A 113,595-nucleotide genomic window follows, 5' to 3' on the forward strand; every position below is an offset into this window, starting at 1 on the left:
GGAATCCGGCGGGCAGCCTCCGGTGCCGAGCCGGACTCGCCGATGATCTCGATGTCGCCGCTGGACTCCAGAAGTGCGGCCAAGCCGCGCCGGACGACCTCGTGGTCGTCGAGGAGATAGACCTTGATCATGGCCCGCTTCCGCTCGATCCGTGGGCCGCGCGGCCCACACGGTCCACGGTAGGCCGCCCGTTGGTGTCGAGGACACGGGCTAAGGTCCCGAACCCCGACTCTGTCTGAACGGTTGGCTCGGTTCGCGTCGTCTTGCTGACGGAAGCGTATGCACGCGCCTCGTATCGTTGGCCCGCGCTCGATCGCGGGGCACGGTCCTCAGCAGACAGGCAGGAGAAGGATTCATGCGCCAGCCGACGTATTCGCGCGGCCGCCGTGCCGCCCGGCTGCTCGGCCTCACCCGTAATCCGCTCTGCCGTCGCGTCGATCGGCTGGAGGGCGCGCTGCGGATCGCGTCCGTGCTGGCCGTCCTGGTCGTCACGGTGGTCACGCTCTTGGTCGGCGTCGGTCGCTACCACCGCGAACTGGACCGCAGCCTCGCCGCGCAGGCCGAGTTGCGGCACGTTCCGGTCGTGCTGTTGACCGACGCGACCGCCGGACGGACGGCGCTGGGATCGGTGGCCCCGGCTCCGTCGCCGGGCGTCGAGGCGCGGTGGACGCTGCCGGACGGCTCGGTGCGTACCGGCACCGTCTACTCGCCGGTGACCGCCCCGAAGGGCACGACGGTCCGGGTCTGGATGGACGCCGGCCACGTCCCGGTCCGCCCGCCGGTCCGGAGCGGCGACCTGCGGTTCCGGGTCGGCGTCGACGTCCTCGGGTGCGTCAGCCTGTTCAGCGTGCTGAGCTGGGGCCTCTACCAATGGGGACGGAGCCGGCTCGACCGGCGCCGGGACGCCGAGTGGACGCGGAGTTGGCTGGTGTTCGAACGTCAGGGGCGACACCGCAGCCACTGATCGTCAGGCGGTTGGCAGGTGTCACACGAGCAAACAGTGCCGTTCGACCCTGTTTATCGACGCGCGGCCGCGAAAACCTGTCAGTGACGGGCCGACCCGTACGGGGTCGGCCACGCGCAGAGAGGGAGCCTCCGGGTGAGTCTCGGCATCGACACTCCGACCGAACAGCAGCTGACCTCTAGCGAGCTCGCCGAACGCGTGCGGCAACTCGACGACGCCGACCTCGCGCGCGTCGACGCCTGGTGGCGAGCGAACAACTATCTGACCGTCGGTCAGATCTACCTCCAGGCCAATCCCCTGCTCCGGGAGCCGCTGCGCGCGGAGCACATCAAACCGCGATTGCTCGGGCACTGGGGCACCAGCCCGGGCCTGTCGTTCCTCTACGCGCACCTGTCCCGGCTGATCCGGATCACCGGCCAGGAGGCGATCTACCTCGCCGGGCCGGGACACGGTGGCCCGGCACTCGTCGCAGCCGGCTGGCTGGAGGGCACCTACAGCGAGATCTACCCCCGCGTCGGGCAGGACGGGAACGGCCTGCACCGGCTGTTCCGCCAGTTCTCGGCCCCGGGCGGTATCCCCAGCCACGTCTCGGTCCCGACCCCTGGATCGATTCACGAGGGTGGCGAACTGGGTTACGTCCTGGTGCACGCGTTCGGCGCCGTGATGGACAACCCGAACCTGCTCGCGCTCGCCGTGGTCGGGGACGGTGAGGCCGAGACCGGTCCGCTGGAGGGCTCCTGGAAGGGCATCTCGTTCCTGAACCCAGCACGGGACGGCGCGGTGCTGCCGGTGCTGCACCTCAACGGCGCGAAGATCGCCGGTCCCACGGTGCTGGCCCGCAAGGACCCGGCCGAGGTACGCGACCTCTTCTCCGGTCACGGCTACGACGTGATCGAGGTCGAGGGCTCCGACCTCCCCGGCATGCACCACCGGTTCGCCGAGGCGCTGGCCACCGCCTGGGCGTCGATCAAGCGGATCCAGGAGGCTGCCCGCGGCGGGGACTGGGACGGCAAGCGGCCGCGGTGGCCGATGATCGTGCTCCGCACCCCCAAGGGCTGGACCGGACCTGAGCAGGTCGACGGCACGCAGGTCGCCGGAACCTACCGCGCACACCAGGTCCCGCTGAGCGGCGTCCGGGACAACGCCGACCACCTCGCTCAGCTCGAGCGCTGGATGCGCACGTACCGGCCGGAGGAACTGTTCGACGAGGACGGTCAGCCCAACGCGGACGTCTTGGCCGCGAACCCGGCCGGTGACCTACGGATGTCGGCCAGCCCGCACGCGAACGGCGGGCTGGTCACCCGGGATCTGGACCTGCCGGACTTCCGCGACTACGCGATCGACGTGAAGGCTCCGGCCGGCACCCGGGCCGAGTCGACGCGCAAGCTCGGTGAGCTGATGCGCGACATCTACCGCCGCAACCCTGACCGATTCCGGCTGTTCTGCCCGGACGAGACGAACAGCAACCGCCTGGGCGCGGTGTTCGAGGTCTCCGACCGGGCCTTCGCTGAATCCGTGACGCCGGACGACGTGAAACTGAGCCGGGACGGCCGGGTGATGGAGGTGCTGTCCGAGCACAACTGCCACGGCTGGCTGGAGGGGTACACGCTCACCGGTCGGCACGGGTTGTTCGCGACCTACGAAGCGTTCGCGATGGTCAGTGCCTCTCAGACGATCCAGCACAGCAAGTGGCTGGAGGAGGCCAACCACCTGTCGTGGCGGGCCGAGGTGCCCAGCCTGAACATCCTGCTCACCTCGACCGCCTGGCGGAACGACCACAACGGGTTCTCCCACCAGGGGCCCGGCCTGATCCAGACCGTGCTGACCGCCCGCGGCGACGTGTCCCGGATCTACCTGCCGCCGGATGCGAACTGCCTGCTCTCGGTCGCCGATCACTGTTTCCGCTCGCGGAACTACACCAACCTGATCGTCATCGACAAGCAGCCACAACTGCAGTACCTGACGATGGAGCAGGCGATCGAGCACTGTGCGCGCGGCGCCGGCATCTGGGGGTGGGCCGGGAACGACGACGGCACCAGCGACCCGGACATCGTGCTGGCCTGCGCCGGCGACGTGGTCACGATGGAGACCGTCGCGGCCGCGCAGATCCTCACCGAGCGGCTGCCGCACTTCCGCACGCGGGTGGTGAACGTCGTCGACCTCATGACGCTGCCCCGGCCCAAGGACCACCCGCACGGCATGGAGGCGACGCTCTTCCGCGAGCTGTTCACCGACCACGTCGACGTCGTCTTCGCGTTCCACGGCTACCCCGGAGCGATCCACCAGGTCGTCCACGGGCGACCGGACGCCGACCGGTTCCACGTCCGCGGCTTCATCGAGGAGGGCACCACGACGACGCCGTTCGACATGACGGTGAAGAACAAGGCGTCCCGCTACCACCTGGTGATCGACGCGCTGAACAACGCGCGGCGCACACCGCCCGGGGCGTCCGAGCTGAAGGCGTGGTGCGAGGCGCAGCTGGCCAAGCACGAGGCGTACGTCGTCGAGCACCTGGAAGACATGCCCGAGGTAGCCGACTGGGTGCTCCCGGCCCGCGACACCGCGCCCTACTAAGCCATCAGTTTTACGAGCTCCACCCGGGAGCGGACGCCGAGGCGGACGAAGATGTTGCGCATGTGGTGGTCGACGGTTCGGACACTGAGGTAGAGCTGTGCGGCGATCTCCCGGTTCGTCGCGCCCTGCGCGGCGAGCTGGGCGATCTGCAGCTGCTGTGGCGTGAGGTTGGCCGGCCCCGGGCGCGACTCGCTCGGAGCCGGCCGCACCACCTCACCGGCGGCGCGCAGCTCTCCCTGACAGGCTTCGGCCCACGGCTCGGCCTCCAGCCGCTGGAACGTCTCCAGCGCGCTGTGCAGTACGCCGCGCGCCGCCAGCGCGCCGCGGCGTCGGCGCAGTTCGTGGCCGTAGAGCAGCTCGGTGCGGGCCCGCTCGAACTCGTGGTCGCCGAGCTGGTGCAGCCGCATCGCCTCGCGGTAGTTCTCCTCGGCGGCGTGTGGGTCGGTGGCCAGCAGGGCCCGGCACCGGGCGGCCAACGCCATCGGGGCCGGGCTGCCGGTCGCGTTCGCCCAGATGTCGAAGTACCGGCCGATACCGACGGCGGCCTCCCGCTTGCCACAGCGCAGCGCGGCCTCGACGAAGTGCGGCGCCGCCATCATCTTCACCAGCGGATGGCTCCGGCCGGCACCGACGTCCGAGACGAGCACGAGCAGCCGCGCCATCGCCTCGGCCGTTCGTCCGACCGTGAGGTCGAGGGCGGCGAGCGCCCAGTTGGCCATCGCCACCGACATGCTCAGCCCACGGTTGTCGGCCTCGCTGATCGCCGCCCGCGCCCGCACCAGGCACGTCTGCTCGTCGCCCCGGGGCACCGCCAGCAGGGCCAGCGAGGCGAGGTGGAAGCTCGCCGATCCGGCCTGACCCAAGTTCCGGGCCAGCAGCAGTCCTTCGTCCGCGCTCGCCACCGCAGCCGGGTGTCGTCCCAGCCAGAGCTGGGCGTACGTGCTCAGCTCCAGCGTCCGGGGCAGCGCCGCGACCTCGCCGCGGACCTGCGCCGACGCGCGCGCCCGCACGGAGAGCCCGAGCGCGGTCGACTCCTGCCCGAGGACGCACGCCGCCAGGCTGGCCCAGACCAGCAGCGTCGGATCGTCGTGCAGCGGGGCCAGCTCCAGCACCCGGCGCAGCGGGCCGACCGACTCGGTGTGCCGACGCTCGAACGCGGCGGCCATCCCGGTGCAGAACTCGAACATCAGCTCGGCCTCGGGTGACTCGTCGCTGCCCCGCAGCGCCTTCACCCGGTTGAGGACGTCGAGGTAGCGACGCTGGTCGCCGGCCAGGAAGTCCACCTCGCTGGCGTGGATCAGAGCGACCATCGCGGCGGTCCGGTGCGGCTCGCCGAGCCGGCCAGCGGCCCCCAACAGGAGTTCTTGAGCGGCCGCCGGGAGGCCGGTCCGCAGCTCGATCTCGCCGCGCAGGAGGTCCCGGTAGCCGTGCAGCGCGGTCTCCGGACGCGGCGGGCGCAACCGCGCGAGCAGGACGCCCGCCCGGTGCGGCTGGCCGGCGAGCCAGGCGTCCTGGGCCGCGGCGAGCAGGTGCTCGGCCTTCTCGTCCGGCTCCGGCGTCAGCTCGGCGATCCGCTCGGCCGCAAGCGACGCGGCGGCGTGATCGCCGTTGTCCCGGACCGCGGCCGCCGCTCGTTCGAGCTCGCCGGCGAGTGCGGGCTCCGCGTCGGGCGCCAACGCGGCGAGGTGCCAGGCGCGGCGCAGCCGCCACTCCGCCTCCGCGCGGGAACCGGCCTCCGCGCCGACGGCCTCCTGGGCGAGCACGTCGGCGAGCAGTCGGTGAGCAGCGCGCCGGTCTTCGGGCGGCGCGGCCTGGTACACGGCGCCACGCAGCAGCGGGAAGCGGAACCGCACCGCGCCGTCGATCTCGTGCACGAGGCCCGCCGCCTCGGCCGGCTCCAACGCCGACAGGTGTCCCCCGCCGGTCTCCGCCGCGCGGGCCAGGGTGCCGGCGTCCAGATGCTCGTCGGTCGCGATCAGCAGCAGGAGCCGGCGGGTCGCGAGCGGGAGGCGGGCGATCCGCTCGTCGTACTCCCGGCGCACCCGGCTGTAGAGCGGCAGCGTCTCCGGCAGCGATGCCCGACCGGCACGCTGATCGGCCGAGAGCGTCCGGGTCAGCTCCTCGATCGCCCGCGGGTTACCCGCGCAGGAGCGACCGATCGCGCCCGCGACGTCAGCGGTGACGTCCCCCGCGAGCAGCCGACCGATCAGTGCGGCCGCGGCGGGCTGGGCCAGGCCCGGCAGCGCGAGCGTCGGAAGGCCGGGAAGCGGCGGCCGGTCGTCCGGCATCGTGAACACCATCGCGACCTTCTCGGCCGCCAGCCGACGGGCCACGAACGCCAGCGCGTCCCGGGACGCCGCGTCGATCAGGTGCACGTCGTCGACGCAGCACAGCACCGGCCGCCGCCGAGCCGTCCGCACCAGCAACTCCAGTACGGCGACGCAGAGGGGCAGCTGGCCCGGGAAGTCCTCGGGGTCGCCTGCCATCACCCGGGCGAGCGTCGTGGCCTGGAGCTTCGGCAGCGTGGCCACGCGAGCGGAGAGCGGCATCAGGAGGCGGTGCAGGGCCGCGAACGGGAGCTCGGTCTCCGCCTCCACGCCCTCCGCGGTCAGGACGACGAAGCCCTGTGCGGCGTCGGCGGCGTAGCGGAGCAGCGACGTCTTGCCGATCCCGGGCGGTCCCTGAACGACGAGGCCGCCGCCGTGGTGGCCGCGGACCTGGTCGAGCAGCGCGCGGACCTCCGGCCGGCCGGGGCCGGTGTCCGTGAGCTGGGCGTTCCCAGACTGTGAGGCCAGGACGGTGGGCACGCGCCGATTGTTACCCACACCCGATGGCAAACACCGTTAGTTTTGAGAAAATCCGTTGGCCCGCATCGATTCGGCGTCGAGTCGTCGTGCACGCGCCTCACGGCGTCGCACGGCCCGTGCGTCAGGCGGCCCTGGCGTCGAGCGGGCCCGGCGTCAGACGCGGTTGCGGCCCCGGCGCCACTCGCTCGCCAGTAGCCAGGCCAGGTAGGCGCCGCCGAGCGCGCCGGTCATGATGCCGACCGGCAGCTGTTCCGGCGAGAACAGCCGCTGCGCGAGCAAATCGCTCCCGGACAGCAGCACCGCGCCCATCAACGCGGCCGGCACCAGGCCCGGTGCCGACGACCGGGTCAGCCGACGAGCGAGCTGCGGCGCCGCGAGCGCGACGAACGTAACCGGCCCCGCTGCCGCGACCGCCACCCCGGTGAGCAGGACGCCGACCGCGATCAACAGGCCGCGCGTGCGCTCGACCGGTACGCCGAGCCCTTTGGCCGCTTCGTCGCCCAGCTGGAGGATCGACGCCCGCCGGTTCTGCGCCAGCGCGATCGGCAGCAGCACGACCAGCACGCCCAACGTCGGCAGGGCCTGGTCCCAGCCCCGACCGTTGAGGCTGCCGACCAGCCAGACCTGCGCACCCAGCGCGTCCTGCAAGCTCGCCCGCGTGATCAGGTAGTTGTTGGCCGCGACGAGCATCGCGTTGATGCCGATCCCGATCAGGATCATCCGGAAGCCCTGGACGCCGCCGCGGAACGCCAGCAGGTAAACCGCGGCCGCGGTGACCAGGCAGCCGGTCACCGCACCCAGCTCCACCGGCCCGTCGTCCGTGACGAGCAGGACGAGCAATGCGCCGGTGGCCGCGCCGGTCTGGAACCCGATGACGTCCGGGCTGCCCAGCGGGTTACCGGAAAGGTTCTGGAAGATCGCGCCGCTCACGGCCATCGCCGCGCCTGCGACCACCGCGGTCGTGAAGCGCGGCAAGCGCAGCGTCCGGACGATGAAGTCGGTCGCCGGGTCGCCCGCGCCGAAGATCGCCTTCCCGACATCGAGCAGCGGGATCCGGAAGTCGCCGGTGGTCGTCGCGACCGCGCCGATCACCAGCACCGCGACGAGCAGACCGACGCAGACGGAGGTCGTCCGCAGATCGATGCGCAGCGATACCCGGTCCCCCGGTGCGCGCAGGATCCGCGACCGCGGCGGGAGCAGCGCGCTCACAGCGACGCCAGTCGACGGCGCCGGCAGAGCGCGATGAACATCGGCGCGCCCAGGAACGCGGTGACGACGCCGACCTGCATCTCGGCGGGCGCGATCACGAGACGTCCGACCAGATCCGACCCGAGCAGCAGGATCGGCGAGAGCAGCATCGAGTACGGCAGCACCCAGCGCTGATCGGCGCCGACCAGGAGACGCGCGGCGTAGGGCACGGCGAGCCCGAGGAACAGGATCGGACCGGCTGCCGCCGTCGCCCCACCGCAGAGCAGCATCACGGCGATCGCGACCAGCACACGGATCCGTCCGAGGTGCGCGCCGAGGGCCCGCCCGGTGTCGTCGCCGAGCGCGAGGACGTTGAGCGACCGGCCGAGGGAGAGCGCGAGCACGATGCCGATCAGGATGAACGGGGCGACCTGCCACACGACCGTGGTCGAGCGACCGCTGAGCGAGCCGACCTGCCAGAAGCGGAACTCGTCGAACGCCCCGGGGTTCAGGTACTGCACGGCCCAGGTGAACGCGCCGAGCACGGCGGTGACGGCGGCACCGGCGAGGACCATGCGGTCGGGCGAGGCGGTGCTCCGCCCGGACGAACCGAGGACGTACACGAACACCGACGCGACGGCGGCACCGGCGAACGCGAACCAGACGTAGCCGAGGACGCTCTCGATGCTCAGGAACGCGATCGCGACGACGACCGCGGCGGAGGCGCCGAGGTTGACGCCGAGGACGCCCGGCTCGGCGAGCGGGTTACGGGTCAGCGACTGCATCAGCGCTCCGGCGAGACCGAGAGCGGCGCCGACCAGCACTCCGAGCATCGTCCGGGGGATGCGCAGGTCGTGGACGATGAGCGCGTCGCTGGAGCCGTCGTTGTGCCGGAGCAGATCCCAGACGGCGAGGAACCCGACCTGCTTGGTGCCGACCCAGACGGACAGCAGGCAGACGAGGGCGAGGGCGGCAGCGGCGATCAGTAGCCCGATCGCGCGCAGGACGTGAACGCGTGGGCGCGCCTCGGGCGGTCTCGCGGGTGCCGCGAACTCGGGCTCAACCCGCACGCCCGCCTCCCCGTCTCGTCGTCCGACTAAGGGCAGGCTAACTAACCGGTTCCGCGCCGTCCGGGAGCGGGGTGCTCGCGCCGGACACGGCGATGGCCTCCCCTGCCGGGGAGGCCATCGCGGGTCGGGCGCTTACTTCTTCTTCGCGTAGCGGGCGCGGAACTTCTCGACGCGACCGGCGCTGTCGAGGATGCGCTGCTTACCGGTGTAGAACGGGTGGCTCGCCGACGAGATGTCCACCTCGACCAGCGGGTACGTCTTGCCGTCCGTCCACTCGATCGTGCGGTCCGTCGCCACCGTCGAACGGGTCAGGAAGGCCTCGTCCGCAGATCGGTCACGGAACACCACCGGGCGGTACTCGGGGTGGATGCCAGGCTTCATGCCTACGTTCCTCTCTCTTCGCGACCGTCCCGGCCGCTCGGTTGGATAACCCAACCCGCCCTGGGGATGTTCCCACTCGGAATAGTTGAACATGGTTTTCGTTATACTAACCGCAAGCGCCCGGCGAGGAGAGAGAAGATTCGGATGGCCAAGGGCAACGAGCTCCGCCCGGTGATCAAGCTGCGGTCCACCGCGGAGACCGGCTACACGTACGTCACCCGGAAGAACCGGCGGAACGACCCGAACCGGCTGACGCTGACGAAGTACGACCCTCGCGCGGGTCGCCACGTGGAGTTCCGCGAGGAGCGCTAATCGGAACCGGCTGACGCCCGGGCATCGCCATCCGCGGTGCCCGGGCGTCGCCGTGTGCGGTTCGCCGAACCGGGGTAGCGAACCTCCATGACTGCGAACCCCTCCGAGGCCGATCGGAACGCCGAGACCGCCGCGCCGCACGTCGACGACCTCGACACCGATCCGCACCACGACGCGCTCTCCAGCGACAACGACCCGGTCGTCGACGACGCGGACACCCGTTCCCCCGCGGAGATCGCCGAGGAACGCGAGGAGCGCAGCGTCGACGCAGGCCCGCACGCCGACCCGCACGCCGATCAGCGCCCGACGATTCCTGCCGTGCCGAAGCCGGTGGTGCCTGCCGTCGCGGGCATCCTCGCGTTCGTCCTGCTCGCGTTCCCGTTCGGCTGGACGATCGCCGGTGCGGTGATCGGTGGGCTCGTCGCCGCCGCGGTCTCGTACGCGTTCGTCTTCCGCCTCTGACGACGGACGACGCGACCGATCGACTCAGACCGTGGCCGGCGCCGGCGCGGTGGGCGGCGTCACCGGAGCGGAAGCACCCCATCGACGGGCCAGCACGGCGCAGACGATCAGCTGCAGTTGGTGGAAGAGCATCAGCGGCAGGATCACCAGCCCCGCGCCGGTACCCGCGAACAGCACCGTAGCCATCGGCACGCCGGTCGCGAGGCTCTTCTTCGAGCCCGCGAAGATGATCGTGATCCGATCCTCCCGCGGGAACCGCAGCTTGCGCGCCGCGAACGTCGTGACCGCCAGGACGACGACGAGCAGCACGACACACACCGCCACCAGCGCAGCGAGATCCCAACCGGCGAGCTCGCTCCACACCCCCGCCACGACCGCTCCGCTGAACGCGGTGTAGACGACCAGCAGGATCGAGCCCCGATCGAGCAGGCCGAGCACCGTCTTGTGCCGCCCGACGAACCCACCGATCCACGGCCGCAACGCCTGCCCGAGCGCGAACGGCACCAGCAACTGGACGACGATCCTCAGCACGGTGCCACCGGAGAAGCTCATGCCCGTGTCGCTGAGCAGCACCGCGACCAGCACCGGCGTCAGCACGACGCCCAGCACGTTCGACAGCGAGGCGGTGCAGATCGCCGCCGCCACGTTGCCCTTCGCGATGGAGGTGAACGCGATCGACGACTGCACCGTCGACGGCAGCAGGCAGAGGAACAACACCCCGGCCGCGAGCTCGGCGGAGAGCACGCTCTCCGGGAGTAGCCGCACCGCGAGACCCAGCAGCGGGAACAGCACGAACGTGGAGGCCAGAACCGCGAGGTGCAGCCGCCAATGGCGGATGCCTGCGATCACGGTTTCGGTGGACAGCCGGGCGCCGTACAGGAAGAACAAAAGCCCGATGGCGACGACGATCAGCTGGTCGAGTACGTCCTCGACGACGCCGCGGGCCGGCAACGCGGATGCCAGCGCAACCATCGTGAGCAGCGCGACGATGTACGGGTCGGGGCGGAGCCGACGAAGGAACGCGGACATTGTGCCTCTTCCGGTGACGCAGGAGCTGTTCTCAGCCTGCGGCACCGCGCGGAGATCGTGAAGTGCGATCACCGCTCTGACTGTGATCATAAACTGTGATCATGTTCGACCCGGTGCAGCTCCGCTCGTTCCTCGCGGTGGCGCGGGCGCGGAGCTTCACCCGAGCGGCCGCCGAACTGGGCGTGCAGCAGTCGACGGTCAGCCAACACATCCGAAAGCTGGAGCAGGCGACCGGCCGGCCCCTGTTCCTCCGCGACACCCACACCGTGCTGCTCACCGCCGACGGCGAGGCGATGCTCGGGTTCGCGCGAGCGCTGAGCGAGATCCACGAGCAGGCGGCCGGGTACTTCGCGGGCTCCGAACTCCGCGGCCGGCTGCGGTTCGGCGTCTCGCAGGACCTGGCCCTGACCCAGCTACCGCGCATCCTCCGCCACTTCCGCCGCACTCACCCGCTCGTCGACCTGGAGCTGACCGTCGAGCTGAGCGGGACGCTGCACGCCCGGCTCCAGGCCGGTGAACTCGACCTCGTCTTCGCGAAGCGGCTGGCCGGTCAGGTGGACGGCCAACTCGTGTACCGGGAGAAGCTCGCCTGGCTCGGCGTCCCGGACCTGCGGCTGGACCCGGCCGGGCCGGTGCCGCTGATCATCTACCCACCGCCGAGCATCACCCGGTCCCGGGCGCTCGAGGTGCTCGCCGAGCAGCGGCGCTCGTGGCGGGCGGTGTGCACGAGCGCGAGCCTCAACGGACTGGCCGCCGCCGCACTGGGTGGCCTCGGCGTGGTGCCGTTCGTCCAGCGGCTCGGCCCAGCGGGGCTGACCGAGGTACCACCGCAGTACCGCCTACCACCGCTCGGCGACGTCGAGTTCGTGCTGTTGCGCACCGACCGGACCGTCCCGGAGTCGGCCGAGGCGCTCGCGGCCGCGATCCGCACCGCCGGAGCCCGTCCCGACCTCGCGCCGTGAGCTGCCCGGCGCCGGTGAGCAAGCTGACGGTTTCCTGACCATCGGCGAGGAACTCTGTCCCCGGTGCCCCGCACGGGCAACGCTGACCGGGTGACCGATCTTGCTGACCTCGACGCCGGAGCCGCCCGGGTACTGGTCGTCGACGACGACCCCCGGATCGCGGAGCTGCTGGTGACCACGCTGCGGTTCGCCGGTTTCACCCCGACCGCGGTGGGCTCCGGGACCGACGCCTTACAGCTGCTCGCCGCGCACCCGCCCGAGCTCGTGATCCTCGACGTCATGCTGCCCGACGTCGACGGCTTCGACGTCGCCAGGCAGCTCCGGCGGAACGGCCACCGGTGCCCCGTCCTGTTCCTCACCGCTCGGGACACCACGAACGACAAGGTCACCGGCCTGGTCCTCGGCGGCGACGACTACGTCACCAAACCGTTCAGCGTCGCGGAGGTCATCGCCAGGGCGCACGCACTGCTCCGCCGGGTCCGGGGCGACACGTCCACCGTGCTGGTCTACGCCGACCTGCGGATGAACGACGAAACCCACGAGGTCCGCCGCGGCGACCGGCTGATCGAGCTGTCGCCCACGGAGTACCGGCTGCTGCGGTACCTGCTGCAGAACGCCGGGCGGGTGGTCTCGAAAGCGCAGATCCTCGAACGGGTCTGGCAGTACGACTTCGGCGGGGACGCGGGCGTCGTCGAGAAGTTCATGTCGCACCTGCGGAAGCGGATCGACGTGGTCGATCCGCCGCTGCTGCAGACCGTGCGCGGCTTCGGGTACGTGCTGCGGACGCCGTCGCGATGAAGCCCACCAGCCTCCGCGCACGCTTGCTCGCCGGCATCCTGCTGCTGGTGACGCTCGGCCTCGTCGGCACGGACGTCGCGCTCTACGTCACGCTCGACTCGCACCTCGAGGCCAGCCTCGACGACGACCTCGCCGCGACCGCCGAGGAGATGCGCCAGAAGATCGAGCCCACCCTCTTCAATGACCGACCCGTGGTCGGGTTCAGTTTTCCCGCCCGGCTAGTGCGGCCGGTGTCGGGGGCACTCGTGGTCACTCCCGGCCGTGGCGGCGACATCGCGATCGCGCCCGGAGGAGGGATCCGGACGTACGAGCAGTCCGGCGACGGAGGTCTCGGTGCCCGCTTCACCCGCGGCGAGGTTCCCGTGGGCTACTCCGACCTCGACATCGAGGGGGTACCGAGTCGCGTGCTGTACCGGCAGTTCGACGATCGGGAGGACGCAAGCATCAAAGACGAATTCAGCGGGGTCGTGGTCGTCGCGCCGCGCGATACGCACCGCGCCACGCTGAACCAGCTGCTCGTCGCCGAGCTGGTGGCCACCGGCGTGGCGTTGATCGCCGTGGCCGCGCTCTCGCTCGCGGTGATCCGGGTCGGTCTGCGGCCGGTCGGCGCGATCGCCGAGGCCGCCACCGCGGTGGCCGCAGGCGACCGCGACCAGCGGATTCCGGTCCCACCGCGCAGCGACGAGATCGGGCGCCTGGCGGTCGTGCTGAACCAGGCATTCGACCAGCGGCGCATCGCCGAGGACCAGCTGCGCCGATTCGTCGCGGACGCCTCCCACGAGCTGCGCACCCCGATGACCACGATCGCGGGCTGGGCGGACCTGTACTTCCAGGGTGGGCTTCCGGAGCCGGACGGCGTCGAGACCGCGATGACGCGGATCGCCGAGAAGTCGGCCGAGGTCGGTGTCCTGGTGGAGGACCTGCTGCTGCTCGCGCGGCTGGACGAGCGTCGTCCGCTGGAGCGAACGCCGGTGGACCTCGCCGCGCTCGCCGCCGAGGTCTGCGCGGACGCCCGAGTCCTCGACGCCGACCGCCCGCTGACGTTGGACGCCCCCGAGCCCGCGACCGTCCTCGGCGACCCGGACCGGCTCCGGCAGGTCGTCCGCAACCTGGTCGGCAACGCGTTCCGGCACACTCCGGACGGGACCGCGGTGCGGGTGGCCGCCGTACTGGCGTCCGACCGGGTGCTGCTCACCGTCGCCGACGACGGCCCCGGCATCTCGGAAGACGACCGCGCGCACGTGTTCGAGCGGTTCTACCGGGCCGGCACCACGACGCCGTCCCGCGTCGGCGCGGGGCTGGGCCTGGCGATCGTCGAAGCGATCGTGCGAGCCCACGACGGCACCGTGACACTCGAACCGGGCACGGGCGCCACGTTCACGGTGTCGCTGCCTGCGGCGACGCCGTGACCCGAGTTCAGGCCGGGCCCGGGAACTGCAGGACGACGGTGGTGCCCGCGCCGAGCCTGCTGCGGAGGTCGACCTGCCCGCCGTGCGCGTTGACGATCGCGCGGACCAGCGTCAGCCCGAGCCCCGGGCCCTGGATGGCCGCCGCCTCAGCGGTCTCGCTCCGGTAGAACGGGTCGAACAGCCGAGGGATCTCGCCCTCGTCGATACCGGTTCCGGTGTCGGTGACGACGACGGTGGGCCTCGGCACATCGGTGACCTGGACGGTGATCGCACCGTCGGGGGTGAACTTGATCGCGTTGAGCAGGACGTGCTGCAGAGCCTGGGTCAGCTCGCGGTGCGACCCGGTGACGACGACCGGCCCCGGCTTGTCGAACGTGAGCGTGAGGCCCTTCGGGTCGGCCAGCGGGCGGCTACCGGCCACGACCGCACCGACCAGCTCGGTCAGGTCGATCGGCACCCGGGCGACGTCGATCCCCTCCGCGCCGATCTTGGTCGCCAGCAGCATGTCGTCGACCAGCCGCGTCAGGCGGTGCGCGTTGCGCTGCACCACGGTGAGGAAGTCCCGGCCGGTCTCCGGGTCGAGCGGGTCGCTGTCGTCGAGAAGGAGTTCGAGATAGCCCCGGATCGAGGACAGCGGCGTCCGCAGCTCGTGGCTGACCGTGGTGAGGATCCGGTTCTTGAGGTCCTCCAGTTCGACGACACGCCGGTTGACGTCCGCGGTCCGGCGCGCGTACGAGCGCAGCTCGATCTCTGCGGCCGCGTGCCTGGCCAGCGCCCGGAGCGCGCGCCGCTGCTGCTGGCTGAGCGTGCGTGGCTGGTGGTCGATGACGCACACGGTGCCGAGGCTGAGCCCGCCCTCCACCCGGAGCGGCGCCCCGGCGTAGAACTGGATGTAGGGCTCACCGACGACCAGCGGATTGCCGGCGAAGCGCGGGTCGGCGCGGGCATCCGGCACCTCGAGTACGTCGGGCTGGTCCAAGGCGTGGGCGCAGAACGAGTTGTCGCGGCAGCCCTCGGAGTAGTCGACGCCCACCCGGGCCTTGAACCACTGCCGGTCGTCGTCGACCAGACTGACCATCGCGATCGGGGTACGGCAGATCTCGGCGGCCAGCAGCGCGATGTCGTCGAACTCGGGTTCGGCGTCGGTGTCCATGATCCGCAGGCCACGCAGAACCGCCAGCCGAGCCTCCTCCTGCACTGCGTTGGTTACGGTCACCAGTCGGCCTCTCCGCAACGACAGCCTTCCACCAGCCAATACGGCGGTTCGGGAGGATTCCTGAGCAGGCCGCACCCATCAATCACCCACGCCCGCGCCCGGGGCACTCCCCCTCCGCTCCCCGTCGGAGATCAACTCCGCGGCGACCGGCCCGATGTCCGGACGAGTCATCACTCGCTCGACGAAGGGCAGACCTGTGCACCGGGTATTAGCACGGACCATCGCCGCAACCGCGGCGCTGGCCGCGACGGCGGTCGGGTTCCCGGCCTACGCGGCCGACGACGACCTGAAGGGTGCGGACGGTCGGCTCGAACTCCTGACGGCACCACTCCCGGCCATGCTCAGTGGTCAGCAGGGCTGGATCGCCGGCACCTACCTCGCCGACAAGGACCTCTGCGACGTCCGGATCACCGGCAGCGGCCCCGGCGTGTCGATCAGCTACCCCACCAACACCGGCTCCTACTCGTCGTTCTACCGGGAGGGCTGGCTCGCCGACAGCGGCCTGGACTTCTCCGCGCTCAACGTCACGGTCTCGCCCAGCGTCAGCGCACCGGTGACGGTCACGTTGACCGCGTCGTACATCAAGACGGCCACCGGCAAGGCCGGGGACGCCTGCCACGGCAGCCGGAAGACGCAGACGATCACCGCCACGCTGCCGGTCCGCGTCGGCTCAGCCCCCTACACGGTGAAGACCACCGAGGTCAGCGTCGATCGGACCGCAGCGAGCTGGGTGCAGATCGTCGTCCGCGGTGAGCTGCCGGACACGGGTGCGCTGCGGGCCACGCTGGCGCCGCCGCCCGGCATGGTCGTGGCCTACCCCGGTGAGGCCACGTCCGCGGGTCTGCACGGCGGGGACGCCCCGACGGTCGGTACCGACGACTACTTCGCGGTCCGGATCGACGCGACAGGGCTCGCGGCCGGTACCTACCGGGTACCGCTGACCGTCACGTCCGGTTCGACGAAGACCACCACGACGCTGGCCGTGGTCGTCGGCGGCACGAAGACGAAGGCGGTTCAGGCAGCGCTCAAGGGCAAGGCGGCGACCACCGCGTACACCAAGATGGCAGCGGCCCGCCTGTGCGCGCTGCGCAACCGCGTCTACCCGACGCCGACCGCGCTGCAGGCCGCCTACCGGGCGGTCGAGAAGGCGTCCGGCCTGTCCACGGCCCAGATCACCGCGTTCGACCGGAAGGCCACCACGGACTCGGCGCTCCGCAAGGCGATCGTCCGGCAGTACAAGGCGACCTGCCGCTGACGCGCGGCTCGCCGCTGACCGACGTCCCGGTCCGGCCGGAGCAGCCGGCCAGACAGCCGACCGGACCGGGACGTCGGAGTGTCAGGCGCCGAGCTCGGCGCGGGTGGGGAGCGACGCCATCGCGCCGTGCCGGGTGACGGTGACCGCCGCGACCCGCGTCGCCCACCGTGCGGCCTCGACGATGTCGGCGCCGTCGAGCACGGCGTCGGCGATCGCGGCGCAGAAGCTGTCACCCGCCGCGGTCGCGTCCACGGCCTTGACCTGCTCGGCCGGCACCCGGGTCGACCGCTCCGCCTCGACCACCAGGCAGCCCTGAGCCCCGAGCGTGACGACCACCGGGCCGCGGGTGCCCAGTTTCTGGGCGATCTGCACGAGGTCACCGCGGTCGACGCCGGCCAGGCCGAGCAACTCGCCCCGGTTCGGCACCAGCACGTCGACGTTGGCGAGCAGCGACGCGGCGACCGGCCGGGCGGGAGCCGGGTTCAACACCACCAGCCCGTTCGCCACCGACGCGGCCTCCTCGACCACCGCGGCGGGCACCTCCTGCTGGAGCAGCACGCAGCGGGCGCCGGCGACCAGGTCGCGATCGACCTCCACGTGGTTGTTGGCACCGGGGCTGACGACGATCGTGCTGTCGCCCTCGGGGTCGACGAACACGAACGCCTGTCCGGTCGGTCCATCGACCCGCCGGACGCCGCCGACGTCGATCTGCTCGTCGCGCAGGATGCTCAGCAGGTAGTCGCCGTCCTGAGCGCCCACCGCCCCGACCATCGCGGTGCGGCGTCCCAGGCGGGCCGCGGCCACGGCCTGGTTGCCGCCCTTGCCACCTCCGCTGCGCCGGGCGTCGCCACCGAGCAAGGTCTGGCCGGCGGCGGGCGCCTCCGGGACGTCGACCGTGACATCGACGTTGAGGCTGCCTACGACGACGATCTCGAACGAGTTCATGGACCAACTTCTAGTTTGGTGAGAATAATTCAGCCTCTCACGAGCGCTCAATTCAGGACGCTCCGCGAGGGCCGGCTGAATTATCCTCATCGGTCAGCTTGCGGGCGATGTCGGCGTAGTCCGCGCGCGGCGGCGCGAACACGTCGAGGTTGATGCAGGGCTCGGTGAGCGGCTGGATGTAGTGCTCGGCGCCGGCCGGCACCAGCAGCATCGAGCCGGCGGTCATCCGATGCGGAACGCCGTCGACGTAGTAGTCGGCCTCGCCGGCCAGGATCATCGCGAGCTGGTCGAAGTCGGCGTGCGAGTGCGGCCGGAGATCCATGCCGACCGAGAGCGAGTGCCAGCAGAGCATGACCTCGTCGGTGCTATACACCCGGCGCCGCACGCCCGGCCGGATCACGTCCTCCGGGACATCGTCCCAGTTCACGACCGTTCGGTAGAGCGCTTCGCTGAGCTTCATCGGGTTTCTCCCAGGGTCTTCCGCAGCGCGGCGGCGAGGAACTGCAGGTCGGAGCCGATCACCACGTACCGGTCGCCGGCCGCCTCCGCGGCGGTGGCCGCGTCGGGGGTCGCACACCAGGAACCGGTGATGGTTCCGACCGCTCGGACTTCCCGGACGCGTTCGTCGAACGCCTCGGTGTTCCCGAGGCCCACGCTCACGGCGAGGTCGGTGACACCGAGGAACACGACGTCCAGGCCGCGGACGACGTCGGGCAGCGGGTCGTCGGTGGTGGCCGTTTCGATCTGGCCGACGAGGAGCGGCGGGTCGTTTCGCTCGGCGGCCAGGTAGTCGGCGAGCGGAACGCCGCTGTAGTTCGCGCCGGGGTGGGCGAGCGAGATGCTGCGGGCACCGTCCGGGGCGTAGCGTGTGGCGGCGATCAGCGCCGCGGTCTCGGCGGCGGAGCGGAGCGTGGAGAGCTGGACGCCGGCCGCGCCCGCTTCGAGCAGCCGGTTGATCAGCCCGGAGTCGACGGCCGGGATCCGCACCAGCGCGGGCAGTCCGAGCGCGGCGGCCCGGCTGACCGCGCGGCGGGCCTGCTCCTCGGAGAGCTGCGAGTGCTCCAGGTCCACCACCACGAAGTCCGCCCCTGCCGCTTTCGCGAGGTCGACGGGCTCCTCCCCGGCGAGCTTCAGAAAGGTCCCGCGCACGCGCTCGCCCGCGGCGAGGGCGGCACGCAAGCCCGAGCGCGCGGGCATCCGCGGAACGATGTCGCGGGAGGCTCGTGTGGGCGAGCTTTCCGCCACATCATTCGGCGGGTCGGCTGCGGTGGGGCCGAGCATCACGCCACCGCGTCGGAACTGTGGCCGGGGGTGGTCTTCCACGCCGCGTTCACCAGCGGTGCGATGTGGTTGATCGCTGTCGCGGCCTCACCGAAGCCGACCGAGATGAGCGCGACCTTGCCGTCGTACATCGCGATGTCCCCGGCCGCGAAGACCCGCGGAAGGTTCGTCCGCTGCGCGCGATCGACGAGGATCCGGCGCCGCTTGATCTCCATGCCCCAGTCGGCCATCGGGCCCAGGTCGGTGAGGAACCCGATCGCCGCGACGATCGTCTGCACGTCCCGGGAGACGGTCTCCTTGGTCTCGACGTGCTCCAGCGTGAGCGACTCGACCGCCGCGGAGCCGGAGACCTCGACCACCTCGTACGGGGTGACCAGCTCGACCGAGGACTCGCGCAGTCTCTCCACGCTCTTCTCGTGCGCCCGGAACGCGTCCCGGCGGTGCACCAGCGCGACGCTGTTCGCCAGCGGCTCCAGCGCCAGCGCCCAGTCGACCGCCGAGTCGCCACCGCCCACCACGACCACGTCGTGCCCGGCCAGGTCGTTCAGCCGCGGCACGAAGTACCGCAGGCCACGCCCCGCGAAGTGACCACCAGCGGGCAACTCCTTGGGCTCGAACGTGCCCATGCCGCCGGCGATCAGGACCGCACGCGCGTGCACGGTGACGCCGGGATCGCCCGGCGTGCTCGCAACTGCGTCCACGGTGACGCCGTCGTCGCGGACCTCGATCGACGTCGCCCGTTGCTCCAGCAGGAACGTCGGCTTCGATTGCTGGGCCTGCGCGCACAGCGCGTCGACCAGGTCCTGGCCCCGCACGGCCGGGAACCCCGCGACGTCGTAGATGTTCTTCTCCGGGTACAGAGCGGCGAGCTGCCCGCCGACCTCGGGCAGCGAGTCCATCACCGCGACCGACATCCCGCGGAACCCGGCGTAGTACGCGCCGTAGAGCCCTACCGGACCGGCGCCGATGATCAGGACATCGACCTCTACTTGGTCCACGACGCCACCTCCTCGTGGTCGGCCGGGAGCGGCGGCACCTTCCGCGCGCCACCCGGCGAACCGAGCCCGAGCGTGACGAACACCGTCTCGTTGATCGTGGCGAACTGCTCCTTGTCCCCCGGCAGGTCGTCCTCGTGGTAGATCGAGACGACCGGGCAGGCGGGCTCGCAGCGACCGCAGTCGACGCACTCCTCCGGGTTGATGTACATCATCCGCGGACCGGGGTAGATGCAGTCGACCGGGCACTCCTCGATGCAGGAGCGGTCTTGGACGTCGATGCAGGCATCGGTGACGACGTAGGCCATGGGGTGCTGCCTAACTAGCTCAGGCCGAGGTGGCGTTGCCGCGCCACTCGGTCAGTTCCTGGGACACGCCGTGCACGAACACCGCGGCGGGCTCGAGCCGGGGCGCCTCGATCGTGTTGCCGGCCGCGTCCGGAAGGACCGCGGTACCGGCTTCCTTCAGCACGGTGACGTGCGCGGGTCCGCCGACGGTCAGCGAGCCGTACCCCTCGGCGTCCAGGCCGAGCAGCTTGGCCGGGGCGGTGGTGACCCTGGGCAGGATCTCCGACATCGGCACGCCCAGCGCGAGGAACTTCGACATCGACGTCACCAGGTCGAACACCGGGCCGCGCCAGTTGCGGGCGGACGTGTCGGAGCTGAGCACGTCCGGCAGGAAGCCCTCCGCGATCGCGGGCTTCGCGACCTCGAACGAGAGGTTGCTGCGGCCGTGCGCCGAGTCGTAGAGGACGCCGCGCTCGCGGGCCTTGTACACCTCACGGAGCACGGCGCCGTTCTCGTCGAGGATGCCGTTCTCCTTGCCGGTGTAGCAGTGGGCGATGATGTCGCCGGGGCGCAGCCGGTCGAGGATCTCCGGCAGCGTCAGCGCGGTCTCGCCGATGTGGACCATCACCGGCAGGCCGGCCTGCTCGCCGAGCGCGATGGCCTTCTCCAGCAGCGGCACGATCCGGTCGCCCAGCACGTCCTCGGAGAGCCGGATCTTGAAGCCGCGGACGACGTCCGGGTTCTCGGCGGCGGTGGCGAGCGCGTCCTCGACGTTGAACGTGTCGGGGTTGAGCAGCTCGCCGTAGCGGAAGTCGATCAGGCCGAGCACCGAGACGTTGAGGAAGTTGACGATCCGCATGACGGTCGGCTCGACCACCAGCGTGCGGAACGCGGGGAACGTGGAGGCACCGGCGGTACCGGCGTCCGCGGCGGCGACGACGCCCCGGCGCAGGTGGGCCTCGTCCTGCGGAGCGCCCACCTTCGAGACCTTGTGGAAGATGTGCGTGTGCCCCTCGACCAGGCCGGGCAGCACGGATGCGCCGGTCACGTCGACGATCTGGGCGGTCGCCGCGGCCTCGCTGTCGGCCAGGCCGGTGCCGATCGCGGCGATCTTGCCGTCGGCGATCGCGAGGTCGGCGACCTCGTTGCGCCCGGAGGCCGAGTCGAGCACGGTGCCGCCGCGCAGCACGGTGTCGTAGCGAGCTTCAGACATGGAGACCTCCACGGGGCGGGTCCCGCGGCGGGATCCCGGAACTGGGGATGGGGCTGAGGAATTTCAGGCGACGGTGTTCACGAGCGGCACCAGGCCGCCGACCGCGATCGTCACTTCCTGGCCGGGGCGCAGGTAGTCGTTCAAGTCCTGCCCGGTGCCGGGCGGCGTGCCGGTGAGGACGACGTCCCCGGGTTCCAGCCGCACGTAGCGGGAGAGCCAGGACAACAGGTCGGGCACCTCGAAGATCAGGTCGGCGGTCGTGCTGTTCTGCCGCTGCTCGCCGTCCACCCACGAGGCCACCGGGATCGCGTTCGGGTCGTTCAGATCGCTGATCGGGACCATCGTGGGGCCGAGGGGCGCGCAGCCCGGGAAGCCCTTCGCCAGCGTCGGGGTGCCGGTCGCCTTCATGACGTCTCGCGCGGTGGTGTCGTTCGCGGCGAGGACGCCGGCGACCGCGTCCCAGACGTCCTCGGGCCGCGCGTCCGAGAGCGGGCGACCGAGCACGACGCCGACCTCCGCTTCGTAGTCGAACTGCGTGGTGAGGTCGGTCGGGATCCGCAGGGTCGCGCGGTGGGCGGCGAGGGCGGTGGCCGGCTTCAGGAACAGGATCGGCTCAGTGGGAACCGGCCGCCCGGTGAGTGCCGCTTTGCCGTGGTAGTTGAGCCCGACGCCCCAGACCGTGGTGTCCAGTCCTAACGGCGGGACGACGACCTCGTCCAGCTGGGTCTTGGGCAGTCGGCGCGTGACCGGCGCCTGCTCGACCTCGGCCAGCGTCCGGCCGGCTTTCAGCAGCCACCGCAGGTTGGGGAACGGCAGGTCGACGACGGCCAGCTCGTCGCCCTCGACCCGGGCGATGCCGTAGCGGGTGACGAGCGTTTCCATGCCATCGATCTTCAGATGCGAGATCTCATCATGTCAAGTGAGACGGCGCATCTCATCGTGAGACAAGAATCCGCTCGTAGACCCGACACCAGCGGGCGAGCTCGGACACGGAGAACGTGTCGACGCGGGGATCGCCGGTGTTCGGGGCCGGACGGGGACCGAGGCGGGCGGTGGGCACGCCTGCGGCCCGGAACGCGACGCCGTCGGTGGAGCCCGTCCAGCCCGATATCGGTGGTGCTGAGTACCCAGGAGTGTGGGGGTGGAACTCGGACGAATAGGCGTCGCACGCTACCCGGACGATCGGTGCGTCCGCGGGCGTCCCGGGGCCGTCACCGAGCAGGAGCTCATCCACGCTGACGCCGTCGAAGCCGCTCAGCGCCGCCCGCAGCGAGGCCGCGGCAGCCCCTGGCTCCACCGGCCCGGGCAGCACGAGGTAGCAGTGGAGCTCGAGCGCGGCCGGCGCGAGATCGGGCTTCTCCGGCGACCCCGCACGCAGCGCCCCGAGCCCGAACGACGCCCCGTCCTGCCGCGACGGGTCGACGCGAAGCGCCTGCTGCGTAGCGTCCGCCACGTAGTTCGAACCCCAGGACTGAACGGCGGCGAGCAGTGCACCGGCCTGCGACAGCAGGCCGCCCGGAGGGCGCAGCAGGCCCGGCAGCATCAGCGGCCCCCAGCCCGCTTCGAGCCGGATCCGGAGGTAGAGCGCGGCCGGCTCCTGCCGCAGCACGCCCGGCGGGCCGCCCTTCGCGACGACGGCGGCGCGCGGGCGGGGAAACGCCGTCAGGTACTCGGTGACGCCGGTGTCGTGCACACCCCACCGATGGGTCCCTCGGGCGGCCAGCAGGAGGTGCGCCGTGCCGCTGGCCTGCTCGGCGGCGCGCGCGAACGCGACGCCGGCCGCCGCCGCGGGCGCCTTCGCGACGCCGAGCCCGAACCCGCTCACGGTGTCGCCCTCGTGCCGGTACGGCGGCACCGGATCGTCCCGGCCGGTGATCGCCGCGTCCATCGCTGGATCGCCGGTCAGCGACGTGTCCAGGTGGGAGTAGAGCACCACGTCGGCGGGGCCGTCGCCGGTCGTCGCCAGCACGCTCGCCGAGTCGCCGCCGAGCGGGCGTACCCGCCAGTCGATCGACGGCCAGCGCGACGACGCCCAGGCGGCGAACGCCTCGGCCAACGGGCGCTCACCACCGTGCGGGCTCGCGGTGCCGGCCAGTTCACCCAGCACCGCCAGAACGTCGTGCGTCAGAACCGCTCCCAGTCGTCCGCCGCCGCGCGCCAGACGTCGATGTTGCGCGGGTCGCCGCCCATCCGGCGGGCCTTGTGCGTCTCGTTCTGCTCCGGCGTGAAGACCCGGTGGCCGTCGCAGAGCTCGATCCGGGGACCGAAGCGGGCGTCATACAGGTAGAACGCGATCGAGTGCGACGCCGAGTGGTTCACGATGTCGGACGCGATCTCGGTGCCCTTGTAGAGCGCCCTCGCCCGGCCACGCATGACGTGGTCGAGGCTCTTCATCTTGAAGCAGAGGTGCGCCAGGTAGAACCGGTCGTCGCGGCGCAGCGCGAGCGAGTGGTGGTACCGGTTCTCCGACCGCAGGAACGACGAAGAGCCGCGGCCCGGCGTCATCACGTAGTCGGACGCCTGGAAGCCGAGCACGTTCAGGTAGAAGTGCTGCGACTCCTCGTAGTGGTCGGTCGAGAGGAACGGGTGCACGAGCTCCACCGGCCGGTACTCGAGCAGCGGCGGCTCGGCGTACTCGTAGAACTCCCAGCCGAACTCCAGCGTGAGGCCGTTCGGGTCCTTCGTCGCGAAGCCCCGGGTGCAGACCGACGCGGTGCGCTCGTGCAGCGGGAGGATCTCCGCGCCCTCAGCCCGGAGCCGCTTCTCCAGGTCGTCGAGGACCTCCTCGGACTCGACGCTCAAGCCGATCGCCAGCGTGTCGAATTCGGTGAGGCCCGGGTCGCTGACCAGCTCGATCGAGTACTGCTCGATGCCGGCCCTGAGTTGCGCGTACTCGGGTGTACGCGCCTCCACCTGGAGACCCACGTGGTACGTGTAGAACTCGATGGCTTCGTCCAGCGCGGGGGTGGCGAGGCGGGCGAACTGAATGCCGTACGGGCCGCGCGGGCGGTTGATCACTGGCTTCTCCGATCGGAACGGCGACGGCGCGGAGAGCGTGACGATGGTCTGCTTGTCGATCACCGGTCGCCACTTCTCGCGCACGAACGTCTCGTGCGATTCGCTGTTGAGATAGGACTTGAGATCGTCTTCGTCGTCGAACTCGATCGTGAACACGTGCGACATCGTGGTGTCGCGGCTGGAGATGTTCGGCCCGAGCACGAAGCTGCGCATCTGCGGGTACTGGCTCGGGAACGTCTCCAGCTCGGCGAGGATCGCGTCGACGGTCTCGGCCGGCACCTCCGGCTTGAACCGGAACGCGAGGACATGCCTGATCATGAGACGGCCCCCTTCTACAGGATGAAGCTGAGTCGGGCGCCCGGCTCGAGCAGCTCGTGCTCGAGGTACGCGCGGCGGTGGAGGAACTTCAGTTCGCCGTCCTCGTTCAGCGCCACGTCGTGGTGGTAGCGCCCCACGTACGTGTGGTGGGTGTGGTCGCGGAACCGGTTGATCAGGAAGTTCGCCTTCAGCTCGATCCCGTCCTTGCCGCGGATCACCCGGACGTTGGTCACCATCCGGTGCGTCCGCGAGTGCGGGTTCTCCGCGTGCGCCTTCCGGCTCTTCAGCCGCTTGACGCGTGCCTTGAGCAGGTCCCAGTCGTCGAGGACGAAGAAGCCACCGCCGGTGCGGTCCCAGCCCTGGTAGTCCGTGGTCGGCACCTCGAACGTGCCGCCCTCCTCGAACAGGGCGAGCCAGGCGTCGAGGTGCCACTCGTCGAGGAGCATGGCCTCCTGGTAGAGGAAGTCCTCGGCTTGTTCTCGCGTGACGGTCACCGTGGGGGCGCTCATTCGTTGCCGCCTTCGTAGCTCGTCGCGGTGACGCCGGGAACCTTGCCCAGCGACTGGTCCCAGTGACGCCAGAAGCTGCGCATGGCGCCCTCGTCGATCGAGCGACCCTTCTCGCCCTTGGCCTCCCGCTCCATGCCGCGGGACATGTCGCTCCAGTCGTTGAAGCCGCGACTGTCGCCCTTGCTCGCCTCGATGCCGCGCTGCACGGCCTCGTAGGCCTCGATGTCGTCCGGCGTCGCCAGGCCACCCGGGCCCACGAAGCTGGTCATCGTCTTCAGCCGCATCGCGCGCGCCTCGTCGTCCTCGTCCGTCGGCACGTACTGCCAGGCGCGCACGTCGGTGCGGCCGGGCGCCACCGGCTCGAGCTGGCGGATCGTCAACGCTTCGAGGTCGAAGAAGAGCAGGTTCGGCCAGACGAACAGGATCCGGCTGGCGTCGCCGATCGTGTCCGCGCGCTCTTGGCCGAGGCGCTGCGCCATCGCCTTCCGGTTCGCTTCCGTGCGGGCCTTCTCGGCCTCGCCGAAACGCGGCTCCCAAAGCATGCCCAGCCGGCCGTTGTGCCCGGTGAGCACCAGCATCGAGTGCCCGTTACCGAGGTCGTAGGCGTACTGGTCGTCGTCGGTGACTGCGAAGCCGGTCTCCCGGAGGTAGCCGACGAACGTGTTGTGGGTCGGCGAGAAGTGGTAACCGTCCATCGCGTTCTCGACCGCGAGCTTCCAGTTGCCCTTGACGCCGTAGCGCTGGATACCGGGGAGCGTCGTCATGCCGGTCGCGGACTGCTCGGCGGCCATCGAGAGGACGTCGGCGGCCTCGCCGAGGTGCTCGAGCAGCGGCGGTACGTCCGGATCGAACGAGACGAAGACGAAGCCCTCGTGGATGTCGAGCTTCGCGACCGGACGCAGGTCCATCGAGCCCTTGAACCGGTCGAGCTCGGCGTAGGCGTCGTCGCCGGGGAGCGCGGAGAGCTTGCCGGACGAGTTGAACGTCCAGGCGTGGTAGAAGCACTGGAAGTTCCGGGCGTTGCCGGACTCGTCGCGGCAGACCACGGTGCCGCGGTGCGGGCAGGAGTTGAGGAAGGCCCGGACCACCCCGTCGCCGCCCCGGACGAAGATCAGCGGCTTCCCGCCGAGCGTCCGCACCTTGTAGTCGTTCTTCTTCGGGATCTCGGTCTCGTGGCCCAGGTAGAGCCACGAGTGGCCCCAGATCCGCTCGCGCTCGGCCTGGAAGACCTCCGCCGAGCGGTACGCCTCACGGTTGACCCGGAAGGTCAACGCGTTCCAGTCCTGCGCGATCAGGCCACCGTGGCCGGTCTCGACCAGACCTTCAGCAATTGTCTGTGTCATCATCGGTCCTCGTTGTGAGAGATGCCATCTCGCATTACGACATGGTGTATTGCACAGTGCGTACTGTCAACGGACCCAGCGCGGCCGATCCGGTTGATAGCATCACGCCTGCTGAGATAAGCCCCCGTGGTCGCAGTCGGCCACAAAAAGGACAATCTATGCTTGAGCCAGTGCCCGAAATCGCCCCTGTGTCCCCTGCGCCCGACGAGGAGGCTCGAGCTGGCCTGTTCGTCTCCGACGAAGAACTTCCTCGCGCGGAGCGGGGCACACCCGCGATCCAGGCGGTCGAGCGGGCCGCGACCATCCTCGGCGCGTTCAGCGTCGGCCGACCGCGGCTGAGCCTCAACGAGCTGACCGCCCGGCTGGGCACCAGCAAGGCCACCGCGCACCGCTACACGAAGGCGCTGCGGTCGGTGAACCTGCTCCGCTACGACGAGCGCGAGGCCCTCTACTCGCTCGGCCCCCAGGTGCTGACGCTCTCCGCGGCCGCGCGCGCCGGGCTGCCGATCATCACGATCGCCGGCCCGTACATGGAGGAGCTGGTGCGCGAGGCCGGCGAGACCGTCGTGCTCTCGGTGTGGGACGGCGACACCGCGGTCGTCGTCCGCGTCGACGACAACACCGACCGCACCGTGCGGATCAGCGTCCGCACGGGGGCGCGGCTGTCGATGTCCCGGTCGGCGCAGGGCCGGGTGTTCTGCGCGTTCCTGGCCGAGGACGAGGTGCCCGGGCTGGCCAGCCTGCTGCGCCGCAACCCGGGACTCCGGCAGGAGCTGACCGCGATCCAGGAGAACGGCATCTGCGTGAACACCCCGGCCGACAACGGCGTCCGGACGATCGCCGCGCCGGTGTTCCAGGACGCGCAGATCGTCGCCACGATGGGGATCGTCGGCACCACCGCGGCGGTGGCCGACGAGACGGGCTCCCCCGCCGCGCGGTCGCTGCTGCGGGTCTCCCGCTCGCTCACCCAGGAACTCGGATCCGTGGGCCCGGTGACCCGCGGCATCTAGGCCCGGGGCGTGGTTGTCGGATCGTCCACGCTCGTGGTTGTCGACTCCTCGACCCCCTGGCGGCGAGGATCCGACAACCACCCGCGAGGCGCCGAGGACGGCGTTCACAGGTCGAGCGTCAGCCGGTCGGATGCACACCGGCTCACGCAGATCATCATCGTGCTGCCGTCGGCCCGCTCGGCGGCGGACAGGATGCTGTCCCGGTGCTCGGCCTGCCCGGCCAACACCCGGGTCTCGCACGAACCGCAGTAGCCCTCTTCGCAGTCGTACGGCACCCCGGGGACGACGTCCCGGATCGCTTCGAGCAGCGTGCGGTCGTCCGGAACGGTGAGCGTGCGCCCCGCCCGGGCCAGCGTCACCTCGAACGAACGCGCATCCGCGGGGATCGCCGGGATGCGCTCGGCGCCGCCGCCGGTGAACCGCTCGACGTGCAGTTCCAGGCCGCCGACGGTCTGCTCCACCGCGGTGAGCAGCCCCTCCGGCCCGCAGCAGTAGACCTTCGTCCCGGGCTTCGCCGCCGTGAACGCCGCGGCCAGATCCGGGTGCCCGAACTCGTCCTGGGGCACCAGCTGCACCCGGTCGCCGTACTGTTCCTTCAGCCTGCCCGCGAACGCCATCGACGCGCGGGTGCGTCCGCCGTAGAGCAGCGTCCAGTCGGCGCCGCGTGCGTCGGCGGCCCGCACCATCGCGCTGATCGGGGTGATGCCGATCCCGCCGGCGACGAACAGATACCGCTCGGCGTCGACGAGCGGGAAGTGGTTCTTCGGCCCACGCACCCGCACGGTGACGCCGGGCGCCAGCGTCTCGTGCACCTCGGCGGATCCGCCCCGGCCGGCCGGCTCGTGCAGCACCGCGACGCGGTAGGACGACGTGTCGGCAGGGTCGCCGCAGAGCGAGTACTGCCGCACCTTGCCCGACGGAAGGATCAGGTCGAGGTGCGCGCCCGGCTCCCAGCCCGGGAGCTGGCCGTCGCCGACCAACCGCAGCGACACGACACCGTCGGCGATCGGCTCCACCGCGGCGATCGTGAGGAGCTGGACGTCGAGACCGGTCGTGGTCTTCGTGGCCGGGATCCCACGCTTGCGACCCGGCGTGAACGTCACCGGGATCGCGTCCCAACCGGACTGGTTGCCCCACGACTCGGTGGGTGTCGCCCCGACCGGGTCGAGCGTGTAGTCCGGCAGCCGCTCCAGGACCTGGGTGATCATCTCCCGGAACATCGCCCGCGCCAGGTGGGCACCGGCGCAGCGGTGGGTGCCGATGCCGAAACTGAGGTGCCCGCGCGGATCGCGGTCGAGGACGACCTTCTCGGGCTCGGGGAAGACCTCCGGATCGTGGTTCGCCGCGATCCACGGGATCAGCACCCGCTCGCCGCGCATCACCGGGCACGCGCCGATCGTCGTGTCCTTCATGATCGTCCGAGCCATCGACTGCGACGGCGCGAACTTCCGCAGGAACTCCTCGGTGGCGACGTCGAGCAGCGCGGGCTCGCGGATCAGCCGCTCCCGGTCCTCCGGGTGCTGCGCCAGATGAACCAGCGTCGAGCCGGTCAGCGACGTCGTGGTGTCGACGCCGCCGGCGATCAGCAGGAAGATCACCGAGCCCAGCTCGTCGTCGGTGAACGGTTCGCCGCTCGGCTTGACCTGCCGGACCAGCCAGGAGATCGCGTCGCTCGTCGGCTCGGCGCGACGGTCGTTCATCAGCTGGAAGATGCGGTCGCCCATGAAGCCGAGGGCTTCCCCGCCGCGGCGTTCCCGCTCGCTGCCGGGGATCGCCGCGAACAGGTCGTGGATCGGGCCGGCGAGCCGCTTCCAGTCCTCGCGCGGGAACCCGAGCCAGTCGAGCGTCACCGCGGTCGGGACCGGGTTGGTCAGCTGGTGCACCAGGTCGGCGCTGCCGTCCTCGATGAACCCGTCGATGACCTCGGTGACGTGCTTGGCGATCATCGGGACCAGCGCGTCGACCGCGGACCGGCTCAGGAGCGGGTTGATCAGCTCGCGGTACGGCGTCGACTCCGGCGGGTCGAGCTCGATCGGGTACTGCGGGAGCGCCTTGCTCTCCGGAATGACGAACGCGATCCCGTCGACGTCGCCCCGGGCGGACGAGAACGTCGCGTCGTCACGGGCGATCCGCGCGATGTCTTCGTACCGGGTGGTCACCCAGTGACCGCCGTAGGACTCCGTCCACGCGACCGGGCACTCGGCTCGGAGTTCGGCGTACGGACGCACCGGGTCGATCGTGAACTCCGGGGCGTGATGGTCGAATTCGACCGTCGGTCGTGCTGCTTCCACTGCCATCTCCACGGCATCTGAAGCTTGGTGCGCGGTGTTTGCCCCGGCCGCGCCACCGGAGTTGCCCTTCAAGGTAAGCGGGAGTGCGGTCACCGTCAATCGTTCCGAGACAACGTCCCGCAATGTGTTTCGGTCCTGCGTCTCTGCAGGTCAGAGCCTTCTTCTGGACGCTACGCGGCGCAGCGCCGCAGGTCGTCGCGGCAACAAACTCTTCACATCCCCGCCGCCAGGAGCACAATCCCGGACCCCTAGCACTGTGCCCCACAGCCGACACCGGTCCCACCGACGGGCGGGCGGGCGCCGGGCGGCGGGCACCGATTTTCGGGAAGACCACCTCACCGCGCGCTCCGAGACGTTGGCTTTCGGGAAAACCACCTCACGGCGGGCGGCAGCACGTTGACGTTCGGGACAACCACCGCACGGCGGGCGGCAGCACGTTGACTTTCGGGAAAACCACCTCACGGCGGGCGGCAGCACGTTGACGTTCGGGACAACCACCCGCGCCGTGCCCGTGGAGGGCGGGGTTTCGGGAAATCCACCCCGCCGCACTGCCGCGCCGCCAGCTCGCCGCGCCGCCACCTCGTCGCGCGCCGCATCCGCGCCGCCGCGGGGGGCGGGCCGCCCACTAGAGCGTCAGGACGGCCTTGACGACGTCTCCGCGCCTCGTGGCGGCGGCGGCCTCGTTGATGTCGGCGAACGCGTACTGCGCCATCAGCTTCTCCACCGGGAAGCGGCCGGCCTCCTGCCAAGCCAGCAACTGCGGCACCAGCACCTGCGGCACCGCGCTCCCGGAGATCACCCCGGTGACCGTCCGCCCATTCAGTAGCGTCCGCCACTCCACTTCGACGTTCTCGCTCGGCCCGACGCCGACGACCGCGCATGTCCCCCGGGTGTGCAGCGACGCGACGGCCGCCTTCACGACGTCGGCGCGCCCGGTGGTGTCCACCGACCCGTCGAGGCCGTCCGGGACGATCGCCCGGATCCGCTCGACGACGTCGCCTTCGCGGGAGTCCAGCACGTGAGTGGCTCCGACCTCGGCCGCGGTCTGCAGCCGTCCGGGGCTGACGTCCACCGCGATCACGGTCTGCGCCCCGGACGCCGCGGCGGCCATCACCGACGAGAGCCCGACCGCACCCGCGCCGAACACCGCCACCGCACTCTCCGGCCCGGGCCGCAGGATGTTGACGATCGTCCCGGCCCCGGTCATGAACCCGCAGGTGAACGGACCGGCGCTCCGCAGGTCGGCGGATGCCGGCAGCTTGACCACGCTGCGGACGTTCGCCACCGCGTGCGTGGCGAACGACGACTGGCCGAGGAAGTGCCCGTACACCGGCTGCCCGTCGATGCGCAGCGCCGACGACCCGTCCGCGCGTGCGCCGGCGAAGTTCAGTGCGTCGAACTGCGCGCAGTACGACGGCGACGCCGTCCGGCACTGCTTGCAGACGCCGCAGGACGCGAACGCGAGCGCCACCGGATCGCCGGGCTGTAGTTCGGTGACTCCGGCCCCGACCGCTTCGACCACCCCGGCGCCTTCGTGGCCGAGCACCGCGTTGGTGGGCAGGAAGGTGGCGAAGTGCAGGTCGGTGGCGCAGATACCGACGCTGCTCAGGCGCACCAGCACCTCGTCGGCACGGGGCTCGTCGAGCTGCGCGGGCAGCAACGAGAACACCCCGGATGGGTCGGTGACGGCGGCGACGGTGATGTCCACGAGGGGTCTCCGATATCTCACTATGGCGAGACGGCATCTTGACTTCCGAGATAGTAGACGTCAAGACTCGCTTCATGAGCGTGCTCGACGTCCCGGACAACCGACTTCTCATCGCCGGGAACTGGCAGTCTCCCGCGTCCGGCGAAGCCCTGCCGGTACTCGACCCGGCGACCCAGCAGCCGTTCCACCACACCGGCCGCGCCACCGCCGCCGATGTGGATGCCGCCGTCGCGGCCGCCCGGAACGCCTACGACGGCTGGTCGCGGATGAACCCGTCCGACCGCGGCGCGATCCTCGGCCGATGGTCGCAGCTCGTCTTCGAGCACGTCGAGGAACTCGCCAGGTACGAGGCGCAGGACGTCGGCAAACCGCTGTCCGATGCCCGGACCAACATCTTCATCGCCGGCAGCATTCTCGGCTACTTCGCCGGTGCCGCCGACAAGCTGCACGGTGCGACGCTACCGTCCCGTTCGCCGGACAACACGGGCTTCACGCTGCGTGAGCCGCTCGGCGTCTGCGCGCTGGTCATCGCGTGGAACGTTCCGGCGATCCTGATGATGGCCGACGCCGCTCCGGCACTCGCCGCCGGCAACACGGTCGTGCTCAAGCCGTCGGAGTACGCCCCGATGAGCCCGCTCGCGCTGGCTGCTCTGGCCGCCGAAGCAGGGCTCCCACCAGGCGTTCTGAACGTCGTCACCGGACTGGGACCGGAGGCGGGCCAGCCGCTCACCTCCCACCCCGGCATCAACCACATCAGCTTCGTCGGCTCCTCGGCCACCGGCCGGGCGATCATGGCTTCGGCGGCGAAGAACCTCGTCCCGGTGAAGCTGGAGCTCGGCGGGAAGTCACCGAACGTAGTCTTTGCGGATGCCGACCTCGACGCAGCGGTGCCCGCGATCCTGGAGTCGATCGTCGAGAACGCCGGGCAGAACTGCTACGCCGGCTCCCGCCTGCTGATCGAGGAACCGATCTACGACGAGGTCGTGGCGCGGCTCGCGGCGGCGATGGAGGCGGTGAAGGCCGGTCCGTGGCACGAGGACCTCGACATGGGGCCGCTGGTGAACGGTATCCAGCACGAGCGGGTCTCCGGCTATCTGCAGGGCGGCGTGGCGAGCGGCGCTCGGGTGGTCACCGGCGGGCCGGGGGCCTCGGACGGTTGGTACGTCAAGCCGACGCTGTTCGATCGGGTGACGCCGGACATGCCGATCGTCCGCGAAGAGATCTTCGGGCCGGTGCTCGCCGCCGAATCGTTCCGCACCGCCCGCGAGGCGGTCGACCGGGTGAACGCGACACCGTACGGGCTGCTCGTCAGCGTCTGGACGAACGACCTGTCCCGTGCCCTGCGAGTGACCCACGAGGTGCGGTCCGGCCAGGTTTCGGTGAACGAGTTCGCCAACTCCGCGATCATCGGCTTCCCGTTCAACCTGGCCAAGGAGAGCGGCTTCAGCCAGGGCGGTGGCTACGAGGCCATGAAGGAGTACACGTCCGAGAAGGGCGTGACCATCAAGATGCGTCCGCTGGACTGAGCCACCCGAACGGCCGGACCTTGACACCGGCCCGGCGCCGGGTCGCAATGGCGCGACCCGGCGCCTCCTCACCGCAGCGTGGCCGGAGCCAGCGACAGCAGCTCCGCGGCGGCGCGCTCGGCGGCGTGGCGGCCGTCGGACTCGTCACGCAGACGGCGCGACGCCGCCGCGAACGTCGGCTCGGTCAGTACCCGGCGGACGCCGTTCCGCACGGAAGCAGCCGTCGGCGTCTGGGTGCGGAGGTCGACGCCGGCGCCGGACCACGCGACCCGCGCCGAGACCTCCACCTTGTCCTCGGTCTTGCCGGCCACCACCAGCGGCAACCCGTGCGCGATCGCCAGCTGCACGGTGCCGAAGCCACCGTTGGTCACGACCAGGGACGCGTGTCGGAAGAGTTCTCCGAACGGGACGTAGCGATCGACTCGCGCGTTCGCCGGTACCCGTCCCAGGGTGGCCGGATCTCCCCCGCCGGTCACCGCCACCACCAGGACGTCCTCGCCGGCGAGGCCGGTCAGGGCCGGGCGCAGCAGCTGCTCCGGGTCGGTCGCGACCGTGCCCTGGCTCACGACGACGACCGGGCGGTCGGCGTGCGCTACCTCGTCCCACCAGGACGGTGGGGTCCAGGACTCCGGCGGAAGCGGGTCCGGATGGCCGACGAACCGCACCCACGGCGGCAGATCCCGCCGCGGGTACTCGAAACCGGCCGGGGAGAGCTGCAGGTACCGGCCGGGCGGTGACTGCAGCTCCAGCGCCGTGCGGTGCCGCGGGGCCAGCCCCACCGCTGCGCGTTGGGCGTCCAGGAAGCCCGCCGAGGGCGCGAACAGCGTCTTGCGGACGAAGGTGTTGAGCGCCCGGTTGCGGAGCCGCCCGAGCGCTCCGGACGCCGGCGGCAGACCCAGCCCGAACGGTGCCGCGTCCACGCTGGGGAACGTCAACGCGGTGATCCCGTACGTCGCGAACGCGGGCCCGCCCAGCTCGTGCACGAGCGGAGCGGCCAGCAGGCCGGTATCCGCCACCAGGACGTCGGCGGGTTCGGCGGCGAGCTCCGCCTGCAGGTGTCGGACCTGTTCGGCTGCGGGTGCGATGAACAGGTGCTCGAGGTCGAAGAGGAACTTCTTGACGCCGGTGCGCCGCAGCCGTTCGGGAAACATCTCGTCCGTCGGCCGGAGGCTGTAGTCGTGCGCCTCGGGCAGCGGCACGAACTCCGCGCCCGCGCGCCGGACGCCGTCCTCGAACGCTCGGCCGGTGGTGAACCGGACCCGGTGCCCACCGTCCACAAGCGTGCGGATCAGGGGGTACGCGGGATGGACGTGTCCGGCGGCCGGGGTAGCGGCGAACAGAAAGCGTGCCACTGCGATAGATCCCTTCAGGAGGAGTACGGCCCGTGTCACATCGCTGACTGCCCGTAAGGCGGTCGGGGCCTAGGTTCGACGATGGGTGACCGCGGGGGCGGTGGCCAGCTCTGCCGGGGATCGCTGGAGGAACTCGCCATGTCGTTCGGAAAACCGGGGCGTCCGCCCGAGGACCGCACTCTGCGTCGGCGCCAGATCTACCTCGCGGTCGCCCCGCTCATCGAGCAGGTGGGTTACCGCGGGCTGAGCATGAAGGCCGCCGCCCGCGCCGCGCACCTCTCGATCGGCGGGCTGTACCACTACTTCCCCACCAAGCGCGACCTCGTCCTGTACCCGCTGACCACCGACTTCGGCAGCCGCTACTGCGCAGACCTGAGCGCCCGGTACGCCCCGCTCTTGCACACCGACCCGGAGCAGTACGCCCGGATGAAGATCCGCGGCACCGCCCGAGTGGTCGTGGCCGCGCGTCCGGCGTTCCAGGCGGCCGTCGAGATGGGGCTGGACGAGTACCGCTCGTCGGTCGAGACCGGTCTGGCGCACGGCCTGCGCGCGTTCGAGGACGCGGTCGGGCACCTGCGACCGACCTTCGACGCGGCGACGATCCGGGCGATGAGCCGCTCGATGCGGCGAGTGCTGATGGCCGCCGTCCTCGACCGGACGACGGCCGAGGCGGAGATCGCCGCGGACTTGGAGATGGTGTTCGACTCACACCTGGAGCGCGTGTCCGCGGCGCCGGCGATCAGCCGTTGAGGTAGGTCAACACCGCGAGAACGCGTCGGTTGTCGTCCTCGGACGGCGGTAAGCCGAGCTTGCCGAAGATGTTGTTGATGTGTTTGCCGACGGCCTTCTCCGTGACGAACAGCCGACCGGCGATCGCCGCGTTCGAGCGTCCCTCGGCCATCAGGCTCAGCACTTCGCGCTCGCGCGGCGTGAGTCGGCCCAGCGGTTCGTTGGTGGTGTGTCGCGCCAGCAAGCGGGAGACCACCTCGGGGTCCATCGCGGTGCCGCCGGTCGCAACCCGGCGCACCGAGTCGACGAACTGGCCGACGTGGGACACCCGGTCCTTGAGCAGGTAGCCCACTCCCCCGGCGCGATCGGAGAGCAACTCCCGGGCGTACAACTGCTCGACGTGCTGGGAGAGCACCAGCACCGGCAGCCCGGGTACTTCGGTGCGCGCCTGGATCGCGGCCCGGAGGCCTTCGTCGGTGAAGGTCGGCGGCAACCGGACGTCGATCACCGCGACGTCCGGCCGGTGCGTGGTCAGGGCCCGCAGCAGCGCCGGCGCGTTGTCGACGGCCTCCACCACGTCGAAGTCGTACGCGGTGAGCAGCCGGATCAGACCGTCCCGGAGGAGCGCGAGGTCTTCGGCGAGGACAACACGCACGGAATCTCCAGAAGCACGACGGTCGGCCCACCGGGTGGGCTGTTCAACGCTAGCGTCCCATCCAACGCCGACAGCCTGCGCTCGACGCCCCGGAGTCCGGTTCCCGCAGCGATCGATCCCCCGCCCCGACCGTTGTCCTCCACGGTCAGGCGCAGGTGCGTTCCGGTGTACTCCAGCTGCGCGCACGCCGCGGACGCTCCGCTGTGTTTCGCGACGTTCGTCAGCACCTCCGCGGCGGCGAAGTAGAGCGCCGACTCCACCGGAGCCTGCGGCCGCCCTGGCAAGTCGACGGTGACCTCGACCGGTATCGGTAGGGCGAGCGCCAGCGCGCGCACCGCTCCGTCGAGGCCGCGCTCGGCCAGGATCGGCGGGTGAATGCCGGCCACCAGGTCGCGCAGCTCCTCCAGCGCCTGCCCGCTGGACCGGCGTGCCTCGACGAGTAGCGCCCTGGCACCTTCGGGATCACGCGTGATCAGGTCCTCGGCCATGCCGATGCTCATGCTCAGCGCGACCAGTCGGGCCTGGGCGCCGTCGTGCAGATCACGTTCGATGCGACGTAGCTCGGCCGCCTGCGCGTCGACGGTCTCGGTGCGGGTCCTGGTGAGGTGCGTCACTCGCAGGGCCAGCTCGGTCTGCCGGGTGGGCGCGAGCAGCAGCCGCGCGAACCGGGCGTGCACCCGCAGCGTCCCCGGCGCGATCGCCAAGCCGACCAGGACGAGCAACGCGCCTTCGCTCACCGCGAGCCACACCTCGTCGTGGCTCCGGATCGGCCACACGGTTCCGAAGCCGTATCCGTTCGGCAGCACGTCCAGCGTCCAGAGCAACTGGGGGACGACGATGCCCTGGATCCCTGCGACGACCGCCGCGGCCGGAAGAAGTCCCAGCACCAGGCCGATCGGGATCTCGGCCACCACCCACGCGAGGTCCCGCCAGGTCGACGGATCGGTGATCAGCCATCGGAACCGTTGCCAGGCCCGGCGGGGGCCGAACCGGGAGAACTTCGGGGCCGGAAGGTACGGCGACGGGATCGCCACGCCGGCCCACTCGGCGGCCAGCCTGCGGTGCATCGTCGCTACCTTCCTGGTCGCGACGACCGCGAGCGGCAGCAGCAGCACTCCCACCCCGAGTAGCACGAACACCGACGACAGCAGCGACGCGAGGAACAGCGGCAGACCGAGGATCAGCGCCAGCACCGCCAAACCGAGCCCACGGACGACGGCCTGGCCACCGCGCCGGAACAGGGCGCGGAGGTCCTCGCCGCGATCGCCCATGCGTCCTCCGCCCGCCAACCCCCCGCGTCGACTCCGATTGTGATCGACCCAAGGACGTAGGCCGAGGGTGTTAGGCCTACCCCCCGCGGGGGTGCTGGGACCAGTGTGCCGCGGCCCTCCCGCTACGACGATGGGGAGTATCGGACGACGGAGGGATCTCTCTGCTGTGAACACCACCTCGGCACCACCCCGGCCGGACACCACGGGCAGTGATTACGCCCGGCTCTCCCGCCGAGTGGCCGCCGCCGGTCTCCTCGACCGCCGCCCCGGGTACTACGCCGCCCGGATCGGCGTGCTCCTCGCCGTGGCGATCGCGGCCGGGGTGGCGTTCTGGTCGCTCGGCGACTCCTGGGCGCAGCTGTGGGTGGCCGCACTCCTCGCCGTCGTGTGGGCGCAGATGGGGTTGGTGGCCCACGACATTGCGCATCGCCAGGTGTTCCGATCGGCGCGGACCAGCGCGATCGCCGGGATGCTCGCCGGCAACCTGGGCATCGGGATGAGCTACGGGTGGTGGAGTGACAAGCACACCCGTCACCACACGAACCCGAACCACTCCGAGCTCGACCCGGACGTCGCTCCGGACCTGCTCGTCTGGTCCACCGACCAGGCACGGTCGGCGCGCGGTCCGGCTCGGCTGGTCGGCCGCTGGCAGGCCTTCCTGTTCTTCCCGCTGCTCACGCTGGAGGGCATGAACCTGCACGTGGCGAGCGTCCGGGCGCTGTTCCGGCCGAACCTGCGGCATCGGTGGGTGGAGGCTGCGCTCCTGCTGGTGAACTTCGCCGCCTACGTCACCGCGCTCCTGATCGTGCTCTCCCCCGTCCGCGCGCTGGTGTTCGCCGCGGTGCACCAGGGGTTGCTCGGGCTCTACCTCGGCTGCACGTTCGCGCCGAACCACAAGGGCATGCCGGAGCCGACCGAGGAGCACCGGCGCGACTTCCTCCGCCGCCAGGTCCTCACGTCGCGCAACGTCCGGGGTGGGCGCGTGTTGGACGCCGCGCTGGGCGGCCTCAACCACCAGATCGAGCACCACCTCTTCCCGAACATGCCCGCGCCGAACCTGCGACGTGCCCGGCCGATCGTCCGGGCCTACTGCGCCGAGGCCGGCGTCGCCTACTACGAGACCGGTCTGATCCGCTCGTACGCGCAGGCGCTGCGTCACCTGCACGAGGCCGGCGCACCGCTGCGGAGGGGAAGCAAGTAAGGCAGGATTCGGCTTCAGGATCCGAGAATGCGGGCCCCTTAGGGGCCTGCATTCGCATGTGCGGTGTTAACGTGGCTCGGTGCCGACCTACCGCATCAGCGAAGCCGCCGCGCTGCTCGGCGTCAGCGACGACACGGTCCGACGCTGGGCCGACGCCGGCAAGCTTCCCACGGTGCGGGACCCGGCTCGCGGCTCGCAATCGACGGCCGCGACCTGGCGGCGTTCGCAACGGACATCGCCGCGAGCGACCGTCCCGCCGGCCTCGGCGCTCCGATCGTCGCCGAATCGGCACGCAACCGGTTCACCGGCATCGTCACCCGGGTGGTCCGCGACGGCGTGATGGCCCAGGTGGAGATCCAGGCCGGTCCGCACCGCGTCGTCTCGCTGATGAGCCGGGAGTCCGCGGACGAACTAGGTCTGGAGCCTGGCGTCCTGGCGGTCGCCGCCGTGAAGTCCACCAACGTCGTCGTCGAAGTCCCCCGCCACCCCGACTAACGCGCCGCAGGTCGCGAACCGCCCCACCCACCGGCGAGACCTTTCGGAGGACACCGTGCGCCGACCAGCTCTCCTCGTCGCGACGGTCGCCACCGTCGCGTCGTTGCTGCTCGCCGGATGCGGCTCGGACGACGGTAACGCCTCGGCCGCCACCGACGGGATCAGCGGATCGGTGACCGTGTTCGCCGCCGCCTCGCTCACCGAGTCGTTCACGACCCTCGGCGAGCAGTTCGAGGACGCGCACCCCGCCGTCACCGTGAAGTTCAACTTCAGCGCCAGCTCGGCCCTCGCCGAGAGCATCGGTCAGGGCGCGCCCGCCGACGTGTTCGCGTCGGCCAGCACGAAGAACATGGACGCCGTGGTGGAGGACGGCGACGCCGCGGATCCGAAGACGTTCGCGCGGAACACGATGGAGATCGCGGTACCGCCGGACAATCCGGGTCAGGTCACCACGCTCGCCGATCTCGCGAAGCCGGGTCTGAAGATCGCGCTCTGCCAGGAGCAGGTGCCGTGCGGCGCCACCGCGCGGACCGTCTTCGACAAGGCGAAGATCACGGTCAAGGCGGCGACGCTCGGCACGGACGTCAAGTCGGTCCTGACCACGGTGTCCCTCGGCGAGGTGGACGCCGGCGTCGTCTACAAGACCGACGTCCGAGCGGCCGGCGCCAAGGTGAAGGGCATCGAGATCCCGGCCGCGCAGAACGCGTCGACCGCATACCCGATCGCCACGATCTCCGACGGGCCGAACGCCGAGGGCGCGAAGGCGTTCGTGGAGTACGTGCTCTCCGCGGACGGCGCGAGGGTGCTCACCGACGCGGGGTTCAGCGCTCCGTGACCCGCGTATCCCCGCCCGAGGTCGCAGCCGCCCAGAAGGTCCGGACGAGTCCTTCCCGGCCGCGCAGCGGCGCTCCGGCGGCGCTGGCGGTGCCTGCGGTCGTCGCGGTGGTGTTCCTCGTGCTCCCGCTGCTCGGCCTGCTCGTGCGGGCGCCCTGGTCGGGGCTCCCGCAGCTGCTGACCGACCCGTTGGTACGCGAGGCGCTGCGCCTCTCGCTGGTCACCGCGGTGCTCGCCACCGCCCTGTCGCTGGTCTTCGGCGTGCCGCTGGCCTGGGTGCTGGCGCGGGCGGAGTTTCCCGGCAAGGCCCTCGTCCGCGCGCTGGTGACCGTGCCGCTGGTGCTGCCACCGGTCGTCGGCGGTGTGGCGCTCCTGCTCGCGTTCGGCCGGCGCGGCATCGTGGGGCGCTACCTGGACAGCTGGTTCGACTACACGATCCCGTTCACGACCACCGCGGTCGTGCTGGCCGAGACGTTCGTGGCGATGCCGTTCCTGGTGCTGACCGTGGAGGGCGCGCTCCGGGCAGCCGACCGCCGTTTCGAAGAGGCGTCGGCCACGCTCGGCGCCGACCGCTGGACGACGTTCCGCCGGGTCACGTTGCCGCTGATCGCCCCGTCGGTGGTCGCGGGCGCGGTGCTGTGCTGGGCTCGGGCCCTCGGCGAGTTCGGCGCGACGATCACGTTCGCGGGCAACTATCCCGGCACGACGCAGACGATGCCGCTCGCGGTGTACCTGGCGCTGGAGAGCGACCCGGAGGCCGCGATCGCCCTTTCGCTCGTGCTGCTCGCGGTGTCGGTGCTGATCCTGGTGGCGCTGCGGGATCGCGTCGTCCGGACGGGGACCGGTACGTGAGCCGCGACCACGCGTCCGCCGGAGCGGCTTCCGACAAGACGCTGACCGCGCAGGTACGCGTCGACCGCGGGGCGTTCACCCTGGACGCCGCCGTGACCGCCCGGCCGGGGGAGGTGCTCGGCGTGATTGGCCCCAACGGGGCCGGTAAGACGACGCTGCTGCGCGCGCTGGCCGGGCTCACCCCGCTCTCCGGAGGACGGATCGAGCTCGACGGACGGCGGCTGGACCAGGTACCGGTGGAGAAGCGCCGGGTCGGCGTGGTGTTCCAGGACTACCTGCTGTTCCCCCACCTCTCCGCGATGGAGAACGTCGCCTACGGGCTGCGCGTCCAGGGGCACCGCAAGGCCGCCGCCCGAGAGGTCGCCCGCGAGTGGCTCGACCGTGTCGGGCTGGCCGAACATGCCGGAAAGCGCCCTGGTCAGCTCTCCGGCGGGCAGGCGCAGCGGGTGGCGCTGGCGCGGGCCCTCGCCACCGAGCCGGACCTGCTCCTGCTGGACGAGCCGCTCGCCGCGCTGGACGCCGGCACCCGGCTGCGGCTACGAACCGACCTCCGGACGCATCTGACGTCCTACGGCGGCCCGTCGCTGGTGATCACCCACGACCCGGTCGAGGCGATGATCCTCGCGGACCGGCTCGTCGTGCTGGAGGGCGGACGGGTCGTCCAGGAGGGCACCGCCGGGGAGGTGACACGACGGCCGGCGACCGACTACGTCGCCCGGCTCGTCGGCCTCAACCTCTACCGGGGCGACGCCTCGGACGGGCGGGTAACGCTGGACGGCGGCGGCACGTTCCTCGTCGGCGATCGGACGCTGGCCGGGCCGGTGCACGTCGCGGTCCGGCCGTCGGAGATCGCGGTGTACATGGTGGAGCCCACCGCCGGCAGCCCGCGCAACACCTGGCGAGGTCGCATCGTCGGCGTCGAGGCGCTGGGCGACCGGATCCGGGTCGCGGTCGACGGTGCGCCGCCGGCCCTCGTCGACCTGACCGCGGACGCGGTCGCGGACCTCGACCTCCGCGCCGGGGGTGACGCCTGGCTGACCGCGAAGGCGTCCGCGCTCACCGCGTACCCCGCCTGACGATCAAATCGGCCCCGGCCAGGAGTGCTCTCCTGACCGGGGCCGAGTCGGTGCGGGGGTTACAGACCCCAGTCCATGCGCGGAACGACCGCGGTCTTGACCGAGAACTGACCGACGTCCTCGACGCCGGAGGTGTCCTCGCGGTCCTCCTCACGGCTCTTCACCACGTGCTTGCCGAACTTGTCGACGAGCGGACGGTCGCTGTCCCGCTTGAGCCAGAGGCGCAGCAGGTGCCGCTTGCGGCCGTACTGCGGCCAGTCGACGAACGCGGTCCGCGAGTGCAGGGCGGCGTAGTTCGAGACCCACTGGATGTCGCCGGGCTGGAAGTCCATGTCCAGCGCCATGCCGGGCTCGTAGGTGATCTCGTCGAAGAGCTTCACGACCTCGATCTGCTCCGGCGTCAGCCGCGGCGTCTCGGGGTAGTCCTGCGCGGTGAAGATGTACGTCGAGCCGGCGTACATGCTGAACACGCCGTCCTTCAGGCTCACGATCGGCGACGTGTAGGTCTTCGCCGGGGCGTCGTGGTCCTGCTTGTACCAGTCGAAGTAGAACGGCTCGTGCAGCAGCGGGGCGAGGTCGGGACGGCGCGCCACGATCTCGTTGTAGATCTGCGCACCGGAGACCAGGCTGCTCGCGCCGCCCTCCTTGGCCGGGCGCAGGCAGAACAGCGCCACCGCGTCCGAGCTGTCGGAGTGGAACACGAGCTTGTCGGCGACCCGGGAGGACAACGCGCTCGGGTCGTCCATCGTCTTGTCCGAGGTGGCGATGACGTGGTCGATCAGGTCGGCCATCTCGTTCTGCTTCATCGGGACGCCGAGGTGCAGCCCGGTGAGGTAGAAGATCGCGCCGGACAGCGCGTCCGAGTAGAGCTCGGTCTTGAGGCCACGGATCAGCACGAAGCCGCGACCGCGGTCCATGTCGTGCGCCCACTGCTCGACCGCGGGCGCGCACACCGGGAGCGGGTAGTCGTCCTTGGTCACCGTGCGCAGATCGGGGTCGTCCTCGACGAACTTGCGGCCGACCGCCTCGAGCTCGGCGATCTCCGCTTCGTTCAGCTGGTAGATCCAGGTCTTCTCGTTCTGGAGCTGATCGCCCCGCCAGGCCGCCGGCCCGGTGACCGGGGACAGGTCCGTGGTGACGGTCATCGTGGGTTTCTCCAATCTGGCCACTGCACGTGGCGAGTGGGTACTGCGGCCCAGCCGGATCTCACCGGCGACTCGGGCTTACTGCTGCTCGGCGGCGAGCTGCTGCTGCACGGTCGTCCCGTCCCAGTAGTCGCGCCGATGGGCGATCAGACCGTCCGCGACGCGGAACCAGAACATTCCGCGGACCGCGACCGGCTTCCCGGACAGCCGGAACGACATCCGGTAACCGACCGCGGCCCGGTCGTCGTCGACCAGGAGTTCTTCGACGTCGTAGCGCAGGTCTTGGAACTCCGCCAGGAAGCCACCGAGCCGTTCCCGGTAGGCGGCGCGGCCGGTCAGGCTGCGTCCGGCCGCAGACGTGTGCTCGTTGACGAAGTCATCGGTCACACACGCCGCGACCGCGTCGGCGTCCCCGGCGTTCAACGCCGCCAGGTAACGCTCGACGACCGCCCGGGTCAGTTGCCCCACTTCTCGCGAATCGTCGAGAAGACCTTCTGGTTGTGCGAGATCTCGATGACGTTGCCGTCCGGGTCCTTCAGCGCGCAGACGTAACCGACCTGGCCGCCGATGTCCTGCGGCTCCCAGTGCAGGTTGCCCATCTCCCGGGCCTTGGCCGCGATCGCGTCGACGTCCTCGCGGTTCGGCACCTCGATGCCGATGTGCGCGAACGGGGTGAGCTGGCCGTGCTGTCCGCCGTGGTCCTTGTTGAAGTCGACCAGGACGAGCACGAACGGGCTGTCGACCTGCTTGTCGTGGGACAGCCACGCGCTCTGTCCGTCGGCGTCCTTGAACCGCTCCAGAACAACCAGCGGGGTCAACGACGTGTAGAACTCGATCGACTTGTCGAGGTCACCGGACGGCAGCGCGACATGCGTCCACCGCGCCTGCGTCAGCTTCGTGTCCGCCACGTGGAACTCCTCTTCGCTTCAGCCCTGGCCCTGCGCTCTGGCCTCGGTCCCCACCGTACTGAGGCGACCGGTGCGGGCTGAATGTGCCGGGGGGACAAAGATGTGTCGGACACTCTGCTCCCGCGCAACATGAGCCTGTGGCGCGCGCTGTGCGAGAGTTTGCGCCGTAACGGTTCGCGCGTGGTTCCCAGCGCCCAATGGGGCCGGCCCCCGACTCCCCGGAGGAGAGGAATTACGTTGCGAACGCAGCTGCTCGGCCGTACCGGAATGCAGGTCACACCGCTCGCCCTCGGCACGATGATGTTCGGCGCCTGGGGCAACCGGGACCACGACGAGTGCGTCCGGATCATCCACGCGGCGCTCGACGCCGGCATCAACGTCCTGGACGCCGCCGACGTCTACGCGCACGGCGAGACCGAGGAGATCGTCGGCCGGGCGATCAAGGGCCGGCGGGACGAGATCGTGCTCGCGACGAAGTTCTGTGAGGCGATGAAGCCGGGTCCGAACCACTCCGGTGGGAGCCGGCGCTGGATCGTTCGCGCCGTGGAAGACTCCCTGCGCCGCCTCGACACCGACTACATCGACCTCTACCAGATGCACCGCCCCGACCCGGACACCGACATCGACGAGACGCTCGGAGCGCTCTCGGACCTGGTTCAGCAGGGCAAGGTGCGGGCGATCGGCACGTCGAACTTCCCCGCCGGTGACCTGGTCGAGGCGCAGTGGGTCGCCGAGCGGCGCGGCCGGGAGCGGTTCCGCACCGAGCAGCTCTCGTACTCGATCTTCGACCGGCACGCCGAGGCGGACGCGTTACCGGTGGCCGAGCGGTACGGGCTCGGGGTGCTGGTCTGGAGCCCGCTCAACGGCGGCTGGCTCACCGGCAAGTACCGGCCGGGCGCCGAGCCGCCCGTCGATTCGCGGGCGAAGACCAACGGCGACCACTTCGACTTCCGAGCCGACGAAGCGCGCGCGGCGAAGCTCGCCCGGATCGAGACGCTGGAGTCGATCGCCCGGGACGCGGGAGTGACGCTGATCGAGCTCGCGCTCGGTTTTGTGCTGGCGCACCGGGCGGTGAGCGCGGCGATCATCGGGCCGCGCACGATGGAGCAGCTGCAGAGCCAGCTGGGGGCCGCTGAGGTGGTGCTGTCCGACGAGATCCTGGACCGGATCGACGCGGTGGTCGAGCCGGGCGTCAATCTCCACCAGACCGGCGCCGGGGACCGCGGCCGCGTGCTCACCGACGCCCGCCTCCGCCGCCGCTGACGCGACCTCAGGACGCGGGCGCGCTGATCTACGTCATATCCGCCTCCACGGATCCCGTGGAGGCGGATATGACGTAACTGCGCGCTACTTGCGGGACTCGCTGGACGCGCCTAGTTCTAGGAAGCGCTGGTAGCCCTCGCGGTACGCGGGCTGCGGCTCGGGGTCGACGATCGTCACCGCCGGGCGGGGCCAGTCGTGGGTAGCGCTCACCCCGGGGCCGGGCCACCAGCCCGCACCCGCCCCCGCCGACAGCGCCGCCCCGTACGCCGCGAGATCGGTCTCGTCCGGCACCTCGACCGGCACTTCCAGCACCGAGGCCTTGATCAGGTTCCAGAGCGGGCTCCGCGCCGGCGACCCCGCCGCGACCAGCGTCGTCAGCGCCACCCCACCGGCCGCGAGCCCTTCGGCGACGTGCGCCAGGCCGTACGCGGTCGCCTCCAGCACCGCCCGGGCCAGCTGCGGACGCCCGGCGTCCGAGCCCAGCCCCACGATCTCGGCCCGCAGCTGCCGGTTCCACCGCGGCGCCCGCGCGCCCTCCAAGTACGGCAGCACCAGGACGCCGTCCGCACCGGGCGGCACGGTCGACGCGAGCTCGATCAGCTCCGGGATACCGCACCCGGTGATCGTCCGGAGCCACTCCAGCATCAGCCCGTGGCCGCTCACCGGCCCGCCGAGGATGTCCAGGCCGCTCACCGCGCTGGTCAACGCGTACATGCCCGGCAACCGCAGCCCGTCGGCGACCACCACGGCGAGACCACCGGTCCGGCCACCCGGATCCATCCCGCGCCCCGGCCTGTCCATGGCCCCGGCCCAGAACGCCAGGTAAGCGTCTTGCGCACCGGCCACCAGCGGAATTCCGGCGGGGAGCCCGTGGCTGCCGTCGGTGTGGCCGATCAGCGATCCGGTGGCAACGACCGGCCCGTACCCGGGCAGCTCGGGATCGCCCGGCCAGCGGGACTGCACCGCGTCGGCGCCCAGCCGCACGCTCAGCCAGTCGTAGACCTGAAGCGGGTCGACGTCTCCCCCGGATTCCTCCCTCAGCACCGACAGCTGGGCCTCGTGCTGCTCGGCCGGCGTCCCGGTCGCGCCGGCCGGATGCCGGTAGGTCACCGCCAGGCCGCCGTTCGCCGGCACGGTCGTCGGGCTCTGCCCACCCAGGCTGATCGCCGCACACGGACGCTCGGCAGGCAGGTCGGCAAGGATCGCCTCCAGTGCGGCGGTGACGCCGGACAGCCAACCGGCCGGATCCGCGTACCCCGCCGGCCAGCCGACCGCCCCGGGGTAGGGCGCGTACGCGTGCGCGGCGATCGCCCCGTCGGGGCCGAGCGCGAGCGCCCGCGCCGAGTCACTGCCCAGGTGCAGGCCCACTACGACGGTCATGTGGCCCCCCACGGGTTGAGATGGTCCGGCCGGAGAACGTGCCACCTGGTACGGCGCTCAAACGCGTCCCCCGCGCGCAGTACCAGGGCTTCGTCGAACGGCGCACCGACGACCTGCAGGCCGAGCGGCAAGCCGGCCCCGGTGAACCCCATCGGCACCGACAACGCCGGGTTGCCGACCACGTTCCAGTACGGCGCGTAGACGGCGAAGAACTCTCCACTCGAGAACATCTGGTCGAGCCGGTCGTACGGCGTGGCAGCGATCGCCGCGGTCGGCGTCACCACCAGGTCGACGTCGGAGAAGAGGGCCGACACCGCGTCCTGACCGGCCCGCCGGACGCGCTGGGCCTGCACGTAGTCGGCCGCGCTGAACGCTTCCGCGATCCCGATCGTGGCCAGCGTGTTCGCGAAGAAGTCCGCGGCCCGGGCGGCGAAGTCGGCCCGGTGGTACGCGAGCGCCTCGCTCAGCGTGATCACGATCGAGGCCGCGGCGATCTCCGGATAGAGCGGCACCTCGACCTCGACCAGGTCGGCTCCGGCGGCCCCGAGCGAGTCGAGCGCGGCCCCGAACACCGACCCGAGGGCCGGATCGGCCACCCCACCGGCGATCCGATCCAGCCGGTCGACGCCGATGCGGACGCCGGAGAGGTCACCGGTCAGCGCGTCGGTGTACCGGGGGACGGACGCGTCCGACGTGCTCGGGTCGGCGGGGTCGAGGCCCGCGACGACCTCCAGCAGGAGCGCGCAGTCCCGGACGGTGGTGGCCATCGGCCCGACGTGGTCGGTGGACCAGCCCATCGGCAACCCACCGGCGCGGGAGACCCGCCCGTACGTCGGTTTGAGGCCGGTGACGCCGCAGAACGCCGACGGCATCCGGATGCTGCCGCCGGAGTCGGTGCCGAGGGCGCCGAGGAACGCACCGGCGACCAGCCCGGCGGCGTTCCCCGCGCTCGAACCGCCGGTCCAGCGCGCAGGGTCCCAGGGGTTGCGCGGGACGGGTAGCGGCTTGGCGAAGTCCGGAGAGCCGACACCGTACTCCGACGTGAGGGTCTTCCCGACCACGATGCCGCCGGCGGCACGCACCCGGGCCACCGCGGTGGCGTCCTGCCGGTCGTCGGGCGGCGCGACCAGGCTGCCCGCCGTCGTGGGGCCGTCCTGCGTCGTCAGCAGATCCTTGATCCCCAGTGGGATACCGGCGAGCGGCCCCACCGGCTCCCCCGCCGCCAGCGCACGATCGGTCTCCGTCGCGGCGGCTCGGGCGGCGTCGGCGAAGCGGGACAGGAAGATGCCGAGCTCGGCGTCGGCCTTGTCGGCGGCCGCCAGCGCCGCCTCCACCAGCTCGGCGCTGCACACCTCGCCCCGCCGCAGCGCTTCCGCCGCGCCCGAGAGCGTCTGCAGGTTCTCTTCGCGGACGCCGGGCAACGCGCCGATCGGAGCAACGGCCGACCCGGGCGCCACCGCCCGTTCCCGGACCACCGCAGGGGCGGGCAGCGTGGGATCGAGCCGATTCGCGAGGTCACGGACCGCCATCGGACGGCCGGGGGACGCCGGAGCGGCGGAGAACACCGCCGCGGGCTCCGTGCCACGCGGGATCGGGGCGGCGTGCAGTCGCTCCGCGAACTCCCGCGCCGCCGCCCGCGTCCCTGCGTCGAGCCCGGTCATCAGAACAGCGCCAATCCGAGCCGCGGTGCGGCCCCCCGCGGCCCCCAACCCCTCGTCGCGCGGCCCCCCGTGGCGCGCATCTCAGGTGATCCCGCGGACGAACGGCTTGCCGAGCGCGCGCGGCTCCCGGTTCTTGCTCGCGAACAGCATCATCGCGAGCAGCGCCATCAGGTACGGCGCCGCGACCAGCAGCTGCGAGTTCAGCTCGAATCCGAGTGCCGGCAGCGCCAGCCGCAGCGCGTCGGCGAACCCGAACACGAGGCACCCGATGAGCGTCCCCTTGAGGCGCCAGGCCCCGAAGATGACCGCCGCGATCACGATGAAGCCACGCCCGGCCGTCATGTTCATGTTGAACGACCCGACCTCCGCGGTGGCCAGGTAGGCCCCGCCGAGCCCGGACAGGACGCCGCAGTACAGCAGCGCCTGCCGCCGCAGCTTTTTCACCTTGAGCCCGGTGACGTCCGCGGCCTGCGGGTTGTCGGCGATCGCCCGCAGGTTCAGGCCCCAGCGGCTCCGCTCCACCAACCACCAGGTCAGCGGAACCAGCAGCAGGAGCAGGTACATCGGCCAGCGTTGCTCGAACAGCGGGCCGAGGATCGGGATCTCCCGCAACCCCGGAATGCTCAGCTGCGCGACCTGGTTGCTGTTGAACTCCGAGATCGCGATCAGGAAGCTGGTCAGGCCGAGGACGAGCGCGTTCAGCACCAGGCCCACGACGAACGTGTTGATCTGGATCCGGTGCGAGAGGTTGCCGTGGACCCAGCCGACGACCAGGCCGACGATCGCGCCGGCGATGAGCCCGGTGGTCGCGCTCCCGGTCGTGCTGGCCACCGCCACCGACCCGAACGCGCCGCCGAGCATCATGCCCTCGACCGAGATGTTCTGCGTGCCTGCGCGCTCGGCCAGGTACTCACCGCAGGCGGCGAACGCCAGCGGCGCGGTCAGCCGGAGCGAGCTGGCGACGATCGTGGTGATTTCGTCGGTCCCGATCACGCGGTCACCTTCTCCGGCTCGGTGGTGGCGGCCGGCACCGGCTCGGACGGCGGTGCCGCGGCCTCAGCCCGCCCGCGGGACCGCACCCGAGCCAGCACCGGCGGCACGACGAACGCGAGCACCAGAAGCGCCTGGACGATGTCCACCAGGTAGTTCGGCACACCGGTCGACGCCAGGAAGCTGGACCCGGAGCGCAGCGCACCGAACAGCAGGGCGACCGGGACCGCCGCGATCGGGCGGCTCCGCGCGATCAGCGCGACCAGCAGGCCGTCCCACCCGAAGTTGTTGGAGAGCGCGGGCTGGAGCCGGAACACCTGACCGGAGAGGATGACCGCGCCGGCCAGGCCGGCGAACGCCCCGGAGAGCGCCAGCGCGGACCCGCCCAGCCAAGACGCCCGGACGCCTGCGTGCCGTGCCGCCAGCGGGTTGAGGCCGAGCATGTTGAGCCGGAAGCCCCAGCGGCTACGGGCGAGCAGCACGCCGAGGACGATCGTCAATACGATCGAGACGATCAGCCCGCCGCCGATCTCCAGGGCCGGGTACTCGCCGAAGCCCGGGATCCGCACCTCCGGCGGCAGCTGCGCCGACTCCGAGGAGGCGATGCTGTCCGCGCTCGCCCGCGGCGCCTGCAGGAGCCACGGCACGGTGACCGCGAAGCTGACCAGCTGGATCGCGAGGAACGACATCAGCAGCGTGCTGACCACGATGTTGACGTTGCGGGTGTAGTTCATCACCGCGCTCGCGCCGGACCAGAGACCGCCGGCCAGGGCACCCGCCAGCAGGCTCAGGATCATGACCAGAAAGCCCGGCAGCGCGAGGTGCAGCGCTACGTACGCGGCGACACCGGCGCCGAGCAGCAGTTGGCCTTCCTGCCCGATGTTGAAGACGCCCGCCCGGTTGCTGATGCACGCGCCGAGCGCCACCAGCAGCAGCGGCGTGGCCGCCTTCAGCGTCTCGCTCCAGGCCGCGGTGTCGGCGATGCTGCCGGTGTAGAGCGCCTCGGCGGCGTCACCCGGAGAACCGCCGGTCGCGGCGACGAGGAACATCGACGCGAGCACGGCGACCGCGACGGCGGCGACCGTGATCAAGCTGACCTGCACGGCCCGATCGCTCGGCCGCATCAGCTCGGCGATGTTGGGGAGAGATCGTTTACCGGTCATGCCGCCTCGCCTCCGACCAGCATGCCGAGTCGCTCGGCGGTCGCCTCGTGGATGTCGAGCACGCCGTTCACCCGGCCGGACGAGATCACGGCGACCCGGGACGCGAGCGCCATCACCTCCTCCAGCTCGGTGGTGATCAGCAGCACGGCGACTCCGCGGGCGGCGGCGGCGCGCAGCCGCTCGTACATGTCTTCGATCGCGCCGACGTCGAGCCCGTGGGTGGGCTGCGCCGCGACGAGCACGCTGGGATCCGTGGACAGCTCGCGGGCCAGGACGACCCGCTGCTGGTTGCCGCCGGACAGGTTGCGCAGGGGCGTGTCCATGGACGGCGTCGAGATGTTGAACTGCTCGATCAGCCGGGCCGCCAGCTTCCGGGCCTCCCGGCGCCTGAGCAGGAAGCGGCCGCTCACGCGGCCGAGGTCGGTCATCACCAGGTTGTCGAGCACCGACATGTCCAGGACGACGCCCGAGCGGTGCCGGTCCTCCGGAACGACGCCGACGCCCGCCTTGTGCAGCGCGCCGACCTTGTTCAGCGGAACCGGGGCGCCGTTGACGCTGATCGTGCCGGACGCCGGTTCGAGCAGGCCGGACATCAGGTCGCCGAGCGTCGCCTGGCCGTTGCCCTCGACCCCGTACAGAGCCAGGATCTCGCCGGGAGCGACGGTGAGCGCGAACTTGTCGAGCAGCGTGCGACCGTCCGGGCCCTTGACCACGACGTCGTCGAGCGTCAGGGCGGGGTTGTCCGCCGGCTTCGCGGCAGCGCCGGGCTGGGCGTTCGCGCCGGGCTGGGCGTCCGAGTCGGGCTGGGCGTCCGAGTCGGACCCGCCCGCCTCTGCGGCGTCGTCGCTCGCAGCGGCACCGGCCGGCGAAGCGGCGTCGGCCTGCGTGTCGGCGGGCGTCGTGTCCTCGGCGATGAGGCCGAGCGCCGCACCCTCGGAGTGCAGGGACACCTCGCGGCCGACCATCTGCTTCGCGAGTTCCCGGGGGTTCGTGGTCGCGGTCCGGCAGCGGAACGCCACCGAACCCTTGCGCAGAACCGTCACCTGGTCGGTAGCCGCCATGATCTCGGCCAGCTTGTGGCTGATCAGGATGACCGCGCGGTTCTCCTTCGCGACGACGTCGCGGAGCACCTCGAACAGTTCCTGCGACTCGGCCATCGTGAGCACCGAGGTGGGCTCGTCGAGGATCAGGACCTCCGGGTCACGCCGGAGGCACTTGATGATCTCGACCCGTTGACGCTCACCCGCGGACAGGTCCTCGACCCGCGCGACCGGTGAGATCGGGAGGCCGTAGCGGGCCCCCACGTCCTTGATCTGGTCGCAGGCCTCGTCCCGCTTGATCCGCCCTGGCTCGCCCAGGATGACGTTCTCCCAGACCGTCAGCGGTTCGATCAGGCTGAAGTGTTGGTGCACCATGCCGAGGCCGAGGGTGACCGCGGCCTGCGGCGTCGGGATCTCCACTCGCTTGCCGTGGCGCAGGACGACACCCTCGTCCCGCTGTACCAGGCCGAGCAGCACCTTCATGAGCGTCGACTTGCCGGCGCCGTTCTCTCCCAGGAGGCCGTGGATCTCGCCGTCTCGGACGACGAGATCCACGGCGTCACAGGCGACGACCGGACCGAAGCACTTCGTCACGCCACGTAGCTCGAGCGCGGGCGCCTCGAGCGTGAACTCGGGCGGGACGCTCTTCGTCTGGTCGTCGGTCATGCTCAGGCCCCGAGCTTCGCGACCTGCGCGTCGACGTTGATCTTGCCGCTGCCGACGTCCTTGATGAACGTCTCCAGGGCCTTGTTCTGCTCGGCGGTGCCTCCGCAGATCTTCACGGTCGGAACCGTGTCCTTGCCGAGGTGCCACTCACGAGCGACGCCCATCTTCAGCTCGCCGTCGGCGAACTTCTGCAGGGCCGCGGCGAAGTACTCACCCGGGTCGAAGATCGAGGAGACCTGGAACTTCGGGCTCGTCGAGTCGCACCGGTCGGTGCCCGGCGTCGAGAGGATGAGGTTCTTGGTGTTGCCGAACTTCGCGACCTCGTCGGTCGCGCCACCCAGGTACGGGTACAGCGCCCCGACGCCCTGGCTGACCTGGGCCTGCGCGGCCTCCTTGGCCTTGCCGGAGTCGTTGAAGTCGCCGGTGTAGGTGGTGACCAGCGTCGCGTCCGGGACGACCTCGCGGATCCCGGCCTTGAACGCCTTCGCCGCCTGCACGGAGAAGTCGGCCTCCGGTCCGGTGACGTACCCTGCCTTCTTGATCTTCTTGTCCTTCATCAGCAGACCGTTGGCGTACCCGGTCGCGTAGATGACCTCGTTGATGAAGTCACGCGAGATCGTGATCTTCGGCGTCTGCTTGATGTCCGCCGACGACGGCACGTACCACGAGGACTTGGCGCAGACCGACTCCTCGGAAGCCGGGATGGCGTCCTTGAGCTCGGCCGCACCCAGGGCCACCAGGTCGACCTTCTGGCGGCACAGGTTCCTGGCCTGGTTGAGGGCGTCGGCCGGGTTGACCGAGCCGACCTTGATGACCTGCCAGTCCTTCGACTTGGCGAACTCCTCGGCCTTGGCCACGAAGCTCTCGTAGTAGCCGTTGTCGTTCAGGTCACCAGGGCTGAGCACACCGACGATGACCTTGCCGTCGCCGTTGACGTCGGGCCCGGCCGCGGAGCCCGCGGACGACGAGCTGGTGGTCTCGGCAGTGTCGTCGCTCGGGCTGGTACAGGCCGCGAGCGAGACTGCGACGCATGCCGCGGCGGCCGCGACACGTACCGCTCGAGTGTTCAGTCTCATTGAAGTCCTTCCGAGGAGCGTGGAGCCTTGCTGGTCGGTTCGGGGGATTGGACCGGCAGCGATGACGGATCAGACCGAATAAGCGATGCGTTCCTGTTCGAAGAGAGCCTCACCGGCGGCTGCGACGAACCAGGGGAAGCCCATCCGGCCGACCGGAGCGACCTTAGTGGGGTCGATCCGATCTGGACCGGCCAGGATGGCATCGTCCACCACGATGCAGACGACCTCGGCGAGAACGATATGGACGCCGGAGAAGCAGGATGTGGGGTCGCCGCGGTCGATAACGTCGACCACGCGGCATTCCATGTGGGCAGGGCTCACCACGAGCGACGGTGGGGCGACCACTTGCGACGGGACGGTCTCCCACCCGATCAGCTCGGCTTCGTTCACGCCGGCCGGAAACTCTTTGGCGGCGGTCTCGATGTGGTCGGCGAGCGCCGTGCTGGTGATATTGATGACGAACTCGCCGGTGCGCTGGACGTTGACCCAGGTGTCCTTGGGCTCCGACGTCGCCTCGCGGACCGTCCCGATCGTGACGGCGACCGTCGGGGGCTCGCCGCACACCGGCATGAAGTAACTGAACGGCGCGACGTTGAGGTTCCCGTCGACGTCGGTGGTCGTGATCATCGCGATCGGTCGCGGCACGACGAGCTGGGACAGCAGACCCTGCTTCTGTGCGGGCGTCCGGCCGGCCAGGTCGATCACGGGCATGCGCTACCTCCGGTCTGCCCGGCGGCACGGTGCTCGACAGTTACTCCGGGCGCGGCCGGCCCTCCCGGAGCGAGCTCGAGCTCGGCCGCGGCGATCCGCGGCCAGCGGCGGAACGGGGTGATCCCGGTCCGCCGGAGCAAGTGGTGCGAGTTCTCGGCGGCGCACTGGCGCAGGTCGTCGTAGTCGACGAGCTGCAACTGCTGGTCCCGGACGACGATCTCCCCGTCCACCAGAACGTCCCGCACGGTGTGGCTCGGCATGCCCCAGACGAGCTGGAGCGCCTCGTCGCCGCGGGGTGTCCAGACCGGATCGGTCGTGTCGAACACGACCAGGTCGGCGGCCTTGCCGATCTCGATCGAGCCGATCTCGTCGCCGAGGCCGATCGCGCGGGCGCCGTCGATCGTGGCGAGCGCGAGCGCCTCGTGCGCGTGCACCGGCTCGGCGTCACCGCGGTCGAGGGAGAGGCCGGTGAACAGCATCGCGGCCCGGAGGATGTCGGGGACGTCGCCCGCGTTGTGCGAGTCGCAGCCGAGCGCGACCCGGCCACCGCGGCGAATCAGCTCGACGTGCCGGGCGGCCCGGGTGAAGCCCTGCCCCAGCCGCAGGTAGGCACCCGGGCTGGACGCGACCGCGGTGTCGGTCTCCAGGATCGCGTCGACCTCGTCGTCGTCCAGCCAGACGGCGTGGCCGAGCAGCAGGCGGGGGCCGAGAACACCGAGCTTCTGCAGGTGGACGACGGGCCGGTTGCCGGAGCGCTGCGCATAGCCAGGGATGTCGTTCTGCCCAGGCGAGATGTGCCAGGTCATCCGGGTGTCGAGCCGCTCGGCGAGCGCGGCGGCGCCCTGGAACAGCGCGTCCGAGACGAGGTCGTGGCCGAGCAGCGTGATCCAGGCGCTGACCCGGTCGGTGGTGCCCAGCGCACGAACCAGCTCTTCCTGGCGGGCCAGCACCTCGTCGGCGGGGGCGGAGAACGGCAGCCCCTCGGCGTCCCAACCCCAGCCGTTCAGCCGAGCCCGGATGCCGGTCCTCTTCAGGCCCGCGGCCACCCGGAGCGGGTGCGCGACCGTACCCGGCTCGATCAGCGTCGTGACGCCCCGGCGCAGCGACTCGGCGGCGGTGAGCATCGCGGAGATCTCGTCGTCGCCGCCGGTGTGGGCGCTGTGCAGCGGCACGGCCCACTCGAAGATCGCCTGCTGGCTGTCGATGTCGTCCGGGATGCCGCTGCGGGTGAGCGGGTCGGCGGTGGTGTGCTGGTGGGCGTTGATCATGCCGGGCGTGACGACGCAGCCGGTGGCGTCCAGCTCGTCCGCACCCGGGTAGCGCAGGCGCATCTCCTCGGCGGTGCCGAGCGCCGCGATCCGGCCGCCGACGACCGCGATCGTGGCTCCGGTCAACACCTCGCGCCCAGGCGCCATCGTGACGACGTCGCCGCCCACCACCAACAGGCTGTCGCTCATGGCGCGACCAAGACCTTGCCGACCGTCGTCCGGTCGGTGAGCACGTCGAACGCCTGCGGCAGGGCCTCGAGCGGCAGCTCCGCGGCGATCGGAGCAGAGAGGTCGCCCGACCAGAACGTCTTCAGCGCCCGGTGGAAGTCGTCCGGGGTGTAGGCGCCGGACCCGAGCAGCGCGATCTCCCGGTGGTAGGCACCGGCGAGACCGAAGCTCACCTGATCGCCGCTGGTCTGCCCCATGAACACCAGCCGGCCGCGGACGCCGAGCGCGCCCAGCGACACCGGCCAGGTGGCGGGACCGACGTGGTCCAGGGCGATCTCTGCGCCCCGGCCGTCGGTGAGGTCACGGACGTAGGCGACCGGGTCGGCGTCGAGCGGCACGCAGTGCTCGACGCCGAGCGCGCGCACCGCGTCCAGCTTGGCCTCACTGCCGGCCACCGCAACGACCCGCGCGCCGGTCTCGAGAGCCAGTTGCACAGCCGCGACGCTGACCGCGGACGCGGCGGCCTGGATCAGGATCGTCTCGCCCGCGGTGAGCCGGCCGACCGGGAACAGCGCGTGGTAGGCGGTGGCCCAGGACGACGGCAACGCCGCGGCGGTGGTCAGCGCGGCCTCGTCGGGCACGGCGTGGACCTGGACGGCCTTCACCGCCACGTACTCGGCGAATCCGCCGGGGCGGTTCCCACCGGTCACCGTCACTCCGCCGCAGTAGCCGGAGTCGCCCACCTGGCAGTACGTGCAGTCGCCGCAGCCCAGCGTGGGATCGATGACCACCCGGGCTCCCACGGCCAGGTCAGGGACGTCCGCTCCGACCTCGACGACGGTGCCGGCGACGTCCATGCCGCCGATGTGCGGCAGCGTGAAGCCGGGTAGCAGCGCCGGTCCGCTGCGCTGCAGGAGGTCCATCCGGTTGACGGCGCACGCGGCGACCTGGATGAGTGCTTCGTCCGCCGCGATCGTGGGCCTCGGCACGTCCTGTGCCGCCACGACCTCGGGGCCGCCGAAGGCGGTCTGCACCATCGCCCGCATCGCGTCCCTCCCTGTCGTGTCCGTCCTGTGCCATCTCACATTGCGAGGCGGCGATTCACATTGCATAACAGCGATGTCCGGAACGATGCCTCCCGAACGAAGGCCGTGTCAACGAGTCAACGCCATCTCGCGGGCCGGTAACCCAGACTTTTCGAGCGGCGGGCTCTGAGCACGAACACCGCGCCGCAACGATGTGCTCAGGGCGCATTGCGCGAGCCGACGGCGCGAGTGACCATCCGTCGGCCCGCACACGGTTCTGTGCCGATACCCCGACACGCCGAGGACGCGGCGGGTCCGGCCGCTGAACTCCACCGGACCCACCGCGTCCCCCGCCCGATCAGCTCTCGAGGTCGATCGTGCCCAACCGTTCCACCTCACGGTCCGGGTTGATCGCGCCGCTACCGACGTCCGCGATGAACTGCGCGACCAGGGCGTTCTGGGCGTCGGTGGCGTTGCACAGACGCACGGTCGGGACCGTGTCCTTACCCAGGTGCCACTGGCGCTCCTGGCCCATCTTCAGCTCGCCCTGGGAGAAGTCCTCGAGCGCCGCCGCGAAGTACTCCCCCGGGTCGAAGATCACCGACACGTCGAACGTCGGAGCGACGGAGTCGCAGCGGTTGGTGCCCGGCGTCGAGAGCAGCACGTCGTGCTTGTTGCCGAGCTCGGCCACCGCGTCGGTCGCACCACCCAGGTACGGGTAGATGACCTTGAGGCCCTCGTTGATCTGCTTTTGCGCGGCCGCCGCGGCCGTCTTGCTGTCGTCGAAGGTCGCGAGGAAGGCAACGTCGAGGTCGGCGTTCGGGAGCACGCGCCGGATGCCCGCGATGTACGCCTTGGCCGCACCGACCGTGAACCCGTACTCCTTGGGGCCGGTGATGAAACCGGCCTTGTCGTAGCCCCTCGACTCCATCAGCAGGCCGTTCGCGTACCCGGCCGCGAGCAGACCCTCGTTGATGAAGTCCTTGGAGATCGCGATCTGCGGCTGCTGGGTGATGCCGTCGCCGGCCGGCACGTACCAGTACGCCTTGCCGCACGCCGGGTCCTTGGACGCCGGAATCGCGGCGGCGAGCTCGGCCGCGCCCATCGCGACCAGGTCGGGCTTGTCCTCGGCGCACGCCTTCTTCGCGGCCGCGAGCGCGTTGTCCGCCTTGATGTCGCCGTGCCGCTCGATCGTCCAGCCCTGCCGCGCCGCGAACGCCGCCGCCTTCGCGATGAAGCTCTCGTAGTACCCGTTGTCGTCGAGGTCGCCGGGGCTCAACACCGAGATGACGACCTTGCCGTCACCGTTGATGTCCGCGTTGCCGGAGCTGCCGGTCGCGGCGACCGACACGTCCGCGTACTCGATGCTGTCTTCCGAGCACGACGTGACGATGAGCGCGAGGCAGACCGCGGCCACCGCGATACGCACTGTTCGGGTGGACAGTCTCATTGGAGTCCTTCCGGGGGTTATTGCACGCCTTTGCTGATCGCTGCGAACGAGATCGAACTCGACGACGAGTCAGCCACCTCAGAGAGCACATTAATCACACGCGGAAATTGGCGGTTGGGGTCGCGGTAGACGATCACCTCGATGCGGTCACGGCGTCTTGCGCGCGCCGGGACGGTCGGACGCCCAGCCGCCCACCACCGGGTCGTGCTCGTCCAGCGCCAGCAACAATTCTTGGGCGGTCAGCGCGGCCTGGAGCAGCACGATCGCCTCCGGATCGAGCGGATCGACGCCGAGCAGCGCCTTGATCTGGCCGACCCGGTAGCCGACCGAATTCCGGTGCAGGTGCAGCGCGTCCGCGACCGCGGTCCGGCTACCGCTCGACGCCAGCCAGGCCCGCAGCGTCCGAACCAGGTCCTCGCGGGGCAGCAGTGGTCCGAGATGGCGTTCGACGAACTCGCGCAGGCGCTCCGGCGGCACGGTGACGAGGAGCTGGGCCAGCCCGAGCGACGCGTAGGGCAGCACCACCGCCTCACCCCGGCGCAGCAGCAGCGCGAGCAGTACCTCGGCCTCCCGGAACGAGTGCGCGGTGCGATCGGCTCCGGTGACCACCGGGCCGGACGCGGCCCGCACCACCCCCTCGCCGACGATGGCCTGCGCCCGCTCCCGCAGCCGGTCGAGCTCGTGGCCGTCCCCGCCCGGCACGACGGCCCAGGCTCGGCGTCCCTGGTGCAGAGCGGTGGCGCCGGCACGCGGCAGTGCGGTGGCCCAGGCGCGCAGATGCGGCCCGTCGTACTCGAAGACCGCGCCGGCGTGCGGGGCGTCCAGACGCATCCCGAACCGGGCCGCTGCCCGGGTCAGATCGTCCGGCGGGCGCAGGCTGCCGCAGCGCAGCTCGTCGACGAGGTCGGCGCCCGCGGCGGTACCGGCGTCCGCCGCCGCGTCCCGGCGGACCGCCTCGATCGCGAGCGCGGTGGTGGCCGCCAGGAGGTATGGGACGACAGCCGGCGGCACCGGCTCGGCGAGCAGCACGATGCCGAAGCGGCGGCGATCGGCGCGGACCGACGCGGCGCGGACCGGACGGCCGTCGGACATCGTCAGCGGTACCGGACGCTCGGCACCGAATACCTGGGCGACATCGGAGGCACGGACACTCGGCGGGTCACCGGCGGGCGCGGCAGAGCTCGCGAGCAGCTCGCCGTGGACGTCGAACAGCCAGGCGGTGTGGCCGGTGTGCGCGGCCAGCCGGCGCAGGATCGCGGCCCAGCCCTCGCCACCGAGCGTCAGCCGGTTCAGCTCGCGCTCGAACTCCTCCGGCGTGGCGGCCGGCGATACCGGGCCCGGCGGAGCCGAGCGGGGCGCGATCGGACGTGCCGTCATCGGAGCAGGGATTCCGTGCGCCCTGGCCTCGCCGTGCGGGTCCCGTCGGACCCGGCCGCCCTCCATGGCGGGAACCATACCTCCCGGTCACCGGGCCACTCCGGCACTGTAGTTACCGGCCCGTACCGTTGCTCACCGTGTCCACTCGCACACCCAAATCGGCTCTGGGCGCTCAGGCGCCGAAGTCCGCCTTCCGGATCAGGCAGTGCACACCCTTGACCGCGTCGACGACCTGACTGACCTCGAAGTCGCCCGCCGCGCTCAGGTAGGCCAGCGCGGTCGCCCGCGGCATGCCCTGGGTGAGCTCGAGGAACGAGACCGCCCGGCGGACGGCCTTCCGCATGGCCTCGTTCAGGTCGGGGTCCATGCCGACCGGGATCCAGTGCGTGTCGGTCTCGACGAACGGGGCGTTCACCAAGCCGACGGCGGCCCGCGCCTCGGCGTCTTTGAGGACGCTCAGCCGGAGCGTCGCGCGCAGCGGGGCCTCCAGCGCCGTCAGCGCCACCTCGCCGTCGCCCTGCGCGTAGTGCGGGTCGCCGGCGTAGAACAGCGCGCCGACCGTCTGCACCGGGAGGTAGAGCGACGAGCCGGCCTGCAGCTCGTTGACGTCCATGTTGCCGCCGTGGTCACCGGGCGGAACCGAGGGCACCGGCTCGTCGGTGTCGACCGCGACCCCCATCAGGCCGAGGAACGGCCGCAGCGGGAAGCGGACACGGCGCCCTTCCCCGAAGCGCAGGTTGCCGTAGAGCGCACCACCGGACTCGGTGACGTCGGTGAAGTGGATGTTGCTGCCGTAGCTCGCCGGGTCCAGGAGGTTGGCGTCCTCGCGGCGCAGCGATCCCTCCGGGAACTCGCCGGGCAGCGCGCCGTAGCCGTGCCGGTTGCTGATGAATCCGTAGGGGACGCGGATCGCGAGTTCGAGGACGTCGACCCGGAGTAAGTCGCCGGGCTCGGCGCCGGCGACCGCGATCGGTCCGGTGACCACGTGCGGACCGTCGTCGAAGTCGTGCGCGAGGTCGGACGCGGCGAACAGGCGGGAGTCCTCGAGGACGTCGTCGGCCTTCACCCCGAACCCGGCGAGGTAGGTGACCGGATCACGGCCCTGGTCCTCCAGGATGCCCTCGTGGCTGAGGGTGTCGATGGTGACGACCGCGCCGCTCTCGACGCTCAGCGCGGGCCTGCTGCTGCGGTTGGGCAGGAAGCCCCAGAGGGCGGTCTCCGGCGTCGTCTCGAGGTAGTGGTCGCCGGGGATGCGACCTTCGCGCGCCTGCAGCGTCACGCTCGGCTCCTTCATGCGGTGGGACAAGCGAAGTCGCCTACGACACTGCGGGAACCGTGTTTCCGCCAGAAGTCCGAGCTACGAAGCTCAGGTAACTCCGTATCGCCATGCGATATCACGTCTCACCAGCGCGCGTGCCGACCGCCGTCCAGATGCGACCGCGGAATTGTTACTACCGGCGGGTATGGCGAATCTCGCACCAAACCCACTCCCCGCCATTCCGCGCTGGTCAGAGCCGCAGCGTGACAACGGGCGGCGGATTACTCCGATCTGCAACGGCCCGCCCACTGGAGCAGGGTGCTTTCCCTCCACTACGATCCGTGCGCTGCATGTGGACGCAGAACGATGCCGAGGACGACGGAGCGGGAGGCGACGAGTGGACGCGACGTCCCGCGCGTCGGCCGATCCGTCGAGTGCCTCGCCCGGCCCTGACGGTTCGTGGCGGCTCGTCCGGGAAGCCCCCGACTTGCGCAGCGAAAACCTCGCCAACGTCCACGGCAAGGTGCGTCCATTGCACGCGCGCACGCCTCGGACGTGCCATCCTTCGTTCAGTCACCGCGCGGTCACCGTGGTCGAGCGGCGGAGTGCGGTGTGCCCGGGCACGTACGGACCGCTCCTCCGGTCGCTCGTCGGCTGTCCGTCATTAGTGACCAAGAATGAACAGGAGCAACAACGCCGGGGTAGTCACGCCCCGCACAGGCACGCTAGGCGGAGTAGGGGCGGATACGGTGATCACGGCTGAGCCCGGCGCTGGCCCCACCGTCCTGCGCATTCTGCTCGGTTCTCAGCTGCGGAGATTGCGCGAGGACCGCAACGTCACGCGCGAGGACGCCGGCTACGCGATCCGCGCCTCCGAGTCGAAGATCAGCCGGATGGAGCTCGGCCGCGTCGGCTTCAAGGAGCGCGACGTCTCCGACCTCCTGACCCTCTACGGCGTCACCGACGGCACCGAGCGCGACGCGCTGCTCTCGCTGGCGCGGGAGGCGAACCAGCCGGGCTGGTGGCACAAGTACAGCGACATCCTGCCCAACTGGTTCCAGGCCTACGTCGGCCTCGAGGCGGCGGCGTCGCTGATCCGAACCTACGAGGTCCAGTTCATCCCGGGCCTGCTCCAGACGGAGGACTACGCCCGCGCGGTCGTGTTGCTGGGCAACGGCAGCGCGCCCAAGGCCGAGGTCGACCGGCGCGTCCAGTTGCGGATGGAGCGGCAGAAGCTGCTCAACCGCGCCAACCCCCCGCGCTTCTGGGCCATCATCGACGAAGCCGTGCTCCGTCGGCCGATCGGCGGCCGCGAGATCATGCGGGAGCAGCTGGAGCACCTCGCGAAGCTGGCCGAGCGGCCGAACATCACGCTGCAGGTCATTCCGTTCGGGTACGGCGGTCACGCTGCGGCCGGTGGGGCGTTCTCACTGCTCCGCTTCCCCGACCAGACGCTGCCCGACATCGTCTACATCGAACAGCTGACCAGCGCGCTCTATCTGGAGAAGCGTGAGGACGTCGACACCTATCTGGAGTCGATGGAACGCCTCGCGGTCGAGGCGGATTCACCGGACCGCAGCCGCGAGCGTTTCCTGGAAGTTCGGCGGGATTTCGCGCCGCCGCCGCTTCGCTGAAGTTCGTCGGGCGGGCGGTCCCGGTTGCGGAGCGCGCCCGACCGCGCTCCGCACAGAGCTACTGCACTACTGAACTACTGACGACTTCCCGGCCCGGTCCGGGTCGCCATGACGTCGCCCCACTCGACGGTGCCATGGCGATGACGAGACTCGGAATCCTCTCTTGGCCAGGCGCCGGTCAACCGACGAAATGGTCGAAGTCCCCGCTACGTGCACCGGCGATGAGAGCTGCGATCTCGTCGCGGGTATAGATGAGGGCCGGTCCCTCGGGATGACGGGAGTTCCGAACAGCGAACTGCCCGTCGGGCAACCAGGCGATCTCCACGCAGTTGCCGTTCGGATTGCTGTGGCTACTCTTCAGCCACGCCACCTGGCCTAGCTGACCAGCCGGAATGCCGTTGTACGGGTGGTGCATGTTGCGCCTCTTCTCGGATCGCCGGCGGAACGTTCTCGGCCGCCGGTGCACGATCGGCGGTACGACGCCCCGTTCCGTCGGTCGGTGCCGCCCATCAAAATAGGCCATCTGCACGTGCAGACGCTCTTGCACATGCACGGCCTGATGCAGGAGGATAACGCACGTGCGCGACTGTGCTCGGTAGTCGAATCGTGACAGCTCGGGTGATGGGAGGTAGATCGTGTCCCCTGCTCCACAGCCGGTCCGGACCGAGTCCGCTCGCGGCTGCGCACACAGAGAGGCAGCGTGGAAGGTCGAGCTCTCGGCCCGGCTCTGCACTGATCGCGCGCACGCCGCTCGCTTACGCGGGTTGGCTGCCTGGCATCAGCGGCAGGCCGATTATTTCGACCAGCTTTTCGGCGGCGATGATTCCGGCGCTTCGCCGGCCACCGCTTAGTCCACTCGCCCCACAGCTCCGACGGCGTCCACTGTGCACGCCGTCGGTCGTGGCTGGTGCGGGTTGGAGGCGCCCGGACCCTCCAGCCCGTGCCGCCCCGCGGACCGTCCGCGCGTCGTCTCCCCGGCATGGCGACGCGCGGACTTCGGCGTTGACGGCCCCGGTCGTTGAGAGACACAGCAAAGGCCCCGCCATCGGCGGGGCCTTTGTCACATGCGTATTCAGGCGACCGCGAGGGTCGCCTGATACGCGCCGGACGTAGACGGACGGCGGCCCGAGCTTCACGCCCGGGCCGCTCCCCCGTCAGGTCGCGGCGACCTGCTCGCCGATCGCCTTGTGCAGCGCCCGATTGAGCAGGACGAGCAGGGTGTCCCGCACCGACCGGCGGTCGCGCGCGTCGAACGCGACGACCGGCACTTGGTCGTCGATCGCGAGCGCCCACCGGACCGCGGCGAGGTCCTGGGCGAGCAGACCGTCGAAGGCATTGACGCCGACGATGAACGGAATGCCGGTGTGCTCGAAGTAGTCGACCGCCGGGTAGCAGTCGTCCAGCCGCGAGCTGTCCACGACGACGAGCGCGCCGAGTGCTCCACGCGCGAGGTCGTCCCACATGAAGCCGAACCGAGCCTGACCGGGGGTACCGAACAGGTACAGCTTGACTCCGGCGTCGATCGCGACCGAACCGAAGTCCATCGCCACCGTCGTCGTGGTCTTGGTCGAATGCTGGCCAGGGATGTCGATCCCGACCGCCACCTCGGTCATTTCGGCCTCGGTGGTGAGCGGGGCGATGTCGGAGATCGCTCCGACCGTCGTCGTCTTCCCGACCCCGAAGCCACCGGCGATGACGATCTTTACCGGGAGTGGTGGCTTGGAGCCGGGTGCCGATGCGGTGCGGTCAGACGATGGCGCTGAGTCCACGGATCACTCGCAGGATGAGTTCGGGGGAGTTGGGAGAGCTCACGTCGTGGTTGTGGACGTCGAGGTAACCGGTGGCTCGCAAGTCACCGACCAGAATCTTGACCACGCCGAGGTGAAGCTTGAGTCGTGCCGAAATCTCGGCGACGGAGATGGGCTGGGCACAGAGGGTCACGATGGCTCGGAGTTCCGGCGAAAGCCGGGACGTCGGCACTCGTCCACCACGGGTTGCGGCCGTCACCTGAGTCTCCAGCCCGATCTCGGGATCGGCGGTGACTCGACCGGAGGTGAGGACGAACGGGCGCAGTTGTCCGGACGCCTCGGACCCGACGGTGCTGGCCTTGTTGCCGCTGTCCCCGGGGGTGGAGAACGACGGCGAGGCCTTCAGATACGGCCGGATGGAGGCCGGTTCCTCTGAGTCGGATCCGCCCAGGATCCTCATGACTGTACGGAATTCTTCAACTCGACGATGAGCTGCGGCGTCAGCACCGCTCCGGCGCGGCTCGCGAAGAGCGTCATCTCGTAGGCGACGGTGCCCAGGTTCGCCGAGCGGTCCGCGATGACGCCGAGCACCGAGCCTCGGCTGATCGCAGTCGCCAGCAGGTAACCGCCGGTCAGGTCCACGATGACCTTGTTCAGACCGCCCAGCGTGTAGGTGTCCGCCACCCCCGCCGCGAGACTCGTCATGCCCGAGATGACCGCAGCGAGCCGGTCGGCGTTCGCGTGGTCGGAGGTGGCGGACTTCGCCATCAGGAGACCGTCGGCCGACACCGCCACGGCTTCCACGACACCTGCGGTGCCGGTGCAGAACGAGTCCAGCAACCAGTTGAAGGTCTGTGCCTCGGCGCTGAGGCCGGCGGTCGCCAGGTCGCCGCCGTTGGGTCGGTAGGAGCTGTTCATCGTGGTGATCCTTCGTGCTGATGGCCGTCGACGACGACCCTGTTGAGAGCGCGGGACACGCCTGCTTCGATCTGCTCGATCAGCGCCCGGGCAGCGTCGGGGTCCGCCACCGGAGTCGCTGTGACCGAGGCGCCAGCTCGGCCGCTGGTGAAGCTCTTCAACGTCGCACCGGGTACCCGCCGCACCAGGCCGCCCGGGGTCCGCTGTCCCGGCTGCGGCTGCGGCTGCGGCGAAGCGGCCGGCGCCGGCCGGGAAGGCAGGACCGGCGGAGAGACCGGCGCCGCGGACGGCGCCTGCCGTGCGGCCGGTGCGGCCGCCGGCGTGTTCCAGGGTGACTGCTGCGGTGCCGTCGGTTCGTTCCACGGTGACGGCTGCGGTGCCGTCGGTTCGTTCCAGGGCGACGGCTGGGATGCCGACGACGCTGTCTCGTTCCACGGCGACTGCTGTGGTGCTGTCGGCTCGTTCCACGGCGACGTGGAGCGCTCCGTATGCGGGGGCGGCCCGCTGGGCCGTCCGCCAGTGCTGCCCGAGCCGCCATTGCTGCCCGAGCCACCGCCAGGCGTGGACAGCTGCGGGATCGCGCCGGTGTCCGCGGTCCGCTGCGCGTTCCGCACACCGGCCTCGAACTCCTCGATCAGCGCCCGTGCCGCCGCCGGATCGCCGGCGTCGCCCAGCGCCGTCGGCTCGGCCTGCTTGCTCCGCTTGCTGGCGATACCGGCCGGGAGCTGCGCTCCTGGCACGCGTCGCTGCAGGCGAGGCGCCGAATCACCGGGTCCGGCTGGACGGCCCGAAGATGGCGTCGCCACCGACGGGGCTGTCCGGACGCTCGGCGTCTGCGGTGCGGCCGGCTGGACCGGCTGCGGGATCGGCGCAGCCATCGGCGGAGCCGGCGCGACCGGGGCCGCAGCGACCGGTGGTGCCGCAGGCGGCGTCGCGGCGGGCGGCAGCGACCGGAACGCGGCCGGGGCCGCGGGCTCGGACGGCGGCTGACCGACGGGCGAGTCCCACCAGGAGACGTCGGCACCGCCCGGAGCGGACTGCCCCGGCGCCGACTCACTGCGGTAGAGCGCGCTGCTCGCCACGACCGGCTCGGCCTCTACCGACTCGCGCTGAGCCGGAACCTGGGCCCCGGAGCCCGAGAACGCGTTCCAGGGTCCGGCCGAGATCGCGCGCGTCGCCCGCTCGAGCGCCACGTTGTCGAAGATCGCGGTCGAAGCCACGACCGGCAGCCTCGTGGACACCGGCTCGTGCGCGGGCTCCCGGTACGGCTCGTGGTACGACGGCTCGTGCATCGGGGCCGCGGCGGGGTTGGGTGCGACCTGCTCCCGTGCCGGAGACGCCCCCGCAGGCGACATGGCGGTATTCGGAACCCGCAACACGTCGGGCTGCTGCATCGTCGGCCCGGCGGGAAGCGCGGGCCGCGGGTCCTCCACCGCCGCGATGCCCTGGTACACCGACGGAACCAGGTGCTGCTCGTTCATCGCCAGCACCGCGGTGACACCGCCGCCGGGCGTCGGCACCAGCGCGACGCCGATCCCGTGACGACGTGCCAGACGACCGGTCACGAACAGACCGAGCACCTCGGTCGGAGCGAGGTCGAGGCGCTCACGGCGGGCGAGCCGCGCGTTCTCTTCCGCGAGCCGCTCCGCCGACATACCGATGCCCTGGTCGACGATCAGCACCTGGGCACCGGCCCCGGTCGCCTCGGCACTCACCGTCACCCGCGTGTGCGGAGGCGAGTACGCCGCCGCGTTCTCCATCAGCTCGGCGAAGATCAGCGTGAGGTCGGAGACCACCGACGGCTGCACGACGATGTCCTCGGGCACGTCGATGTCGACCCGGGTGTAGTCCTCGATCTCACCCAGCGCCAGCCGGGCGAGGTCGGCGAGTGCCAGCGGGCTACCGCCACCCTGCTCGGTTGCGATCGAGCCGGAGAGAACGACCAGGGATCCCGCGTTCCGGTTGAGGCGGCTGGAGAGGTGGTCCAGCTGGTACAGGCTGCTCAGCCGGTCGGAGTTCGTCTCCTGACGCTCCAGCCGGTCGATCATCGAGAGCTGACGACCGATCAGGTTCTGCGTACGACGTCCGATGTGGCCGAACATCGTCGCGACGTTGCGCCGGCTGATGATCTGACGTTCGACCAGTCGGGCCGCGGTGTCCTGCACCTGCTCGAACGCTCGGGCCAGCTCGCCGATCTCGTCGCGACCGGTCGTGTCGACCGTGTCGAGGCGGACCGGCTCGAAGACCTCGGACTCGTCGTCGGCGACCCGGGTGAGCTCGCTCTCGACTGCGGTGGCGATGCGGTTCGCCGACGATGCCAGGGCGACCAGCGGCTGCGAGACCCGACGTCCGACGAGGACGGTGAGGGCCGCCACGAACAGCAGGATCAGCACGAGGCCGAGACCGATACCGGCCGCGGTCGCGGCTGCGTTCCGCCTCTGGTCGTTCGCGGCCGCGGTGATGTCCGCCACCAGCTTGGTCTCGAGGTACTGCGTCTGGCCGAGGAACGACTGGAACCGCGGGAAGTAGGTCCCGAGCGGCAGGCTCTGGACGGTGTTCAGGCTCACCTGGTTACCCAGGGAGGCCAGCTGCGGAGACGTTCGCGCGGCGTTCGCCTCCACGAGCAACTGGTACAGCGCGTCCTGGCTGGAGTTCGCGTACCGGAAGTACTGGAGGCCCAGTTCTTGCGAGATACCCAACCCGTTGACGTACTGGCTCAGCAGCGTGTCGTTGGGCGTGGCCAGGAGCAGGGTGAGCGTCGCGAGGTTCAGCGAGTTCGCTTCCCCCAGGTGCAGGGCGGCGTCCATGGCCAGGATCTGTCGGCCGATCGACGTCGTCGCGTCCGCGGTGCGGTGCAGCTGGAGGCCGTCGATCAAGCCGTTGATCAGGTCGGTCAGCTGCTCGGCGACGACGGTCTGCGGGAAGTTGCGCGCCAGCGACTCGGTCCGTAGGTCCTTCAGCTCGTCGAGCTTCTTCACTGCGGCTTTCAGCGTCGGCGGCGACTCCTCGTCGATCCGATCCTGAACCACCGCGAGCCGGTCGTCGACGATCGCTTCCTGCTGGAGCACCTCGGACCTGCTGGCGAACTCACCGGCGAGGAAGCCGATCGTCAGCAACCGCTCTGCCTGGAGTTCCCGGACGAGGGTCGCGACGTCACCGGCGATGCCGATGTCGCGGGAGATGTCGTTGGCCTTGTCCGCGGACGAGACTCGGCCGACGATGACCGACACCGCGAGCAGCGACACGGCCAGCAGCGGGATGATCGCCAGGAGGACCAGCTTTCCGCTGATCCGGAGCCTATCGAGGAACACCGACCCGCTCCCGCCTCGCGTCGCGTCCAGCGTCCCGGTACGGGTCGGCACCCATCGAGTGGCTGCCACCCGGCGGCTGCGAGCCGCCCGGGTAGCCCGAGTAGTCGAGGTTGCCGTGCTCGTACGCCGGGGGCGCCTCGACCGTCTCGGACCGCGAACGGCGAGCCGAGACGAGGAGGAAGAGGAGGCTCGCCACCGTGGCGAGTATCGCGATCGCCAGCAGCGCGATCGCCATGACGCGCCCGGTGTCCGCACTGCCTTTCCGGTCGTCGATCTGTGAGCTGAGCTCGTCGAGGAGCAGCGGGTCCAGCTCGACTGCGGCCTTCTGCGCGGCGGCCCGCTGCTTGGCCACGTCCGCGACCCGCGGGATCGTCGAGAGGCCGACCTCGCCCGGCGGGGCGAGCGCCTCGATACCCCGCTGGAACTCGTCCAGGCTCTGGAGCAGGGTGGTGCTGAACGTGCCGCTACCGGAGTTGTCCACCGCGGCGGCCATGTCCGACGCTACGTCCCCGCCGGCCTCGGAGGCGACCTGCCGACTCACCGCGAGCTCGGTGAAGGCGGCGCTGATCTGGGCTGCCTGCGAGTTGTAGGTCTCCTGCGGTGCGTTCCGGTCGGGCGGGGTCAGCGCGCTGGTGATGACCACCTGGTCCTGGTACCGGCCCGACCAGACGATCGCCGCAGGGATCTCTTCGAGCGCCGCGTCCTGCAGGTAGCTGATGACGCCGTCGCCGTCGTTCCGCAGACCGGAGGCCTGAGCCACCTGCTGGTAGAGCGCGAGGAGGAGGTCGGTGGCCTCGCCGAAGTTCTTGAACGCGCCGAGCCCTTCGCCGCCCTGCTCCGGCAGGGTCTCGATCCGCGCCCGGAGCCCCGACCAGCGGTTGGAGGTCCCGAAGTCCGAGCCGAACTTCTCGTCGACCGCGGCGACCGCATCGAGTGGCTCTTTGAAACTGTCCTTGGCGACCGGGTTGCCCTGTACCGCGGTCGACTGGGCGTCCACCAGGACCGGCAGCAGTTTGTTCAGGGCCGCGACGTACTCCACGCCGCCCTGTTCGCGTCCGTGCAGATCACTGTCGTCAGAGCGCGGTCCCCACACCAGCGCGAACATCGCTATTACGGCGATAACCGTAATGATCTGCAGCGCTAGGGGCGCAAACACCCGCAATGGGGCGGACCGTAACCGGGATCCGGACCCGGGAGAAGTCATCGCTCTTCCTTCACCAACATCGCCTGCATGTGGACCCTGCGACCAGTCTCGGCACCGGTCGCCTCCGCACGAGCCAGAAAACCAGCGCCATACGAAGCTAGTTCTTCGATAAACCCGATGGCAAGATGCACACCGTTAACCACAAGAATCACAGGGCGATCTGCACCGTCCGCAAATAAATGGTGGCGTGTTTTGGCGTGTTTGCCCGAATCTGGAGCGCCATAACTTACCAATAAGTAATGTCGATTAATGCGTTGGGTCGATGCTTCCGGAGCGTATTTCGGCCCTCACTCAACGCAACCAAGAACAGTGCGAACTGCGTACTTGTTGTTGAACACCCGGTAGAACTCTCGCCGCTGCGCACTTTCGGAAACAACTCCAGTGAGTTACCGGCGGCGAACATCGAGCCCGCCACCTGCCGAAATCTCGACTTAACCCAATAGCCATAGAGCGACGTACTCACGTCGAGCGCCATCCCGGTCGGGTTATATGCCAGCCGGGGCCACCGCGGCCGAGCAGACCCTACCGGAATGAGCAGCTGCACGTGCACGGACCCCCGGAACGCGCGTAAGACCGCCCGATATCGACACTCCATAAGAGACCTGCGCCGCGCCGCCGACACTCAACACCTCTGAGCTGTTTGCCCTATTTCGTCCATTCTGGTTGAGTTCGCAGGGCCCAACACGCGGGACTCATAGGGAGGTAGGGCATGCGAGACAGCAGCAAGCGCATCATGACGGCGATCGCCGGTGTGGCGCTGGCCGGCGGCGCGGTGCTGGCGTCCGCACCGGCGGCCAAGGCCGCCACTGTCGGCAGCACGGCGACGACGGTCAACGCGGGCGCTCCGGGCGCCGCCGTCACCAGCTGGGACGACGACCGGGGCCGAGACGGCCGCTGGGGCGAGCGCCGTCACTGGGGCAAGCGCCACCACTGGGGCAAGCGTCACCACTGGGGCAAGCGCCACCACTGGGGCAAGCGCCACCACTGGGGCAAGCGCCACTGGGAAGGACGTCACTGGGAAGGACGCCGCGGCCACCACCACTGGCGGACCCACGGACGCTTCCACAGCTACCACGAGGCGTGGAGCGTCGGTTCGCGTTACCGCGGCTCGCGGTGGTCGTCCTTCGACTGCGACCGCATCGGCGGAGCCTGGGTGCTGCGCGTCTACGGCTGACCGTTCCGGTCGAGCGTCGACATGGTCGGCGGGTGCCCTTTCCGGGGCGCCCGCCGATCGCTGTTACGCGCGGAGCGGTGCGCTCGCCGGCCGCGCGACGGACCGCGTACGCCGCGGCGCGGGCATCGTGCCGTCCTGCACCGCTTCGACGAGCAACGCGTGGTCTGCCTCGGTGCGGTCGGCGTAGCGCTGACCGAACTTCACCATCGAACGGTCGAAGCGGTCGCCCTGACCGATGTACCCGGCGATCGCCGCCGGGTCGCCGCTGCGGGCGTGTGCTCTGGCGAGCACCCGGCCGCAGAGCCGCGCGTAGGTCGCCAGTCCGGACGCGTTGAACGTGGACGTGTCGAACGATCCCTTGGCGTCCCACAGCTGCCGGACGTAGTAGTCGTGACCGGCGGCGGGATCGCGGAACCAGCCGAGCAGGACGTCCGGCGCGGCTTGAATCAGCCGCTGTCCCTCGACGACCCGCTGGCCGGCGTTCCGATAAGGACTCGGGGTCAGGTGCCATTCGAGCACCGACGGCCCGGCTTCCTTGATCTGCAGCAGCAGGGGGTCGTTCGGGGAGGCCGCGAGCAGCACCACCCAGCAGCGGCTTCCGACACTGCCGACACCCACCACCTTGCGTGCGAAGTCGACGAACGAGTACCGGTCGAGCAACACCCGGCGGTCGGCGGGCAACGTCTGCCGGTACTCACGGATGCACCGGCGTACGAGCTCCTCGTCCATGCCGCCGTCGGCGCTGTCCGAGACGTGGGTGAGCAACGGCGGGTCCTCGCGGAGGCGCCAGCCACCATCGACCCGTTCGGTCAGTTTGGCCGCGGCGCTCAGATGGTCCCGGCTGCGGGCCTTCTCCACCGCCTGGAGGGTCGGCACGCTGGCCCGACCCCGATTCAGCAGCGGCACCAGGTCGTCGACTTCGATCCGGTCGTACCAAACCTCCAGTGCCCGCTGGGTCGCGTACTCGCTCATCGCCTCCCGATAGCCGGCCGCCGCTCTGGAGGCGGCCGCCGCTGCCTCACCGTTCTTGAAGCGATTCGCCCTGGCGGCGAGGATCACACTGCTGACCAGCCGCTTCAGGTCCCATTCGAACGGTGCTTCGAGCGTCTCGTCGAAATCGTTCAGGTCGAAAACCAGGCGACGGTCGGGCGTTCCCAACATCCCGAAGTTCTGCAGGTGCGCATTTCCACCGGCCTGGACGAACAGGCCGCTATGGGGAAGCAGCGCTAAATCGTGCGCCATCACCGTGGCGGCGCCTCGGAAAAAGCTGAATGGCGACGCGATCATCCGCTCGTATCGCAGCGGCAACAGTTCCGCGAGACGGTGCTCGTCCGCGGCGGCGAGAAGCGTCAACGGATTGCGGCCGTCGTCGCCGAGCTCGGCCTGTGCGGACCGGGACACCCTGGTCCGCGCAGTGCGGCCGAGTTCGTAACCGACCGGAGACACGACGGTCAATCCGCCCATCGTGCTCCCCCTCCCAGAAACTCAAGTCCCGGACACCGGAGGTTCTGTCGGCAACACCCTGTCCGGGCTGCACCGCCCGCCGCTGCCTATGCCTGCAACGTTAACGGAGGTTGGCCCGCGGGGAAACGTGAGGCGCTCGTCACCTCGCCGCGATGGCGGGCGAATCCGGTAGGTATCGGATGAACTCCTCCGGCCCGAGAGCAGGTGCGAAGTACCAACCCTGGCCGGTGTCGCAGCCCAGCTCCCGCAGCCGGTCCCGCTGCTCGACGCTCTCGATGCCCTCGGCGACGACCTGCAACCCGAGCGCGTGCGAGAGCCCGACCAGCGATTCGATGATCTGGTCGTCGACCGCCGAACGATCGGTCCCCGCCAGCCGCTGCACCAGGCTGCCGGACAGTTTGAGCACGTCGACCGGCAGCTCGCGCAGCAGGCTGAGCTGCGACCATCCCGCGCTGACGTCGTCCACCGCCAGCCGGACTCCCAGGGCCGCGAGGCGCTCGAGTGGTGCGGTGTTCAGCGTCGTCACGGTGCCGGCCGCCAGCTCCAGTTGCAGCCGCCCCGCCGGGAGGCCGGTCTCCTCCAGCACCCGGACGACGTCGTCCACCAGGCCGGGGTCGCGGAACTGCCGCACGGCCAGGTTCACGCTGACGTACGGGCCCCAGCTCGCGGGCTGACGTCCGCTTCCCGGCCACCGCGCGGCCTGCCGGCACGCCAGCTGGAGCACCCGCCTGCCGATCGGCACGATCGCGCCGGTCTCCTCGGCGAGCCCGACGAACCGCTTCGGCGAGAGCAGCCCGAGCTCCCGGTGACGCCAGCGGACCAGTGCCTCCGCGCCCCGGACGGTGCCGTCGGTGAGCCCCACCAACGGCTGGAATTCGACGACGAACTCGTCCCGTTCCAGGGCGGCCGGCATCGCGGTGGAGAGCCAGTAGCGGGCGACCTGCTGCTCGTTGCGGTGCGGTTCGTAGACCGCCCAGCGTCCGGGCCCCTCGGTCTTCGCGCGGTACATCGTCAGCTCGGCCGCCCGGATCAGGTCGGCTGCGTCCGCGTCGGCCGTCGCGTGCTCGACCACCCCGATGCTCGCGGAGAGCGTGAGACTGCTGTCCGCCAGCGGGAACGGCACGGCGAACGAACGGACGACCTCGGCCGCGAGCCGCTCGACGTCGGCCACGCCCGCGGTGTCGGCCAGCAGGATGCCGTACTCGTCACTGCCCAAGCGGGCGACCAGCGCGTCCCCGGCGAGCGTGCGCAGCCGGTCCGCGACGGCCACCAGCAGCTCGTCGCCGACCGGGTGCCCGAGGCTGTCGTTGAAGACCTTGAAGCCGTCGAGGTCGAGGAAGCACAGCCCGACCCGCTGCACGGTGCCTCGCTCCCGCAGCATCCCGGTCAGCCGCTCGACGAACGCGACTCGGTTGGCCAGGCCGGTGAGCTGGTCGTGCGAAGCCTGGAACTCCCACGCCAGCCGCAGCGCGCGCTGCTCGGTGACGTCCTCCACCAGCGCGGTGTGCCAGCGCGGGATGCCCGCCTCGTCGGCGACCAGCGTCAGCCGGATCGACAACCAGGTCTCCGCGCCACCGGGCCGGGCCAGCCGACGTTCCACGTGGACGCGCGGCACCTCACCGGCGAGCAAGCGGATGTAGGCGTCCTCCAGACCGGCGCGGTGTTCCGGAACCAGGAACTCGCCGAGGTGCCGACCGGTCAGCGCGCTCACCGGAAGTCCGAGCAGGTTCGCCAGCACGTCGTTCGCCTCGGTGATGTGCCCGTCCGGCGTCCCCAGCGCGATGCCGACCGGAGGACCGCCGAACACGGCCCGGAACCGGGCTTCGCTCGCACGCAGCGCGCGGTGCGCGTCGGATTGGGTCGCCAGCGCGGTGCGGCGCAGTGCCTCGCGCTCCTCGGCGGCCCGGTCGCGTGTCCCGGTGGCGAAGCCGGTGGCGAACTCGGCTTGGATCGCGGCGAGCCGGGCACCGGCGTCGGCGGGCGCCTCCGCGCGCTGGGCCGGCGCATCCGCGGGCGCGGGCGGAGCTGCGCTCGCGGTCGATCCGGCGGGGCCCACCGGCTCCGCCGCCAGCACCGCGGGGAACTCGGTGGCGAGCAGCCGAAGGCTCTCCCCCAACACCCTCGGGTCGGTCAGTCCGAGGCTCACCAGCGCCGCGCCGACGTTCGCCGCCTGGCGCGCGTCGAACGGTTCGCTCCGCGCGGCGTCCACCAGCCGGTCGACGGCGCCGAGCAGCCGAAACTCCGTCTCGTCCGCGGCCAGCGAGGTAGCACCCGCGCGCCGCAGAGCCCCGGCCCAGGCCGCGGCGAACTGCCGTCGAGGGTCGCTCCCCGAACCCCGCCCCGGGTCCACGGTGACGTCGACGGCGGTCACGAGGGCGAAGACCCCGCCGCGTGCAAGGAACCCGCGGGCCCGGAACTCGAGTTACCAGGAAGGGCCACGGCGCTCAGCCGTAACTTCATGCCAGCGAGAGTAGCGAAGCGCCACCAGGCATACGCGCGGAGTCGCCACATCGACCCACGACTGTCACAGCCGCTTCACGATCGCTTCGCGGGCACGGCGCCGCCGGCACGACGTCGCCGGGCGGATCCCCTCAACCGGCGCTCGCCTCGGCCGATGAACACGGGGATCGACCTGGAGCTGCGCCCGATGAAGGACGGTCGGATGACGGTCAGCACGCTCGGTAACCGTGCCCAGATGCTGGAACCGTACGCGATCATCGGCGAGCCAGCCGAGCCCGACCTGGAGGCGATCGCGAGCATCGCCGCGCACATCTGCGGCGCACCCACCGCCGTCGTGAACCTGATAGACGAGACCCACCAGTACCAGGTCGCCGCGCACGGATTCGCTCGATCGGTCTGCGACCGGGACGACTCGATGTGCGCGGTCACGATCGCCTTGCCGGAGCCGGTGTACCTGTCCGATGCCCGGCTCGACCCCCGGTGGGCGGAGAACCCGTTCGTCACCGGCGTGATCGGCAACGTCCGGTTCTACTCGTCCACGCAGCTGGTGAACGCCGCCGGCGAGGTACTCGGCACGCTCTGCGTCTTCGACGAAGAGGTCCGGGAGATCACCGAGGACCAGCGAGCGCAGCTGGAGCTGCTCGCGCACCAGGTCGTGGACGTGCTGGAGCTGCGGCGGCAGAGCTTCGAGCTCAAGGCCGCGGTCGGACAGCTGGAGCGGGCCCGCGAGGAGCTGGTGCGATCGAACGAACACCTCGCCGCGTTCGCCGGCCAGGTGAGCCACGATCTGAAGAACCCGCTCGCCAGCGTCGTCGGCTACTTGCACAACCTCTCCGAAGTCGGTGCGGTGGTCGCCGAGCCGGAAGCGGCGTGGTGCACCCAGCGCGCGCTGGCGGCCAGCCAGCGGATGAGCGACATGATCGGGCACCTGCTGGACTACGCGAGTGTCGGCGGTTCGCTGACGTTCGAGCCGGTCGACCTGGCACGCCTGCTGGACGATCTGACCGACGACCTGAGCGATGCGCTCGCCTCGGTCGGAGGGTCGGTCACGGTGGCGGACACCCTGCCGACCGTCCCCGCCGACCGAGTTCAGCTGCGGGCGGTGCTGCAGAACCTGATCAGCAACGCGCTGAAGTTCCGCCGTCTCTCCCGCGCGCCGCGCGTCGAGGTCAGTGCGGCGTTCCGGGACCGCGCCTGGCTGATCCGCGTCGCCGACAACGGGATCGGCGTCCCCCACGACCGGCGCGAGCAGGCGTTCGCACTGCTCAGCCGAGTCCACGACCAGTCGGCACGGGAGATCGCCGGTAACGGCATCGGGCTGGCGACGTGCAAGCGGATCATCACCGCACACGGCGGGGAGATCGGGCTCGTCGACACCCCCGGCGGCGGGACGACGGTCTGGTTCACCCTGCCCGCCGCCGTACGAGCGCTGCCCTGAGCGAGGCCCGGCCTACCCGCTGACGATGTCCGGCTCCAGCGGAGTGAGCGCGTCCGCGATCTGCCCTATCGTCGCCTCGTCGACGCCTGCCTCCGCTAACGACGTCGCGAGATGCCCGACCACGGTGGCGAACGCCGCTGGGGTGATGCCCATCCCCGCGTGGGCGGCGCTCATCGTCCGGCCCGAGTACGGATAGGTCGCGCCGAGCGCGGCACCGACGAACAGCCGCTGGTGCTCCTTCAACCGCTCGAGGTCGACGCCCTCGAAGTACGGAGCGAGGGACGGGTCAGCGATCACCTTCGCGTAGAACAGATCGACCACGGCCGCGACGGCCGGCGCGCCGCCGATCCGCTCGTAGATGGTCTCGGGTGGGGCTGCCTCGGTGCTCATCTGCGTCCTCCTGACGAGATCTGCGTACTCGGGCACGAAGCTGTCGACGGTCCACCGATCGGACGACCATCCACCGGGTGGTGGAGTGCGCGTCCTCCACCACGGTCCCACCGCTCGGACCGCCTGCTGGTGGATGTCCGGAATCTTGTTCGGGCCGAACCTGGATGCATGGCGATCATCGAGGTGGAGAGCCTCCACAAGCGATACGGCGAGCGAGTCGCGGTCCAGGACCTCTCGTTCTCCGTCGAGCACGGCGAGATCTTCGGGGTGGTCGGGCCCAACGGGGCGGGCAAGACCACGACGGTCGAGTGCATCACCGGACTCCGCACCCCGGACGGCGGCTCGATCCGCGTCGTCGGGCGCGACCCACAGCGCGACGGCCAAGAGGTGCGGAAGCGGGTTGGCGTGCAGCTGCAGGAGTCGCAGTTGCCCGATCGGCTGAAGGTCTGGGAGGCACTGGACCTCTACGCCTCCTTCTACGACGAGCCAGCCGACTGGCGTGCGTCGCTGGACGACTGGGGCCTGAGCGACCTCCGGAACTCGCCGTACCGGACACTCTCCGGCGGGCAGAAGCAACGGTTGGCGATCGCACTGGCGCTCGTCGGTAACCCGCAGGTGGCGGTGCTGGACGAGCTGACGACCGGCCTCGACCCGCAAGCCCGCCGCGACACCTGGCGGCTCCTCGCCGCGATCCGGGACCGGGGCGTGACGATCCTGCTCGTCACGCACTTCATGGAGGAGGCCGAGGAGCTCTGCGACCGGATCGCGGTGATCAACGGCGGGCGGCTGGTCGCGCTGGACACGCCGGCCGGGCTGGTGTCGTCCGTACAGGCCGAGCAGCGCGTCCGATTCCGGCCGTCGGCCCCGCTCCCGGACCGATTGCTCACCGACCTGCCGGAGGTCACCTCGGTCACCACCGCGGGCAGCCAGACCGTCGTCACCGGCACCGGCAGCCTGCTGCAAGCAGTCACCGCCGTACTCGCCCGGCACCAGATCGTCGCCGCAGACCTCCGCGTCGAGCAGGCCAGCCTCGACGACGCCTACGTGGCCCTCACCGGCCGTACCGAGGAGAAGTGAGCCCGATGTCCGCGTTCGGAAAACTGCTGACCGTCGAGACCAAACTCTTCCTGCGAGAGCCCACCGGCCTGATCTTCACGCTCGCCGTGCCGGTCGTCGTTCTGGTGGCGCTCGGTTCGGTCCCGAGCTTCCGGGAGGACAACCCCGACCTCGGTGGGGCGAGCGTCATCGACCTCTACGTCCCGATCCTGATCGGGCTCTGCCTGGCCACCCAAGCAATGAACGCCCTGCCGGTGCTGGTGGCCACCGCCCGCGAGCAAGGGATACTTCGCCGCATGTCCGCCACCCCGGTGCCGCCGTCCCGGCTGCTCGCCGCGCAGACCCTCGTGCAGGTGGGCGTGTTCGTGCTGATGGCGCTGCTGCTCCTCGCGATCGGACGGCTGGCGTTCGGTGTCCCGCTGCCGGCGAACCCGGCCGCCTTCGTCGTCGCGTTCCTGCTCGCCGCCGGCGCGTCGTTCGCGGTCGGCATGCTGCTCTCCGCGGTCCTGCCGAACAACCGGGTGGCCACGCCGGTCACGATGCTCATCTACTTCCCGATGCTGTTCTTCGCCGGGCTGTGGCTGCCGCGCGAGATCATGCCTGACGTGATCAACCGGATCGGCGACTTCACGCCGCTCGGTGCCGGCGTGCAGGCGATCCGGGACGCGTCGGCCGGCGAGTGGCCGTCGCTGCTGCACGTGGCGGTGCTGCTGGTGATCACGGTCGCCGGTGCCACGGCTGCGTCCAAGCTGTTCCGCTGGGTGTGAGTCGATGAGCGCGGTGGCGACGCCTCCGGCCGATCGTCGGGTCGATCGATGGGAAGCGCGGGTCCAGGCCGGCAGCTTCTACGTCGCGCCGTACGTCGGCTTGGCCGTCGGCACCGTGCTCTTCCTGGCCGTCGGCTCCGGCGACGCGCGGTCCACGGTGATCACGCTCGGTCTGCTGCTGACGACCATCGCCTGGATCACCGGGCTGGCCACGCTCAACCCGCACGCCCGCGAGCCCGGCCCGCTGATGGCCGTGTACTTCGTCGGACTGCTCCTGCTGCTCGGGGTGCTGATCTGGCGCAGCCCATGGTTCGGGTTCGGGATGGTCGTCGGCTACGTGCACGGGCCGGAAATGCTGCCGACCCGCTGGATCCCCGTCGGCGTCGCCGCCACCGCGGCCCTGACCGCGACGTCGCAGGCGGGTGGGTTCGGGCCCGCGTTCGCCAACCCGATGCTCTACGCGATCGCGATCGTGTTCAACATCCTGATCGCCGGTGGGTTCACACTGCTCGGCTGGTTGACCTACCAGCAGGGGCTACGACGCGACCGGATGCTCGCCGACCTGTCCGAGGCCCACCGGCAGCTCGCCGAGACGATGGAGGAGAACGCCGGTCTGCACGCCCAGTTGCTCGTACAGGCCCGGGAGGCTGGCGTTCTGGACGAGCGGGAACGGATGGCCAGGGAAATCCACGACACGCTGGCCCAGGGCCTGACCGGGATCATCACGCAGCTGCAGGCCGCCGAGCAGTCGACCGACGCGGCCGCCCGCGAGCACCACGTCGCCACCGCGATCGAGCTGGCGCGGGAGAGCTTGTCCGAGGCTCGGCGGTCGGTGCGGGCGATGCGGCCGGAACCGCTGGAGGACGCCGGGCTCGTCGATGCGCTCGGCCACGCGGTGACCCGCTGGTCGGGTCTCAGCGGTGTCCCGGCGCAACTGGTCGTCACCGGTATCGCCGTCCCGCTGCCGCCGGACGTCGAAGTGGTGCTGCTCCGCACCGCACAGGAGGCGCTCGCCAACGCCGCCAAGCACGCGTCCGCGCACCGCGTCGGCCTCACGCTCTCGTACATGGACGACGAGGTGGCGCTCGACGTGCGCGACGACGGCGTCGGCTTCGACGTGGACGCACCGCTGCCGCCTCCGGACGGCCGCCGCGGTGGCTTCGGCTTGACCGCGATGCGGGAGCGGGTCGAAAGTCTCGCCGGCACGCTGGAGGTCGAGTCGACGCCCGGCGCGGGCACGGCCCTCTCCGCTCGCTTACCGCTGTCATCGGAGGAGCCGGATGACTGACCCGACCGTGCGGGTGCTGATCGTGGACGACCACCCGGTCGTCCGCGACGGGCTTCGCGGCATGCTCGCCGGCGCCGACGGGTTCGAGGTGGTCGGCGAGGCCGCGGACGGCGCCGAGGCGGTCGCGTTGGCCACCGCGCTGACGCCGGACGTCGTCCTGATGGACCTGCGGATGCCCGGGGTCGACGGGGTGACAGCGATCGGCCTGCTCACCGCGCAGGGCATCCCGTCCCGGGTGCTGGTGCTCACCACGTACGACACCGAGAGCGACGTCCTCCGCGCGATCGAGGCCGGCGCCACCGGTTACCTGCTGAAGGACGCTCACCGCGACGAGCTGTTCCGGGCAGTCCGGGCGGCGGCCCGCGGTGAGTCGGTGCTGGCGCCGTCCGCGGCCAGCCGGTTGATCGGACGGGTGCGTGCTCCTCGTCCGGCGCCGGAGCCGGGGACGCTGAGTGTGCGGGAGCTGGAGGTGCTCGGGCTGGTCGCCAGGGGCACGACCAATCGGGAGGCCGCCCGGCAGCTGTTCATCAGCGAAGCGACCGTCAAAACGCACCTGGTGCACATCTACGAGAAGCTGGGTGTGAAGGACCGGGCCGCGGCCGTCGCGACGGCGTTCGAGCGTGGCCTGCTCAGCCGCGGCAACTCGCCAGGTGAGCGTTGACCTTGCGGACCAGCGGAGCCAGCGACGGCACCTCGATCACGACGACGCCGGCCGCGCGGAGTCGTTCGGCACCGTCGCAGTCGACGAAGATCTCCGGCTCCCGCCAGGCGAACACCACCCGCCGCAGGCCCGAAGCGAGGATCAGCTCGGTGCAGGTGCGGGAGCGGGACGCCCGGGCCGAGCACGGCTCCAACGAGCTGTAGATCGTCGCGGTCGTCAGCCGCGTCTCGCTGCCCGCGCGGGCCAGAGCCGACTCCTCGGCGTGCTCGTGCGGGTCGTCCCGGCGCGACCAGCCGTCCGCGACGACCGTGTTTCCAGCGCTACCCCCGTCGACGATCAGGGCCCCGACCGAGAACGCGGTCGTCGAGGGCGGGCAGCGGCGGGACAGCTCGATCGCCTGTCGCAGCCAGTGCAGGTCCGCCTCGGTGACCTCGCCGGGGTCGACGTCCATCAGGTGTGCCCCAGGAGGTAGCGGAGCAGCACGACGTCACCGATCGGACGTGTCTCGGCAAGCTGCATCCGCCGGCCGGGTCCGTGCGGGTACGTCCCGGGGCCGGCGAATCGGGGCGCGGCGGGGTCGCCGACGAAGAACGGCGCGACGACGAGGTGTAGCTCGTCCACGAGCCCGGCGGTGAGGAACTGGGCCTGGACGCTGCCACCGCCCTCGACCAGGAGCCGCCGCACACCCCGTCCGGCCAGGCTCGTCAGCACCTCCAGCGGCTCACCCCGCTGGACGACGGTCTCGGCGCCCGGCCCGAACACCGCGGATGCCGGGTCCAGACGCCCGCTGCGGCTGAGCACGACCCGGAGCGGAGACGCGGTCTCGCCCCGCGCCTCCCGGGCCGCCCGGCGGAGCTCGGAGCGCACCAGCAGCCGCGGATTGTCCCGCCGGACCGTCTCGGCGCCGACCAGGATCGCGTCGCAGCCCGCCCGGACCTCGTCGACACGGTCGAAGTCGTCGTCGTTGGAGAGCAGGAGCCGGTTCGGGGTCGCGTCGTCGAGGTAACCGTCGACCGAGACCGCCGCCGAGACGACGACGTGAGGCCGGGCGCCGTCGGTCACGGGAGCATCGGGTCGGCGGTGGGTTTCCAGGGGAAGTTCGGTGCCCGGCGCTCGGTGAACGCGGCCACGCCCTCGGCCAGCTCGTCGCGACCGGCCTCCTCCCACCGCCGCTGGCGCTCGGCCGTCGGTTCACCGGCGAGCGCGGCGCCGATCAGCTCCTTCGCCGCGTGCTGGGTGAGCTGCGACCGGCTGACCAGGGTCCGCGCCAGCTCGGCGACGCGGGCGTCCAGTTCGCCGGCCGGCACCAGCTCGTCGATCAGACCGACCCGCAGCGCCCGCTCGGCGTCGATGAAGTCGCCGGTGTAGAGCAGGAACTTCGCCGTCGCCGGGCCGACCAGGTCGACCAGGCGGGCGGTGGTCGCAGCCGGATAGACCACGCCGATCTTCGAGGGCGTAATGCCGAACCGGGCACCTTCCTCGGCGATGCGCAGGTCACAGGCGACCGAGAGCTGGCAGCCGCCACCGACGCACCAGCCCCGGATCGCCGCGACGACCGGCTTCGGGAACGCCACGAGCGCGTCCTCGGCGAGCACCGCCGGCGCCCGTACCCCGGGCACCATCCCGGTGAGCGTCGAGATGTCCGCACCGGCGGAGAACGCGTCACCGGCGCCGGTGAAGACCACCACCCGGACGTCCGGGTCCGCAGCGAGACGCTCCAGCAACGGCGGGAGCGCGTCCCACATGTCGGTGGTCATCGCGTTCCGTTTGGCCGGATTGTCAAGTACGACGGTGGCCACGCCGTCGTCGATCGCACAGGTCACGCGCCCCGTCACCACATACCTCCCGAAAAGCTGGGCCGAGTCCACGGATAGCCGGGCCCAACTGATCAGCAGACGATAGTGCCGGTACCCCCGAGAACTCTGTGAGCCAGCTCGCGGAGCTGCGCGCGCTCCGCGTCGTCGAGCGCGGCGAGCAGTTCGTCCTCGGCCCTGGCGATCGCGTCCCGGCCGGCGTCGAGAGCCTGCCGACCGGCGTCGGTCAGCGCGACGACGTACCGGCGGCGGTCGGCCGGGTCGCGCCGACGCTCGGCCAGCCCCAGCCGTTCGAAGTCGTCGACGAGCGCGACCATCGTCGTTCGGTCGACGCCGCAGCGGAGCGAGAGCTGCTGCTGGGAGAGCGGTTCGGCGGCGGCCAGCTCGAGTACGCGCAGGTGTTTGGCGGTGAGGCCCAGAGGGGCGAGCACTTGGTCCCCGCGTGCCAACGCGACCTTGCCGAGCTCGGCGAGCACGAACCCGACCCCGTCTCCGAGGGCGCGGGGAGGGTCGGCGGGCGGAACGGTGTCCGACGGGGCGTGCATCCCCTCACTCTACGGGCGCACCCCTTGCGCCTCTCCGCTACGCTGATCATCAGTCAAACTGACGATCAGGAGAAGCGATGGACTGCCGAGGCTCGACTGCACTGATCACCGGCGCCTCCAGCGGACTGGGCGCGGCGTTCGCCGAGGCACTCGCCGCCCGCGGAGCCGGCGTCGTCCTGGTGGCTCGCTCCACCGGGGCGCTGGAGGCCCTCGCCGAGCGGCTACGCGCGGCCCACGGCGTCCGCACCGACGTCGTCACCCAGGACCTGACCACCCCGGACGCGGCCGAAGCCGTCCGAGCCGAGACCGACCGTCGCGGCCTGACGATCGACGTACTGGTCAACAACGCGGGATTCGGTAGCGCCGGCCGGTTCGACCGGATGGATCCCGAGCGCGCGCAGCGGGAGATCCTGCTGGACGTCAACGCGGTGGTCGGCCTCACCCACGCCTACCTGCCCGGAATGGTGGAGCGGCGGAACGGCGCGGTCCTGAACGTCGCGTCGATCGCGGCCTTCCAGCCGACGCCGTACATGTCGATCTACGGAGCCGCCAAGGCATTCGTGCTGTCGTTCGGCAACGCACTGTGGCAGGAGTACCGGAGCCTCGGGGTGCGGGTGACCACGCTCGCGCCCGGGCCGGTCGCGACGAACTTCTTCGAGGTGGTGGGGACGGAGGCGGTGATGGTCGGCTCCCCGCTACCGGCAGAGGTGGTCGTCGACGCGGCGCTGCGTGGGCTCGACCACAACCGGCCCGTCGTGGTGCCCCCGGTCGGCGGAACGCATCTCTGCAGCTCGTCAACCGGCTGACTCCGCTTCGGCTGGTGCTCGCGATCGGGGCGCGCATGCTGCGGGCGGTGGACTCCGCGGGAGCGGCAGACACGGTGCCGAGCGTCGCAAAAACGGCGTAACCGCTCAAGGCGGGTGGGTTGCCGCCGACGTGCATGCTGTGCTGGTGGAATCGCCGAACCGCCGGACGGATGAGTCCGTGTCACCTGTTGGGTGCCGAACAGGTGCCGATGCGGAGCAGTTGCCGCTGAGGCTCGGCGAAGCAACCAGGTGCGCGGTAGCCTCGTGAACAGCGCGTGACCCACCAGGGAACGCGCGGCGGAGCGGCCGCGTTGTAGCAAGCAGATGTTGTTCGACCGGGCGATTCGTCATCGCCTGCCCCGTCCCGACTCGCCCGAGGATCATCGATGGACCCAGTGACACCCTTCGCGATCGCTGTGATGACTCTTGCTGGCGGCGCCTTCGTACTCACGTGGGCAACGGAGAAGACGCGGCGGGCGACTCGTCCGGTTCGCGTCCGGGCCCAGCGTCGCCGCCCAACCGACCGCTGACAGCGACACACCGACTACCCCCGAACGGCGGGCGACCTCCAACGGTCGCCCGCCGTTCGCGTGCTGCGAACGGCCGCGAGGGGGACACCCCGTGACGGGGGCCCGGTTTTCGGGAAACCGCCCCTGAGGCGGGCCCGGATTCCTCCGGTGGTGGCAGCGCCTCGGGAGCGGGGTGCCTGTCGGGTGGCAGGGGCGAGGCCGCTGGGTGGGTTTCGTCGGTACGACACCGGTGTGGGGTTAGGCCCGGGATCGCATGCTGGGGGCCGGGGGGTGGTTGTCGCCGTTTCCGGGTGCTGCGGAGATGGTGGTCGCGCTTCCCGTGCCATGGTGCGGAAGACCCGACAACCACTGTGTGCGCTACCCGGAATGCGCGACAACCACCCCGCATTTCGCCGGAATTCGCGACAACCACCCCGCGCGCCGCCCGGAAAGCGCGACAACCATCTGCGGGGCCACCCGGCGACCAACTCAACCGAGCAGCCGGTCACTCCCGTTGCCACGGCCGTTTGACGATGGGGCGGCCCGGGAGGGCGGCTTCGAGAAAACGGGCCGCGCGGCGCGGGAGGTTCAGAGCGACTGGTAGGTGAAAACGACTAGTTGCGCTCGGTCGCGGGCGTTGAGCTTCACCATGGCCCGTCCGACGTGGGTCCGGACCGTCGCCGGGCTGATCACCAGCCGATCGGCGATCTCGTCGTTCGACAGGCCGTCCGCCACCAGCGCGGCAATTTCCTGCTCCCGATCGGTCAGGCTCGTCCACTGCGGGTGCGGCCGGGACGTCCGGGTGGGCCGATCCACGAACGTCTTGACCACCCGGCGGGTCACCGACGGCGAGAGCAGCGCCCCACCAGTGAGGACCTGCCGAATCGCGTCCAGCAGCTCGGCCGGGCGGGTGTCCTTGAGCAGAAAACCGGACGCACCGACGCGTAAAGCGTCGAAGATGTACTCGTCGATCTCGAACGTCGTCAACACCACGATCCGGGTGTCGGCGGTCTCCGGCGCGGCGACGATCCGCCGGGTGGCCTCGATCCCGTCGATACCCGGCATCCGGACGTCCATCAGGATCACGTCCGGACGGGTTCGGGTGGCCGCCGCGACCGCGGCGAGCCCGTCGGCGACGTCGTCGACGACCTCCATGTCGGGCTCGTTCTCCAGCAGCGCGCGCAGCCCCAGGCGCACCAGCGCTTGGTCGTCGGCGATCAGGACCCGGATCACCGTGCTGACCGGGTCTCGGGCGCCGGGATGTCGGCCGCGACCCGGAACCCGTGGGCGGCCGGTGCGGCCTCGAACGATCCGCCCAGCGCCGTCACCCGCTCCCGCATCCCGGCGATCCCGTGCCCCTCGGCGCCGTGCCGGCGGGCGAGTTCGGTGCCGCCGGCGCCGGTGTCCGTCACCTCGACCCGCACCGCTTCCGCACCGTAGTCGACCCGGACCGTCGCGGTGGCCGGACCGGCGTGCCGCAGGACGTTCGTCAGTGCCTCCTGCACCACGCGGTAGGCGGCCAGATCCGCACCCGGGGGCAGCGGACGGACGGCGCCGGTCACCACGGTGTGCACGGGCGTGCCGCTGGCGGTGATCCGCTCGGCGAGGGCGCCCAGCCGGGCCAGCCCGGCGGTGGGTACCCGCTCGGTGTTGTCCCGCAGGACCGCCAGCGTCGCCCGCAACTCGTCCAGCGCCTCCCGGCTGGTCTCGCTGATCGCGGTGAGCGCGGTCTCTGCCTGCTCCGGCTTGGTCGGTAGCAGGTGCAGTGCGATGTCGGCTTGCATCGTGATCGCCGCGAGGCCGTGCCCGACGACGTCGTGCACCTCCTGGGCGACCCGGAGCCGCTCGTCGTCGGCCGCGCGCCGGGCCTCGGCCGCCCGTTCCCGCACCGCCGCCCGGCGGTTGAGCCGCACCACGGTCCCGATCGCGAACGGCACGACGATCCACGCCGAGCCGGGCACCAGCCCGACCAGTGCCGGCAGCGTGCCGAGCGAGAACACCAGGTGGGCGAGCAGTACGACGAGGGCGGCACCGGCGGCCAGCACCGCACGCCGGACCGGCCAGACCAGCACCAGGCTGTACACCGCGACCGCCACCGCCCCCAGCACCGGCCCGTACGGGTAACCCACGATCAGGTACGCGGAGACCGCGGTGGTGGCGACCGCGAGCGTCAGCAGCGGGTAGCGACGCCGCACGACCAGCGCCGAGCAGGCCACCACGATCAGGACGTAAGCCAGGGCGTCGACCCGGGTCGAGTCGGGTTGGACGAGGACGATCGGGTCGACCGTCACCGCGCTGAGGGCCGCGAGGACGGCCGCGAGCGCGGCGTCGGCCAGGATCGTGCGCCACCTCATCGCCGGGCTCACCGTCCGGCCCCGCTCGCTCCCATGCCGGGCTCAGCTCCCCACCGGGCGAGGTTCGGTCCGCGGCGCGCTGCGACGGCCGGTGGCCACCGCACGGCGGCCGCGGGCAGTGCGGTCCCAGGGCTTCGCGACGCTCAGCACGGTCGTGAGCAGCAGCAGCGAACAGGCCACCGAGGGCGCGACGACCATGTTGATCTGCTCGTCCCGAGGCAGCTCGGCACCGAGCTCGGCCGCGGTCCGCAACCCGGGTGCCAGCAGGAACAGCACCAGGACGGTCATGCCTGCGGTCACCACGAGTTTCACCGTCACCCACCAGTACCGGATCAGCCCCCACTTCGTGCCGAGACCGCACAGGATGCCGGTGACCAGCGCCGCGACCGCCAACGGGGTGATCAGCACGGTACCGATCAGCCCGGCGACCGGGTAGACGACGTCCGGGCCGCCGGCGGCCCCGGTGAGCCCGGCGACGCCGAGGACGACGAGGACCGCGTCCGCGCCCAGCCAGCCGACCGAGCTCGCGACGTGGGTGATCAGCGCGATCTTTCGCCAGCGTGGTGTGAGTTTCATGGCTCGATCGTCGGCTGCGGTGCGCCGGAAAGCGTCCGCCGACGAACCGGTCCTCAGCTGCCCTCCCTGACGTAGGCACCGGCCCCGCGTACGTCAGCTGACGTAGGCCGAGTCCCGCAGCAGCGCGGACGACCGCACCCCTCTCCCCCGGCCAGCCTGAGGCGACACCGATACGAGAGGCAACCACCATGACGACCGATGCGGCGGCTCGCGCAGTAGCGGCCCGCAAGATCTACGGCCGCGGTGAGACCGCCGTGACCGCTTTGGACGACGTGACGATCGGATTCCCCCGCGGCCGCTTCACGGCGATCATGGGCCCGTCCGGGTCCGGCAAGTCGACGCTGATGCACTGCGCGGCCGGCCTCGACCCGCTGACCTCCGGTCAGGTCTACCTCGGGGACACCGAGCTCTCCACGCTCTCGGACACCGCGCTGACGAAGCTCCGGCGGGAGCGGGTGGGCTTCGTCTTCCAATCGTTCAACCTGCTGCCGACGCTGACCGCGGCGGAGAACATCACGCTGCCGCTGGCGCTCGCCGGCGTGGAGCCAGACCGCGACTGGATCGAGCTGGTCACCGCCACGGTGGGCCTCGACGATCGGCTCGGGCACCGCCCGGCCGAGCTCTCCGGCGGGCAGCAGCAGCGAGTCGCGGTGGCGCGGGCGCTGGCCACCCGGCCGGACGTCGTCTTCGCGGACGAACCGACCGGCAACCTCGACTCGGCCGCCAGCGCCGAACTGCTCGGCTTCCTGCGCCACGCGGTCGACGCGTTCGGCCAGACCGTGGTGATGGTGACGCACGACCCGGCCGCGGCCGAGTATGCGGACGCCGTGGTGCGGCTCGCCGACGGCCGGGTGGCCGAGCAGCGCGAAACGTCAGGTGCGCGGCGATGAGGCGCCTGCTGCTCGCAGGGCTGCGGGCGCGGCGTCGGCGGCTCGCCGGGACGTTCCTCGCGGTGCTGCTCGGAGTGGCGTTCCTGGCCGCGACGCTGACCATGACTGCGACGATGACCAGCGCGATCGACGGCTTCTTCACCCGGGCGAACGCGGGGATCGACGTCGTCGTCCGGAGCGGGACCGCACTGGCGGACACCCCGAACGCGTCCCGCACGCCGATCGACGCATCGCTGCTGGACACCGTGCGCGAGGTGCCGGGTGTCGCGGTAGCGGCGCCGGTCGTCGAGGGGTTCGGGCAGCTGCTCGGCCGGGACGGCACCGCGATCGCGGTGAACGGTCCCCGGCTGGCCGGTAGCTGGGTGGCCGACCCGGAGCTCAACCCGTACCGGGTGGTGGAGGGCCGGGCGCCGACGGTCACCGGGGACGTGGTTGTCAACCGGGCCGCCGCAGAGGACGGAGGGCTGCGGGTCGGCGACCGGACGACGCTGCTGACCCCGGCGCCGGAACCGGTGCGGGTCGTCGGCATCGTCACGTTCGGCGACGCGGACGCGTTCGGAGGTACGTCGTACGTCGGGCTCACCGCCGCCGACGCGAAGACCTTCCTGGCGGGCGGACGCGACCGGCTGACCAGCATCCAGGTCAAGGCCGCCGACGGGGTGGCCCGGGACGCGCTGGTCGAGCGGATCGCCGCCACGCTCCCGCCGGGCGTCCAGGCGATCAGCGGCCAGGCGGCCACCGACGAGACGACCGACGCGATCAACGACGGATTCCTCATCGTGCTGCGGGCGCTGCTCGGCGCGTTCGCGGGGGTGGCGTTGCTGGTCGCGGTGCTGAGCATCCACAACACGTTCGCGATCCTGGTGGCCCAGCGGACCCGGGAGACCGCGCTGCTGCGGGCGGTCGGCGCCGTCCGGGGGCAGGTGCTCGCGGCGGTGCTCGTCGAGGCGCTGGTGCTCGGGGCGGTGGCTTCCGGCGCTGGTGTTGCGGCTGGGTACGGCTTGGCCGGGCTGCTGAAGCAGGTGTTCGGTGCGCTCGGGTTCGACGCACCGGTCGAAGGTCTGGTGTTCCCGCTCTCCACGATCGCCATCTGCGTGCCGATCGGGGTGCTGGCCACGGTCGTCGCCGCGCTGGCACCGGCCGTCCGGGCGTCCCGGGTGGCACCGGTGGAGGCGCTGCGCGAGGCGGCCGCGGAACGGCCCGGAACTTCTCGGGTGCGGACAGCCATCGGTGCGGTGCTGGCACTCGCCGGAGTAGTGGCCGTCGGCGCCGGTACCGCGGTCGCGGTCGTCGGCATCGGCGCGGTACTGGTCGTCGCGGGGGTGCTCGCGCTGGCGCCACTGCTGGTCGGCCCACTCTCCGGATTGCCGCTGCGCGGGGTCACCGCGCGGCTGGCCCGCCGGAACGCCCGTCGCAATCCGCGTCGTACCGCGGGAGCCGCCGCCGCACTCCTGATCGGCGTCGGGGTGGTCACGCTGTTCACGGTGGCGGCCGGCTCGCTGGGAGCGGCGTCCCGCTCGGACGTGGAGAAGGCGTTCACTGGGGACTTCGCGGTGGACAGCGGAGCACGCTTCGGCATGGGCTCGCTCTCGCCCGCGATCGCGCCGACGCTCGCCCGGCTACCCGAGGTGTCCGGTGTGGCCGCGGTCGGCGGCGGGCAGGCGCTGGTGGGAGGCGAGGGGACGACCGTCAGCGTCGCCGACCCGCCGTCGCTGGCGCGCCTGGTGTCCTTCGGGGACGTGGAGGGCGCGCCGATCTCGTCGCTGCGCCCGGGTCAGGTGGCCGTCGCCGAGGGCTCCGGCCATTCGCGCGGGGAGCGGCTGTCGGTGCGGTACCCGGACGGCACGACCGCGACCGTCGTGGTCACCACCGTGTACGAGGAGAATCCGCTGGTGGGGCCGGTGCTGATAAGTGCGGCCGAGTGGACGCCGCACGCGTCGCAGCCACTGGCCGCCGCGGTGTACGTGGGGCTTTCGGACGGGGTCAGCGCCTCCGAGGGCCGAAGCGCGATCGAGGCCGCGGTCCGCCCGTTCGGCAACCCGACCGTGTCGGACGCCGACGAGTTGGCCGGCGCCGGTGCCGCCGCGATCGACCAGTTGCTCAACCTCGTCTACGTGCTGCTCGCGATCGCGGTGATCACCGCACTCCTGGGCATCGCGAACACGCTCTCGCTCGGGGTGCACGAGCGGACCCGCGAGTTGGGGCTGCTCCGCGCGGTCGGCGCGACCCGGCGTCAGGTGCGGTCGCTGGTGCGCTGGGAGTCGGTGCTGATCGCGCTGTTCGGCACCGTGCTCGGGGCGACGCTCGGCACCGCGCTGGGGTGGGCCCTGATGCGGGCGGCCGGATCGGGGTTCTCGGTGCCGGTGCTGCCGCTGACGGTGATCGTGGTCGGTGGAGCACTCGCCGGCCTGCTCGCCGGCGCCCGCCCCACCCGCACCGCCGCCCGCCTCGACGTCCTGCGTGCGATCGCCACCGAGTGACCGCTCGGCTGAGCGCTGTGCGTTCCGGCCGCGGATGGGTCGCGAATCGCACAGCGCTCGTCAACGCAGGAGCCAGCCGTGGGACTCCGCCAAGCGGACCGCCTCGGCGCGGGTACGTGCGCCGGTCTTGCCGATCGCGGCGGACAGGTGGTTGCGGACCGTTCCCTCGGAGAGGCGGAGTTCCTTCGCCAGGTCGGCGACCGTGCCACCGGCGCGGGCCGCGCGCAGCACGTCGGTCTCCCGATCGGTGAGCGGGCTCGCGCCGGTGGCGAGCGACTCGGCGGCGAGCGTCGGGTCGACGACCCGGAGGCCGGCGTGCACTCGGCGAACCGCGTCGGCCAGCTGCCTGGCGGGGGTGTCCTTGACGACGAAGCCGTTGGCACCGGCCTCCATCGCCCGGCGGAGATACCCGGGTCGGCCCAAGGTCGTGACGATCAGGATCCGGCAGGGGCGGCCGGGGAACATCGCCGTAGCGCCGGCCAGCGCGGTCTCCGAATCGAACCGCCGCTCGGGGGTAGCGGCACTGGTCACGGGTGCCACGGTAGCGCCGAGCCGGGCCAGCGCCCCATGACATCCGGCAGGGGTCCACCTTGCCACTAGACACCGGCACGGCGGGCCCTCAAGATACATACCGTCAAGACTGCATCTTTTTTCGACCGCAACTTCCAGTGCCGGAGGTGAGAGCGTGTCCGAGGATCTCCCCGCCGAGGTACGAGTCCTGGTGGTCGGCGCCGGGTTCGGTGGCCTGGCCGCCGCCGCGCACCTCCGAGCCGCCGGTTACCGGTCCGCGGACGACGTCCTGCTCATCGAGCAGGCGGACGAGGTGGGCGGCACCTGGCGCGACAACACCTACCCGGAGTGCGCCTGCGACGTCCCGTCGGTGCTGTACTCGTTCTCGTTCGCGCCGAACCCCGGATGGACGCGGTCGTACGGGCGTCAGCCGGAGATCCAGGAGTACCTGGTGCGGACCGCCCGGCAGACCGGGCTGATCGAGCAGATCCGCTTCGGTTGCGCCTTGATCGGAGCGTCCTGGGACGCCGCGACCTCGCAGTGGGTGGCCGAGACGTCGAGAGGCGTCATCCGGGCCCAGGTGCTGGTCACCGCGACCGGCGCGCTGTCCGCTCCGCGCCTGCCCGACCTTCCCGGCCTGGAGTCGTTCACCGGCGACGCGTTCCACTCCGCCCGCTGGGACCACGGGGTCTCGCTGGCCGGCAAGCGGGTCGGGGTGGTCGGCACCGGGGCGTCCGCGGTGCAGTTCGTCCCGGCGATCGCACCGTCGGTGGGGCACCTGACCGTGTTCCAGCGGACGCCGGGCTGGGTCATCCCGCGCGGCGACCGGGCCTACGTGGCAGGCGAAAAAGCGCTGTTCCGACGGTGGCCGGTCACCCAGAAGATCTCCCGCGGTGCGTGCTACACGTACCGCGAGGGATACGTGATCGGCATGGCCCACGCGCCCTCGCTGTTACCGGCGATCCAACTGGTCGCGGAGGCGCACCTGCGGCGGCAGGTGCCCGACCCCGAGCTGCGGGCCAAGTTGCGGCCGCCGTTCCAACTCGGCTGCAAGCGCGCGCTGCTTTCCAACGACTGGTTCCCGGCGCTCCAGCGACCGAACGTCGAGCTGGTGACGTCGGCGGCAGCGGAGGTCACCCCGCACGGCGTGGTGGATGCCACCGGCCGCAAGCACGAGCTGGACGTGTTGATCTTCGGCACCGGATTCACACCCACCGAGCCGCCGGTCGCTCGATTACTCACCGGGCGGGACGGCCGGACGCTGGCCGAGACCTGGGACGGCAGCCCGCGGGCGCACCACGGACTGACCGTGCACGGCTTCCCGAACCTCTTCCTGATGTACGGCCCGAACACCAACCTCGGGCACAGCTCGATCGTCTACATGCTCGAGTCGCAAGCCCGCTACGTCGTCGACGCGGTGCGGACGCTCGACCGGGCGAACCTCGCATCGCTGGAGGTCCGGGCAGACGTCGAACACGCCTCCGTCGCCGACGTCCAGCGGCGGCTCGAACACTCGGTCTGGAACAAGGGCGGCTGCGCGAGCTGGTACCTCGACCGGAACGGCCGCAACAGCGTGATGTGGCCGACGTTCACCTGGCGGTACCGGCAGGCCACCCGCCGCCTCGACGTGGACAGCTACCACTTGAAGGCGGTGCCGGTTCATGCACTATGACGTCCTGGTGGTGGGCAGCGGCTTCGGCGGCAGCGTCACCGCACTGCGCCTGGTCGAGAAGGGCTACCGGGTCGGCGTCCTGGAGGCCGGTCGCCGGTTCGACGAGTCGTCGTACCCGAAAACGTCCTGGGACTTGCGCCGGTATCTGTGGGCACCGCAGATCGGCTGTTACGGGATGCAGCGGATGCATTTGCTGCCGGACGTCCTGGTGATGGCGGGCGCGGGTGTCGGTGGCGGCTCGCTGAACTACGCGAACACGCTCTACCAGCCCGGGGAAGCGTTCTTCAACGATCCGCAGTGGGCGCACATCACCGACTGGGCCGACGAGCTGGCACCGCACTACGAGCAGGCGCGCCGCATGCTCGGCGTCACCACCAACCCGTCGGTGACGCCGGCGGACGAGGTGATGCGCCGGGTCGCCGACGAGATCGGCGCCGGCGACACCTGGCGATCGACCCCGGTCGGCGTGTTCTTCGGTCCATCAGAGGCCGGAGACCCGTTCTTCGGCGGAGCAGGCCCGGAGCGCGTCGCGTGCACCGAGTGCGGCTCGTGCATGACCGGGTGCCGGGTCGGGGCGAAGAACACGCTGACGAAGAACTACCTGTACCTGGCGGAGAAGGCCGGGGCGGCGGTGCACCCGCTGACGACCGTGCGAACGCTGCGCCCCGGGCCTTCGGGCTGGGTGGTCGAGACGGTCCGGAGTGGACGCCGTACCGGGAAGCGGACGTTCACCGCCGACCAGGTCGTGCTCTCGGCGGGCACGTACGGCACTCAGCGCCTGCTGCACGCGATGCGCGACCGGGGCGTACTGCCCGCGCTCTCGCCACGGCTGGGCGAGCAGACCCGGACGAACTCCGAGGCGGTGCTCGCCGCGACGTCCCGGCACCGGCGGACCGACTACTCGCGCGGAGTGGCGATCACCGCCTCGTTCAACGCGGACCCGGCCACCCACATCGAGCCGGTGCGCTACGGCCCGGGTAGCAACCTGATCGGGCTGCTGCAGACGCTGCTCGTCGACGGAGGTGGGCGCTTCCCCCGCTGGGTGTCCGCGCTGGGTGTGGCGGCGCGCAACCCCGGTGCGCTGCTGCGCAGCCTGTCGGTGCGGCACTGGTCCGAGCGGACCGTGATCGCACTGGTGATGCAGGAGCACGACGATTCGCTGGTGGTTTCCGGAAAACGCGGGCTCCTCGGTGGCCAGCGGCTCCGCACCCGCCCGGGTCCGGGTGAGCCGCCGCCGCGCTGGATCCCGGTGGGCCACGACGTGGTGCGGCGGCTCGCGCGTCTCGTCGACGGTGATCCTGGCGGGTCGTTCGCCGACATCGCGAACATCCCGATGACCGCCCACTTCATCGGGGGCTGCGCCGTCGGATCGTCCGCCTCCGAGGGCGTCATCGACCCGTATCACCGGGTGCACGGCTACCCCGGGCTGTCGGTGGTGGACGGCTCCACCGTCTCGGCGAACCTCGGGGTGAACCCAGCGCTGACGATCACCGCGCTGGCCGAGCGGGCGGCGTCGTACTGGCCGAACAAGGGGGACGCCGACCCGCGACCCGCCCCGGGGGACACTTATCGACGGATAACCCCGGTGGCACCGCAGTCGCCGGTGGTGCCCGCCGCGGCACCGGCCGCCCTACTGTTTCCGACGATCCGCGTCCGGGAGTCTTGATGACACGTGCAGGGCTGGAGAACCTGACCGCGATTCCGAGCGTGCGGGAGTCCGTGCTCGCCTCCGACGTCGAGCTGCCCACCTCGTCGGCACCGGCGCCGTGGCGGACGAAGATCGACGCCGCGTTCTGGTGGCACCGCGCCTCCGCGGACGCCGCCTCGATGCTGCCGCCCGCGCTGCGTTCGCTCGGCGTCATCCCGGTGACGCTCGTCGCGTTCGTCCGGTACCGGGAGACTCCGGTGGGGGCGTACTCGGAGGTCTTCGCGAGCCCGGTGCTGCTGCGGAAGTGGCCGGTGCCGCCGATCCACATCCCGTTCATGGCGGTGGACTCGCTGACGTCGGTGCACGGCGGACGGTCGAACTGGGCGCTGCCGAAGACGCTGGCGTCGTTCGAATGGGGCGGTGCTGCGGTGACGGCTACCGGCGACGGATGGAAGATGTCGGCGGAGGCACGCGCCAGTACGCCGAAGTTCCCGATGGCGGGGGGACTGAAGACGCTCCAACTGTTCGACGGAGAACCTCGAGCCGCCTGGGTAGGAATGCACGGGCGCGCTCGCCTGGGACGGGTCACGGCGTCCGCGGAGGGACCCACGTTGTCCCGGTGGCTGACCCCGGGCCGCCACCCCGCGCTGCTGATCAGCGACGCCACGATGTCGGTCGGCGCCCCCAGGTAGGCGGCGCGCAGCATATGGACGCTGCGAGCACGCGCGTAGCGTCCATATGCCGTTGACGCACACGAACGGAGGGCCGGGAGCGTCATCGCGTCCCGGCCCTCCGTGTCTGTGCGGCGGGGCGCCCGAGGCGCCCCGCCCGATCCCTACGCGACAGCCTCGCGGAGGGAGCCCGCCTCGACGGCCTTCTCTCGGAGCAGTGCCGGCGGACGGAAGCGCTCACCGAACTTGTCGGCGAGCTCGTCCGCGCGGGCCACGAAGCCCGCCACCCCGCCGTCGTACTGGTCGACGAACTGAGCCACGCCTCCGAAGCCGGGCGGGAACCCGATGCCCATGATCGAGCCGATGTTCGCGTCCTCGATCGAGGTGAGCACGCCCTCCTCGAAGCACCGCGCGGTCTCCACCGCCATGATGAACAGCAGCCGGTCCTGGGCGTCCTTGAAGCGCAGCGAGGTCTTGCCCGTGTTCGGGGCCAGACCGTCGGCGTTCGGCGGGAACACCTCGGCGAGCCCTGGCCAGACCCGCTTCTCCGGCGCCCAGTCGAAGAAGCCCTTGCCCGCGGCCTTACCGGTGCGGTCGTGCTCCTTCACCAACGTGCGCAGGACACGCAGGCCTGGGTGCGCCGCATCCCCGGTAGCACCCCCACCCTGCTCCTCGATCTTGAGCGGCAGCGTCAGCGTCACCTCGTCGAGCAGCGTCAGCGGCCCGGCCGGGAAGCCGGCCTGCAGCGCCGCCCGCTCGACGCTCATCGCAGGCAGGCCCTCGGCGAGCAGCGCCGCACCCTCCATGACCATCGTCCCGAACACCCGGCTGGTGAAGAACCCACGGCTGTCCTTGACGACGATCGGCGTCTTACCGACCGCCCGGGTGTAGTCGTACGCCTTCGCGACGGCTTCCGGCGACGTGTGGGCGCCGACGATCAGCTCGATCAGCGGCATCTTCTCCACCGGGGAGAAGAAGTGCACGCCGACCAGGTCGGACAGGCCCGCGCCCTCCTGCAGCCCGGTGATCGGCAGCGTCGAGGTGTTCGACGTGATCAGCGCGTCCGGTGCGGCGGCCGCCGCCTCCGCGAGCACCTTGTGCTTCAGCGCCGCGTCCTCGAACACCGCCTCGATGACGAAGTCGCACCCGGCGAGGTCGGCGGCGTCCGCGGTGGCGAGGATCCGACCCAACAACGCATCCCGCTTCTCGGGCGTGCTCCGACCGCGGGCGACCTGCTTGTCGAGGATGTTCTGCGAGTACGCCTTGCCTTTCTCGGCGGCCTCGACCGAGACGTCTTTCAGGACGACGTCGATCCCGGCCTTGGCGGTGACGTACGCGATGCCCGCGCCCATCATGCCGGCGCCCAGCACCCCGACCTTGCGAGGCGTGTAGGCGGGCACGTCCGCCGGGCGGCTTCCACCGCCGTTGATTCGGTTCAGGTCGAACCAGAACGCCTGGATCATGTTCGTGGACGTCTGGCCGGTCGCCAGGTCGGCGAAGTACCGGCCTTCGATCACGAACGCGGCCTCGATGTCGACCAGCAGCCCTTCCACCGCAGCGCAGAGGATGTGGTGCGGCGCCGGCAGGTTCGCACCCTTGAGCTGCTTGCGCAGGTTCGCGGGGAGCGCGGGCAGGAACCCGGCGAGCGACGGAGACATCGGCGAGCCGCCCGGGACCTTGTAGCCCTTGGCGTCGTACGGCTGGATGGCCTGCGGGTTGGCGTCGATCCACTCCCGGGCCTTGACCAGGAGGTCGGCCGGGTCGCTGACGACCTCGTGCACCAGGCCGAGCTTGAGTGCGGCGGACGCCCGCAGCTGCTGTCCCTGGAGCAGTACCTGGGTCAGTGCGTTGACCAGCCCGAGCAATCGCACCGAGCGGATGACTCCCCCGGCGCCCGGCAGCAGGCCCAGCGTCACCTCGGGGAAGCCCAACTTCGTGGCGGGCGTGTCCAGCGCGATCCGGTGGTGAGCGGCGAGCGCGATCTCCAGGCCACCGCCGAGCGCTGCACCGTTGATCGCGGCGACGACCGGCACGCCGAGCGTCTCCAGCGTCCGCAGCCGGCGCTTGATGTCGGTGACCGTGTTCAGCAGCGCTTCGCGGTTCTCCGGGCGCGTCTGGATGAGCTCGTCCAGGTCGCCACCGGCGAAGAACGTCTTCTTCGCGCTGGTGATGATGACGCCCTTGAGGCCGTCCTTCTCCCGCACCAGCCGGTCGACGGTCTCGCCGAGCGCTGCCTGGAACGCGGCGTCCATCGTGTTCGCCGACGAGTTCGGGGCATCGAGCGTCAACGTGACGACGCCGTCGTCGTCGCGCTCCCAGCGAATCGGGCTCTCGTTGCTCACAGTCGCTCCGCTCACAGTCGCTCCACCACCGTTGCGATTCCCATGCCGCCGCCGACGCACAGCGTCGCCAGGCCGTAGCGCTGGTCGCGGCGCTCCAACTCGTCGATCAGAGTGCCGAGCAGCATCGCGCCGGTCGCACCGAGCGGGTGCCCCATCGCGATCGCACCGCCGTTGACGTTCACGATGTCCTCGGAGAACCCGGTGTCGGCCATGAACCGCAGCACGACCGCGGCGAACGCCTCGTTCATCTCGACCAGATCGATGTCTTCCACGGTCAGACCGGCCTTCGCCAGCGCCTTGTGCGAGGCGGGTGCCGGGCCGGTGAGCATGATCGTCGGGTCCGCGCCGGACACCGCCGTCGACAGGATCCGCGCCCGCGGCGTCAGCCCGTGCCGACGCCCGGCCTCCTCGCTACCGATGACGACCAGCGCGGCACCGTCCACGATCCCGGACGAGTTGCCGGCCGTGTGCACGTGCTCGATCCGCTCGATCCAGTGGTACTTGTCCAGCGCCACCGCGTCGAAGCCGCCCTGGTCGCCGATGGTCGCGAAGGAGGCGGGCAGCCCGCCCAGCGACTCGACCGTGGTGTCCGGGCGGACGTGCTCGTCCTGGTCGAGGACGACGTCCCCGTTACGGTCGACGACCGGCACGACCGAGCGGTTGAAGTACCCGTTCGCCCAGGCCTTGGCCGCGCGCTGCTGCGAGCGGGCGGCGTAGGCGTCGACGTCGGTGCGCGACCAGCCGTGCATCGTCGCGATCAGGTCGGCGCCGATGCCCTGCGGGACGAAACCGGTGGCGTACGCGGTCTCCGGGTCCTGGGCCCAGGCGCCACCGTCCGAGCCCATCGGCACCCGGGACATCGCCTCGACGCCGCCGGCGAACACCAGGTCTTCCCAGCCGGACCGGACCTTCTGCGCGGCGATGTTCACCGCCTCCAGACCGGAGGCGCAGAACCGGTTGAGCTGCACGCCGGCGACCGTGTCCGGCAGCCCGGCGGCGATCGCGGCGGTCTTCGCGATGTCGGCGCCCTGCTCGCCGATCGGGCTCACCACACCCAGCACGACATCGTCCACGCCATCGGTGTCGAGGTTCGGGTTGCGGTCACGGACCGCGTCGATCAGGCCGGTGACCAGCGACACCGGCTTCACCGAGTGCAGCGACCCGGTCTTCTTGCCGCGGCCGCGCGGTGTGCGGATCGCGTCGTAGACGTAAGCCTCAGTGCTCATGGGACGCCTCCGGGTCCAGTGGGGCTATACGCCGAGCGAGCGCCCGACGATTTCCTTCATGATCTCGGTCGTACCGCCGTAGATCGTCGTGATCCGGGTATCGGTGTACGCCCGCGCGATCGGGTACTCGCGCATGTAGCCGTAGCCGCCGTGCAACTGCAGGCAGCGGTCGACGACGCGCTTCTGCATCTCGGTCGTCCACCACTTCGCCATCGCGGCGTCGACGACCGTGTACCGCCCCTCGTTGTGCTCGAGGATCGCCTTCTCGACGTACGTCTCGGCGAACTCCAGCTCGGTGGCGATCTCGGCGAGGACGAACCGGTTGTGCTGGAAGCTTCCGACCGGGCGTCCGAATGCCTTGCGTTCTTTGGCGTACTCGAGCGTGCGGTCGAAGACCGCGCGGGCACCGGCGACCGCCGCCACCGCGATCGAGAGCCGCTCCTGCGGGAGCATCGTCATCAGGTGGAAGAAGCCCTGGTTGAGCTCACCGACCAGGTTGGACGCCGGAACCCGCACGTCGTCGAAGAAGAGCTCCGCCGTGTCCTGCGCGTGCATGCCGATCTTGTCGAGGTTGCGGCCGCGTTCGAAGCCGGGCATGCCTCGCTCGACGGCGATCAGCGAGAGGCCGTGCGCGGCCTTCGCGTCGGGGTCGGTGCGGGCGACGACGAGGACGAGGTCGGCGTGGATGCCGTTGGTGATGAACGTCTTCGACCCGTTCAGGACGAAGTCCGTACCGTCGCGGCGAGCCGTCGTCGCGATGCCCTGCAGGTCGGAGCCGGCACCCGGCTCAGTCATCGCGATCGCGGTGATGATCTCGCCCGAGCAGAAGCCGGGCAACCAGCGCTGCTTCTGCTCGTCGGTGGCCAGCTCGACCAGGTACGGCGCCGTGACGTCGTTGTGCAGCGAGAACCCGACGCCGCTCGCTCCGACCGCGATCGTCTCCTCGGTGAGGACGGCGTTGTAGCGGAAGTCCTTGATGCCACCGCCGCCGTACTCCTCCGGGACGTCGGTGCCGAGGAGGCCCTGCGCGCCCGCCGCGGTCCAGATCCGGCGGTCGACGAGGCCCTCGTTCTCCCACTGCTCGTGGAACGGGACGACCTCCTTGGCCATGAACGTCCGAGCGGTCGAGCGGAACGCCTCGTGGTCGGCGTCGTAGAGGGTTCGGCGCATCCTTAGGTCCTTATGTAGTCAGGCCGGAGGAGGGTGCAGGGCTGGAGGTCGGCCCGGCGGGGGGTGCATTGCGCGCGGCGAGCATCTCGGCCCAAGCGTCCAGCGCCCGGGATCGTTGGCTCGCGGTGAAGTCGGTGAGCAGGCCGCTGACGCCGCGGCCGAGCAGCAGGTCGAGCGTCATCTGCTGGAGCAGCGGATCGGACGTGACGTACTCCCGACAGATCTCCCGCAGCTCTATCGCGAGCCGGGCCTCGACCGGGATCAGCAGCTCGCGAAGCGCGGGGTCGCTGCGGGCGGCGACCCAGAGCTCGATCGTCGCCGCGTAGAGCGGTCCGGAGAGGAAGTCGGCCAGCAGGTCGAGGGTGCGCCGGAGCGTGTTGCCGGCGTTGCCCAGCTGGGCGATCTGCTCGCGGACGACCGCGGCGCGCTGCTCGGCGAGGTGCCCGACCGCCGCAGCGACCAGCTTCTCCTTGGTGCCGTAGTGATGCAGCTGGGCCCCGCGGCTGACGCCGGCGCGCTGGGCGACGGCGGTCGTGGTGGTGCCGACGTAACCGTCCTCGACCAGGCTCGCGAGCGTGGCGTCGAGGAGGCGGGCGCGGGTGGCCGCGCTCCGATCAGCTTGCGTGCGGCGCGCGGGCGCGGCGCCGTTCGCGGGCGCGTCGGGCGTTCGGCCCTGCGCAGCCTCGGCGTCGGTCGTCCGGACAGAGCTCGCGCCCACTCGCCACCTTCCTCACACCGTTCGGTTCGGCGTCCTGAGTCTCCGGCGCGGAGCGCATACAGTCAAGCCTGTATGTTTTTGCTCTCGACTCCTCAGGCGGCGTGCGGCCGCGGCTCCGCGACTCGCAGGGTGTCCCCGACCCGCACGCGGACGACGTCCGCGCCGTTCCCGTCGAGATAGCGGACGAGTAACGCCGCGGTGAGCACCGGCACCATGACCCGGAAGTCGAGCAGGTCGCCGTCGGGCAGCCCCACCCGGTTGCGCCGGGCGTCGATGACGACGTCGTGCAGCGCCATCGGCGGGGACGGTAGCCGCCACGCCGCCCGGGTAGCGAGCCCGACGAGCGCCACCGTCTCCGGCTCCACCGGAACCATCGTGCCGATCCGCGCGTAGACGCGCTGCAGGTCGCTGCCGTCGACGGTCGGGTTCCAGAGCCGCTCCAGCCGAGCGACGAGCGCGCGGGCACCGGGCAGCAGCGCCGGCGGCGCGTCGATCTCCACCGGGAAGCTCCAGGCGAAGAACGCCTCGTGCGCAGCGCCACGCTCCGGCGGCCGCACCGCCGTACCGAGAGCCAGCGCGGTCATGAGCGGCGGCCGAGCAGGCGGAGCGACGGGGTGAGGGTGGGAGCGGCGGCGGTCATCGGGGTCCTCTCTGTCCGCTGTTGTCTTCGACGATCCGCCGCGCTGCTGAGCGTTTGCTGATCTTTTCCTGTGAGGCTCCAATGAGTCACCGAGCGTGATGCGGACGACGAATCAGACGCGCTGGGTGTCGCGGCGGAAGAGGCGGGCGGCACCGAGGCCGAACGCCAGCGTCCAGGCCACCACGTTCACCACCTCGGCCACGCGCACGCTGCCGCCGGTCAGCGGCGTCCGCGCGATCGTGCCGATGCCGTAGACCGGCGTCCATTTCGCGATCTCGCCGAAGGCGTGCGGCAGCGTGTCCAGCGGCACGAACAACCCACCGGCCATCGCGAGGATCGCCAGGATCGGACCGAGGAACTGCATCACGTTCTCCGCCGGGGCGAGGTACCCGATGAACAGTCCGAACGCGGCGAACACCAGCGACCCGAGCCACGCCGCCGCCCCGGCCAGCACCCAGACGTGCAGCGGCATCCGCACTCCGGCCACCGCGCCGACCGCGAACTCCACCAGCACCGCGGCCAGCCCGAGCGTCATCGCGCTGAGCACCTTCGTCAGGACGTACGCCGCCGGACGTAGCGGCGTCAGCCGCAGCTGGCGACTCCAGCCGAGCGCCCGCTCGGCCGCCACCATCGCCCCGCCGCTGGTCGTCGCGACCATCGCCCCGTAGACCGCGAGGCTGATCATGAGGTAGCCGGTCACCGGCTGGCCGTTGTCCAGCGTCTGACCCTTCTGCGGCAGCCCGAACAGCAGGAAGAACACCGCCGGCATGATCAGGACGAAGAGCAGCGTCCGGCGGTTGCGGAGGATCCGGCGGACCTCCAGGCCCAGGTAGGTCGCGTTCAGGCCACCCATCCGCGGCGTCCGGCGCTCACCCACGTACGTGGTCATCGGGCGCTCTCCTGGGAACCCGTGGTGAGCGCGAGGAACGCGTCCTCGAGCTTGCGCGAGGTGATCTCCAGGTCCCGCGCGCCGGTCGCGGTGAGCAGGTACCGGGCCACCGCGTCGGAATCCGACGCGTGCACCCGCACCGAGTCGCCCCACACCTCGGCCTGGTCCACACCGGGCAGTGCGGAGAGCACCAGCGGATCGGCGCCGGGCAGCGTCGCGCGGACGGTGCGGCCGGCGGCGAGGCCCTTGATCTCGGCGGCGGTGCCGTCGGCGACCGCCGAATCGCTTGGTGAGACCGGTGAGCCGAACGGCCGCGGTCCGCGTCAGCGTTGTGTTCTCCATGCCGTTGACGGTCGCGCCGCGCGGCGTCGGGCTCCCGGATGGAGCGTCACCGCCCGACCCGTGACATCCGTCAGGCCGGACGGCGCCGAACGTCAGCGGAAGCGGTCCGGCCTGGGCAGATTCCCCGGTAGCGGCCCGTCGGTGTTGTCCAGGACATGAGCGCTCACCAGTAGCGACGTCAGCAGGGTTCGCGCCTGGTCGACGACGTCGGCCCGCGTCTTCGGATCGAGCAGCGGCACACCGGAGTCGTCCGACTCCTCTGTCGAGTCCCGGGTGGACGCTCCGGTCAGCGCCCGGAACAGCAGGCCGTCGAGGCAGGCGGTCACCAGCGCGGCCCGCTCGGCGGCGCAGTCCACCCCCACGTCGCTGATGATCCGCGCGACCAGCGCGTCGAACGCCGTCCGCCAGGCCGTCATCGCCTCGCCCAGTTCGGGCCGGCGCGACGATTCCAGCGAGAGCTCCAGCCGGGCCGCGAGCGGCGCCGGGTCGGACAACCAGCGGTCGAGCAGCTTCATCGTGTGCGCGACGGCGTGCGCGGGGTCGCCCCGGTGCTGCGCGGTCTCGGCCGCCAACTCGTCGACGTCGGCGCCGATCCGCTCGTCGAGCCGGGCCACCACCGCGGTGAGCAACGCGGCCCGCGTGCGGAAGTAGGCCGAGGTCGAGCCCTCGGACAGGCCGGCGGCGGCGTCGACGGCGCGGTGGGTCAGGCCGCGGAGCCCGGCGCCGGCGACCAGGTTGATCGCCGCGTCCAGGATGTCCGCTCGACGGTTACCGGACGACGCTCTGACCATCTCGACACCGTACTCAGCGCGCGTGTGATCGGCGCAACTTCTACAGCTGTAGATGTCTGCGGAATCCTGGGGTAGCTTCTACAGGTGTAGACAGCTTCTACAGATGTAGAAGCCCGCCGACCGGGAAGAACCGGAGGGGATCAGGATGATCGACCAGGGTCTTGCCACCGCCGCCATCACTTACGTGGGCGTGCTCATCGCGGTCGGTGCCGTGGTGCTGCTCGCGCTCGGCGCGTGGGCCGTCCGTTCGCCGCTGAACGAGTGGATCCAGCGCCGGCACGCCGTGCGTCGTTCGGACCAGAACACGCGGCTCGGCCACGCGCCGCACCCCGCCCACTGACCTGCCTTCCGCACCAGGGCCCCGCATCACTGCGGGGCCCTGGTCGTGTTCGGCGACACACTCTTGGTACCAACCGGAACCACGCTGGTCGGCTGCAGGATGATGGGGGCGATCCGCAGACCGCACGGGAGGCACGGATGACCAGCCCCGCCGACGTGGCGACACCGTACGAGACCGACCAAGCTCTGCCAGCCCTGACCGCGCTCGCCGCGACCCGCCACGGCGAGGAGGGCCGCGTCGTCCGCGTGACGCTCCTCGGCCCCGGTAAGGGCAACGCGATGGGACCGGCGTTCTGGTCCGAGACACCGAAGCTGTTCCGCGCGTTGAGCGCCGACGAGAGCGTCCGCGCGATCGTGGTGACCGGTTCGGGCAACCACTTCAGCTACGGCCTCGACCTGACCTCGTTCGCCGGCACCGCCGGAGCGACGATGTCCGACGACGGCGGCCTCGCGCGCGCTCGCACCCGGTTCCTCTACGAGATCCGCGAGATGCAGACCGCGCTGGACGCCGTCGCCGAGTGCCGGAAGCCGGTCGCCGCCGCGATCAGCGGCTGGTGCATCGGCGGCGGCATCGACCTGCTCGCCGCCTGCGACGTGCGGTACGGCAGTGCGGACGCGAAGTTCAGCATCCGCGAGGTGAAGATGGCGATCGTCGCGGACATGGGCAGCCTGGCCCGACTCCCCGGCATCCTCTCCGAGGGTCACCTGCGGGAGCTGGCGTTCACCGGGCGGGACGTGGACGCCGCGAAGGCCGAGCGAATCGGCCTGCTCAACGACGTCCTGCCGGACCGGGACGCCGCGCTCGCCGCCGCCCACACGTTCGCCGACGAGGTCGCCGCCAACCCGCCGCTGGTGGTGCAGGGTGTGAAGGAGGTCCTGGACGTCAACCGCGCCGAGCGCGTCGCCGTTGCGCAGCGGTACGTGACGACGTGGAACGCCGCGTTCCTGCCCTCGCACGATCTGACCGAGGCGATGACCGCGTTTCTGGAGCGGCGCGCCCCCAACTTCGAAGGACGCTGAATGCCTACCCTGCAGCGCGACGGCGAGGTATTCGTCCTCGATCTCGGCGCCGACGAGAACCGCTTCCACCCCGACTGGCTGGCTTCGGTCAACGCCGCGCTCGACGAGGTGGAGGCCGCCGACGGGCCGCGTGCGCTGGTCACGTCGGCCACCGGCAAGTTCTGGTCGAACGGGCTGGACCTGGACTGGCTCGGGAGCCACGCCGACCAGCTCCAGCAGTACGTCATCGACGTGCACGCGCTGTTCGCGCGGGTGCTGACGCTGCCGGTGCCGAACGTCGCCGCGATCCAGGGACACTGCTTCGCAGCCGGGGCGATGCTGGCACTGGCGCACGACTTCCGGGTCATGCGCGCCGACCGGGGCTTCTTCTGCCTGCCCGAGGCCGACATCCAGATCCCGTTCACGTTCGGCATGTCCGCGCTGATCCAGGGTCGGCTGGACAAGCAGACCGCGCACGAGGCGATGACGACCGCCCGTCGGTACGGCGGTAGCGACGCCGCGGCGGCCCGGATCGTCGACGCGGTCGCCGACGAGGGCAAGGTGCTCGCGACCGCCGTCGAGCTGGTGCGGCCGCTGGCGGGCAAGCCGGCAGCGACGCTGGGGACGATCAAGTCGCGTATGTACGCCGACGTGATCACCGCACTCCGGGACCCGGCTGGCGCCGCACTCGGCTGATTCGGATCGACGCGAAAGCGGCCTCCACCGACGTGGGTAGAGGCCGCTTTCGCGTGGATCGGCGGGGATCCGTCTGCAGTCCGGGCAGTGCCGGACCAGGATCAGGAGTAGGATTTCATCGTGTGATGAATTAGGACTCCAGCGAACAGGAGCGCGGCGATGGAAACTGATGTCTGCATCGTCGGCGGCGGCCCCGCCGGCCTGGTACTCGGACTACTCCTCGCCCGCGGCGGCGTCCGCGTCGTCGTCTGCGAGAAGCACGACGACTTCCTGCGCGATTTCCGCGGCGACACCGTCCATCCGTCCACCCTCGACCTCCTCGCCGATCTGGGCCTGGAGAAGGAGTTCGACCAGCTCCCCGCCCGCACGGTCACCCAGCTCTCGGTCGACCTCCCGGACGGCGTCTGGCCGCTCGCCGACCTCTCGCGGCTGCGCAACCCGCACCCGTTCCTCGCGATGGTTCCGCAGTGGGACCTGCTCGAGATGCTCGCCGGGGACGCCGCCCGGTGTCCCACGTTCACGCTGCGGCGATCGACCGAGGTCACCGACGTGATCCGGGAGAACGGCGTCGTCAAGGGAGTCCGGACGGCCGAGCACGGGGAGATCCGGGCCCGGCTGACCGTCGCCGCCGACGGCCGCCACTCGACCGTCCGCCGCGCGCTGAACCTCCGCCCCCGCGACTTCGGTGCGCCGATGGACGTCGCCTGGTTCCGACTCCCCCGTCGCGACTCCGACGGCGACGGCCTGACCGCCCACTTCGGTGCCGGCCGCATCCTGATCACGATCGACCGGGGCGACTACTGGCAGATCGCCTTCGTCCTGCCGAAGGACAGCTACCAGCAACTGGTCGCCGCCGGCCTCCCGGCGTTCCGCGCGTCGATCGCCGACCTCATCCCCGCCTTCGGGGACCGGGTGGACGAGATCACGGACTGGGACCAGGTCAAGATCCTCACCGTGAAGGTCGACCGGCTGGAGCGCTGGCACGGGCCGGGCGTCCTGCTCATCGGCGACGCCGCCCATGCGATGTCGCCGATCGGCGGCGTCGGTATCAACCTCGCGGTACAGGACGCGGTCGCTGCCGCCCGGATCCTGCTGCAGCCACTGCGCGAGCACCGGCTCTCCAGCAACGTGCTCGCCGAGGTCCAGCGCCGCCGCACGTTCCCCACCGCGGGCACACAGCTGTTCCAGCGGCTCGCGCAGGCCGGCGTCATCCGACCGACGCTGTCCGGCGGGCGTCCGGTGACGGCACCGTTCCCGCTGCGCCTGCTCCGCCGGTTCCCGGCGCTCCAGGTCCTGCCTGCCCGCCTCATCGGCATCGGCCTGCGCCCCGAACGGTTCACGCCATAGGCTCCGACGCGTGCCGAGTGGGCTGTTCGTCGGGATCGCCACGGTTGACGTCGTCCATCGGGTGGAACGGCCGGTCGCCCGGAACGAGAAGGTGACCGCGCTCGCTCAAGAGGTCGCTGCGGGCGGTCCGGCCGCGAACGCAGCGGTGACGTTCGCCCGCCTCGGCGGGGACGCCACGCTGGTCTCCGCGCTCGGCAGCCATCCGCTGGCCCGGTTCGTGGCGGACGAACTGGCCGGGCACGGCGTCACCGTGCGGGACGCCGCGCCGGACGTGACCGTGCCGCCGGCCGTCTCGGCGATCCAGGTGGTCGACGGCACCGGCGACCGACAGGTGTCCTCGATCAACGCCGGTGCGTACTGGGCGTTCCACCCGGCGGAGCCACCGGCCGACCTCGCCGACCTCGGACGGGACGCCGACGTGGTCCTGGTCGACGGGCATCATCCGCGGTTGGCGCTGGCCGCCGCCCGCGCCGGATCGTCGGTGGTGCTGGACGGCGGGAGCTGGAAGCCGGTGACGCCGGAGCTGCTTCCGCTGGTCGACTACGCGGTCTGCTCCGCGGTGTTCCGGCACCCGGACGGGGTCGCGCCCTCCGCGCTCGGCGTGCCGCACCTGGCGGTGACCCGCGGGCCCGATCCGGTCCTCTGGTGGTCCGGCGGGCGCGCCGGGGAGGTGCCGGTACCGTCGGTCCCCGTGCAGGACACTCTCGGAGCCGGCGACGTCTTCCATGGCGCGTTCGCGTACGCGCTGGCCGGCGGCGCCTCGTTCGTGGAGGCACTCGCGGAAGGCGCCCGGGTCGCGGCGCTCCGGTGCTCGGTCGCGGGGCCACGGGCCTGGCTGGAGCGGCTGTGACGAACAGCGCCCGGGTGGGGGTCACCCGGCTGGAGATCCCGGCCGACCTGCTCGGCCGCGCGCGTGAGCTGGCCGCCGGTCCGCGATGCGTCCTCGGCCTCACCGGCGCTCCCGGTGCCGGCAAGTCGACGCTGGCCGCCGCGCTCGTCGAGGCGCTGCATCCGCACGCCGTACTGGTGCCGATGGACGGCTTCCACCTGGCCAACACCGAGCTCGAACGGCTCGGTCGCCGGGAGCGGAAAGGCGCGGTCGACACGTTCGACGCCGCCGGGTACGTGGCGCTGCTCCGCCGGCTGCGCGACCCCGCCGACGAGGTGGTGTACGCGCCACACTTCGCCCGCGAGATCGAGGAACCGATCGCGTGCGCGCTTCCGGTTCCGGCAGCGGTTCCCCTGGTCGTGACGGAAGGCAACTACCTCCTGGTGGACGAGGGGCCCTGGGCCGCCGTCCGGAGCCTGCTCGACGAGGTCTGGTACGTGGAGGTGGCCGAGGACGTCCGGCTGGAGCGGCTGGTTGCCCGGCACGTGGCGTTCGGGAAGGACCCGGCCGCGGCCCGGGCGTGGAGCCACGGCACCGACCAGCGCAACGCCGACGTCATCGCCGCCACCCGCAGCCGCGCCGACCGGATCGTGCGCCTCTGAAAAAAGTTCGGCACTCCTGTCGATCCGAGGCTTCCCCGTTCGAGAGACGGATGAAGGGCCGGTCAGCGGCCCGCCTCCGGAGGGAGACCGGAATGTCGACGAACACCACGGCCACCGATCGGATTTCGGCTCGGCTGCTCGCCGCCGGAGCCGCGGCCGGTCCGCTGTACGTCGTCGTCTCGCTGGTCGAGGTCGTGACCCGGGAGGGCTTCGACCCGACCCGCCACGCCTGGAGCATGCTCGCCAACGGCGGCCCCGGCTGGATCCACCGCACCAACCTCATCGTGTCCGGGGTGCTGGTGATCCTCGGCGCGGTCGGTCTGTCCCGGGCCCTCCGGAGCCGCTGGGCACCCGCACTGCTCGGGCTGTACGGCCTCGGCATGGTCGGCGGCGGGATCTTCGCGGCAGACCCAGGGCGCGGCTTCCCGGTCGGGACGCCGGAGGTGGTGCCGGTGAGCGCGTCCGGAGCCCTGCACTTCGTCTGCGGCGGCATCGGGTTCGTCGGGCTGATCGCCGCGTGTTTCGTCCTCGCCCGACGCCTACGGGCGGAGGATCACCGACGGCTCGCGACCTTCTCGCGCGTCACCGGGGTGGCTTTTGCGGTCGGGTTCGTCGTGATGGGCGCGACCGGTGGCCAAGCCTGGTCACTGCTCGCGTTCACCGCCGCCGTGATCCTCGCGTCGGCCTGGCTCACCACTGTTTTCCTGCACTACTCGAAGAACAACTGAAGGGGAACGATCATGCGCTACCTGACGCTGCTCCGCGGACAGCACTCCACGACCCCGCCCCCGCCCGAGCTGATGGCCGCGATCATGGCCCTGGGCGAGGAAGCGACCAAGGCCGGCAGCCTGCTGGACACGTCCGGCCTCGCGCCGAGCGCCAGCGGTGCCAGGGTGAGCCTGGCCGCCGGCGACCTGAGCACCACGGACGGCCCGTTTGCGGAGTCCAAAGAGGTCATCAGTTACGCGATCTACGAGGTTCGGTCGAAGGAAGAAGCGGTCGAGTGGGCGTCGCGCTTCCTCAAGGTGCACCGGGACCTGTGGCCCGGCTGGGAGGGTGAGGTCGACGTGCTGAAGCTGTTCGGCCCGGAAGACTTCCCGGCACCGTGACCACTGATCCCGCGCACGTACGCCGCGTCCTGGACGCGGTGTGGCGGATCGAGTCGGCGAGGCTCGTCGCGAGCCTCGCCCGGCTCACCCGCAACGTCGGCCTGGCCGAGGAGTTGGCGCAGGACACCCTGGTCATCGCCTTGGAGCAGTGGCCTCGGGACGGCGTGCCGGACGAGCCCGGACCGTGGCTGCGGGCGACCGCCAAGCACCGCGCGATCGACCGGCTCCGGCGGCGGCAGCGGTACACGGAGAAGCTCGCGGTGCTCGGCCGGGACGTCGAGCACCACGAGCGCGACCGCGAGGACGAGCTCGTCGACACGCTCGACGACCACATCGGCGACGACCTGCTGCGGCTGATCTTCACCGCGGCGCACCCGGTGCTCTCCACCGAGGGAAAGGTCGCGCTGACGCTTCGGCTGCTGGCCGGCCTGAGCACGCCAGAGATCGCACGGGCGTTCCTGATCCCGGAGGCCACCGCGGCGCAGCGGATCGTCCGGGCCAAGCGGACGCTCGCCGCAGCCGGAGTGGAGTTCACGATGCCGACGCCGACCGAGATCGCGGAGCGGGTAGGCACCGTGCTCGGCGTTATCTACCTGGTGTTCAACGAGGGATACTCGGCGACCAGCGGCGCGGACTGGGCGCGCCCCGCGCTGTGCCAGGAAGCGATGCGGCTCGGACGGACCCTGGCCGGGTTGCTGCCGGACGAGCCCGAGGTGCACGGGCTGGTCGCGCTGATGGAGCTCCAGGCCTCCCGGCTACCCGCCCGGATCGACTCGGCGGGGCGCCCCGTGCTCCTCGGTGACCAGGACCGACGGCGATGGGATCGGCTGCTGATCCGCCTCGGCCTGGACGCGCTGGAGCGGGCCGATGCGCTCGGCGGCGGTCCGTACACGCTGCAGGCCGCGATCGCCGCCTGCCACGCACGGGCGCACACCGCCGAGGACACCGACTGGGCTCGCATCGCGGCGCTGTACGAGGTATTGGCGTACGTACAGCCGTCGCCGGTCGTCCGGCTCAACCAGGCGGTCGCGATCGGGAAGGCCGGCGATCCGGCCCGCGGTCTGGCGGTCGTGGATGCGCTCGGCGCGGAGCGTGCGCTGCGGGGTTACGCCCAACTGCCGGCGGTGCGCGGCGAGCTGCTCGCGCAGCTCGGTCGCCTCGCGGAGGCCGCCGCCGAGTTCCGGCGCGCCGCCGATCTGACCGCCAACGACAGCGAGCGGACGCTGTTCAGCGGGCGAGCCGCGTCGCTGGACACCGAGTCGGCCAGCTGACACCAGGCGCCAAGTGCGGCGAAAGCGGCCGCCAAGATCGACGTCCGATCCTCGGTGCATCGAACGAACCGAGGAGCTCCCGATGACCGCAGTCACCACCGCACACCGTCCGCAGATTCGCTTGCCCGGCCAGTCCGCCGCCGCGCCCGGTCCGCTGAACATGGGCACGATGTACCTGATGCACCACGCGCTGCGCCGCGACTTCGCCCGCCTGCGGACGGCGACCCACGCGGTGCCGCTGACCGATACCCGCCGGCTGACCGGCCTGCACGGCCACCTGGAGTACGTGCTGCACGCGTTGCACCAGCACCACTCCGGCGAGGACGCGATGATCTGGCCGGAGATGCGTCGCCGAGCCCCGCAGGAACACGTGCTCCTGGACGCCATGGAGGCCGAGCACGGCGGGCTGGACAGCGCGATCGAGGCGGCCCGTGCGGCGTACTCGGCGCTGGTGGCGACGCCGACCGAGGCGAACCGCTCCGCGGCCGTGTCCGCCGTCGACGCGGTCGGCAGCGCGGTGGACGCCCACATGACGCACGAGGAGACCGCGGCGATCCCGCTGATGCACCGGGTGTTCACGTACGAGGACTTCGAAGCCATCGGCGCGAAGCTCCAGAAGGAACACTCGTCGTTCAAGGACCTGTCGACGCTGGTGCCGTGGATGGCCGACGCGGTGCCGGACGCCGTGCTCCAGCAGGTGTGGGCGGACCAGCCGAAGGTGATGTGGTTCCTGTTCCGGCGGATCTGGCGGCCCCGCTACGCCCGCCGGGTCGCGTCGCTCTTCGGATGAGCGTCCAGGAAAGACCAGGTGGCGGCCGCCCGATCGGGCGACCGCCACCGGTGCTCTACCTGATCTACCTGATCTACTCGAGATCAGATCGGGGAGATCAGATCGGGCAGGTGTTGCGGTACTCGGAGATACCCAGGCCACTCGGTCCGGGGCAGAGGAACTGGCTGTACCGGGTGTCCTCGTCGACGAAGCGCTTGAGCCAGCTGATCATCATCTTCGCCACGTCGTCGTTCGGCGTTTGCGGGAAGAAGTGGCTTCCGCCGCGCAACTCCAGGTACGCCTTCTCCGGCGAACCCAGCGAGGTGTAGAACGGCTCGGAGTGCGACGAGACCGGCGCGATCGTGTCGGAGGAGCCACCGATGATCAGCGTGGGAACGCGCTGCCGCGTCCAGCTCTTGGTCGCGTTCCACGGCGCCAGCGGGATCGCGGCCTTGAGCGACGGCCGGTCGAGGGACGCCTCCAGCGAGCCGCCACCGCCCATCGAGTGGCCCGCCACGGCGAGGCGGTTGCGGTCGATGCGGCTCGCGGCCGGGCTGCTGGTGACCGCCCAGTCGAGCGCGGCGAGCAGCTGGTTGCCGCGGGAGGCCGGCTGGTCGAGCGTCGAGTTGGTCTCGATGCCGATCACCACGAAGCCCTGGGATGCCAGTCGCGGACCGAGCCACTCGAGGCTCGACCAGTACGCGGTGAACCCGGGCGAGATCGCGACCGCGCCGAACGTGCCCTGGCTGGTGTCGGTCGGGTAGTAGATCCGGCCACCGCCGAAGCCCGAGACGAGGCCGCTGATGCGGGCTTCGGTGACGCGGAACGGGCCGGTGGTCGCGGTGACGCTGGCGTTGGTCGGCGCCGGTCCCTTCCAGTACGGGCCGTCCGCTGCCTGAACACCGCTCGGGGCAGCGGCGATGCTGCCGCCGGCGAGTGCCAGAGCGAGGGTGAGCTTGCCGATCAGCCGCAATCGGCGGGTGGGTTTACGTAACGTCAGCACGTCGTTGTACTCCCTGCTTATCGGAGCGGGACTACCTGCGTGTCCGGGCGGACTCCCCGTTCGTCCGGGCGAACGATGGAATTCTGCGCATTCCGCCGAATATCACGGATCGGCAATTACACCCATCTGTGTCACCGGCCCGGGGCTACCGATCACCCGCGTGAGGAAACCGGGTGCTCTTCCCGCCCCGCGGCCGCCCGGATCGACGCATGGTTGTCCGTCACGGCGCTCTGGCAGAACAGCGCGACGTGGATCCGCGGGTCAGCCGATCTGTGCAGGGACCTGATCGGGAGCCGCGACGGACCGACGGGGGCGGGTCAGGAAGAACGTGAGCGCGGCGCCGATCAGCGCGATCGCCGCGCAGACCAGGAACGCCCAGCGCAACCCGGACGCGAAAGCAGTGTGCACGACCTCGTCAACGGCCCCGCGCTGCGCGTCCGGAGCACTGGAGGTCACGACGCGTGCCTGCCCACCGGTGAGCAGCTCCGCCACCTGGTGCGCGTCCGGCAGCGAGCTCTCACTCCGCACCACGGTCTCGACCCGTCCGGCGAACACCCCGCCGAGCACCGCGATTCCGAGCACCAGGCCCAGCTGCCGGAACGTCGTCACGGCGCCGCCGGCCATGCCTGCGCGCTCGCGAGGCGCCGCCGCGAGCGCAGCGGCCGAGAGCGTCGGCATCACGGTCCCGACCCCGACGCCCACCACCAGCAGGCCGGGGATCAGCACAGCCCACGACGACGCGCTGCCGACCAGCGCCTGCAGCGCGCTGCCCAGACCGATCAGCGCGAGGCCGGCGGAGATCACCAGGCCCGGCGCGACCCGGTCGTGCAGCACCCGCCCGGCCACCACCGAACAGACCAGCGACGCGAGGCTGAGCGGCAGGAACACCGCGCCGGCCGCGATCGGACCGAGGCCCAGCACCGACTGGAGCCAGAGCGAGGTGAACGCCATCGCGCTGAACGCTCCGAGGCTCGTCGCGGCGGCCGCGATCATCAACCCGGTAAACAAAGGCCGTTTGAACAGCGCCAGATCGAGCATCGGGTACGCGCGGACCCGCTCGACCGTGACGAACGCCGCCAGCGCGACCGCGCCGACCGCGAACCCGATCAGCGGAGCGGGCTCGGTCCAGCCGTCCTCACCGGCCCGGATCAGCCCATACGTGACCGCGCTCGCCGCGAGCGTGAACGTGACGACGCCGACCGGGTCGATCCGCGCCGAGGGATCGGCGGACTCCCGGATCACCCGCACGGACAGCACCAACGTCAGGACGCTGATCGGGACGTTCACCACGAAGATCGCCGGCCACCCGTAGTGCTCGGTGAGCAATCCGCCGAGGATCGGGCCCGCTGCCGCGGCCGCACCGTTGATCGCGCCCCAGATCCCGAACGCGACCCCCCGGTCCTTGCCGACGTAGGCCGTGTTGATCAGCGCGATCGTCGTCGCCAACATCGCCGCTCCGCCGATGCCCTGGAGGCCGCGCGCGGCGATCAGCGCGGCGGAGCTGTCCGCCAGCGCACAGCCGATCGACGCGAGCGCGAACAGCACCATGCCGATCAGATAGACCTTCTTGCGGCCGAACCGATCAGCGGCCGAGCCGGCACCGAGCAGCAGCGCCGCCAGGGCGAGCGCGTAGACGTCGATCACCCACTGCAGGTCACCCATGCCGGTCCGCAGGTCAGCGGCGATGTCCGGCAGTGCGACGTTCACGATCGTGACGTCGACCAGCAGCATGAACGTTCCCAAGCTGATCGCGATCAGCGGCAGCCACTTACGCATGTCGTCGTTCCCCCTTCCGTGGGCGGTGCAGTGTGGGCCGGACGGTTGCCCGTGCACCTGGTCGACTGTTCACGCGTTCGGGCCGGGCCGCTATTCGCGAGGCCCGAAGCGGCGGATCTCGACATTCCGCGCCTGGTTCCGGCGGATACCCTCGCTGTGGGCCCCTGGAGGTGGACATGCTCGACGAACTCGATCGGCAGATCGTGCACGCGCTCGAGGCGGACGGCCGGGCGGCGTTCAGTCGCATCGCCCAGGTGCTCGGGGTCTCGGACCAGACCGTGGCGCGACGGTACCGGCGGCTCCGGGCCGAGGAGAGTGTCCGGGTGGTGGGGCACCTCGATACGTGGCGGCTCGGCGCGGTCTCCTGGTACCTGCGCTTGCAGTGCACGCCGGACGCGGCCCAGTCGGTCGCCGGAGCGCTGGCCCGACGTCCGGACACGGCCTGGGTGCGGCTCTCCTCGGGCGGCACCGAGGTCAGCTGCGTCACCCGGGCCCGGTCGCAGGCCGACACCGACGCGCTGCTGCTCGACAAGCTGCACCGGACGCCACGGATCGTCGGGGTCAGCGCACACGCCCTGATCCACCTGTACTACGGCGGCACCGAGTCGTTCCTCCGCAAGGTGCAGGTACTCGCCGACGACCAGATCGCAGCGCTGGCCCCGCCGTGGGCCGGCGAGCCGAACGGTGAGGTGCCGGAGCTCGGCCCCGGCGACCGCACGCTGCTCGCCGCCCTGTCCAGGGATGGACGCGCCGGGCTACCCGAGCTCGCCACGGCAACCGGCTGGTCGGAAACGCGGGTCCGTC

The 113,595-nt window shown here is 71.0% G+C and carries 103 protein-coding genes and 3 pseudogenes (1 of these 106 only partly in view); 41 read left to right on the top strand and 65 right to left on the bottom strand.

Features of this window, described 5'->3' with window-relative positions:
• Window positions 1-131: pseudogene (locus tag ABEB28_RS25515) on the bottom strand (DNA-binding response regulator); the annotation flags it as partial.
• Window positions 132-355: 224 nt separating this feature from the next.
• Here ABEB28_RS25515 and ABEB28_RS25520 point away from each other — a divergent pair.
• Together ABEB28_RS25520 and ABEB28_RS25525 are read left to right on the top strand one after the other, a co-directional pair.
• Window positions 356-964, top strand: coding sequence for an Rv1733c family protein (locus ABEB28_RS25520; protein ID WP_345730737.1), 609 nt, complete (start codon window positions 356-358; stop codon window positions 962-964).
• Window positions 965-1,162: 198 nt separating this feature from the next.
• Window positions 1,163-3,538, top strand: a complete 2,376-nt coding sequence (locus ABEB28_RS25525) for a phosphoketolase family protein (RefSeq protein WP_345730863.1) — start codon at window positions 1,163-1,165, stop codon at window positions 3,536-3,538.
• Here the strand turns inward: ABEB28_RS25525 and ABEB28_RS25530 are convergent.
• The 4 genes from ABEB28_RS25530 to ABEB28_RS25545 form a co-directional block, all read right to left on the bottom strand.
• Window positions 3,535-6,345, bottom strand: a complete 2,811-nt coding sequence (locus ABEB28_RS25530) for an ATP-binding protein (RefSeq protein WP_345730738.1) — start codon at window positions 6,343-6,345, stop codon at window positions 3,535-3,537. The genes ABEB28_RS25525 and ABEB28_RS25530 overlap by 4 nt on opposite strands.
• Before the next feature lie 153 nt (window positions 6,346-6,498).
• Window positions 6,499-7,554: a FecCD family ABC transporter permease gene (locus ABEB28_RS25535; protein ID WP_345730739.1), complete on the bottom strand. Its 1,056-nt coding sequence runs from the start codon at window positions 7,552-7,554 to the stop codon at window positions 6,499-6,501.
• The gene (locus ABEB28_RS25540) at window positions 7,551-8,603 is read right to left on the bottom strand and encodes a FecCD family ABC transporter permease (protein WP_376980748.1); all 1,053 of its coding nucleotides are present in this window, start codon (window positions 8,601-8,603) and stop codon (window positions 7,551-7,553) included. The genes ABEB28_RS25535 and ABEB28_RS25540 overlap by 4 nt, the downstream gene beginning before the upstream one ends.
• A gap of 132 nt (window positions 8,604-8,735) precedes the next feature.
• A complete protein-coding gene (locus ABEB28_RS25545; protein ID WP_345730740.1) occupies window positions 8,736-8,984 on the bottom strand; it encodes a type B 50S ribosomal protein L31 in 249 nt (82 codons plus the stop codon).
• A 144-nt stretch (window positions 8,985-9,128) separates the two neighbouring features.
• Between ABEB28_RS25545 and rpmG the strand changes: the two genes are divergently transcribed.
• Together rpmG and ABEB28_RS25555 are read left to right on the top strand one after the other, a co-directional pair.
• Window positions 9,129-9,296 (top strand): 50S ribosomal protein L33, encoded by a 168-nt coding sequence (gene rpmG / locus ABEB28_RS25550; protein ID WP_345730741.1) that lies wholly within the window; start codon window positions 9,129-9,131, stop codon window positions 9,294-9,296.
• A gap of 87 nt (window positions 9,297-9,383) precedes the next feature.
• Window positions 9,384-9,758, top strand: a complete 375-nt coding sequence (locus ABEB28_RS25555) for a hypothetical protein (RefSeq protein ID WP_345730742.1) — start codon at window positions 9,384-9,386, stop codon at window positions 9,756-9,758.
• 24 nt (window positions 9,759-9,782) lie between these two features.
• On the opposite strand, the gene ABEB28_RS25560 is transcribed toward ABEB28_RS25555, so the two are convergent.
• Window positions 9,783-10,787 carry a bile acid:sodium symporter family protein gene (locus ABEB28_RS25560; protein ID WP_345730743.1) on the bottom strand — a complete coding sequence of 335 codons (1,005 nt, stop codon included), beginning with the start codon at window positions 10,785-10,787 and terminating at the stop codon, window positions 9,783-9,785.
• A gap of 101 nt (window positions 10,788-10,888) precedes the next feature.
• Here ABEB28_RS25560 and ABEB28_RS25565 point away from each other — a divergent pair, with 101 nt between their 5' ends.
• The 3 genes from ABEB28_RS25565 to ABEB28_RS25575 all read left to right on the top strand — a co-directional run bounded on the left by ABEB28_RS25565 (window position 10,889) and on the right by ABEB28_RS25575 (window position 13,956).
• On the top strand, window positions 10,889-11,749 hold the full coding sequence (locus ABEB28_RS25565; RefSeq protein ID WP_345730744.1) for a LysR family transcriptional regulator: 861 nt from the start codon (window positions 10,889-10,891) through the stop codon (window positions 11,747-11,749).
• 90 nt (window positions 11,750-11,839) lie between these two features.
• A complete protein-coding gene (locus ABEB28_RS25570) occupies window positions 11,840-12,547 on the top strand; it encodes a response regulator transcription factor (RefSeq protein ID WP_345730745.1) in 708 nt (235 codons plus the stop codon).
• Complete coding sequence (locus ABEB28_RS25575) at window positions 12,544-13,956, top strand: sensor histidine kinase (RefSeq protein WP_345730746.1); 1,413 nt, start codon at window positions 12,544-12,546, stop codon at window positions 13,954-13,956. Before ABEB28_RS25570 ends, ABEB28_RS25575 begins: the two co-directional genes overlap by 4 nt.
• 7 nt (window positions 13,957-13,963) lie before the next feature.
• On the opposite strand, the gene ABEB28_RS25580 is transcribed toward ABEB28_RS25575, so the two are convergent.
• Window positions 13,964-15,172 (bottom strand): GAF domain-containing sensor histidine kinase, encoded by a 1,209-nt coding sequence (locus ABEB28_RS25580; RefSeq protein ID WP_345730747.1) that lies wholly within the window; start codon window positions 15,170-15,172, stop codon window positions 13,964-13,966.
• Window positions 15,173-15,368: 196 nt separating this feature from the next.
• On the opposite strand from ABEB28_RS25580, the gene ABEB28_RS25585 reads away from it, so the two are divergent.
• Window positions 15,369-16,427 carry a hypothetical protein gene (locus ABEB28_RS25585; protein ID WP_345730748.1) on the top strand — a complete coding sequence of 353 codons (1,059 nt, stop codon included), beginning with the start codon at window positions 15,369-15,371 and terminating at the stop codon, window positions 16,425-16,427.
• Window positions 16,428-16,508: 81 nt separating this feature from the next.
• On the opposite strand, the gene ABEB28_RS25590 is transcribed toward ABEB28_RS25585, so the two are convergent.
• The 11 genes from ABEB28_RS25590 to ABEB28_RS25640 form a co-directional block, all read right to left on the bottom strand.
• Window positions 16,509-17,372 carry a ribokinase gene (locus ABEB28_RS25590; protein ID WP_345730749.1) on the bottom strand — a complete coding sequence of 288 codons (864 nt, stop codon included), beginning with the start codon at window positions 17,370-17,372 and terminating at the stop codon, window positions 16,509-16,511.
• Between the two features lie 52 nt (window positions 17,373-17,424).
• Window positions 17,425-17,832 carry a cupin domain-containing protein gene (locus ABEB28_RS25595; RefSeq protein WP_345730750.1) on the bottom strand — a complete coding sequence of 136 codons (408 nt, stop codon included), beginning with the start codon at window positions 17,830-17,832 and terminating at the stop codon, window positions 17,425-17,427.
• Window positions 17,829-18,569, bottom strand: coding sequence for an aldolase/citrate lyase family protein (locus ABEB28_RS25600; protein ID WP_345730751.1), 741 nt, complete (start codon window positions 18,567-18,569; stop codon window positions 17,829-17,831). The genes ABEB28_RS25595 and ABEB28_RS25600 overlap by 4 nt, the downstream gene beginning before the upstream one ends.
• 83 nt (window positions 18,570-18,652) lie before the next feature.
• A complete protein-coding gene (locus tag ABEB28_RS25605) occupies window positions 18,653-19,651 on the bottom strand; it encodes an NAD(P)/FAD-dependent oxidoreductase (protein WP_345730752.1) in 999 nt (332 codons plus the stop codon).
• Window positions 19,639-19,956 carry a ferredoxin gene (gene fdxA, locus ABEB28_RS25610; protein WP_345730753.1) on the bottom strand — a complete coding sequence of 106 codons (318 nt, stop codon included), beginning with the start codon at window positions 19,954-19,956 and terminating at the stop codon, window positions 19,639-19,641. Before fdxA ends, ABEB28_RS25605 begins: the two co-directional genes overlap by 13 nt.
• Before the next feature lie 19 nt (window positions 19,957-19,975).
• Window positions 19,976-21,148: an amidohydrolase/deacetylase family metallohydrolase gene (locus tag ABEB28_RS25615; RefSeq protein WP_345730754.1), complete on the bottom strand. Its 1,173-nt coding sequence runs from the start codon at window positions 21,146-21,148 to the stop codon at window positions 19,976-19,978.
• A gap of 63 nt (window positions 21,149-21,211) precedes the next feature.
• The gene (locus tag ABEB28_RS25620) at window positions 21,212-22,030 is read right to left on the bottom strand and encodes a fumarylacetoacetate hydrolase family protein (RefSeq protein WP_345730755.1); all 819 of its coding nucleotides are present in this window, start codon (window positions 22,028-22,030) and stop codon (window positions 21,212-21,214) included.
• Window positions 22,031-22,082: 52 nt separating this feature from the next.
• Entirely contained in the window at window positions 22,083-23,255 is a 1,173-nt protein-coding gene (locus ABEB28_RS25625) for a hypothetical protein (RefSeq protein ID WP_345730756.1), read from the bottom strand.
• Window positions 23,256-23,272: 17 nt separating this feature from the next.
• Window positions 23,273-24,484, bottom strand: coding sequence for a Dabb family protein (locus ABEB28_RS25630; RefSeq protein WP_345730757.1), 1,212 nt, complete (start codon window positions 24,482-24,484; stop codon window positions 23,273-23,275).
• A 14-nt stretch (window positions 24,485-24,498) separates the two neighbouring features.
• Window positions 24,499-24,993, bottom strand: a complete 495-nt coding sequence (locus ABEB28_RS25635) for an aromatic-ring-hydroxylating dioxygenase subunit beta (RefSeq protein ID WP_345730758.1) — start codon at window positions 24,991-24,993, stop codon at window positions 24,499-24,501.
• Window positions 24,990-26,336: an aromatic ring-hydroxylating oxygenase subunit alpha gene (locus ABEB28_RS25640; RefSeq protein ID WP_345730759.1), complete on the bottom strand. Its 1,347-nt coding sequence runs from the start codon at window positions 26,334-26,336 to the stop codon at window positions 24,990-24,992. Before ABEB28_RS25640 ends, ABEB28_RS25635 begins: the two co-directional genes overlap by 4 nt.
• A gap of 158 nt (window positions 26,337-26,494) precedes the next feature.
• Between ABEB28_RS25640 and ABEB28_RS25645 the strand changes: the two genes are divergently transcribed.
• Entirely contained in the window at window positions 26,495-27,346 is an 852-nt protein-coding gene (locus ABEB28_RS25645) for an IclR family transcriptional regulator (protein ID WP_345730760.1), read from the top strand.
• Between the two features lie 104 nt (window positions 27,347-27,450).
• Here ABEB28_RS25645 and ABEB28_RS25650 read toward each other — a convergent pair whose 3' ends face one another.
• Both ABEB28_RS25650 and ABEB28_RS25655 read right to left on the bottom strand, forming a co-directional pair.
• Window positions 27,451-29,637 carry a cytochrome P450/oxidoreductase gene (locus tag ABEB28_RS25650; RefSeq protein ID WP_345730761.1) on the bottom strand — a complete coding sequence of 729 codons (2,187 nt, stop codon included), beginning with the start codon at window positions 29,635-29,637 and terminating at the stop codon, window positions 27,451-27,453.
• 625 nt (window positions 29,638-30,262) lie between these two features.
• Window positions 30,263-31,345, bottom strand: coding sequence for an NAD(P)-dependent alcohol dehydrogenase (locus ABEB28_RS25655; RefSeq protein WP_345730762.1), 1,083 nt, complete (start codon window positions 31,343-31,345; stop codon window positions 30,263-30,265).
• A 74-nt stretch (window positions 31,346-31,419) separates the two neighbouring features.
• Here ABEB28_RS25655 and ABEB28_RS25660 point away from each other — a divergent pair, with 74 nt between their 5' ends.
• Window positions 31,420-32,871, top strand: coding sequence for an aldehyde dehydrogenase family protein (locus ABEB28_RS25660; RefSeq protein ID WP_345730763.1), 1,452 nt, complete (start codon window positions 31,420-31,422; stop codon window positions 32,869-32,871).
• A 68-nt stretch (window positions 32,872-32,939) separates the two neighbouring features.
• Here the strand turns inward: ABEB28_RS25660 and ABEB28_RS25665 are convergent, their stop codons facing one another.
• Window positions 32,940-34,223: a glycosyltransferase gene (locus ABEB28_RS25665; RefSeq protein WP_345730764.1), complete on the bottom strand. Its 1,284-nt coding sequence runs from the start codon at window positions 34,221-34,223 to the stop codon at window positions 32,940-32,942.
• A gap of 81 nt (window positions 34,224-34,304) precedes the next feature.
• Between ABEB28_RS25665 and ABEB28_RS25670 the strand changes: the two genes are divergently transcribed.
• Window positions 34,305-34,973, top strand: coding sequence for a TetR family transcriptional regulator (locus ABEB28_RS25670; RefSeq protein ID WP_345730765.1), 669 nt, complete (start codon window positions 34,305-34,307; stop codon window positions 34,971-34,973).
• Here ABEB28_RS25670 and ABEB28_RS25675 read toward each other — a convergent pair.
• Window positions 34,963-35,607, bottom strand: coding sequence for a LuxR C-terminal-related transcriptional regulator (locus ABEB28_RS25675; RefSeq protein ID WP_345730766.1), 645 nt, complete (start codon window positions 35,605-35,607; stop codon window positions 34,963-34,965). The two genes, ABEB28_RS25670 and ABEB28_RS25675, sit on opposite strands and share 11 nt — an antisense overlap.
• Entirely contained in the window at window positions 35,559-36,878 is a 1,320-nt protein-coding gene (locus ABEB28_RS25680) for a sensor histidine kinase (RefSeq protein ID WP_345730767.1), read from the bottom strand. Before ABEB28_RS25680 ends, ABEB28_RS25675 begins: the two co-directional genes overlap by 49 nt.
• 130 nt (window positions 36,879-37,008) lie before the next feature.
• On the opposite strand from ABEB28_RS25680, the gene ABEB28_RS25685 reads away from it, so the two are divergent.
• The 5 genes and pseudogenes from ABEB28_RS25685 (at window position 37,009) to ABEB28_RS25705 (ending at window position 41,336) form a co-directional block, all read left to right on the top strand.
• Window positions 37,009-38,079, top strand: a complete 1,071-nt coding sequence (locus tag ABEB28_RS25685; protein WP_376980752.1) for a fatty acid desaturase family protein — start codon at window positions 37,009-37,011, stop codon at window positions 38,077-38,079.
• 79 nt (window positions 38,080-38,158) lie between these two features.
• Window positions 38,159-38,574: pseudogene (locus ABEB28_RS25690) on the top strand (TOBE domain-containing protein).
• 55 nt (window positions 38,575-38,629) lie between these two features.
• A complete protein-coding gene (modA, locus tag ABEB28_RS25695; RefSeq protein WP_345730769.1) occupies window positions 38,630-39,409 on the top strand; it encodes a molybdate ABC transporter substrate-binding protein in 780 nt (259 codons plus the stop codon).
• Window positions 39,406-40,260, top strand: coding sequence for an ABC transporter permease (locus ABEB28_RS25700; RefSeq protein WP_345730770.1), 855 nt, complete (start codon window positions 39,406-39,408; stop codon window positions 40,258-40,260). The genes modA and ABEB28_RS25700 overlap by 4 nt, the downstream gene beginning before the upstream one ends.
• Complete coding sequence (locus ABEB28_RS25705; protein ID WP_345730771.1) at window positions 40,257-41,336, top strand: ABC transporter ATP-binding protein; 1,080 nt, start codon at window positions 40,257-40,259, stop codon at window positions 41,334-41,336. Before ABEB28_RS25700 ends, ABEB28_RS25705 begins: the two co-directional genes overlap by 4 nt.
• A 59-nt stretch (window positions 41,337-41,395) precedes the next feature.
• On the opposite strand, the gene ABEB28_RS25710 is transcribed toward ABEB28_RS25705, so the two are convergent.
• The 3 genes from ABEB28_RS25710 to ABEB28_RS25720 all read right to left on the bottom strand — a co-directional run bounded on the left by ABEB28_RS25710 (window position 41,396) and on the right by ABEB28_RS25720 (window position 43,389).
• Window positions 41,396-42,481 carry a TauD/TfdA family dioxygenase gene (locus ABEB28_RS25710; RefSeq protein WP_345730772.1) on the bottom strand — a complete coding sequence of 362 codons (1,086 nt, stop codon included), beginning with the start codon at window positions 42,479-42,481 and terminating at the stop codon, window positions 41,396-41,398.
• A gap of 78 nt (window positions 42,482-42,559) precedes the next feature.
• Window positions 42,560-42,949 carry a nuclear transport factor 2 family protein gene (locus ABEB28_RS25715; protein WP_345730773.1) on the bottom strand — a complete coding sequence of 130 codons (390 nt, stop codon included), beginning with the start codon at window positions 42,947-42,949 and terminating at the stop codon, window positions 42,560-42,562.
• The gene (locus tag ABEB28_RS25720; protein ID WP_345730774.1) at window positions 42,937-43,389 is read right to left on the bottom strand and encodes a VOC family protein; all 453 of its coding nucleotides are present in this window, start codon (window positions 43,387-43,389) and stop codon (window positions 42,937-42,939) included. Before ABEB28_RS25720 ends, ABEB28_RS25715 begins: the two co-directional genes overlap by 13 nt.
• A 267-nt stretch (window positions 43,390-43,656) precedes the next feature.
• Here ABEB28_RS25720 and ABEB28_RS25725 point away from each other — a divergent pair, with 267 nt between their 5' ends.
• Window positions 43,657-44,652 (top strand): aldo/keto reductase, encoded by a 996-nt coding sequence (locus ABEB28_RS25725; RefSeq protein ID WP_345730865.1) that lies wholly within the window; start codon window positions 43,657-43,659, stop codon window positions 44,650-44,652.
• An 84-nt stretch (window positions 44,653-44,736) separates the two neighbouring features.
• Here the strand turns inward: ABEB28_RS25725 and ABEB28_RS25730 are convergent, their stop codons facing one another.
• From ABEB28_RS25730 to ABEB28_RS25785, 12 genes are all read right to left on the bottom strand, one after another.
• Window positions 44,737-46,032 (bottom strand): FGGY-family carbohydrate kinase, encoded by a 1,296-nt coding sequence (locus tag ABEB28_RS25730; protein WP_345730775.1) that lies wholly within the window; start codon window positions 46,030-46,032, stop codon window positions 44,737-44,739.
• Window positions 46,029-47,693 (bottom strand): amidase, encoded by a 1,665-nt coding sequence (locus ABEB28_RS25735; RefSeq protein WP_345730776.1) that lies wholly within the window; start codon window positions 47,691-47,693, stop codon window positions 46,029-46,031. The genes ABEB28_RS25730 and ABEB28_RS25735 overlap by 4 nt, the downstream gene beginning before the upstream one ends.
• An 81-nt stretch (window positions 47,694-47,774) precedes the next feature.
• Entirely contained in the window at window positions 47,775-48,686 is a 912-nt protein-coding gene (locus tag ABEB28_RS25740) for an ABC transporter permease (RefSeq protein WP_345730777.1), read from the bottom strand.
• Window positions 48,683-49,846, bottom strand: a complete 1,164-nt coding sequence (locus tag ABEB28_RS25745) for an ABC transporter permease (protein WP_345730778.1) — start codon at window positions 49,844-49,846, stop codon at window positions 48,683-48,685. The genes ABEB28_RS25740 and ABEB28_RS25745 overlap by 4 nt, the downstream gene beginning before the upstream one ends.
• Complete coding sequence (locus tag ABEB28_RS25750) at window positions 49,843-51,552, bottom strand: ABC transporter ATP-binding protein (protein WP_345730779.1); 1,710 nt, start codon at window positions 51,550-51,552, stop codon at window positions 49,843-49,845. Before ABEB28_RS25750 ends, ABEB28_RS25745 begins: the two co-directional genes overlap by 4 nt.
• Window positions 51,553-51,554: 2 nt before the next feature.
• Window positions 51,555-52,628 (bottom strand): BMP family ABC transporter substrate-binding protein, encoded by a 1,074-nt coding sequence (locus ABEB28_RS25755; protein ID WP_345730780.1) that lies wholly within the window; start codon window positions 52,626-52,628, stop codon window positions 51,555-51,557.
• A gap of 69 nt (window positions 52,629-52,697) precedes the next feature.
• On the bottom strand, window positions 52,698-53,339 hold the full coding sequence (locus tag ABEB28_RS25760) for a flavin reductase family protein (protein WP_345730781.1): 642 nt from the start codon (window positions 53,337-53,339) through the stop codon (window positions 52,698-52,700).
• The gene (locus tag ABEB28_RS25765; RefSeq protein ID WP_345730782.1) at window positions 53,330-54,796 is read right to left on the bottom strand and encodes an amidohydrolase family protein; all 1,467 of its coding nucleotides are present in this window, start codon (window positions 54,794-54,796) and stop codon (window positions 53,330-53,332) included. The genes ABEB28_RS25760 and ABEB28_RS25765 overlap by 10 nt, the downstream gene beginning before the upstream one ends.
• On the bottom strand, window positions 54,793-55,821 hold the full coding sequence (locus tag ABEB28_RS25770; protein ID WP_345730783.1) for an alcohol dehydrogenase catalytic domain-containing protein: 1,029 nt from the start codon (window positions 55,819-55,821) through the stop codon (window positions 54,793-54,795). The genes ABEB28_RS25765 and ABEB28_RS25770 overlap by 4 nt, the downstream gene beginning before the upstream one ends.
• A gap of 337 nt (window positions 55,822-56,158) precedes the next feature.
• Window positions 56,159-57,250: a BMP family ABC transporter substrate-binding protein gene (locus tag ABEB28_RS25775; RefSeq protein WP_345730784.1), complete on the bottom strand. Its 1,092-nt coding sequence runs from the start codon at window positions 57,248-57,250 to the stop codon at window positions 56,159-56,161.
• Between the two features lie 147 nt (window positions 57,251-57,397).
• On the bottom strand, window positions 57,398-58,627 hold the full coding sequence (locus tag ABEB28_RS25780) for a PucR family transcriptional regulator (protein WP_345730785.1): 1,230 nt from the start codon (window positions 58,625-58,627) through the stop codon (window positions 57,398-57,400).
• 172 nt (window positions 58,628-58,799) lie between these two features.
• Window positions 58,800-59,906 (bottom strand): acetamidase/formamidase family protein, encoded by a 1,107-nt coding sequence (locus ABEB28_RS25785; protein ID WP_345730786.1) that lies wholly within the window; start codon window positions 59,904-59,906, stop codon window positions 58,800-58,802.
• Window positions 59,907-60,634: 728 nt separating this feature from the next.
• On the opposite strand from ABEB28_RS25785, the gene ABEB28_RS25790 reads away from it, so the two are divergent.
• Window positions 60,635-61,519 carry a helix-turn-helix domain-containing protein gene (locus ABEB28_RS25790; protein ID WP_345730787.1) on the top strand — a complete coding sequence of 295 codons (885 nt, stop codon included), beginning with the start codon at window positions 60,635-60,637 and terminating at the stop codon, window positions 61,517-61,519.
• 178 nt (window positions 61,520-61,697) lie between these two features.
• Here ABEB28_RS25790 and ABEB28_RS25795 read toward each other — a convergent pair whose 3' ends face one another.
• From ABEB28_RS25795 to ABEB28_RS25820, 6 genes are all read right to left on the bottom strand, one after another.
• On the bottom strand, window positions 61,698-61,934 hold the full coding sequence (locus ABEB28_RS25795) for a DUF397 domain-containing protein (RefSeq protein WP_345730788.1): 237 nt from the start codon (window positions 61,932-61,934) through the stop codon (window positions 61,698-61,700).
• Between the two features lie 739 nt (window positions 61,935-62,673).
• Window positions 62,674-63,288 carry a GTP-binding protein gene (locus ABEB28_RS25800; RefSeq protein WP_345730789.1) on the bottom strand — a complete coding sequence of 205 codons (615 nt, stop codon included), beginning with the start codon at window positions 63,286-63,288 and terminating at the stop codon, window positions 62,674-62,676.
• Window positions 63,266-63,727, bottom strand: a complete 462-nt coding sequence (locus ABEB28_RS25805) for a DUF742 domain-containing protein (protein WP_345730790.1) — start codon at window positions 63,725-63,727, stop codon at window positions 63,266-63,268. The genes ABEB28_RS25800 and ABEB28_RS25805 overlap by 23 nt, the downstream gene beginning before the upstream one ends.
• Window positions 63,724-64,185, bottom strand: a complete 462-nt coding sequence (locus ABEB28_RS25810; protein ID WP_345730791.1) for a roadblock/LC7 domain-containing protein — start codon at window positions 64,183-64,185, stop codon at window positions 63,724-63,726. The genes ABEB28_RS25805 and ABEB28_RS25810 overlap by 4 nt, the downstream gene beginning before the upstream one ends.
• Window positions 64,182-67,496: a sensor histidine kinase gene (locus ABEB28_RS25815; RefSeq protein WP_345730792.1), complete on the bottom strand. Its 3,315-nt coding sequence runs from the start codon at window positions 67,494-67,496 to the stop codon at window positions 64,182-64,184. Before ABEB28_RS25815 ends, ABEB28_RS25810 begins: the two co-directional genes overlap by 4 nt.
• Window positions 67,483-68,652 (bottom strand): hypothetical protein, encoded by a 1,170-nt coding sequence (locus tag ABEB28_RS25820; protein ID WP_345730793.1) that lies wholly within the window; start codon window positions 68,650-68,652, stop codon window positions 67,483-67,485. Before ABEB28_RS25820 ends, ABEB28_RS25815 begins: the two co-directional genes overlap by 14 nt.
• A 757-nt stretch (window positions 68,653-69,409) precedes the next feature.
• Between ABEB28_RS25820 and ABEB28_RS25825 the strand changes: the two genes are divergently transcribed.
• On the top strand, window positions 69,410-69,874 hold the full coding sequence (locus ABEB28_RS25825) for a hypothetical protein (RefSeq protein ID WP_345730794.1): 465 nt from the start codon (window positions 69,410-69,412) through the stop codon (window positions 69,872-69,874).
• 63 nt (window positions 69,875-69,937) lie between these two features.
• On the opposite strand, the gene ABEB28_RS25830 is transcribed toward ABEB28_RS25825, so the two are convergent.
• Both ABEB28_RS25830 and ABEB28_RS25835 read right to left on the bottom strand, forming a co-directional pair.
• Complete coding sequence (locus ABEB28_RS25830; protein WP_345730795.1) at window positions 69,938-71,338, bottom strand: DUF2252 domain-containing protein; 1,401 nt, start codon at window positions 71,336-71,338, stop codon at window positions 69,938-69,940.
• 139 nt (window positions 71,339-71,477) lie between these two features.
• The gene (locus ABEB28_RS25835) at window positions 71,478-73,709 is read right to left on the bottom strand and encodes a putative bifunctional diguanylate cyclase/phosphodiesterase (RefSeq protein ID WP_345730796.1); all 2,232 of its coding nucleotides are present in this window, start codon (window positions 73,707-73,709) and stop codon (window positions 71,478-71,480) included.
• A gap of 243 nt (window positions 73,710-73,952) precedes the next feature.
• On the opposite strand from ABEB28_RS25835, the gene ABEB28_RS25840 reads away from it, so the two are divergent.
• Window positions 73,953-75,236 carry a GAF domain-containing sensor histidine kinase gene (locus tag ABEB28_RS25840; protein ID WP_345730797.1) on the top strand — a complete coding sequence of 428 codons (1,284 nt, stop codon included), beginning with the start codon at window positions 73,953-73,955 and terminating at the stop codon, window positions 75,234-75,236.
• A 12-nt stretch (window positions 75,237-75,248) separates the two neighbouring features.
• Here the strand turns inward: ABEB28_RS25840 and ABEB28_RS25845 are convergent, their stop codons facing one another.
• The gene (locus ABEB28_RS25845) at window positions 75,249-75,626 is read right to left on the bottom strand and encodes a group I truncated hemoglobin (RefSeq protein ID WP_345730798.1); all 378 of its coding nucleotides are present in this window, start codon (window positions 75,624-75,626) and stop codon (window positions 75,249-75,251) included.
• Between the two features lie 168 nt (window positions 75,627-75,794).
• Between ABEB28_RS25845 and ABEB28_RS25850 the strand changes: the two genes are divergently transcribed.
• The 4 genes from ABEB28_RS25850 to ABEB28_RS25865 are packed head-to-tail and all read left to right on the top strand — an operon-like array spanning window position 75,795 to window position 79,398.
• A complete protein-coding gene (locus ABEB28_RS25850; RefSeq protein ID WP_345730799.1) occupies window positions 75,795-76,703 on the top strand; it encodes an ABC transporter ATP-binding protein in 909 nt (302 codons plus the stop codon).
• Window positions 76,704-76,708: 5 nt separating this feature from the next.
• A complete protein-coding gene (locus tag ABEB28_RS25855) occupies window positions 76,709-77,449 on the top strand; it encodes an ABC transporter permease (RefSeq protein WP_345730800.1) in 741 nt (246 codons plus the stop codon).
• Window positions 77,450-77,453: 4 nt separating this feature from the next.
• On the top strand, window positions 77,454-78,737 hold the full coding sequence (locus ABEB28_RS25860) for a sensor histidine kinase (protein WP_345730801.1): 1,284 nt from the start codon (window positions 77,454-77,456) through the stop codon (window positions 78,735-78,737).
• Window positions 78,730-79,398: a response regulator gene (locus ABEB28_RS25865; RefSeq protein WP_345730802.1), complete on the top strand. Its 669-nt coding sequence runs from the start codon at window positions 78,730-78,732 to the stop codon at window positions 79,396-79,398. Before ABEB28_RS25860 ends, ABEB28_RS25865 begins: the two co-directional genes overlap by 8 nt.
• On the opposite strand, the gene ABEB28_RS25870 is transcribed toward ABEB28_RS25865, so the two are convergent.
• From ABEB28_RS25870 to ABEB28_RS25885, 4 genes are read right to left on the bottom strand one after another with little or no spacing between them, the layout of a single operon-like run.
• On the bottom strand, window positions 79,367-79,849 hold the full coding sequence (locus ABEB28_RS25870) for a deaminase (RefSeq protein ID WP_345730803.1): 483 nt from the start codon (window positions 79,847-79,849) through the stop codon (window positions 79,367-79,369). The genes ABEB28_RS25865 and ABEB28_RS25870 overlap by 32 nt on opposite strands.
• A complete protein-coding gene (locus ABEB28_RS25875) occupies window positions 79,849-80,460 on the bottom strand; it encodes a RibD family protein (protein ID WP_345730804.1) in 612 nt (203 codons plus the stop codon). Before ABEB28_RS25875 ends, ABEB28_RS25870 begins: the two co-directional genes overlap by 1 nt.
• Window positions 80,457-81,233, bottom strand: a complete 777-nt coding sequence (locus ABEB28_RS25880) for an enoyl-CoA hydratase/isomerase family protein (RefSeq protein WP_345730805.1) — start codon at window positions 81,231-81,233, stop codon at window positions 80,457-80,459. Before ABEB28_RS25880 ends, ABEB28_RS25875 begins: the two co-directional genes overlap by 4 nt.
• A gap of 53 nt (window positions 81,234-81,286) precedes the next feature.
• Window positions 81,287-81,757 carry a MarR family winged helix-turn-helix transcriptional regulator gene (locus ABEB28_RS25885; protein WP_345730806.1) on the bottom strand — a complete coding sequence of 157 codons (471 nt, stop codon included), beginning with the start codon at window positions 81,755-81,757 and terminating at the stop codon, window positions 81,287-81,289.
• Between the two features lie 77 nt (window positions 81,758-81,834).
• Here ABEB28_RS25885 and ABEB28_RS25890 point away from each other — a divergent pair, with 77 nt between their 5' ends.
• Window positions 81,835-82,563, top strand: a complete 729-nt coding sequence (locus ABEB28_RS25890; protein ID WP_345730807.1) for an SDR family NAD(P)-dependent oxidoreductase — start codon at window positions 81,835-81,837, stop codon at window positions 82,561-82,563.
• Window positions 82,564-83,660: 1,097 nt separating this feature from the next.
• Here the strand turns inward: ABEB28_RS25890 and ABEB28_RS25895 are convergent.
• The 3 genes from ABEB28_RS25895 to ABEB28_RS25905 are packed head-to-tail and all read right to left on the bottom strand — an operon-like array spanning window position 83,661 to window position 86,002.
• Window positions 83,661-84,305 (bottom strand): response regulator, encoded by a 645-nt coding sequence (locus tag ABEB28_RS25895; protein WP_345730808.1) that lies wholly within the window; start codon window positions 84,303-84,305, stop codon window positions 83,661-83,663.
• Complete coding sequence (locus ABEB28_RS25900) at window positions 84,302-85,426, bottom strand: sensor histidine kinase (protein WP_345730809.1); 1,125 nt, start codon at window positions 85,424-85,426, stop codon at window positions 84,302-84,304. The genes ABEB28_RS25895 and ABEB28_RS25900 overlap by 4 nt, the downstream gene beginning before the upstream one ends.
• 42 nt (window positions 85,427-85,468) lie before the next feature.
• On the bottom strand, window positions 85,469-86,002 hold the full coding sequence (locus ABEB28_RS25905) for a DUF2269 domain-containing protein (protein WP_345730810.1): 534 nt from the start codon (window positions 86,000-86,002) through the stop codon (window positions 85,469-85,471).
• Between the two features lie 188 nt (window positions 86,003-86,190).
• Between ABEB28_RS25905 and ABEB28_RS25910 the strand changes: the two genes are divergently transcribed.
• Together ABEB28_RS25910 and ABEB28_RS25915 are read left to right on the top strand one after the other, a co-directional pair.
• Window positions 86,191-86,892: an ABC transporter ATP-binding protein gene (locus tag ABEB28_RS25910; protein ID WP_345730811.1), complete on the top strand. Its 702-nt coding sequence runs from the start codon at window positions 86,191-86,193 to the stop codon at window positions 86,890-86,892.
• Window positions 86,889-89,372, top strand: coding sequence for an ABC transporter permease (locus ABEB28_RS25915; protein WP_345730812.1), 2,484 nt, complete (start codon window positions 86,889-86,891; stop codon window positions 89,370-89,372). Before ABEB28_RS25910 ends, ABEB28_RS25915 begins: the two co-directional genes overlap by 4 nt.
• A gap of 60 nt (window positions 89,373-89,432) precedes the next feature.
• On the opposite strand, the gene ABEB28_RS25920 is transcribed toward ABEB28_RS25915, so the two are convergent.
• Window positions 89,433-89,855 carry a response regulator transcription factor gene (locus tag ABEB28_RS25920; RefSeq protein ID WP_345730866.1) on the bottom strand — a complete coding sequence of 141 codons (423 nt, stop codon included), beginning with the start codon at window positions 89,853-89,855 and terminating at the stop codon, window positions 89,433-89,435.
• Window positions 89,856-90,057: 202 nt separating this feature from the next.
• Between ABEB28_RS25920 and ABEB28_RS25925 the strand changes: the two genes are divergently transcribed.
• From ABEB28_RS25925 to ABEB28_RS25935, 3 genes are read left to right on the top strand one after another with little or no spacing between them, the layout of a single operon-like run.
• The gene (locus tag ABEB28_RS25925) at window positions 90,058-91,554 is read left to right on the top strand and encodes a flavin-containing monooxygenase (RefSeq protein ID WP_345730813.1); all 1,497 of its coding nucleotides are present in this window, start codon (window positions 90,058-90,060) and stop codon (window positions 91,552-91,554) included.
• Window positions 91,544-93,220 carry an FAD-dependent oxidoreductase gene (locus tag ABEB28_RS25930; protein ID WP_345730814.1) on the top strand — a complete coding sequence of 559 codons (1,677 nt, stop codon included), beginning with the start codon at window positions 91,544-91,546 and terminating at the stop codon, window positions 93,218-93,220. The genes ABEB28_RS25925 and ABEB28_RS25930 overlap by 11 nt, the downstream gene beginning before the upstream one ends.
• Window positions 93,220-93,894 (top strand): acetoacetate decarboxylase family protein, encoded by a 675-nt coding sequence (locus tag ABEB28_RS25935; protein ID WP_345730815.1) that lies wholly within the window; start codon window positions 93,220-93,222, stop codon window positions 93,892-93,894. The genes ABEB28_RS25930 and ABEB28_RS25935 overlap by 1 nt, the downstream gene beginning before the upstream one ends.
• Window positions 93,895-94,037: 143 nt before the next feature.
• Here the strand turns inward: ABEB28_RS25935 and ABEB28_RS25940 are convergent, their stop codons facing one another.
• The 8 genes and pseudogenes from ABEB28_RS25940 to ABEB28_RS25975 form a co-directional block, all read right to left on the bottom strand.
• On the bottom strand, window positions 94,038-96,215 hold the full coding sequence (locus tag ABEB28_RS25940) for a 3-hydroxyacyl-CoA dehydrogenase NAD-binding domain-containing protein (RefSeq protein WP_345730816.1): 2,178 nt from the start codon (window positions 96,213-96,215) through the stop codon (window positions 94,038-94,040).
• Window positions 96,216-96,226: 11 nt separating this feature from the next.
• A complete protein-coding gene (locus ABEB28_RS25945) occupies window positions 96,227-97,441 on the bottom strand; it encodes an acetyl-CoA C-acetyltransferase (RefSeq protein WP_345730817.1) in 1,215 nt (404 codons plus the stop codon).
• A 24-nt stretch (window positions 97,442-97,465) separates the two neighbouring features.
• On the bottom strand, window positions 97,466-98,611 hold the full coding sequence (locus ABEB28_RS25950) for an acyl-CoA dehydrogenase family protein (RefSeq protein WP_345730818.1): 1,146 nt from the start codon (window positions 98,609-98,611) through the stop codon (window positions 97,466-97,468).
• Window positions 98,612-98,621: 10 nt separating this feature from the next.
• The gene (locus ABEB28_RS25955) at window positions 98,622-99,329 is read right to left on the bottom strand and encodes a TetR/AcrR family transcriptional regulator (protein ID WP_345730819.1); all 708 of its coding nucleotides are present in this window, start codon (window positions 99,327-99,329) and stop codon (window positions 98,622-98,624) included.
• A 92-nt stretch (window positions 99,330-99,421) separates the two neighbouring features.
• A complete protein-coding gene (locus ABEB28_RS25960; RefSeq protein WP_345730820.1) occupies window positions 99,422-99,913 on the bottom strand; it encodes a hypothetical protein in 492 nt (163 codons plus the stop codon).
• A gap of 168 nt (window positions 99,914-100,081) precedes the next feature.
• A complete protein-coding gene (locus ABEB28_RS25965) occupies window positions 100,082-100,858 on the bottom strand; it encodes an ABC transporter permease (RefSeq protein WP_345730821.1) in 777 nt (258 codons plus the stop codon).
• Window positions 100,855-101,133, bottom strand: a pseudogene (locus ABEB28_RS25970) (ABC transporter ATP-binding protein); the annotation flags it as partial. The pseudogene ABEB28_RS25970 and the gene ABEB28_RS25965, both read right to left, overlap by 4 nt.
• A 159-nt stretch (window positions 101,134-101,292) precedes the next feature.
• Window positions 101,293-101,991: a TetR/AcrR family transcriptional regulator gene (locus tag ABEB28_RS25975; RefSeq protein ID WP_345730822.1), complete on the bottom strand. Its 699-nt coding sequence runs from the start codon at window positions 101,989-101,991 to the stop codon at window positions 101,293-101,295.
• Window positions 101,992-102,136: 145 nt separating this feature from the next.
• Here ABEB28_RS25975 and ABEB28_RS25980 point away from each other — a divergent pair, with 145 nt between their 5' ends.
• The 10 genes from ABEB28_RS25980 (at window position 102,137) to ABEB28_RS26025 (ending at window position 110,033) form a co-directional block, all read left to right on the top strand.
• Entirely contained in the window at window positions 102,137-102,331 is a 195-nt protein-coding gene (locus ABEB28_RS25980) for a hypothetical protein (RefSeq protein WP_345730823.1), read from the top strand.
• Window positions 102,332-102,468: 137 nt separating this feature from the next.
• Window positions 102,469-103,350, top strand: coding sequence for a crotonase/enoyl-CoA hydratase family protein (locus tag ABEB28_RS25985; protein WP_345730824.1), 882 nt, complete (start codon window positions 102,469-102,471; stop codon window positions 103,348-103,350).
• Window positions 103,351-104,025, top strand: a complete 675-nt coding sequence (locus ABEB28_RS25990) for an enoyl-CoA hydratase-related protein (RefSeq protein WP_345730825.1) — start codon at window positions 103,351-103,353, stop codon at window positions 104,023-104,025.
• Window positions 104,026-104,184: 159 nt separating this feature from the next.
• Window positions 104,185-105,372, top strand: a complete 1,188-nt coding sequence (locus ABEB28_RS25995; RefSeq protein ID WP_345730826.1) for an FAD-dependent oxidoreductase — start codon at window positions 104,185-104,187, stop codon at window positions 105,370-105,372.
• Between the two features lie 10 nt (window positions 105,373-105,382).
• Window positions 105,383-106,222, top strand: a complete 840-nt coding sequence (locus ABEB28_RS26000) for a PfkB family carbohydrate kinase (protein WP_345730827.1) — start codon at window positions 105,383-105,385, stop codon at window positions 106,220-106,222.
• On the top strand, window positions 106,219-106,863 hold the full coding sequence (locus ABEB28_RS26005) for a nucleoside/nucleotide kinase family protein (RefSeq protein WP_345730828.1): 645 nt from the start codon (window positions 106,219-106,221) through the stop codon (window positions 106,861-106,863). The genes ABEB28_RS26000 and ABEB28_RS26005 overlap by 4 nt, the downstream gene beginning before the upstream one ends.
• Window positions 106,864-106,955: 92 nt before the next feature.
• A complete protein-coding gene (locus tag ABEB28_RS26010; RefSeq protein WP_345730829.1) occupies window positions 106,956-107,591 on the top strand; it encodes a DUF998 domain-containing protein in 636 nt (211 codons plus the stop codon).
• Between the two features lie 12 nt (window positions 107,592-107,603).
• On the top strand, window positions 107,604-107,972 hold the full coding sequence (locus ABEB28_RS26015) for a YciI family protein (RefSeq protein ID WP_345730830.1): 369 nt from the start codon (window positions 107,604-107,606) through the stop codon (window positions 107,970-107,972).
• Window positions 107,969-109,243: an RNA polymerase sigma factor gene (locus ABEB28_RS26020; protein WP_345730831.1), complete on the top strand. Its 1,275-nt coding sequence runs from the start codon at window positions 107,969-107,971 to the stop codon at window positions 109,241-109,243. Before ABEB28_RS26015 ends, ABEB28_RS26020 begins: the two co-directional genes overlap by 4 nt.
• Window positions 109,244-109,325: 82 nt before the next feature.
• Window positions 109,326-110,033, top strand: coding sequence for a hemerythrin domain-containing protein (locus ABEB28_RS26025; protein WP_345730832.1), 708 nt, complete (start codon window positions 109,326-109,328; stop codon window positions 110,031-110,033).
• Between the two features lie 97 nt (window positions 110,034-110,130).
• Here ABEB28_RS26025 and ABEB28_RS26030 read toward each other — a convergent pair whose 3' ends face one another.
• The gene (locus tag ABEB28_RS26030; protein WP_376980772.1) at window positions 110,131-111,012 is read right to left on the bottom strand and encodes an alpha/beta hydrolase family protein; all 882 of its coding nucleotides are present in this window, start codon (window positions 111,010-111,012) and stop codon (window positions 110,131-110,133) included.
• Window positions 111,013-111,276: 264 nt separating this feature from the next.
• The gene (locus ABEB28_RS26035; protein WP_345730833.1) at window positions 111,277-112,791 is read right to left on the bottom strand and encodes an MFS transporter; all 1,515 of its coding nucleotides are present in this window, start codon (window positions 112,789-112,791) and stop codon (window positions 111,277-111,279) included.
• 176 nt (window positions 112,792-112,967) lie between these two features.
• On the opposite strand from ABEB28_RS26035, the gene ABEB28_RS26040 reads away from it, so the two are divergent.
• Window positions 112,968-113,595 carry the 5' portion of an Lrp/AsnC family transcriptional regulator gene (locus ABEB28_RS26040; protein WP_345730834.1) on the top strand. The gene runs 335 nt beyond the window's last position, so 628 of the gene's 963 nt are visible here — the first part of the coding sequence; the start codon lies at window positions 112,968-112,970; its stop codon lies beyond the right edge, outside the window.

This window comes from Cryptosporangium minutisporangium (genome assembly GCF_039536245.1).
GTDB classification, from domain to species: domain Bacteria; phylum Actinomycetota; class Actinomycetes; order Mycobacteriales; family Cryptosporangiaceae; genus Cryptosporangium; species Cryptosporangium minutisporangium.

Bases quoted from the DNA above. Each gene is read 5' to 3' on its own strand.
- ABEB28_RS25520 (WP_345730737.1), top strand. From the start codon at position 356: ATGCGCCAGCCGACGTATTCGCGCGGCCGCCGTGCCGCCCGGCTGCTC.
- ABEB28_RS25545 (WP_345730740.1), bottom strand. From the start codon at position 8,984: ATGAAGCCTGGCATCCACCCCGAGTACCGCCCGGTGGTGTTCCGTGAC.
- rpmG (WP_345730741.1), top strand. From the start codon at position 9,129: ATGGCCAAGGGCAACGAGCTCCGCCCGGTGATCAAGCTGCGGTCCACC.
- ABEB28_RS25555 (WP_345730742.1), top strand. From the start codon at position 9,384: ATGACTGCGAACCCCTCCGAGGCCGATCGGAACGCCGAGACCGCCGCG.
- ABEB28_RS25560 (WP_345730743.1), bottom strand. From the start codon at position 10,787: ATGTCCGCGTTCCTTCGTCGGCTCCGCCCCGACCCGTACATCGTCGCG.
- ABEB28_RS25565 (WP_345730744.1), top strand. From the start codon at position 10,889: ATGTTCGACCCGGTGCAGCTCCGCTCGTTCCTCGCGGTGGCGCGGGCG.
- ABEB28_RS25575 (WP_345730746.1), top strand. From the start codon at position 12,544: ATGAAGCCCACCAGCCTCCGCGCACGCTTGCTCGCCGGCATCCTGCTG.
- ABEB28_RS25590 (WP_345730749.1), bottom strand. From the start codon at position 17,372: ATGAACTCGTTCGAGATCGTCGTCGTAGGCAGCCTCAACGTCGATGTC.
- ABEB28_RS25595 (WP_345730750.1), bottom strand. From the start codon at position 17,832: ATGAAGCTCAGCGAAGCGCTCTACCGAACGGTCGTGAACTGGGACGAT.
- ABEB28_RS25600 (WP_345730751.1), bottom strand. From the start codon at position 18,569: ATGCCCGCGCGCTCGGGCTTGCGTGCCGCCCTCGCCGCGGGCGAGCGC.
- fdxA (WP_345730753.1), bottom strand. From the start codon at position 19,956: ATGGCCTACGTCGTCACCGATGCCTGCATCGACGTCCAAGACCGCTCC.
- ABEB28_RS25615 (WP_345730754.1), bottom strand. From the start codon at position 21,148: ATGTCTGAAGCTCGCTACGACACCGTGCTGCGCGGCGGCACCGTGCTC.
- ABEB28_RS25620 (WP_345730755.1), bottom strand. From the start codon at position 22,030: ATGGAAACGCTCGTCACCCGCTACGGCATCGCCCGGGTCGAGGGCGAC.
- ABEB28_RS25630 (WP_345730757.1), bottom strand. From the start codon at position 24,484: ATGATCAGGCATGTCCTCGCGTTCCGGTTCAAGCCGGAGGTGCCGGCC.
- ABEB28_RS25635 (WP_345730758.1), bottom strand. From the start codon at position 24,993: ATGAGCGCCCCCACGGTGACCGTCACGCGAGAACAAGCCGAGGACTTC.
- ABEB28_RS25640 (WP_345730759.1), bottom strand. From the start codon at position 26,336: ATGACACAGACAATTGCTGAAGGTCTGGTCGAGACCGGCCACGGTGGC.
- ABEB28_RS25645 (WP_345730760.1), top strand. From the start codon at position 26,495: ATGCTTGAGCCAGTGCCCGAAATCGCCCCTGTGTCCCCTGCGCCCGAC.
- ABEB28_RS25660 (WP_345730763.1), top strand. From the start codon at position 31,420: ATGAGCGTGCTCGACGTCCCGGACAACCGACTTCTCATCGCCGGGAAC.
- ABEB28_RS25670 (WP_345730765.1), top strand. From the start codon at position 34,305: ATGGGTGACCGCGGGGGCGGTGGCCAGCTCTGCCGGGGATCGCTGGAG.
- ABEB28_RS25680 (WP_345730767.1), bottom strand. From the start codon at position 36,878: ATGGGCGATCGCGGCGAGGACCTCCGCGCCCTGTTCCGGCGCGGTGGC.
- ABEB28_RS25685 (WP_376980752.1), top strand. From the start codon at position 37,009: ATGGGGAGTATCGGACGACGGAGGGATCTCTCTGCTGTGAACACCACC.
- ABEB28_RS25710 (WP_345730772.1), bottom strand. From the start codon at position 42,481: ATGACCGTCACCACGGACCTGTCCCCGGTCACCGGGCCGGCGGCCTGG.
- ABEB28_RS25725 (WP_345730865.1), top strand. From the start codon at position 43,657: ATGCAGGTCACACCGCTCGCCCTCGGCACGATGATGTTCGGCGCCTGG.
- ABEB28_RS25730 (WP_345730775.1), bottom strand. From the start codon at position 46,032: ATGACCGTCGTAGTGGGCCTGCACCTGGGCAGTGACTCGGCGCGGGCG.
- ABEB28_RS25735 (WP_345730776.1), bottom strand. From the start codon at position 47,693: ATGACCGGGCTCGACGCAGGGACGCGGGCGGCGGCGCGGGAGTTCGCG.
- ABEB28_RS25745 (WP_345730778.1), bottom strand. From the start codon at position 49,846: ATGACCGGTAAACGATCTCTCCCCAACATCGCCGAGCTGATGCGGCCG.
- ABEB28_RS25750 (WP_345730779.1), bottom strand. From the start codon at position 51,552: ATGACCGACGACCAGACGAAGAGCGTCCCGCCCGAGTTCACGCTCGAG.
- ABEB28_RS25755 (WP_345730780.1), bottom strand. From the start codon at position 52,628: ATGAGACTGAACACTCGAGCGGTACGTGTCGCGGCCGCCGCGGCATGC.
- ABEB28_RS25760 (WP_345730781.1), bottom strand. From the start codon at position 53,339: ATGCCCGTGATCGACCTGGCCGGCCGGACGCCCGCACAGAAGCAGGGT.
- ABEB28_RS25765 (WP_345730782.1), bottom strand. From the start codon at position 54,796: ATGAGCGACAGCCTGTTGGTGGTGGGCGGCGACGTCGTCACGATGGCG.
- ABEB28_RS25770 (WP_345730783.1), bottom strand. From the start codon at position 55,821: ATGCGGGCGATGGTGCAGACCGCCTTCGGCGGCCCCGAGGTCGTGGCG.
- ABEB28_RS25775 (WP_345730784.1), bottom strand. From the start codon at position 57,250: ATGAGACTGTCCACCCGAACAGTGCGTATCGCGGTGGCCGCGGTCTGC.
- ABEB28_RS25780 (WP_345730785.1), bottom strand. From the start codon at position 58,627: ATGACGGCACGTCCGATCGCGCCCCGCTCGGCTCCGCCGGGCCCGGTA.
- ABEB28_RS25795 (WP_345730788.1), bottom strand. From the start codon at position 61,934: ATGCACCACCCGTACAACGGCATTCCGGCTGGTCAGCTAGGCCAGGTG.
- ABEB28_RS25805 (WP_345730790.1), bottom strand. From the start codon at position 63,727: ATGAGGATCCTGGGCGGATCCGACTCAGAGGAACCGGCCTCCATCCGG.
- ABEB28_RS25810 (WP_345730791.1), bottom strand. From the start codon at position 64,185: ATGAACAGCTCCTACCGACCCAACGGCGGCGACCTGGCGACCGCCGGC.
- ABEB28_RS25825 (WP_345730794.1), top strand. From the start codon at position 69,410: ATGCGAGACAGCAGCAAGCGCATCATGACGGCGATCGCCGGTGTGGCG.
- ABEB28_RS25830 (WP_345730795.1), bottom strand. From the start codon at position 71,338: ATGGGCGGATTGACCGTCGTGTCTCCGGTCGGTTACGAACTCGGCCGC.
- ABEB28_RS25840 (WP_345730797.1), top strand. From the start codon at position 73,953: ATGAACACGGGGATCGACCTGGAGCTGCGCCCGATGAAGGACGGTCGG.
- ABEB28_RS25845 (WP_345730798.1), bottom strand. From the start codon at position 75,626: ATGAGCACCGAGGCAGCCCCACCCGAGACCATCTACGAGCGGATCGGC.
- ABEB28_RS25850 (WP_345730799.1), top strand. From the start codon at position 75,795: ATGGCGATCATCGAGGTGGAGAGCCTCCACAAGCGATACGGCGAGCGA.
- ABEB28_RS25855 (WP_345730800.1), top strand. From the start codon at position 76,709: ATGTCCGCGTTCGGAAAACTGCTGACCGTCGAGACCAAACTCTTCCTG.
- ABEB28_RS25860 (WP_345730801.1), top strand. From the start codon at position 77,454: ATGAGCGCGGTGGCGACGCCTCCGGCCGATCGTCGGGTCGATCGATGG.
- ABEB28_RS25865 (WP_345730802.1), top strand. From the start codon at position 78,730: ATGACTGACCCGACCGTGCGGGTGCTGATCGTGGACGACCACCCGGTC.
- ABEB28_RS25870 (WP_345730803.1), bottom strand. From the start codon at position 79,849: ATGGACGTCGACCCCGGCGAGGTCACCGAGGCGGACCTGCACTGGCTG.
- ABEB28_RS25885 (WP_345730806.1), bottom strand. From the start codon at position 81,757: ATGCACGCCCCGTCGGACACCGTTCCGCCCGCCGACCCTCCCCGCGCC.
- ABEB28_RS25890 (WP_345730807.1), top strand. From the start codon at position 81,835: ATGGACTGCCGAGGCTCGACTGCACTGATCACCGGCGCCTCCAGCGGA.
- ABEB28_RS25900 (WP_345730809.1), bottom strand. From the start codon at position 85,426: ATGAGGTGGCGCACGATCCTGGCCGACGCCGCGCTCGCGGCCGTCCTC.
- ABEB28_RS25905 (WP_345730810.1), bottom strand. From the start codon at position 86,002: ATGAAACTCACACCACGCTGGCGAAAGATCGCGCTGATCACCCACGTC.
- ABEB28_RS25910 (WP_345730811.1), top strand. From the start codon at position 86,191: ATGACGACCGATGCGGCGGCTCGCGCAGTAGCGGCCCGCAAGATCTAC.
- ABEB28_RS25915 (WP_345730812.1), top strand. From the start codon at position 86,889: ATGAGGCGCCTGCTGCTCGCAGGGCTGCGGGCGCGGCGTCGGCGGCTC.
- ABEB28_RS25930 (WP_345730814.1), top strand. From the start codon at position 91,544: ATGCACTATGACGTCCTGGTGGTGGGCAGCGGCTTCGGCGGCAGCGTC.
- ABEB28_RS25935 (WP_345730815.1), top strand. From the start codon at position 93,220: ATGACACGTGCAGGGCTGGAGAACCTGACCGCGATTCCGAGCGTGCGG.
- ABEB28_RS25945 (WP_345730817.1), bottom strand. From the start codon at position 97,441: ATGAGCACTGAGGCTTACGTCTACGACGCGATCCGCACACCGCGCGGC.
- ABEB28_RS25950 (WP_345730818.1), bottom strand. From the start codon at position 98,611: ATGCGCCGAACCCTCTACGACGCCGACCACGAGGCGTTCCGCTCGACC.
- ABEB28_RS25960 (WP_345730820.1), bottom strand. From the start codon at position 99,913: ATGACCGCGCTGGCTCTCGGTACGGCGGTGCGGCCGCCGGAGCGTGGC.
- ABEB28_RS25965 (WP_345730821.1), bottom strand. From the start codon at position 100,858: ATGACCACGTACGTGGGTGAGCGCCGGACGCCGCGGATGGGTGGCCTG.
- ABEB28_RS25975 (WP_345730822.1), bottom strand. From the start codon at position 101,991: ATGGTCAGAGCGTCGTCCGGTAACCGTCGAGCGGACATCCTGGACGCG.
- ABEB28_RS25980 (WP_345730823.1), top strand. From the start codon at position 102,137: ATGATCGACCAGGGTCTTGCCACCGCCGCCATCACTTACGTGGGCGTG.
- ABEB28_RS25985 (WP_345730824.1), top strand. From the start codon at position 102,469: ATGACCAGCCCCGCCGACGTGGCGACACCGTACGAGACCGACCAAGCT.
- ABEB28_RS25990 (WP_345730825.1), top strand. From the start codon at position 103,351: ATGCCTACCCTGCAGCGCGACGGCGAGGTATTCGTCCTCGATCTCGGC.
- ABEB28_RS25995 (WP_345730826.1), top strand. From the start codon at position 104,185: ATGGAAACTGATGTCTGCATCGTCGGCGGCGGCCCCGCCGGCCTGGTA.
- ABEB28_RS26010 (WP_345730829.1), top strand. From the start codon at position 106,956: ATGTCGACGAACACCACGGCCACCGATCGGATTTCGGCTCGGCTGCTC.
- ABEB28_RS26015 (WP_345730830.1), top strand. From the start codon at position 107,604: ATGCGCTACCTGACGCTGCTCCGCGGACAGCACTCCACGACCCCGCCC.
- ABEB28_RS26025 (WP_345730832.1), top strand. From the start codon at position 109,326: ATGACCGCAGTCACCACCGCACACCGTCCGCAGATTCGCTTGCCCGGC.
- ABEB28_RS26035 (WP_345730833.1), bottom strand. From the start codon at position 112,791: ATGCGTAAGTGGCTGCCGCTGATCGCGATCAGCTTGGGAACGTTCATG.